This window comes from Fusobacterium sp. JB019 (assembly GCA_030673965.1).
Taxonomy (GTDB): Bacteria; Fusobacteriota; Fusobacteriia; order Fusobacteriales; family Fusobacteriaceae; genus Fusobacterium_B.
In genome coordinates this window covers 1-115,343 of sequence record JAUTCN010000003.1, presented here as the reverse complement: position 1 = coordinate 115,343, position 115,343 = coordinate 1, and the positions used below count along the sequence as shown (strand labels likewise).

Below are 115,343 nucleotides of genomic sequence, written 5' to 3'. Positions count from 1 at the left end.
AACTAAAAAACCTATTGTTGCAATTAGAGGGAAAGCTTCAGGTGGGAAACCAAATAAACTAACTATAAGCATTTCTCCTACTAATCCTCCTCCAGGAGCTCCGGATAAAACAAAAGCACTAAGTATAGAAACAAGCATAGCCATCATATATGTTCCTATTCCTGTAAAAGGTTGATTGAATATTCCAAATAAGAAACTTATCTTTATTATAGAAGAAAGAACAGATCCATCCATATGCATAGTTGCTCCCATAGGTAAAACTATTTCTCTAATATCTTTAGGAACACCCATTTTATCACAAGCTTCTAAATTGATGGGTAGAGTTGCCACAGAACTTTGTGTAGCGAAAGCTGTAACAGCAGGATTTAATATATTGTTAAACATTCTTCTAACTCCTTCTTTCCCGCCTGCAAAGAAAGCATAAAGAGGAAAAGCAGTGAAGAAATAAAATAAACACATAGGATAGTAAACAAGCATAGTATGTCCATAATCCCCTAATAATTTAGGACCAAATTTCCCAACTAAAGCTGCAAAATAAGCTCCAAGTCCAATAGGTGCATAAAGCATAATAATTCCAACGATTTTCATTATAACATCGTTAAGATTATTTAAAAGCTTTCCAACTGGACTTTCTTGGCCACCACAAGCACTAACACAGAAACCAGTTAAAATAGAAAAAACAATTATAGGTAACATATTATTTCGACTCATAAGTCCAGAAAAATCATTAACAGTTAAAGCTCCTACAATCATATCTCCAACACTTGCAGTTTCTTTTAAAGTTGTTTGCGCAAAAGAGATACTAGTTCCAACAGCAGGAGGGAAAATATTAACGACAGCTAAAACTAAAATTCCTGCAATAGCTCCTGTGCCAACAAAAACTAAAATTAGACTACTTAAAATTTTACCAAGTCTTTTCATATTTAACATATTTCCTACAGAACTTGAAATAGAAACAAAAACCATAGGTACAACAATTGTAAACATAAGATTTAGAAATATATCCCCTAATGGAGACAAGATTGTAGCCTTTTCTCCTAATATGACTCCAAGTAGAGCTCCAGAAAATATACCAGCTAATAAAATTATAGGAAATTTATAATTTTCCCAACGTGATTTTTTACTCATAATAATCCTCCCTTTATTATTTATTTAAATTATCAACAGCTGCTTTTAATTGAGAAAGAGCTTTCTCTAATGTTTTTCTAGGACAGGCAGCGTTTAAACGCATATATCCTGAAAGACTTCTGCTGAAAGTGTATCCATCATTTAAACCAAGTTTAGCTTCTTTAATCATAAAGTTATGTAGTTTTTCATTTGATAAATTTAAATCACGACAATCTAACCATACCAAATAAGTAGCATCAGGTATATTTGGTTTTATTTTAGGAATATATTTGTTGCAGTATTCTTTTATAAAATCAAAATTATCAGAGATATAATGAAGTAATTCTTCTAACCATTCTTCTCCTTCATTAAAAGCAACTTCCATAGCATTTGAGCTAAATGAATTGTTTCTATGAATTTCTAATTTTAACCAAAACTTATCAAATTGATTTTTCATTTCTAAATTAGGAAATACAGTTGTAGAAGCTTGAAGTCCAGCTAAATTAAAAGTTTTAGTAGCTGAAATACAAGTTATAGTATTTTGATTAACTTCCTCTGATAGAGATGCAGTAGGTATAAATTTTTTATTGTGAAAAATCAAATCAGAATGAATTTCATCTGATACAATTAAAACAGAATGTTTAATACAAATGTCAGTAAGCTTAGTTAATTCTTCTTTTGTCCAAACAATACCTAAAGGATTGTGAGGGTTGCATAAAATAAAAATTTTAGAAATTTTAGCTTTTTTTTCAAAGTCTTCAAAATCTATTGACCAATTGCCATTTTTTTCAATTAATTTATTTTCAAGAACCTTTCTATTCCAAGATTCTCCTACATCATAAAATTCAGAATAAACAGGAGTTTGAATTAGTATATTGTCCTCTTTACAAGAAAAGAGATTAACTATTGAAGAGAGAGCAGGAACAACTCCTAAACTCCAACTCAGTAAATTTTTATCTAATTTACGGTTATTTCTTCTTAATTGCCAGTCACAAATAGATTGAAAATAAGAATCAGGTCTAGAAGTATAACCCCAAATTCCTTCCTCAGCTTTAGAAATCATAGCATTTATAATAGGCGGAGCAGTTTTAAAATCCATATCAGCTATCCATAAAGGAATAACATCATTAGTCCCAAATTTTTTAATTCTTTCATCATATTTAGCAGATCTATTTTGATTACGATCAACTATTTCATCAAAATTATATTTCATAAATTCCCCCTTAAAATATTTATATCTTTATAGTAAGCAATTTCAGTGCCAAAAACAAAAAAAGTCCATAACTATACTAGAAATGAACTTTTAATATGTAAATTAAACTTTTTAATCTGAAGATAAATATGCATTAATTGGTTAAAGATACTATTGAATGTAGCTTAATTGGTTAAAGGATGATTATAAATTTTCAAGATAGTTTATTCCATTTTTAGTTATTTTACTTCCACCTCTTCCTTTACTAATTTTAATTAATTGAAAATCAGATAGAATAGACAATATTGTTCTTAGTTCTTTTTGAGATAAATTAATATTATTTGTTTTTAAATTATGTAAAATAGTTTCTCTCCCATAATTTTCATTGTTTTTAAAGGCTACATGTAGCAGAGTAAGAACAGCCATATATTCTTCTTTAATAATATTTTTGTTTTTAAAAATCTCATAAATATTTTTAAAATTTTCATTAGTAGATATAAATTTTTTTGATTTTTTATTTAAAGTTTGGTTAAAATTATATGTTGGTGGTAAATCTTCTTGTTTTATTAAAGAATTTTCTGTGAAATTAAAATATTCAATCCAATTATATAATTCTCGGATATTTCCTTCCCAAGAATAATTTTTTAAAATAAATTTAACTTCTTCAGAAAAAATAAAACGGGCATTTATTTTTTTCTTGAAATTTTCAATTAATAAAAATATATCATTATCCCTATCTCTAAGAGGAGGTATAAGAACAGGAAGAGTATTAAGTCTATAATATAAATCTTTTCTGAAAGTCCCTGATTTAATTTTATTTTCAAGAGGTTCATTTGTGGCAGCAATAATTCTAACATTTATATTTATAATCTTATTTCCACCAATTTTCATAATTTCATGTTCTTGTAAGACTCTTAATAGCTTTACTTGAAGAGAAGTGCTCATACATTCCACTTCATCTAAAAATAAGGTTCCATTATGTGCAAATTCAAATAATCCAATCTTTCCACCTTTTTTTGCTCCAGTAAAGGCTCCTTCTTCATATCCAAAAAGTTCACTTTCTAGTAAATTGTCAGGCATGGCAGCACAATTAATAGCTAAGAAAGGTCCATCTTTTCTATTTGAAGCATTATGAATGGCATGTGCAAATAATTCTTTTCCAGTTCCGGTTTCTCCTATTAAAAGAATAGGAAGTTCTTTTTTAGACATTTTCATTAACATTTTTTTTATTTTTGTTATGCTTTCAGATTCTCCAATAATATCTTGGAATGTATATTTAGCTTGATATCCAGTTTTTATTAATTGAGTTCTTAATTTATTTTGACGATTTTCAGCATCATTAAATTTTTGTAATATTGCAAAAGCTCCAATACATTCTTCTTCTCTTATTACAGGAATAATATCTATGTTTATATTTTCTTTGTTTATTTTAATGACTTTAGCTTCTAACTTTTTTTTAGTTTTAATACATTCTGAAAATGGGATATTTGGTAAAAGTTCACTACATCTTTTTCCTAGAAGAAATTTTTTTGGTAGACCTGTAATAATTTCAGAATTTTTATTTGCAGAAAAAATTTCCAATTTTTCGTTTATTCCAATGATACCTACATCTAATATTTCTGTAAGTATATTAAAACGACTTTCAAGTTTTCTAGTTTTTGTAATCATTAAATCAAAATTAAAAGTACTTGCAGCAATTTTTGAAAAATAACTTTTAAAATTATCATGTTCAAGTAAGTGTTCAAGTCCAAGCTTTAAAGCAATTTCAATCATAGTATTAGAAGTACAAGAACGTTGCCCTAGGTTAATTATATTTTTTATGTGTTTTGGAACATATCTTTCTTCATCAGGTGTAATGGCTATAGTTATTTCTTTATTGGGAATGGATCCAGGATAAAATGGAATAAAGTTAATGTGATTTATTCCCAGTTGATTTAAAGTTGTTGTAGCTTCTCTGACCATTTTTTCAGTTAAATTTACAAAATAGGCAGTTGTTCCAGAAGGAATTTGTTGAAGAGTTCTAATTGATTCCCAAGTGAAAGTAACATAAAGCTGGCTAATTTCAGCTTCTAAAGGAATATAGTTAGGGATTTCATTTCTATTATTAAAAGCATCAGGTGTAATAACATATAAATCTGAGCGAATCATATTAACTACAGTCATTTCAAGAACGTTATAGTTATAAACGTTAACATAGTCTCCAAATAATTTTTTAATTTGTTTAGCATAAAATTTACTAGCTCTAGAATCTAAAGCGATAACAGATATAGTTTTCATTGTTGTCTCCTTTGAAATTTTATATTTAATTAATTATACATTATTTTTAATATTAGTATATAATTAATTAAATATAGTCGATAATTAAAGGATGGGATATATTGGAAAAAATAAATATAGTTTTTGGAGATTCAGCTTATGGGATATTAAAGTATGTTTTACAAAGTAATAAAGTTATAGAAGAGATTATAAATTTTAATGATGAGTTATCTCTTGGGAAAATAAATACATATTTTTCAAAGGAGAGGAGAGAATATTTAAAAAAATTATATAAAGAATTTTTTAAAGAAGAAGAAGTTGAAAAAAGAATAAAGTTGTATGAATTATTGAAAAAAATAAATAAAGAAAAAAAAGTCATTGTTTGGTATTCTAATAATATAAATGAAAAGTTGATGCTAGAATTAGTTTGTACAATTTTTAAAGGAAAAATCTATACAATTGATTTTAGTAAGGATAAATCAATAAAATCAGTTGCTCAATTATCTCCTGAATATGTGGCAAAATGTATTGGAAAAGAAAAATTATTAAGTGAAACGGAAAAAGAAAATTATAATAAAAAGTATAAAGAACATTTAAATAATGATAAATTATTGAGGATAAATGATAGAAATTTAATTTTAGATATAGATGAGAATTATTTTGATAATTTTTTTAGAGAAAAATTAGAGGGAAAAGAAAATATTAGCATGAAATTAATTGGAGAAATTATGGGGGAGATGAGTTTAGTTAATCAACAATTATCAGAAAATTTTATAATTTATAGATTAAAAACAATATTAGAAAATAATTCTAATTAATACAAAAAGATGATAAAGTAAACAAAAATAAAGTTATTTTAAAATAAAAGAAATATCTGTTGACTTCTTTAATTAAAAGGAGTAGTATACGTGCTGTCCTGAATAATATAGTTGTTTAATGATGGCTTTTGATATTAAATTTAAAGCCATTTAATTATAAATATTAAAAAAATTAAAGGAGATGCATTGTGAAAAAGTTAGTTGTAAGTTTGGCTTGTTTATGTTTATTTTTTATTGCTTGTGGACAAACAGAAAGTGAAAAAGGAAAGATAAAAGAAAATGTAGAAAAAGTTTATTCTAAAATTAATTCAACAGAAAATAATTTAGAAAAACAAGAAATCTATAATAATAATGGACAAGTTATTTCTGAAAAAAATGAAAAAACAGGTAAAGTTTTAAAGTATTATTTTGATGGGAAAAAATATAAAGAAGTAAATTATAAAGATGGAATAATTCAAGGAGAATTTAAAGTTTTCTATGTTAATGGGGCACCATTTATAAAATCAATTATTGGAAAAGAATTTATAGTTTATAATGAAGAGGGAAAAGAAAAAATAAATGGAATATTAACAAATGTAGATAATAGATTTGTTTTAAAATATAAAAAAGATGATGCAGTTATAGAAAAAAAATTTGATAAATTAGAAGATGTTGTTGAATATAGTTATTCAAATTAAAAATTTAAAAGCTCCTTAGGGAGCTTTTTTTTATTTGATGTAGTATAATCAATATTATATTAATTTTTAGGAGGGGTTTATGAGAGAGGAAGAAAGAATTTTTAATGGAAAATTATTCGATGCAAGGAAAAAAGAATTGAAAAATATAAAACATAAAGCTCATAAACTTTGTCAAAAATTTAATTCTATGGATGAATATGATGAAAATAGATTAAAAATCATAAAAGAATTTATAGGTGGGATAGGTCAAAAATATTATTTTCAAGGACCTATTCAATTTAATTATGGAACACATACTTATATTGGAGAGAATTTTTTTGCTAATTTTAATACAGTGATAATGGATGATGGAAAAATTAATATAGGGGATAATGTTATGTTTGGTCCCAATGTTTCTTTGATGTCTACAAATCACCCATTAATAGCAGAAGAAAGAATTTTTATGAAATATAAAGATGGTCATATTTCTATGAGCGAATATGCTAAAGGAATTACAATAGGAAATAATGTGTGGCTTGCTAGTAATGTAGTTGTAATAGATGGAGTTAATATAGGAGATAATGTGGTAATTGGAGCGGGAAGTATTGTAACTAAAGATATTCCTTCTAATTATTTAGCTTATGGAAATCCTTGTAAAGCAATTAGAAAAATAACAAAAAAAGATTCTAAAATGGATTTATTATAAAAAAGGAGATTTATGGAGAAAATATTATATGAAATAGGAAAAACTGAAGAAGGAATATTTATAGACAGACCAAATAGGTTTATATGTAAAGTTAAATTAGATAATGAAGAAGTTTTAGTTCATGTTCATGATAGTGGTAGAATTAAAGAATTACTATATAAAGGTAATAAAGTGAAAATAAGAAGAGCTAAAAATATAGAAAAAAGAAAAACAAAATGGGACTTAATTTCTGCTAGAGCTGATGACGGCGAAGATATATTATTAAACTCAGCTTTTCATAGATATATTTCAGAAAATATATTAAATGATGAAGAAATTTCTCCCTTTGGAAAAATAGATTTTTTAAAAGCGGAGGTAAAAAAAGGTCATAGCAGATTAGATTATTTGCTTGAAAAAAATAATGAAAAAATATGGCTAGAAATTAAAGGAGCATCTTTGGTTGAAAATAAAGAAGCGATATTTCCAGATGCACCTTCTTTGAGAGCATCTAAACATTTAGATACCTTAATTGATATAACTAAAGAAGAGGGAAAAGCTTCTATTATGTTTTTAGTGTTTAGAGATTGTAATTCATTTAGTCCTAATTGGCAAACAGATAGAGTATTTTCTGAAAAATTTTATCAAGCTATAAACAAGGGAGTAAAAATATTTTTTGTACAATTAAAATTGAAAAATGGTAATATATACTATGTTGATAAAAAAATTAATATAATAGAATCGGGGAAAGGAAAAGAAAAGTATGAAAGAAAATAAAATTAAAGCAATATTATTTGATATGGATGGGACATTAATGAATACATTGGATGACTTAACAGATAGTACTAATTATATCTTAGAAAAGAATAATCTTCCTAAAAGAACCAAGGAAGAAGTTAGAAATTTTGTAGGTCATGGAATAAAATGGACTATTATAAGAGCTGTTCCTAAAGGAACTAGTGAAGAAGTTATAGAAAAATGCTATAGAGAAATGTTAGTTTATTATAAGAAGCATTCTATGATAAAAACAGCTCCTTACAAAGGAGTTAAGAAATTAATGGAAAGACTTCATAAAGAAGGATATAGAATTGCTATTATAACTAATAAAGCAGAGGCTTCAGCTAAAATAATAACAGAAAAGTTTTTTGGAGATATAGTCGATTTTACAATAGGAGATAATGAAAAAACACCTTTAAAACCATCTCCAGATAATGTTTATAGAGCTTTAGAAAATTTAGGAATAAATAAAGAAGAAGCTGTTTATATAGGTGATTCTGAAGTGGATGTATTAACAGGTAAAAATTCATCTATGGAAATGATAGCAGTTTTATGGGGATTTAGAGATAAAGATATTTTACTAGAGAATGGAGCAAAAATCTTTGCAGAGGATGTTTTGGCTTTAGAAAAAGAAATAAAAAAATTAGGGTAATAAAAAATGGGAGATATCTCCCATTTTTTATTTATCTTGCTTTTTCAATATATTTTTTCATTGTTTTTTTTGAAGCTTCCCCAATTATAAAATCAACTATTTTTCCATCTTTTCCTATAATAAAGGTAGTAGGAAAAGCATTTATTTTATAATTTTTCATGACTTCTTCTTCAACATCTGTTACAACAGGAAAAGAATAATTATTTTTATTTAAAAAATTAATCATAGATTCTTGATTTTCGTTATTAACTCCTATAAAAATAACATCATTTTTATTTTCTCCGTATTCTTCATATAATTCTTGTATATGAGGCATTTCATTTCTACAAGGAGGGCACCAAGTTGCCCAAAAATTAAGAAAAATAACTTTATTTTTGTAAAGGGATAATGATTCAATATTTCCATATTGATTTTTTAAATTAAAATCAGGAGCGATACTATTTTTTAAATTGAAATTTTGCTTTTCAGTAGTTTCAATTTTAGTATTTTCTGAATAGTTTTTAACTTCAAAATCATTAGAATTAAATAGAGAAAATAATCCAATTAAAATTATAATTATCCCCATAATTTTATTAGTGTATTTAATTAAGTTTTGATTTTTCTTTATTAATTTTAGAATATAAGAAGAAAATAACCCTGTAATTAAGAAAGGTATAATAAATCCTAATGTATAAAAAGTTATAAGAAGAATTCCTTTGTCAAAACTTTCTAAAGTTGAAATTGTTATCAAAATTGAAGATAAGGCTGGTCCAATACAAGGAGTCCAAGAAAAACTAAATGTAAATCCAAAAATAAAAGCAATTAATGGATTCATCTTATTTAATTTAATTGGAAATTTATATTCCTTTTTTAAAAAATCAAACTTAAGAATATCCAACTGAAATAGTCCTAATAAAATAATAAAAATACTACCTAATTTAATAATTATATTTTTATAATTATTAAATAAATTTCCAAAACTAGAAAAAGCAAGAGCTAATAAGAAAAAAGCAAATGAAATTCCTATAGCAAACGAAATAGTGTTTATAATTATAGATTTTTTATTTTTAAAATCGTTAATTCCTAAATAACCAAGATAAAGTGGTAATACAGGAAGAATACATGGAGAAAAAAAAGAAAATATTCCAGCTAAAAAAGCAATAACAAAAATCATAGTCCCTCCTTATATTTTATTAAAAAGAGTATCTAAAGTTTACAAGAGGTAAAACAGGAACAAGTCCATCAGCAGCATAATTGATTAATCCTATTTGAACTCCGTTGATATTTTTAGTTCCATTGACTAAACCTAATTGGAAAAATTTAACACTTTCAGAATAATTAAAAAGACCAATTTGAGCTCCTGATTGTCCTTGAACATAATTTACAAGTCCAAGGTTAAATCCAGAATCTTGTCCAATTGTATTAACTCCTCCTAGAGTGACCCCATATAAATTTCCTTTTACATTATTCCAAGTAGACCACGTAAATCCATGAACGTCACCATCAACCATAAAGATATCAGGGAAAATATTTAAATGACAACCGCTAAAATCTCCATTAACCTTTCTATACCCAATTAAAGATAAATCAAATCCAGAAACATTTTTATTTTCAGCTCCAAGAATGTTAAAACTGAAAGAAGATATAGAATCTTCTTTGGTAGCTCCAAATTGAACACCAGGTAAAACTGAGAATTGAGATGTTTTAGTAGCTCCAAATGCGGTAGAACAAATAAATAGTCCTCCTAATAATAATTTGTTTATTTTCATATATAATTCCTCCTTAAATATTTTATAAATTAACAATAGGAAATTCTAAAATTAATTTAAATAATTTGTTTTCATATTCTGCGTAAACATTTCCTTTTAAACTTTTTACAATTTCTTTAACAATTGCAAGTCCAAGCCCAGAGGAATCATTTCTTTCCTCTTTAGAAACATAAAGTCTTTCAAAAAGAAGGTGAACTTTGTTTTTTAAGTTCTCTTCAGTATAATTTTCAAAAATAATTTGGGCCATGTTATTTTTCTTTATTATTTTTATAGTTATTTCACTGTCTTTATCTTTATATTTTCGGATATTACTAAATATATTATCGAGTATTCTTTGAGTTTGTGGAATATCAAGATTTAAAAATATTTTTTTAGAATTAAAATTTATTTTTAAGTCATAGGCTTCTTCAGTAATGTATTGGTTTAAAAATAACCCAATATTAATAATATTAAAATTTAATTTAAGATCGTTGTTGATAAGTTTAGAATAATAAAATAATTCATCGATTAAACTTTTTAATCTATAGCTATTATTTAAAGCTACACTTATATATTTTGCTTTTTCTTCATTGGTAAATTTATTTTCTAATGAAATTAAATTTAAATATCCTATAATAGAAGTTAAAGGAGTTCTTAAATCATGAGACATATTTGTAATTAATTTTCTTTGTTTTATTTCATTTTCTTTTTCATTTTCTAAAGTTTTTAAAATAAGTTCAGCAGCCTTATTTACTGTTTGACAAAGTTTTGTAAGTTCATTTGAATATCTTAAAGGAATTCGATGTTCAAAATTTCCATTTGAAATTTTATTTATATCCTGTTCAATTTCTTTTATATAATTAAGAGGTTTTTTTAAAACAAGAATCATCTCAACGATTAAAATTAAAAATAAAGTTGTTAAAAGAATAATGTCATAATATCCAAAAATATCTTGAATATTAGAAGGAAGAATATAAAAAGTTCCTTTTTCATTTTTAAACTGGATATTGTATTTTTTAGTAAATAAATTAGCATATTCTAAATCTACTCCAGTAAAAAGTTCAAAACTGTTTAAATCAAAATTTTTAGAATTTAAGAATAATATTTTATAATTTCTAAGAGAGTTTAGTTCTTTTATATGTAAAGATTCGCTGATGGTTAAATTATTTTTTTTGATTTCATTTTGTATAGAATTTATAATTTTATCAATTTCTTTTATATCCTTTTTAAATTGAATTTTTACGTGGTGACTTACAATTATATTTTCTAGAGGTTCTGAAGCTATAAAAATTGAAAAATTTAGGATAAGAAAAAATAAAAAGCGTGAAATTAAATATCCTTTTAAAGAATTATTTATAGAATAAGAAATTTTTTTAATCCACACGATAGCCAACTCCCCAAACAGTTTTAATATATTTTGGATTTTTTCCATCATCTTCTATTTTATCTCTTAGTTTTTTTATATGAACAGAAACAGTGTTATCTACATTAATAATACAATTTTCATTCCAAACATATTCATAAATTTGTTCAATACTATAAATCCTTCCTCTATTAGATACAAGTAATTGAAGAATTCCAAATTCAGTTTTAGTTAATTTTAAAAGTCGCTTATTTTTTGTGATAATATGAGCATTAGTATTTATACATAAATCACCAATTTCAATTATAGAATCATCCATATTTGATTTGGAATAATTAAAATATCTTCTAATATTAGCTTTAACTCTAAGAGAAAGATCTATTGGAGTAAAAGGTTTTATAATATAATCATCTCCACCAGATGAAAATCCTAAAATTTGATCAATTTCAGCCATTTTTGCAGTTAAAAAAATTATTGGCATGGTATATTTTTTTCTTATTTTTTCACAAGTGTCAAAACCATTTAATTTAGGCATCATGATATCTAAAATAATAAGAGCTATATCAGGATTTTTATCTAATATTTCTAAAGCTTTTAAACCATTATTTGCTTCTAATATTTCATATCCTTCAGAACTTAAATATATTTTAATCATATTTAAGATATCTTTGTCATCATCAACGATTAATAATTTCACAAAATAACACCTCCCTATTTATTAATTTAATTTTACAATGAAAGTATATATAAAGCAAAAAATTAATAGAAAATTAAGAAATTAAAAAAATCTTTACAAGAAAGAAAAAAAGGTGTATTCTTTCATTTGGAAATAAGAAAAAAATAAAAATGGGGGAATGATGAAAAAAATATTTTTTAGTGTTGTAGCTTTTTTTATGTTTAGTGTAATTACTTTTTCTAAGATAGCTGTAATGGGAGCTATGGATGAAGAGATTGATTTGTTAAAAAAAGGAATGAAGGATGTAAAGGAAACTAAGATAGGAAGAATAGTTTATTATGAAGGAAATTTAGATGGAAAAGAAATAGTTTTATTTAAATCGGGTGTTGGAAAAGTTAATGCTACCATAGGAGCAGATGTTGCAATAAGAGAATTTAAGGTAGATAAAATTATATTTACAGGGATAGCAGGTGCTATTGATAAAAATTTAAATATAGCAGATATAGTTATAGCTAAAGGGTTAGTTCAACATGATTTTGATTGTACTGCTTTTGGAAGTCCTCTTGGATTAGTAGAAGGAGAGAAAGAAGTTATTTTTAAAAGTAGCAAAGAATTAATAGAAATAGCAAGAAAGGCAGCAATAAATGTAGTTGGAGAAGATAGAGTTAAATTAGGAATTATAGCTACAGGAGATCAGTTTATAACAAATAGAAAAAAAGTACAAAAAATAGGTGCTATTTTTAATGCAAAAGCAGTGGAGATGGAAGGAGCAGCAGTAGCTCAGGTTTCCCAAATATACGGCATTCCATTTGTTGTTTTAAGATCAATATCTGATAAAGCAGATGATTCTTCTCATATGGATTATCCTAAATTTAAAATAATAGCAGCTAATAATTCAGCTAGAATAGTTAAGTTAATGTTAAAAAATATATAATTCAAGATTAAATTAATAAATAGGAGTATTGTCTTAAAACAATACTCCTATTTATTTAAATATATTTATATTTTTAAATAAATTAGTGTATAATATAGATTGAAAAATAAAGGGGGAGAATATTATGAGGGATACTAGATGGATATATAAAGAAAAAGGAAATCATTATAAAAATAGTAAATATAGTAAAGATATTCTTTCTATTTTAGAAGAAAGAGGAGTTTTTGAAGAAGATGTTGAAAAATTTATAAATGCAGATTTAAAAGATTTGAGAAATCCTTTTGATTTAAAAGATATGGATAGAACTATTGATTTAATATTAAAATTAAGAGAAGAAAATAAAAAAATATGTATTTATGGAGATTATGATGTTGATGGAGTAACTTCAACTACAGTTTTATATTTAGCTTTTCAAGAACTTGGAATAAATGTGGATTATTATATTCCCCTTAGAGATGAGGGTTATGGATTAAATAAAGATGCCATAAAAGAAATAAAAAGTAGAGGATTAGATTTAATTATAACAGTTGATTGCGGTATATCTTCTGTTGAAGAAATTGAATATGCAAATGAAATAGGTATGGATATTATTATTACAGATCATCATGATATTAATAATGAATTGCCAAAAGCATTGGCCATTATTAATTGTAAAAGAAAAGAAAATAATTTTTCTTTTGACAAGTTGGCAGGAGTAGGAACAGCTTTTATGTTGATACTTGGTCTATATAGAAAATTAGATATAGAAGAGAAAGTTTATAAATATATTGATTTAGTTGCAATAGGTACAGTTGCAGATATAGTACCTTTAGTTGAAGATAATCGGATTATAGTAAAGAATGGACTTAAATGTTTAGAAAAAACTAAATGGAGAGGATTAAAATTTTTATTGAGAAAACTTTATGAAAATAGTGGAACGAGAGAATATAATACTTATGATATAGGATTTAGAATAGCTCCAATATTTAATGCAGCTGGAAGATTAGAAGATGCAAAGAAAAGCGTAAAATTATTGATTAGTGAAGATAATAAAGAATGTGATGTTATTTCTTATGAATTGTTAAATAATAATAAAGAGAGAAAAGAAATACAAGAAAATATATTATCTAAGGTAGAATATGAAGTTGAAAATAAAAAAATATTTAAAAAAAGGGCTATAATAGTTGCGGGGGAGGGCTTTCATAGTGGTGTAATAGGAATAGTTGCTTCTAAAATAGTGGATAGATATTATAGGCCTACAGTAATATTAGACATAAAAAAAGAAGAGGGAATAGCAGTAGGATCATGTAGAAGTATAGAGGGATTTAATATTATTCAAGCTTTAAATTCTATGAGAGAGTTATTTTTAAAATATGGTGGTCATGCTGGTGCAGCAGGTCTTTCGATAGATGTTGCTAATATAGAAGAATTTAAAGTTAGATTAGATAAATATGTTAAAGAACATTTAGGGGATAAATTTTTATTGAAGCCGATAAAAATAGATAAAAAAATAGGAATGCATAAAATATCATATGATTTTTTAGATGAGTTATCTTTGTTAGAGCCTTTTGGATTTGGAAATTCTATGCCAATTTTTTCTCTTGAAAATTGTACTTATTCTAATTTAAGAAAAATAGGTAAAGAAAAAAATCATTTAATGTTTAATTTACTAAAAAATAATATAGAAATAAAAAATTGTGTTTGGTTTAATGCTGAAGATATGTATAATTTTATAGGAGAAAGTTATACATTGAATATAGCTTTTAAATTAAAAATGGAAAGGTATAGAAGTAGATATCAATATAAAATATTTGTAGAAGATATAAAGAAATCTGTTGAAAAATCAGAATATGAAAATACAGAAGTAATTAAAAATATTGAAGTATATGATGTTAAATATCCTATAAAAACAGTTTTTTATACAAGAAAAGAAATAAGCGATAACTTAAATTTAGTTTATAATGAAGATAAAATTTATGTTACAGATAGAAAAATTACAGTTGGAGAATTAGATGAAGTAGTTTCTTATATTTTAACAAAAGCTAGAGAATATTTTGGTTATAATTTTAAAATTTCTTTAGAAAAAATTATAAGTACAGATGAAAATTTTAATGTTTATATAAAAATAGAAAGAGATTATAATTTTGAAACTTATAAATTAAAAGATGGAGAAATTTTTAGAGAAATAAAAAATTATTTGTTAGGAGACTTAAATTATAATTTATTTCAAAAGAAAATATTAAGAGGGATTTTTAAGGATAAGCAAAAAATATTGGGCGTTTATAAGCATAATAGAGGAATAGGGATATTAATAAAAACAATTTCGTTGTATTATAGAAGTATAGGCAAAAAATGTCTTTTAGTTACTAAGATTAATTCTTATAAAAGAAAAGAGTTAGCGAACTACATAGATATTTCAAATGAAATAAAAGAAGGTTATAGTTTTTATATATATTTAGATGCTAAGGCAGAAAAATATTCTATGAATAGTTTGATATTAAGTAAAAAAGATATTAAAGTTTCAGGATTTAAAAATATATTTGATGAATATAAAGTTTTAGATAATGTTGAAATAATAGATGAAGAAGATTTAAAAACAAAGCAAGATATATGGTCAAAAAAATTATCAAGAAGAGAAAAAATTAACAGTTTAAATAAATTAAAAAATGGCAAAAAAATATATGCTACTGAAAATATAAAAGTATTATTTTAATAAAAAAACATAAATTTATGAGAAAACGACAAAAAAATGTTGATTTTATTCGTAAAAAGTGGTATTTTAAGAACATATGTTTTAAAAATAAAGCATAAGAAAGTAAAAAAAGGTTAAGGAGAGATTTTTATGAAAAGGGACACGGCGAGAAGAGCGGTAGGAAGCTATTTGAGATCCCATATGGATCTTTATTTATTAGCAGCTATTGTGGGGCTTTTATCAGGAATAGTAGCAGTGGCATATAGAATATGCCTAGATTTTACAAATAAGTATAGAAATTTTTATTATACTTATGCAAGGAATAATTTAAACTTTGAAACTATTGGAATATTGATTTTATTTGCTATAGTAACTTCTTTGATTTTGGGATTCATAATAGTTAAGTATCCCATGGTAAAAGGGAGTGGAATTCCTCAAGTAAAGGGAATAATAGCAAGACAAATGGATTTTAATTGGGCAAGAGAATTGGGAACTAAATTTTTTGGTGGAGTTGTTGCAATAGGAACAGGAATGTCAATGGGTAGAGAAGGTCCTTCTGTTCAACTTGGAGCTGAATTAGGAAGAGGAATCTTTGATATTTTTAAAAGAAAAGATTATGATAAAAAATATTTAGTGACTTGCGGGGCCAGTGCAGGATTAACTGCAGCTTTTGGAGCTCCATTTGCAGGGGTTGTTTTCGCCATAGAAGAAATTCATAAATTTATGTCACCACTTTTAATTACTTGTATTTTAATAGCTTCTGTATGTGCTGAATTTGTTACTAAATTCTTTTTTGGATTTGGGACAAGTTTTGATTTGAAGGATGTTACTACAATATATCAATTAAAATATTATTTTTTATTGTTGATTTTTGCAGTTATTGTAACTATTTTAGGTAAATTATTTTCTGATGGAATTGTTTATTTTCAAAAATTATATTCAAAAATAAAAATCCCTCCAATGATTAGACCAATAGTTGTAGTAATTACAAGTATTGCGTTAGGCTTGTTTTGTATGGATGTTACTTCAGGAGGGCATGGATTAGCAGAAAAAATAATTCACGAGCCTTTTGCATATAAAACATTGATTATATTATTTATTTTAAAATTTGTATTTACATTAATGTGTTATGGTTCTGGTGCTCCAGGTGGAATATTTTTACCAATATTAGTTTTAGGGGCTTTAGTTGGAAAGTTTTTTGGAATGTTTGTAATAAATCATTTTCATGGTCTAACTTCAGGTTATGAAGTTTATTTTGTTATTTTAGGAATGGCAGCTTTTTTAACAGCTGTTGTTAAATCACCTCTAACAGGAACTATATTGATTCTAGAAATGACTGGTTCTTTTGCTCATTTCTTTCCTTTAGTAGTAACTTGTATGGCTACTTTCTTAATTTCAGAATTATTAGAAATGAAACCAATATATGATATTTTGCTTCTAAATATGTTACCAAAAACAAAATTCCAAGAAAGACGTTGTAAGAAAAAGGTGATCACAAGAATTGCTGTTGGACCAGATACAAGATTTGATAATAGATGTATCAAAGATATAGAATGGCCAGAAGGATGTTTGGTGGTTGCTTTAGAAAGAGGAGAAGAAGAAATTATTCCTAATGGAAATGATAAGGTTCAAAGTGGAGATATAGTTGTTATTTTAACAGATGAAGGAACAGCTAATAATATGACTTTGAAGTTAATGGAAATGGGAGAAAAAATAATTATAGATAGACAAAATTAAGTATAAAACAAAAAAATAAATTTGACAAAATAATAAAATTCCAGTATAACTATCCTAAATAATTATACTGGAATTTTTTATTAGGAGGATTTATATGAGTAAAGAAAGATTAGTTGAAACGTTTTTTAAATATGTAGCAATTGATAGTGAAAGTTATTTAGAAAAAGATTTTGCCATGAAATTAGCCAAAGACTTTAAAGAACTAGGATGTAGTGTTTATTTTGATGAGGCGGGGAAGAGTATTGGTGGAAATAGTGGAAATCTCTATTGTACTTTTGAAGGGAATAATAAAAAAGAACCAATAATGTTTTCAGCTCATATGGATACAGTAAAGCCAGGAATTGGAATAAAACCTATAATAAAAAATGGTAAAATTTTATCTTCTGGAGATACAATATTAGGGGCGGACGATAAGGCAGGAATAACTGTAATAATAGAACTTTTAAGAAGGATTAAAGAAGAGAAAATTGATTCTCCTACAATAGAATTTATTTTTACTGTTGCTGAAGAAATGGGATTGAAAGGAGCTTTAAGTTTAGATTATTCTCGGATAAATTCTAAGAGTGGAATAATTTTAGATGTTGGAGGGAAAGCAGGAAAAATAATAAATTCAGCTCCAGGGCATGTAGTTTTAGATGGAACTTTTATAGGGACAAGTTCTCATGCTGGTTCAAATCCAGAAGCAGGTAAAAGTTCTGTTAGAATGGCTTGTGAGGCTATTTCTAATATGAAACTTCAAAGAATAGATAAAGAAACAACAGCAAATATTTCGGGTATGTTTTCTGATTATGCAACTAATATAATTTCTGGAAAAACTAGAATATTAGGGGAAGTAAGGAGTTTAAATCCTGAAAAATTAAAAAAACAAATGGATCATATGTTGGAAAAAATAGAAAAAGCTTGTGAAAAATATAATGGAGAATTTAAAGGTGGTTTTAGTGAAACATATAAAAGCTATAAATATTCAGAAAAAGATGAATTTATAGAAAAATTAAAAATAGCTTGTGAAAATAAAGGGGTGTATCCAAAAATATGTGCTTCTGGTGGAGGAAGCGATGCAAATATTATGATAGAAAATGGAATTAAGGCAATTAATTTTTCTTGTGGTATGGAAAAAGCTCATAGTTTGGAAGAAGAAGTTTCTATTGAAGAGTTGGTAAAAGTTGTAAATATTTTAGTTGAATTTGTGAAAATAGCTTAAAGTATAATTTATATAAATTTAGAAAAAAACAGGATTAAAAGGTAGAATGCAAAAAAAAACAAAAAAAATTGTTGACAAAAAAGACGATAGGATGTATTCTATATCCAACAATTAATAAAAAAGGAGAAAATTATGTTAGTAAAAGGATTTAGTTTAATAAACATTATACATCATCACCATAGGTAGAGAGTTTGTAAATGACATTGTCATAGATACAGACTCATATTGAAATACAAATTTTGAGTCTGTATCTATGGTGGAATTAAATCTTAACATTTTTTCTTTAGGAAGAAAGCCACTTAGATATATTCTAAGTGGCTTTTTGTTTTATAAAAATTAATTAAAAATTTAAAGGGGGAAAATTATGAAGAAATTATTAGCAATTATTATTATGGTTTTAGGGATAGGAACAATGAGTTTTGGAGCAGATAAATCTTTAGCTAAAATTAAAAAAGCAGGAAAGATGGTAGTTGGTTTAGATGCTACTTTTGCACCAATGGGATTTAGAGATGAAAATGGTGAAATAGTAGGATTTGATATTGATTTAGCAAAAGAGGTTGCAGGAAGATTAGGGATAAAAGCTGAATTTAAACCTTGTGAGTGGGATGGAATAATTTTTGATTTAAAAAGTAGAAAAATAGATATGGTTTGGAATGGGATGACAATAACACCTGAAAGAGAAAAACAAATTACTTTTTCTAAAGCGTACTTTGAAGATGGACAAATAATATTTTCAAAACGTGAAAATAAAGTAGATAAAGTAAATGAACTTGAAGGAAAAAAGGTAGGAGTACAACTTGGAGGATCTGCAGATTTTGCAGTTCAAAAAAGTGAAGTTTTTGGAAGAATTCAAGAAGTTAAAAAGTATGCAACAAATGTAGAAGCTTTAATGGATTTAGAAGCTGGAAGATTAGATGCAGTTGTAGTTGATGCAGTTGCTGGGAAATATTACAATTCTAAAAAGAATAATTTAACTTATTCTTCAGAGTCTTTAACTAAAGAATATTATGGTGTGGGAATGAGAAACAAAGATAAAACATTTAGAGAAGCAATTAACAATACTTTAGATGAGATGAAAGCTGATGGAACTTTTAAAGTAATTTATGAAAAATGGTTTGGAAAAGAGGAGAATTAATTATGCAAAATGATATTTTATTTATACTAAAAGGTATGGGATTAACTGTTAATCTATACATTATGACTATGATTTTTTCTCTTCCTTTAGGAATTCTATTTTCTTTAGGGAGATTAAAAAATAAAGGAATAATTAATAATATAATTGTGGCTTACACATCTATTTTTAGGGGTACACCACTATTATTACAATTATTCTTTGTTTATTATGGTCTTCCTATAGTTGGAATTACTTTGTCAGCTTTTTCAGCAGCTACTCTTACATTTGTAGTAAATTATGCTGCTTATTATTGTGAAATTTTTAGAGGAAGTATATTAGGTATAGATAAGGGACAATATGAAGCAGCTCAAGTTTTAGGACTTAGTTACTGGCAAACAATGATTAGAATAATTATTCCTCAATCTTTAATTACAGCTCTTCCACCATTATCAAATGAAGCAATAGCGTTAGTTAAAGATACTTCTTTAGTTTCAGCTATAGGAATGGCTGAAATTCTTAGAAATTCTAGAGAACTTGTAACAAGAGATTTTTCAATAATTCCATTTGCAATTTGTGGAGCTTTATATTTTTTAATGTCAGTTGTTATAATTTGGTTATTTAAAAAACTAGAAGAAAAGGTGATGATATAATGAGTTTTATTCAGGTGAAAAATTTACAGAAAAAATATAATGAAGACCAAGTTTTAAAAGGAATAGATTTAGAAATTCAGAAAGGAGAGGCTATTTCTATAATAGGTTCTTCCGGTGGTGGAAAGTCAACTTTTCTAAGATGTCTTATAGGGCTTGAAGATATAAATTATGGAGAAATAAAAATACCAGATAGAAAAAAAATGGGAATGGTTTTTCAGTCGTTTAATTTATTTCCTCACAAAACAGTGGCACATAATATAATGGAATCATTAATTGTTGTTGATAAAATGGAAAAAAAAGAAGCTAAAAAAATAGCACTTGAGTTATTAGATAGAGTAGGTTTAAAAGATAAAGCTAATGTTTATCCTAAAACTTTGTCAGGCGGTCAAAAACAAAGAGTTGCAATAGCTAGAGCTCTTGCAAGAAATCCAGAAGTGTTATTGTTTGACGAACCAACTTCAGCGTTAGATCCTGAAATGGTAAAGGAAGTTTTAAATGTTATAGAGAAACTAAGAGAAGAAAGTAATATTACAATGATTATAGTTAGTCATGAAATGAATTTTGTAAATAAAGTATCAGATAGGATAGTTGTTTTTGATGGAGGCTATATTAAAGAGATAAAAGAAAATAGGAGGTAGAAATGAAAAAAATAATAGCATTAATTATATTAGTTTTAGGATTATACACGGTAAGTTTTTCTAAAGAAAATTCATTAGCTAGAGTAAAAAAAGAAGGAAAGTTTATAATTGGTTTAGATGATACTTTTGCACCAATGGGATTTAGAGATGAAAATGGTGAAATAGTAGGATTTGATATTGATTTAGCAAAAGAAACAGCTAAAAGGATGGGAGTTAAAGTTGAATTTAAACCTTGTGAGTGGGATGGTATTTTATTTGAGCTTAATGGCGGGAAAATAGATATGGTTTGGAATGGAATGTCTATAACCCCAGCAAGAGAAAAACAAGCTTCCTTTTCAAAACCTTATTATCAAGGTGGGCAGGTTATTTTTACTAAAAAAGATAATAAAATATCAAAAGTTGATCAGTTAGCTGGGAAAGTTGTAGGATTGCAGCTTGGAAGTACAGGAGATTATGCTCTTCAAAATTCTTCAGTGTTTACGAAGGTGAAAAAAGTTAAGAAGTATGGAACTTTAGTAGAATCTTTAATGGATTTAGAGGCAGGAAGATTAGATGCAGTTATAGCAGCATCATCAGCAGGGGGATATTATAATTCTAAAAATAAAACATTAGCTATGTCTAGTGAAAGCTTATTAGAGGGAGATGGTTCTGGGGTTGCTTTTAGAAAAAAAGATGTATCTTTAAGAGAAGAGATAGATAGAATAATTGATGAAATGAAGAGGGATGGAACGTATAAAAAAATATCTGTTAAATGGTTTGGAGAATAATAACTTAATTAAAAATAAAAACATTGTGATATAATTAAATATATTACAATGTTTTTATTTTTATTAAAGGGAGGTTTTTATGAATGAAAAGAATAATCTATGGGCGTTAATACTAGGAGTATGTATTGTTATTGGTTTTTCATCTCTTGGCTATTTAGCAGGAAAATCAGCAGTAAAAATAAAGGAATATGAAAGAGTGGTCACAGTGAAAGGTTTATCACAAAAAGATTTTATGGCAGATACTGTATTGATGCCAGTAGAATATATTGTTAATTCCAATGATTTGAAAGATCTATATAACTCTCTTAAATATTCAGAGAATAAAGTTAAAGATTTTTTATTGAAAAATGGGATAGATGAGAAAGAAATTACAATTTCTAATATTGAAATAGAAGATAGAAGAAGATATTCTGATAGAGAAAAATTAGAATATAGATATCTAGGAACTCAAAAAATAACAGTATATACAAAAAAAGTAAATGAAGTAAATACTATAAAGAAAGAGTTACAAGAATTGTTGAAAGAAGGAGTTTATTTGAGTGGAAATCAATATACAACTCCAATAGAATATATATTTACAGGTTTAAATCAAGTGAAGCCTAAAATGATAGAAGAGGCAACTAAAAATGCTAGATTAGTAGCAGAAAAATTTGCTAAAGATTCCAATAGTTCTGTTGGAAAAATTAAATCTGCAACTCAAGGACAATTTTCTATATATAGCAGGGATGCTGGAAACCCTCAAATAAAAAGAGTAAGGGTGGTAAGTACAGTGAAATATTATTTAGTAGATTAAAATAAAAGGGGAGAAATTTAAGAGAAATATGAAAATAAAAAAAATAAATAGATTAATAATTATGCTTATGTTTTTGTTTGTGTTTAATGGGTGCACTTCTCTTATGACTTATGTTGGAGAAAAAAGAATAGAGAACGGATTGCAGATATATAATTCAAAAGGTGTGACTTCTTATGGGGTTAAAAAATTAGCTAGTGGTCTTAAATATATACCTGATTCAGTAGCTGGAATAGAATGTTTTAATAAGCAATCGATTGAAATAGCTAAAGAAAAAGATAATATTTTAAAAAAGAAATATCCTTCCATTAACGATATAGAAAGATTAAAGGTATATATTGTTTTAAATGAAGAAGCTTCAAAAATAAACTATAAAGTTAAAAATTTAAAATTTGATTATAATGTTTATAGAAACTCTAGAAAAAAAATAAATAAAATATTTGAAAATTATGTAATTAGAGATAATAGAAATTCAATAAACTTACCAAGAAATAGAAAAATAGAAAAGATAAATTATTATAGAAATTTAAACTATTATATGAATAGTAATAAAGTTTACAATATTATATCATCTTTAGAAACTCAAGTAACTAAAAAAGTTTATTTAACAAGTTCTTTTATGAGATACAATTACATAAATTCAATAGTTAGTGAAGCACTATACGATTTTTCATCTAAAAATAAAGGAAGAGAAATAGAAAAATATGTTTATTTTGATAGTTATTCAAAATTAATTCCTAGGAATAATAATCAATATTTAGTAGCTATGGATTTCTCAGAATGTAGAGCTTATTCAAAAGGACTTGAAACAGAAAAAAAAGTTGATAAAGAGGTGATAACAGAACATAAAGAATTGATAATTAGAGGAAGCTATAGATTGTTAACTAATAATGGTGGGAACTTTTCAAGATCAAAATATTTTGAAATTAGAAAAAATTATAATGTGGTTACAGAAAAATATGAAAATAGAATGACTTATGGAAATGAAAGAGAAGAAATAATAAAAATTCTAAATAATAAGTTTAATGAAATTATTATTAAAGATTTAAAGAATTTTATATAAAAAGAAAAGCCTTAGTAAATATTGTATTTACTAAGGCTTTATTTTATTTATTAAAAACAGGTTTGAACTTATCGAATATTTCTTTAACTGAAAGGATGTCATTAATTTTCCAAGCATCTCTTCCTGCGAAGAATAGTCCAGTTTCATAATTTCCTTCGTGTGCATCAACTAATCTATGATTTACACAAAATTTTCTATTACAATGTTTTAAACAATTAGTACAAGATTTTGGAGCAGGAGTATTATCATCTAAAACTTTTTTAGCAAAAGGACTGACAATAGCATTTGCAGGAAGACCTACAGAACTCATTACTTCAACAACATCTCCTTCTTTACAATCAATATACATTTTTTTAAATTCATCACTAACATCGCATTCGTGAGAAGCAACAAAACGACTTCCCATTTGTACTCCCACAGTCCCAAGAGCAAGCATTCTTTCTGCATCTTCTGGAGTGATGACTCCACCAGCACCAAATACAGGAATATCAATATTTTTAGTTATTTCTTCCATAATATCCCAAGAATCTTTATCTGTTCCTAAATGTCCACCAGCATTTCCACCTTCTACTACAATAGCGTCAGCTCCCAATCTTTGAGAAATCTTAGCAAGTTTTAAAGAAGAAACAATAGGGAATAATTTAGTATCAGTTCCCTTAACCATAGAGAAAATATCTCTTGAAAAACCAGCACCACAAATAATAACATCTATTTTTTCATCAATACAAGCTTGAGCAAGTTCTGCAAAGTTTGTAGCTGCAAACATAATATTAACTCCTAAAGCTCCAGTTTTGTTAGTGATTAATCTTCTAGCTTCTCTTATTTCATCAGTTAATTCTTTTATTGTAAGAGCGGTACCTGCGATAACACCAATTCCTCCTTCATTTGCTACAGCAGCAGCAAGTTTAGCCATAGAACATTTAATTGCCATTCCCCCTTGAATAATAGGGACATTTATTTTTAAACCGTTTATATTTATCAAATCATAACCTCCATATAATAAAATTACACCTGTATTATAACATTGTTAGGATCTTTTTTGAAGAAATAACGTAAATTTAAATCAAAAAACACATTGATAACAAAAAAAGTATTCTTAAAACTTATAAAATAAAGCATATAAAAATAATAAAATTACACTTATTTTTTCATTAAAAAACATCAAAATAAAAAAGTGAGACAAGTATCTCACTTTTAAAATAATGATTTTTTATTTTTTGAAATCTTCAAGTCTTTTATAAAGCATAGTAGCTGCTCCCTTTAAAAGTCTTTCTTTTATTTCTTTATCAGTTGGTTCAAAAAACCCAGTAGCAATTAAAGTAGCAAGACCGTGAGCATAAGTCCAACAATCTAAAAGTAGATCATCTTTAAAATCAGATGGTAATTCATCAAATCTATGATCTTTGTTTATTTCTTCTTTAGTTGCATCTCTAAATTTTCTGATTAAATCATCAAATGATTGTTCTCTTAAAAAAATAGAGGAAAATAAAGATTTGTTTTCTCTAGCGAACACACAAATTCCCATTCCAATATTCAAAAATATTAAACTTGAAAAAGGTCTGTTTAAATATTCTAAGAATCTGTCTTTAGCGTGCTCGATAAGCTCATTTTTTAAATCTGTAATAGAAGCATAATGAGCATAGATAGGTGCAGGTGATGCTTTTAGAGCTTTTCCTAAATTTCTGGCTGTAATAACATCTAGACCTTCCTTTTCAAAAATCTCAAATGCTTTATTAAAAATTTGGTCCTTTTGAAAGACTGCTTTTTTAGGCATAGTTTTCCTCCTTTATATAATAAATTGTTTAGCTTGTAATATTTTACAATTAAAATCAATAAAATTCAATATTTACATTATAATTTTTTAGTGAAAGATATTCCTACAGAAGAAATATTTTTATCGTAAACTAATGGATTAGCACCCAGTTTTCCATATTTATCATATGAATCTTCTTCATAGAAATAGTGGCTAACCGAGAATACTATTTCAGTATCTTCATTAGGAAGATATTTTATACCTCCACCAACTAAGAAAGAATCTAGAGCAAATTCAATATCAGAATAACTTTCTGACTTAGCACCAGTTTTAGCATAGTTAATTCCTGAAAGAATAGCAACTTTTTCATTAATCCAGTACTCAGTTCCTAAAGAAAGTTCCCATCCATTTTTATATTCAAAAGAATGTTCTGGAACATCTCTATCAATATTAGCAGATTCATTAAAATAATAATTCCCACCATAGAACATTGTCCATTTATCAGTTATTTTTTGAGAAGCACCAACAGCTAAGATTCCAGGTAAGTCTCTTCTATAACTAGCCCCATCAGCATATTGAGGAAAAAACATTTCAAATCCAAAACCAGGAAGAGTAGTGTTAGAAGTAGATTTTGTTTTAAATTTCATTTTTATAGGAGTATCATATCTTATTCCTATATTCCAAGTTTCATTAGGAGCGTAGTTAAGACCGAATTGACCTCCAAATCCCCAAGCAGTTCTTTCAGAATCTATGGATGCATTTAAAGGGATTTTGGCAACTATTGTATCATCTTGTTTTTTTGTTAATGTAGCATTTAAATTACCGCTTAATTTTCTATATCCATATACAACCTTACCTGCAGTAGATAAAGATAATTTGCTATTAACATTCCAAGCAGTTCCCAAAGTAGCTTGAGCATACATATTTTCTCCAGTTGCTGAATGAGAGTTAGCTATAGCAGTAAAATCATTAAGTTTTGGATCAAGTATTCCTAAATTAGAAAAATCTTCTAAAACTTTGATTCCAGATACTCCATCCTTATATTCTAGTTTTCCTCCACCAGCTTGTGGACCAAAGGTAAAGAAGTATCCCTTATCTTCCTGTACTTTGTATATTGCAAAGTTAGGTATTGGAGCTAGTAAGTCTGCATCATAAGTATTACTTTCTCCACTTTTGCTATCATATTTCATAGTTTCTTGACCGATAGCAACTTGAAGACCTCCAGTGAAATATGTTCCTTCTTCTAATCTCATAATACCTGCAGGGTTAAAATAAACTGTAGCTGATTTGTTGATAGCCCCTTGTTGAGCTGGGTTTGCATTATATTCGGGTGTATAATTTTGTACATGATCAATTGAAGCACCAAAAATAGTTGTAGATAATAATGTACTAATAATCCCTAATTTTTTTAAATTCAAATTTTAAACCTCCTAAAATAAAAATAACACATGTAATAATAACACACGTTATAATAACATATGTTATTTTAAATTACAAGTGTTTTTTTAGTTAGAAATTTAGAGCAAATACTCTCTATATGTGAATTCACAAAAGTTAGTTTCTTGTATTTGTTTTAATTTGTTTAAGTTAATTATTGGGAAAAATGTATCTCCATAATAATTCTTTTTTATATGGGAAATGCAGATTTTTTCTGCAAATTTTTTATCTAGAGTTTCTTTGTAAATATTAGCTCCTCCCATAATAAAAATTTCTTTATTAAATTTTTTTGCAAAGATTATTGCTTTTTCTAAAGAAGTGAATATAATTACATGAGATTTTTTTTTAAGTGTATTACTAATTACAATATTAATTCTGTTAGGAAGAGGTTTTCCTATACTTTCAAAAGTTTTTCTTCCCATTATAACAATATTGTTTTCTGTTAATTTTTTAAATAGTTTTAAATCTTCAGGAATATTCCAAGGAAGTCTTCCTTTAGATCCAATAAGAAAATTGTTATCCATAGCAACAATTATATTTATCATATTTTTATTCTCCGAAGTTAAAACCAGTTTGTCTCAAAGATTCATACAAAATAATAGCTGCAGAATTTGAAAGATTTAAAGAACGTCCCATAGGAATCATAGGAATAGTTATACATCTTTCAGGATTCTTTTTTAAAATTTCTTCTGGAATTCCTCTAGACTCAGGTCCAAAAACTATAAAGTCATTTTCATGATAAGTTACATCACTATAAGTTTGATGTGATTTGGTTGTGGCATAGAAGAAATTTCCATCGGGATTAGCTGCTAAAAATTCTTCCCAATTATTCCATTCAACTATTTTAACTAAATGCCAATAATCAAGTCCTGCTCTTTTTACTTGCTTTTCATCTAGAGAAAACCCAAGTGGTTTTATAAGATGTAAAGTTGAATTTGTTAAGACACAAGAACGCCCAATATTACCTGTATTATAAGGGATTTCTGGTTCGTATAAAACTATGTTCATTTTTTCCTCCTAAATTGTATAAAATAATAATTATTTTAATTTTTAATATAATAATAATTCTATCATATTATTTATATAAATTCTAATAATAATCCTTTATTTTTTTCTAGAAAAATGATAGTTTATAAGTATGTAATTATAAAAATATTTTAGGAGGAGAATTAATTATGATGAATATAAAGACATTTCTAACTGGTGGTTTTCAAACTAATAGCTATTTAGTTTGGGATGACAATAAAATTGCTTACATATTTGATTGTGAAGGAGAAGGATTGGGTCAGCTAGCAGAATTTGTGAAAGCTAATGAGTTAGATGTTAAATATATTGTCTTAACTCATGGACATTCTGATCATATTTGTGGATTAAATTTATTAAAGCAACTTTATCCTCAGGCTACAGTATTTATAGGAAAAGAAGATAGTGAGTGTTTAGGAGATGCAAAGTTAAATCACTCTAATTATATATTTGGTATAAATTTTGAATATAAACAAGAGTTTATTGAAGTTAAAGAAGGGGATATGATAGGGGAATTTAAAGTTATAGACACTCCAGGGCATACAATGGGTTCTAAAAGTTTTTTCTGTGAAAAATCAAAATTATTAATATCAGGGGATACAATGTTTAGAAGAAGTTTTGGAAGATATGATTTTCCAGGAAGTAGTGGTGAGATGTTGTTTGAAAGTTTAGGAAAACTTTGTCAGTTACCGGAAGATACAGTAGTTTATAGTGGACATACAGAGCCAACAACAATAGGAGAAGAAAGAGTATTTTTAAGAAGAATGGGGATAATAAAATAAACTATAAATAGGGGGAGAATTAATGGAAAAAATTTATGATTTAGTAGTAGTAGGGGGAGGACCTGCAGGATTAACTTCAGCTATTTATGCAAGTAGATCTAATTTATCTGTGCTAGTTATAGAAAGAAAAAATATAGGAAGTATTCAAATGGCCCATCAAATTGATAATTATCCTGGATTTCCAGAAGGTATTACAGGAACAAAATTACAAAATCAAATGAAAGATCAAGCTAAAAGATTTGGATCAGAGTTTTTAGATGCTACTTTTTTAGGAATAGATATATATGATAATCCTAAAATAGTAAAGACAGATAAAGTTAATATTAAAGCTAAATCTATAGTCATTGCTACAGGCTGGGCTAAAAATACAGGAAAAAAATTAAAAGGAGAGGCTGAATTTTTAGGAAAGGGAGTTTCTTACTGTGCAACTTGCGATGGAGCTTTTACAAGAAATAAAACAGTTTCTTTATTTGGCCAAGGTGAAGAAATAGCAGAAGAAGCATTATTCCTAACTAAATATTCACAAAAAATATATATATTTGTTACAGGAGAAGAATTAAAATGTAATGAAAACATATTAAAAACTTTAAAAGAGAATGAAAAAGTTGAAATAATTTTAAATTCTAAAGTAACTGAACTAAAAGGGGATAGTATTTTAGAGAAAGCAGAAGTTGAGATTAATGGGGAGAAAAAAGAATTTCCAATTCAATATGCTTTTTTATATTTAGGAACTAAAAATTCAACAGAACTTTTAGGAGAATTTGCTAATTTAGATGAAGATGGATTGATAGTTACAGATGAAACTATGAAAACAAATTTTGAAGGTATTTATGCAGCTGGAGATGTAGTAAGTAAGAAAGCTAGACAAGTTACAACAGCTGTAAGTGATGGAACAGTAGCAGGAATGGAAGTTATAAAATATTTATTGACTCAAAATAATTAAAAGTATTATTGAAAGGGAGGATGTAATGAAGAAAATTGTAAAGATAGTCTTTTTTTTCATAACTTATTCTTTAAGTATACTAGCTAATAATATAGGGAAAGAATATAAAGTTGCAATAGATCCTAAAATGCCTCCTTTTCAATTTATTGAAAATGGAGAATATAAAGGGTTGAATATAGATTTGTTAAATATTATAGGAAAAAGAAATAATGTAAGTTTTAAATATATTCCTATGGGAAAAGAACGTTCTATAAATGAATTGGATAAAGGGAATGTGGATTTAATACTAGGTATTAGATTTAAAGATGATTTAGTAAATAAAGTTAAGTTTTCAGATAATATTCTTCAATCTAGTACTTGTATAGTAACTTCTAAAAAGAATAGTTCTAAAGTGAAAAATAATTTTGGGGAAGAAGCTTTTGTAGTTGCTGTGGAAAAAGATTCGTCAGAATATGAATATTTAAAAAATTTAAAGAAAGTTCATTTTAATGTGACTTTAGATCAGGAATCTTTATTTGAATTATTAAAAATGGATAGAGCAGATTTTAGTATTGGGGTAAAAGAAGTTGCAGAATATTTGCTAGTTTCAGATGATGTGGAAGAAAAATATGAACTTATAAATAGCTATACAGCTCCTATAAGTTATTATATAGGAGTTTCTTTATTAGATGAAGATTTACTTGATTCTATAAATACGGAATTAAAGAATATAAAAATAAATGGAGAATATGAAAAGCTTTATAATAAATGGACTAAAAATTTTGAAAAAGAAAAATTAAAAAAGATTACGAATATGATGACTAGAATTTCATTGTTAGCTGGTTTTTTAATTATAATATTTTTAATTTCTTTCTTTTGGAATTTTCAGTTAAAAAAGAAAGTTAAAGGGAAAACATCAGAATTATTAGAATCTAATAAACAGTTAGAAGATAAAATTATCGAAATTAGAAATACTACAGAGTTAAATAGTATTATTTGTGAAAGTAGTCCAAGAGGTATAGTTATATTGAATAGAAACGGTGAAGTTAATTTTTTAAATAATAATACTTTGGAAATGTTTAATTTATCTTCTAAATATATAGGTGAAAATATAAAGAATATACCTATTATAAATGAAATGCTTACTCAAGAAAAATTAAAAGCTATTATAAATAATGAAAAAATTAGTTTTACCAATGATTTATTAAAAATAGTAAATGAGGAAGAACATTATTTCAGATATATGATTTATCAGTTGCTAGATTATAAAAAAAATGTTATTGGGGTATTTTTAACTATTGAAGATGCTACTAGAGAAAAATTACTGAAAGAAAGAGCGGCTGAAAAAGAGAAAGAAGCAGCAATTTCAAGTATGATATCAGGAATTGCTCATGAAATAAGAAATCCTTTAACCTCTATAAGGACTTATGTGGAGATATTGCCTTATAAGCAAGATAATGAAACTTTTAAAAAAGAACTTGTAGAAATAGTGCCTAAGGAAGTTGATAGGGTGAGCAAACTAATTGAAAATTTAATTGATTATTCTAAACCAAGATCAGTGAACATAGAAAAAATAAATATTTTTAATTTAGTAGAGTCTTGTGTTCTTTTGGTAAAACCAACAGTTTCAAAATCTAAAATTAAATTAAAAACTACTATAAATGATAATTTAATTATAAAAGCTGATAAAAATCAATTAAAGCAAGTTATTATAAATATACTTTTAAATTCAATAGATGCTATAAATGATAAAAAGGAAAAGTTTGATGTTAAAGAAAAATATAATATAACAATAGATGGATATAGAGAAAAGAATAAAGTATGCATGAGTTTTTTTGATAATGGAATAGGTTTGAAAAAGAAAGAATTGGAAAATATTTTTAAAATATTTTATACAACAAAAGCTAATGGAACAGGTATAGGGTTAGCAGTATCAAAACAATTGATAGAAAAAAATAATGGAGAAATATTTGTAGAAAGTAAAGAAAATGAATATACAAAATTTATAATAAAATTTGAGGAGGCTTAAAATGAAAAGAATACTTATTATTGATGATGAAAAATATATTTGCTCCTCTTTAACATATGCATTAGAAGATAAATATAAAATTAAAGCCACAACAAATCCTGAAGAAGGAATAAAGTTAATCAAAAATACACAAATAGATTTAATTTTATTAGATCTTAAGATAGGAGAAGTAGACGGTTTAGAATTGTTAGAGAAAATAAAAGAAATTAATGAGAAAATAATAGTTATAATTATGACTGCTTATGGATCAATAATGTCTTCAGTTGATGCTATGAAAAAAGGAGCATACACTTATTTAACTAAACCTTTAAATATAGAGGAGTTATACTTGACAATAGAACAAGCTTTAAATTTTAAAGAATTAAATGAAAAGGTTGAATATTTAAGTGAAGAATTGCAAAATAAATATGAGTATAAGGGGATTATAGGGAAAAGTAAATCGATGAAAGAAATATTTTCTCTTGTAGAGAGGTTGAAAGATGTAGATACAGGAGTATTGATTTCTGGAGAAAGTGGAACTGGAAAAGAATTAGTTGCTAGAGCTATTCATTTTTCAGGGAAAAGAAAGGATAAGAATTTTGTAGAAGTTAATTGTGCGGCTATTCCTGAAGGACTTTTAGAAGAGGAATTTTTTGGACATAAGAAAGGAACTTTTACAAATGCTATTGCAGACAAAGTTGGAAAATTTCAATATGCAGATGGAGGAACTATTTTTTTAGATGAAATAGGAGATATGAGTTTAAGTTTACAGTCTAAATTGTTAAGAGTTCTTCAAGATAAAAAATTTATTCCTCTTGGGTCAAATGAGATTATAACAACGGATGTAAGAATAATATCAGCGACAAATAAAAATTTAAAAAAGATGGTAGAAGATGGAATGTTTAGAAGAGATCTTTATTTTAGATTAAATGTTGTTGAGATTAAACTGAGTCCTTTGAGGGAAAGAAAAGATGATTTGCCATTTTTATTTGAGCATTTTATAAAAATATATAACAAGGAAATGGATAAAAATATTAGAGGATTGACAACGGAAGCTAAAAGATTTTTATTAGATTATGATTATCCTGGAAACGTAAGAGAGTTATCTAATATAATTGAAAGAGGAGTTATACTGGCGGTTGATGAAAAAATAGATGTTAAATCATTGCCTTATAATATATTAGAAAATTTTAAAGGGAAAGAAAAATATGGCAATAATTTTTCAGATGAAGATATAGATGAATTAGAGAATTTATTAGGTTTAACATTAAAAGATGCAGAGAGGATACTAATAAAAAAATGTTTGGATAAAAATAAGGGTCATAGAAAAAATACAGCAGAAATGTTAGGTATTAGCGAACGAGGTTTACGTAATAAAATAAAAGAATATGAGTTATAGAGGAAAAAAGTTCTCTTTAGTATTAATGCGGCAATTATTTCCGGTGTTTTAGGAAAAAGTTGCCGCATTAAATTATTATAGGGGGAATAGTTTTGAAATGGAGAAAATTATTCTAGAAAAAAACATAAGTTAGAAAAAAATAAAATTTGGCATAAAAATTGCTATATAAAAGGGTGGTGGAAATATGAAACTAAAAAAAAGTAATTTGTTATTAATTCTGTTGTTAATAATTTTTAATTTAAGAATTTTAGGGATGGAAACTAGGGAGAGTGATAGGAGTAATAAGGAATTTATAACTATAGGGACAGCTCCCATTAGTGGACTTTTTTATCCAATAGGTCTTAGTTTTTCAAGATTTATAAAGGAAGCTGGGTATAATTGTTCAGTTAGATCAACAGGAGGATCTGGGGATAATATTGACTTAATTTTAAGTGATAAAGTTGAAATTGCAATAGCAATGTCAGATTCTGTTGTTCAAGCGTATAATGGAGTTGGAGCATATGAAAATAAAGGACCGGCTAAGAATTTAAGATGCATCATGGGACTTCATTATAATTATGTTCAAATAATAACTAGAGGGAATTCAAATATTAATAAATTTGAAGATTTAAAAGGAAAAAAAGTAGGATTAGGTGTTTATAATTCAGGGGTAGAATTAAATGCGAGGTTAATTTATGGGGTTCACAAAATGGAGTATTCTGATACGAAAGTGGTTTATGCTTCTCCAGGAGAGTTAGTGGAACAACTTAAAAAGGGAGTTTTAGATGCGATATTTTTAACAAATGGTGTTCCTAATCCAGTGATAACTAATTTACAGAAAAATATAAATATTTCTTTTGTTTCTATAGAAGAGAGTAAGATAAAAAAATTAGTTGCTAAATATCCATTTTTTCATAAGGAAATTATAGATAAAGATATTTATAATTTACACAAAGATGTATATACAGTTGGGGTTAAGGATATAGTTATATGTGATGAGAAATTATCAGATAAAGTAGTATATGATATAACTAAAAGTATTTTGGAGAATTTAGAAGATTTAAAAGCAGAAAATGAAGTTATCAGAAGAAATGTATTTTTAGAAAGTTCTTTAGAAAATATTAAAATTCCATTTCATAATGGGGCGATTAAATATTATAAAGAAAAAGGTATTTTAAAAAGAAAAATAGAGTAGGAGAGTGATTTTATGTTGAATGTTAAAATTGATATGTTTCAAACGTTAGGGGTTACAGTATTATTAATATGGATAGGAAATTATTTGAGAAGTAAATTTGGAGTTTTAAAGAAATATTGTATTCCTGCTTCAGTTGTAGGTGGACTATTATTTGCGTTAGTTGCTTTAGGGTTACATAATTTTGAAATAGTTCAATTTACATTTGATAAAGGTGTTATTAATAAGTTTTTCTATTGTGTTTTCTTTGCAGCAGCAGGAGCAGCAGTAGGATTAAAATTATTAAAAAAAGGTGGAAAATTAATAATAATTTTTACAATATTAGTAGCAATATTAGAAACATTACAAAATTTCTTGGCTATAGGAGTTGGGAAAATATTTAATATTAATCCATTAATAGCTTTAATGACAGGATCTACACCAATGACAGGTGGGCATGGAAATGCAGCAGCTTTTGCACCAGTTGCAGAAGCGATGGGAGCTACAGGAGCTATGGAGGTTGCTTTAGCAGCAGCAACATTTGGACTTGTTGCAGGATGTATAGTAGGAGGACCATTAGGAAAAAGATTAGTAGAAAAACATAATCTTAAAGGGAAATTTTCTTCTGAAGAAATTGAAGAAATGGAAAAAGAGAGTCAACTTAAAAACTTTGTGGATCCTAAAAAATCAATGCTTGCAGTATGCTTAATGTTTATAGCAATAGGAATTGGATCAGTTTTCTTTAACTTATTTAAAACACTTGTTCCAGGAGTTAAATTACCAATTCATGTAATGTGTATGGTTGGTGGTTTATTAGTAAGAAACTTCTATGAAAAAATACATGGAGAAAGCCCAGATATATTTCAATCTGTTGATATAATTGGAGAAATATCTTTAGCAATGTTTATCACAATGTCAATTATGACAATGAAATTATGGCAATTAGCAGGATTAGCTATTCCTATGGTTGTTATGTTAGCTTGTCAAGTGTTGCTTGCTTACTTATTTGTAACACAATTAACATTCAGATTCTTAGGTAAAAATTACGATGCAGCAATAATGGCTGTTGGTCATAATGGATTTGGACTTGGAGCAACACCAGTTGCAATGGCTACAATGAAAACAGTTTGTGATGAGTTTGGTTATTCTAAACTAGCATTCTTTGTTGTTCCTTTACTAGGAGGATTAATATGTAACTTAACAAATGCGGTTATAATAACATCTTTCCTAAATTTCTTTAAGTAAACCCGTTTATTTATTATATATATATGAAAAACCGCCGATGCAAGTTGGCGGTTTTTTAATATTTATAATTATGTTATACTTATAATGGAAGTAAGAAATTTTTTGGGAGGCATTAATGAAAAATATAGGATTTTGCAAAACGGATATATTATTACCTAAAAAAGATTTAGAAAAATGGAGTACAATTGCTTGTGATCAATTTACATCTAATATTAATTATTGGAAGGATGTTGAAAAAATAACAAAAGGTTATCCTTCAGCGTATAATATTGTATTTCCAGAAGTTTATTTAGGAAGTATAGATTTTGCTAATAAAATAAACGATATTAATTTGAAGATGGAAGAATATTTAAAAAATGACATATTTAAAGAATATAAAAATTCAATGATATATGTAGAAAGAAAATTATTAGATGGAAGTATAAGGAAGGGAATAGTAGGAGCTTTAGATTTAGAGGAATATGATTTTAATATAGGATCTAATTCTTTGATTAGAGCTACAGAAGGAACTGTTATGGATAGATTACCTCCAAGAGTAAAGGTTAGAAAAAAAGCTTCTTTAGAGGTGCCGCATATATTAGTTTTAATAGATGATGAAAAAAAAGAAATAATAGAACAATTTTCAAAAAAGAAGCGAGAATTAGAAAAGGTATATTCCTTTGATTTGATGAAAAGTGGAGGACATATAGAAGGATTCTTATTAAAAGAAAAAGATATTGGAATAGTAGAAAATAAATTATCAAAATTAATAGGAAAAGAATATTTTGAAAAAAAATATAATTTACAAGGAGAGAAGCCATTTTTATTTGCCATGGGGGATGGAAATCATTCTCTAGCAACAGCTAAAAAATGTTACGAAGATTTAAAAAAAGAAATAGGAGATGAGAAAGCTAAGAAAAGTTTATCAAGGTTTGCTTTGGTTGAAATTAATAATTTACACGATAATTCTTTAAAGTTTCAAGGAATACATAGACTTATTTTTGATGTTGATCAAGATCATTTTCTAAAGAAATTAGAAGAATATTCTTTAGAAAATAGAAAAACAAATTATGAAACTCAAAATATAATATTGGTAAAAGAAAAGAAAAAAATTAAACTAAAGATAAAAAGTCCAAGACATAATTTAGCAGTTGGAAGTATTCAAATATTTTTAGATGAATATTTAAAAGAGTTTGGAGGAAAAATAGATTATATTCATGGAGAGAAAGAAATTTTGGAATTTTCAACAGATGGTAAGGTGGGGATAATTTTAGAGAGTATAAAAAAATCACAATTATTTAAGACTATTTTATTAAATGGTGTTCTGCCTAGAAAAACATTTTCTATGGGGGAAGCTGAGGAAAAACGTTATTATTTAGAATCTAGAAAAATTAGATAAACAGAAAAAGCCTATCTGGGCTTTTTCTGTTTTTTTGTAACCATAATAGTACAGAATATATTTTTTTTTCAATAAAGAAATTATAATAATACATTTCAATTGACAGTTTATAGAAAATATATTATAATTCAAATGTTAAATATGTTAAATATGTTAAAAATATTAAATTGTTAAAAAAGGAGAAAAAATTGGAATCAAGCTTTAATAAAGTGGACATTATATTTAGAATTTTTATTTCAATAATTATAGGAGGTTCAATTGGTTATGAAAGAGAAATAAAAAATAGGTCTGCGGGACTTAGAACACATGTGTTAGTGTGTATAGGAGCTTGTGTTGTTTCTTTAATTCAAGAAGAATTAAGAAGAAAGTCTTTGGAATTATCTCTTCTTCACCCGGACTTAGGAGGATTATTTAGTAGTGATCTAGGAAGGTATGGAGCTCAAGTTATTAGTGGAGTTGGATTTTTAGGAGCAGGAGCAATAATGAAGGAAAAAAAGAAAATCATAGGCTTGACAACTGCAGCAACATTGTGGGTTACAGCATGCATAGGAATTTCTATTGGTTGGGGAATGTATTTTATTTCAATTGTTTCAACATTTTTAGTAATTATTATTCTAGCAACATTTAAAAAATTAAAAAATAAAATTTAGGAGGAAGTATGAAGAAGTTTTTAAAAGTTTTAGGGGTTTCATGTGTCTTAGCTTTACTAGGAGCATGTGGAAAAGAAAAAGTTGAGAAAAAGTATCCATCTAAACCAGTTGAAGTTATTGTGGCTTATAAAGCTGGTGGAGGAACTGATGTAGGGGCTCGTATTTTAATGTCTGAGGCACAAAAAGATTTTCCACAACCATTTGTAATCGTTAATAAACCAGGAGCTGATGGGGAAGTTGGATATACAGAACTTTTAACAGCAAAACCAGATGGATATACAATAGGATTTATAAATTTACCAACATTTGTGAGTCTTCCATTACAAAGACATACTAAATTTAGTAAAGAAGATGCAGCACCAATTATGAACCATGTTTATGATCCTGGAGTTTTAGTTGTTAGAGCAGATAGCCCTTGGAAAACATTAGAAGAGTTTGTAAAAGCTGCAAAAGAAAGACCAGAAGAATTAACAATATCAAATAATGGAACAGGAGCATCTAATCATATAGGAGCAGCCCATTTTGCATATGAATCAGGAATAAAAGTAACTCATGTTCCTTTTGGAGGAAGTACAGATATGATTGCAGCTCTTCGTGGTGGACATGTGGATGCTACAGTTGCTAAAGCTAGTGAAATAACTAATTTAGTTAAAGGTGGAGAATTACGTTTGTTAGCTTCATTTACTGATAAAAGATTAGAAAAATTTAAAGATATTCCAACTTTAAAAGAAAAAGGGTATAATGTAATATTTGGATCAGCTCGTGCAATAGTAGCTCCAAAAGGAACACCTCAAGATAGATTAGATTATTTAAATTCAGTTTTAAAAACAGCTTTAGAATCTGAATCAAATATTGAAAAGTCTAATAATTCAAATCTTCCATTAATGTATATGTCACCAGAAGAATTAGGGCAATATATTAATAATCAAGAAAAATATATAAAAGAGATAGTTCCTAAATTAGGATTATAAAAGGAGAGAAAATGGTTAAATATGATAGATTCTTAACAATAGCTCTACTTATTTTAGAAAGTTTTTATTTTGTTTTAATAAAGGGACTTCCAGAAAAAGCAGCAAAGTATCCTTTATTTGTTCTTAGTTTAATGTTTGTTTTAACTTTAATTTTAGGAATAAAGTCATTTGCTAGTAAAATAAAAGAAAATGATAAAAAAGAGATGTTCAAAAGTGTAGAATGGAAACAATTTTCATTAGTTTTAGTAGTTTCACTAATATATATATTTGTAATAGATGTATTTGGATTCTTTATTTCAACATTTATTTATTTAAATATGATTATGATTGGATTAAAAGCTAATAAAAAAATAAGTATAGCAACAAGTGCCGTGTTTTGTGTTTTAATATATGTTATATTTGTTATTTTTTTAAGAGTGCCAGTTCCAAGTGGAATGTTAATATAAAAAAGGGGAATAGATTATGTCAGATATAATTTTTGGATTTTTAACAGCAATTAGTCCAATAAATTTAATAGCCGCTTGTTTAAGTGTGGGAGTGGGTATTACAATAGGAGCTTTACCAGGCTTATCAGCAGCTATGGGAGTAGCCTTATTAATTCCAATAACTTTTGGTATGAATCCATCAACAGGATTGATAGTTCTTGCGGGGGTATATTGTGGAGCTATTTTTGGGGGATCAATATCAGCAATATTAATTCGTACTCCAGGAACTCCAGCAGCAGCAGCAACAGCAATAGATGGTTATGAATTAACTTTAAAAGGGAAAGCAGGAAAAGCTTTAGGAACAGCAGTAACAGCTTCTTTTATTGGTGGAATATTAAGTAGTATTTCTTTATATTTATTTGCTCCAACTTTAGCTAAATTAGCATTAAAATTTGGACCAGCAGAATATTTTTGGTTATCAATATTTGGATTGACTATTATAGCAGGAGCAAGTACTAAATCTATATTAAAAGGTCTTATTTCAGGAATGCTAGGATTAATGATTTCTACTATAGGAATGGATCCTATGTTTGGAAATCCTAGATTTTATTTTGGTCTTCCAGTTTTATTATCAGGAGTTCCATTTACAGCTTCTTTAATAGGGTTATTTTCAATGTCACAAGTTTTATTATTAGCTGAAAAGAAGATAAAAAAATCAGGAAAAATGATAGAATTTGATGATAGAGTTTTATTAACTAAAAAAGAATTTAAGCAAATTTTGCCAACAACAATAAGATCAACAATAATAGGGAATTTAGTAGGGATACTTCCTGGAGCAGGAGCAAGTATAGCATCTTTTCTAGGGTACAATGAAGCTAAAAGATTTTCTAAAGAAAAAGAAAAATTTGGACATGGTAGTATAGAAGGAATAGCAGGTTCAGAGGCAGCTAATAATGCAGTTACAGGAGGATCGTTAATTCCAACATTTACATTAGGAATTCCAGGAGAAAGTGTAACCGCGGTTTTATTAGGAGGGTTATTAATTCAAGGATTACAACCAGGACCTGATTTATTTACAATTCATGGAAAGATAACATATACTTTCTTTGCAGGTTTTATAGTTGTAAATGTATTTATGTTAATATTAGGATTAACAGGAGCAAGATGGTTTGCTAAAATTTCTAGAGTCCCAGATAATTACTTAATACCTTTAATTTTTTCGTTGAGTGTAATAGGTTCTTATGCAATTCATAATCAAATAGCAGATGTTGTGATAATGTTTATATTTGGAATTATAGGATATTTTGTTAATAAATTTGAATTAAATTCAGCTTCCATCGTTTTAGCCCTTATATTAGGGCCTATAGGAGAAGCGGGACTTAGAAGAAGTATAATAATGAACCATGGGGATATTTCAATTTTATTCTCAAGTTTAGTTTGTAAGTTCTTAATTACAATAACTGTACTTTCGTTATTTTCACCTGTAATTATGAAAAAATTACAAAGAAGATCTGTTGAAATAAACGATAAACAATAAATTATAATTAAAAAGACTACTTAATGTTAAAGTAGTCAGGGACCACAGATAATTAATTTTATCTGTGGTTTTTTATTTTAATTGTTTTTTGAAATAAAAGGAATAGTTAATTTAAAGGTAGAACCTTGTCCAAGATTGCTAGAAACATAAATCTTTCCGTTAATATTATCTAGCATAGTTTTAACTATGGATAATCCTAAACCTGTTCCTGATATTTTACTATTTCTAGAAGAATCTCCTCTATAAAATTTAATAAAAATATTTTCTAAAATTTGATTATCCATTCCAATTCCAGTATCCTTTATTTTTAAAATTAGATTATTTTCTGAAATATAAGAAGATAAAGTTATTTCTCCATTATTTTTATTGAATTTAATAGCATTGTCAATTAAATTTCCAATAATTATACGAAACCATTCATGAGAAAAATAACCTAAAATAATATCTGAGTTAAAATTACTTTTAATTACTATATTTTTTTTAGCAGCAGATATTTTAAAACTTTCAACAATTTCATTGAAAACTAAATTAGTATTAATTCTGTTGATTGATGCTTTTTCTTCTAAAGAATTTTCTAATCTTGAAAGAGAAAGAATTTTTTCAACAAGAGCTTTAAAACGGACAACTTCTTTATCTATGATGTCAATAAAGTATAATATTTGAGAAGTATCTTTAAAATGTCCTAATTTAATAGTTTCTATAAATCCACTTATAATAGTAAGAGGTGTTTTTAATTCATGAGATGCATTTGAAATGAAATTTTTTCTAAGCTCTTCAACTTTCTTTATTTTAGATATATCTTCTATAATGATTATAATTTGGTCTATTTTATTTTCTATGAAGTTTGTAGATAGAAGATAAATTTTAGAGTTATCTTCTATCTCCATTTTTATATTCTTATTTTCATTTAAAGAAATAGATATATATTTAATAAAGTTTTTTAATTTTTTAGATTTATATATATTATCAATATTATTTTCTATGTAGAATTCATTTTTAGCAAATTTATTTATTAAAATAATATCTCCGTTTTTATTAATAACAAATATTTCTTGCATGATATTATCAATGATGCTTTGTAAATCATTGGCTTTGTTGTTTATTTCAGTTAATAACTCATTTATTTTAAAGTTCATTTTATTAAAACTCTTAGCTAATTTTTCTACTTCATCATGGGATTGAATAATTAGATTAGAGCTGAAATTTCCATTGGACATTTCTTCGCTCGCTTTAGTTAATTTATTGATAGGATTAATAAATCTTCTTAAAAATAAAAAAGATAAAATAAATGAAAGAAATCCTGAAATTAAAATACTTAAAGAAATAGCAATGAAAATATTTTTCTTATATTCTTTAAACATAGACATTTCGCTAGATATCATTATAATAATATTTTTTGAATTTATTTCAATAGGACTAAGAAAAATCTCCATTGTTTCATATCTTTTTTCAGAAGATTTAGTTATTTGATAATTATTTTTTCCATTTTTTGCAATATTAAAATGGATATTATCGTTAAAGTTTTTAAAAATAATACTATTATCAAAAGAATCTGCAAGAGGTTTTCCGTTTATATCTATGAAAGTTATTCTAGAGTCAATTAAATTTGAAAGTTGTTGAGAAATTTTAAAAAAATACTTATTTATTCCAGGGTTATTTTTTAAAAATTTTTTAATTAAGTTTCCATTTGAAACTCCTGTTGTGAAGAGATTTTCTTTGTAATTGTTTTGAATTATATTTGTAGAGAGAGTCCCCGTTATAAGAGAACTTGTTATTATTAATGTAAAACAAATTAATAATAATTTTTTTTTCATAAATTAATCTCCTTATTAAGAATCAGAGTCTAAGAATTTATAACCCTGTCCTCTTATTGTAGTGATGATATTTTCGTTTTCATCTTGAAGTTTGATTCTTAATTTTCTAATATAAACATCTAAAGATCTTGTGTTGGCATTTCCATCGTAATTCCAAACATTTTCTAAAATTTCTTTTCTAGAGATAATTCGGCCTTTATTTTTAATTAGATACTTTAATAAATTAAATTCTTTAGTCTGTAAGTCTAGAATTTTTCCATTTTTTAAAATTATGTTGTTTTCAGAATCTAATAAAATTTGATTTTTATTTTCAGTGTTATTATTATTTCTAGTTATTCTTCTAATAACTGCATTAATACGTGCAATCATTTCCTTAATGCTAAATGGTTTAGTTATATAATCGTCAGCACCTATTTCTAGTCCAAGAATTTTGTCAGTTTCTTCTGACTTAGCACTAATAATAATAATCCCTATATTTTTATATTTTTTATAAGATTTAATCTCTTTGCATATATCAAGACCATTTATTCTGGGTAACATTAAATCTAAAAGAATTAAATCTGGTTTTTCATAGTCTAAAGTGGGAACAATATCTTTTCCAGTATTTGATGTAACGACTTGAAATCCTTCCATTTCTAAATTTATTTTAAGTAGTTCTAAAATATAATTTTCATCATCGATTATAAATATTTTTTTCATAAAATTCTCCTAAATAAAAAGCATAAATTTTTTCAAAGCTTTATTTTTAATATAGTTTATTATATAATCATTTTATAAGAAAGGCAATTAAAATTAAGGTATTTATAAGGAGATGAGTATGGAAGAAATTTTTGTAAGAAGGAGTATAAGGGAATTTTCCAATAAAAAAGTAGAAAGTAATAAAGTGGAAGAAATATTAAGAGCTGGGATGCAAGCTCCTACTGCTGGAAATCAAAGGGCATATAAATTTGTAGTAATTGAAAATAAAGAAGTTTTGAAAAAATTATCAAACTTAAGCTTGTATGCAGCTCCTATTGAGAAATGTTCAGTTGCTATAGTTGTTTTAAAAGATGAAAACGTAGCAAGATTTCCTGAAAATTTAGAGCAAGATTTAGGAGCGGTAGTTGAAAATATGCTTTTGGAAGCTGTATATTTAGAATTAGGAGCAGTATGGTTGGGGGTATCGCCTTTATCAGAAAGAATGGACTTTGTAGTAGATGTTTTAAAATTACAAAAAGGTGAGGTGCCTTATTGTGTTATTCCAATTGGATATCCTGGTGAAAATCAATCAAATAGATTTATAGATAGATATGATGAAAAAAAAATAAGGTATATAAAATAATAAAAAGCTCTATTCTAATTTTTTAAGAATAGAGCTTTTTTTAAGATAAATTAAAAAATGTAACACAGGCAGTTACTAGGAAAGGAACAGCTGTAGACAAAGTGATTCCAGTAAAAAAAGCAATAATAGATATATCAGGAGAAGTACTTTTATTTATTATTGGTAAAAGAGTATCCATAGAAGTTGCTCCAGCGACAGAAACAGATTCTAAATGGCCAACATATTTTGCAACAAAAGGAATGGTTAAGATAGCTAAGATTTCTCTAATGACATTAGTTAAAAAAGCAAGGCTTCCAAGTTCTGCACTGATTTTAGAAAGTTCAATAGCGGATAAAGAGTACCATCCAAGACCCATACTAATAGCAATTCCTTCTCCAACATACATATGAGTTATAAATGATGCGATATATCCTCCTATAAAAGAACCTATTATAGTTCCAATAGGTAATAACCAAATTTTTTTTCCAAATTTAGAAAGTTTAGAAAAGACAGTTTGATTTTTTCCAATATCCATTCCAACAAAAAGAAGTAATAAACAAAGGCCTATATTAACTAAAGAATCACTATTTTTAGTTAAAAAATCATTCTGAAAAAAATAGCCAAAAAAACCACCTATTATAATTGAAAGTAATATTCCTAACATTTATCCTCCTTTTTTTTAGCTGGTAGTTTAAAGAGTTTAAATAATAAAAAAGTAATAATTACACTAAATATGCAAGTTAGAATAGCAAAAATACTAGCTTGAAAACCAATATTCCCAAAATTTCTAATGATAGTTTCATTAATACCTATTTTATATCCCATAGTTCCTAAAAGAATAAAAAGAGAAATTGTTTGTAAAGTGCCTAATTTTTTTTCTATAAAGGAAGGAATTAATTTTTTTCTAACTAGAGCAGCTCCTAAAATGAGAATAAAAACATAAAGAATAATTTGATTCATATAAAACCTCCTTAAATTAATGTTATTTAATAGATTATATTATTTTAAAAAGAAAGTCAATTAAAATTTTTAAATAAATATCTATATTATAATATCGTTATGATATAATGTAATGGGAGTTTAAAGGCATAAAATAACACTTGAAATTTATTTATACTCAAAATATATGAAATATGATATACTTTTTAAGTATATAAAAAAACAAATTTTCTTAAAGGAGATAATTGATGATATTTTTAAAGGACCATGATAAAATTGGTATCATTTATAACGAATGCAAAATTTCGTATGAAAAGATTGTTAAATATTCAAAGTCATTCGGACAGAGATTGAATATAAAAAGAGAAGACAAAGTTATGATTTTTATGGAAAATAGGCCAGAATTAGTATATAGTTTTTTTGGGATATGGGATAAAAAAGGAACATGTGTAACTATAGATTCTAGTTTTACAAGTGAAGAGTTAGAATATTATATTTCTGATTGTAGTCCTAAATATATATTTACTTCTAAGGAAAAATTAGAAGTAGTAAAAAAAGGAATTGAATTATCTAAAAAAGATATTCAAATATTAATGGTGGAAGATATCCCGATGGATTATAAGGGAAATGATTTAACTATAGCCCTAGACGATGTAGATATGGTAGCTATTATGCTGTACACTTCAGGAACAACAGGTAAACCTAAAGGAGTTATGCTTACTTTAGATAACTTATTAGTTAATATGGAAGGATTAAGAGAATATAAAATGTATAGATCAGAGGATAGGATATTAGGTTTGCTTCCTATGCATCATATTCTACCTTTGTTAGGTTCAGGAATATTACCCCTAGTTGAAGGTTCAACATTGGTATTTTTAAAAGAAGTTTCATCTCAAGCCATGTTAGAAGCTTTAAAGAAATATAAAATAACTTTTATTGTGGGAGTTCCAAAACTTTGGGAAGTTTTACATAAAAAAATTATGGGGAAAATTAATTCTAAAAAGATTACAAAATTGGTTTTTAAAATAGCTACTAAAATAAAAAATAAAAATATAAGAAAAAAGATATTTAAAAAAGTCCATGAAGAATTAGGTGGAGGAATTAGATTTTTGGTTTCTGGTGGCTCAAAATTAGATTCTAAAATAGCTTCTGATTTCTTAACTTTAGGGATAGATATTTGTGAAGGTTATGGGTTAACAGAGACAGCCCCGATGATAAGTTTTACACCAGTTGGACAAATAGTTCCTGGATCAGCAGGGAGATTATTGTCAGGAATTGAAGTAAAGATAATGGGAGATGGAGAAATAGTTGTTAGAGGTAGAAATGTTATGAAAGGTTATTATAATAAACCTGAATCAACAGCAGCTGTTATAGATGAAGATGGTTGGTTTCATACAGGAGATTTAGGAGAAATTAAAGGAAATCAATTATATGTAACTGGAAGAAAGAAAGAAATGATAGTACTTTCTAATGGTAAAAATATTAATCCAATAGAAATAGAACAATATTTAATAAAAGAAACTAATTTAATAAAAGAAGTTGCAATTATAGACTATGAAGGAAAATTAACAGCTTTAATTCATCCTGATTTTTATAAATTACATGAAAATGAAATTACAAATATAATAGAAACATTTAAATTAGGGGTTATAGAGAAATATAATAAAAAAGCACCTAAATATCGTAAAATATTAGATGTTAAAATTAGTAAGCAGGAATTTCCTAAAACTAAAATAGGAAAAGTTAGAAGATTTATGTTAAAGGATTTGATAAATAAAAAGGATGAAGAAATAGAAGATTATGAAGAGCCTACTTTTGAAGAATATATAAATATATCTAATTATATAAAAGAATTGAAAAATAAAAAAGTAACACCTAAAGCACATTTTGAATTAGATTTAGGGATGGATTCCTTAGATATAGTTGAATTTGTCTCATATATAGAAGCTACTTTTGGGGTGAATATAAATGAAAAAATTTTTATAGAGCATTGTACAGTTGAAAAGTTAGCTAAGTATGTAGCGAAGCACTCTAATGAAATATTAGATGTTCAAGTTAACTGGCATGATAGATTGATGAAGTTACCTGAAGAAAGGTTACCTAAGTCTAATATTATGGGTAAAATATTTAAGGGAATATTAAAAATTCCATTTACATTTTATATAAAAATAAATAAAGATGAGGTTGAAAACTTAAAAAATAATGAACCAGTTATCTTTGTGGGGAATCATCAGAGCTTTTTAGATGCTTTTTTATTAAATCAAGTTTTGCCAAATAAAATATTAGATAAAACATATTATTTTGCTAAATTAAAACATTTTGAAAAAAGTTATATGAAGTTTATGGGGGAAAATTCTAATGTAATTTTAGTGGATATTAATAAAAATCTAATAGGATCTATGCAAATGTTAGCAAAAGCTTTAAAAGAAAATAAAAATATAGTTATATTTCCTGAAGGGACAAGAACACGAGATGGAAAATTAAGTAAATTTAAGAAATTCTTTGCAATATTATCAAAAGAATTGAATGTTCCTGTTCAACCTTTTGTAATAAAAGGAGCCTATGAATTATATCCTAGAAATTCTAAATATCCTAGATCAGGAGAAGTGAATATAAAGTTTTTGGATAAAGTTTATCCGGATCAAGATATAACTTATGAAGAGTTTAGCATAAAATTAGAAAATATTATAAAAGAAGAGTTGGAAAAATAAAAGGAAAGAAGTCTACAAAAAAGTAGGCTTCTTTTTTATATTATAGATAGAAATTATGTAATTAAGATGGTATTATATAACTATATACTTATATGATATAAGGAAGTGATGCCTAATGTTAAAAGAATGTATAATAGAAAAATTTTTAGATAATGAGGAAAGAGAAAATATAATAATAGGAAGCGAAAGAAATATTAATTCTTCAGTATTAGTTTTATTTTGTGAATTTGAGGGGAAAGTTAATATTTTGTTTGAGAAACGTGCAGAGTCAATAAGTCAAGGTGGAGAAGTTTCTTTTCCAGGAGGAGTTAAGGAAAAAAGAGATAAAGTCTCTATGGAAACAGCCTTAAGAGAAACATTTGAAGAAATAGGAATAAAACCAGAAAGAATAAAAAGAAAAAGAAAATATGGGACATTAGTGATACCTACAGGAGTAATAATTCAAGTTAATATAGGTTATATAGATAATTTTTCTTTTGATGAACTAGATATAAATAAAGATGAAGTAGATAAAGTTTTTTTAGTTCCTTTAGAATACTTTATGAAGAATAAACCTATAGTAGAAAAAGTTATGGTTGAAAACATTCCATCTTTTAATAAAAATGGGAAAAACATAAATTTTCCAGCAAAGGAATTAGGATTACCAAGTATATATTGTGAACCTTGGGGAAAGGAAAGAAGAGTGTTTTTATATCCTTATGAAGGCGAAATGATATGGGGGATTACAGGAGAAATAGTTGATAGTATCTGTAAAAATATACAAAAAATAATAGAGATGTAAACATAAAACACTTGACAAAAAGATGAAAAATGAATATAATATCTTGGTGATAACATGGAATTAAATGAAATTATTGAGATAGGAATACTTTTAGAGTATTATAAACCTCTATTGAGCGAAAAACAAAAAAAATATCTAATAGGGTATTTTGATAAAGATTTATCATTTACAGAGATAGCAGAAGAAAATGGAATAACTAGGCAGGCTGTTCATGATAATATAAAAAGAGGGGTTAAAATTTTAAAGACATATGAACAAAAATTAGGTTTTTATAAAAAAGATAGAAGAATTTATAAGAAGCTTTTAAATTTGAGAGAAGATTTTAAAAAAGAAAATTTAGAAGATATTATTGAAGAATTAAGTTAAATTAGGAGAAAATATGTTAGAGAACTTAGGGAATAGATTTCAAGATATTTTTAAAAAAGTAAGAGGTCATGGAAAGCTAAGCGAAGAAAATATAAAAGAAGCTTTAAAAGAAGTTAAAATGTCGTTACTTGAAGCTGATGTAAATTATAAAGTGGTTAAAGATTTTATAAAAAAAATTCAAGAAAAAGCCATAGGAACAGAAGTTTTAAGAGGGATAAATCCTGGACAGCAATTTATAAAGATTGTTAATGATGAATTAGTTGAGTTGCTAGGAGGAACAAATTCTAGATTAACTAAGGGAGTTAAAAATCCTACAGTAATAATGCTTGCAGGACTTCAAGGGGCAGGTAAAACAACTTTTGCTGCAAAATTAGCAAATAAACTGAGAAAAGATGGAGAAACTCCTTATCTAGTAGCTGCTGACGTATATAGACCTGCAGCAATGAAACAGTTAGAAGTGTTAGCTAAGCAAATAAATATACCTGCTTATATAGATGAGGGAAATAAAGATCCAATTGATATATCTAAAAAAGCTTTTGGACAAGCAAGAGCTAATAATTATTCATATATGATAATAGATACTGCTGGAAGACTTCACATAGATGAAAATCTTATGGATGAATTGGGAGATATAAAAAAAGCAGTAAGACCTCAAGAAATATTATTAGTAGTAGATGCTATGATAGGTCAAGATGCGGTAAATTTAGCTAAAAATTTTAATGATAAATTAAATATAGATGGAATAGTACTTACTAAATTTGATGGAGATACAAGAGGAGGAGCTGCTCTTTCCATTAAGTCTGTTGTAGGAAAACCTATTAAATTTGTAGGGGTTGGAGAAAAAATAGCAGATTTAGAATTATTTCATCCTGAAAGATTAGCTTCAAGGATTTTAGGGATGGGAGACGTTGTTTCTTTAGTTGAAAAAGCTCAAGAGGTTGTTGATGAAAAAGATGTTAAATCTCTTGAAGAAAAAATAAAGACACAACAATTTGATTTGAATGATTTCTTAAAACAGCTACAAACAATAAAGAAGATGGGACCACTTGGAAGTATTTTAAAAATGATTCCAGGAATGAATTCGGATTTAGGAGATTTAGCTCCAGCTGAAAAAGAAATGAAAAAGACAGAAGCGATTATTCAATCAATGACATTGCAAGAAAGAAAAAAACCAGAGATATTAAAGGCTAGTAGAAAATTAAGAATAGCTAAAGGTAGTGGAACAGATGTTTCCGATATTAATAAGTTATTAAAGCAATTTTCACAAATGAAAAATATGATGAAAATGTTAAGTTCTGGAAAAATGCCAAACTTAGGCGCAGGAATGCCTAAAATGCCTATGGGAATGGGAAGAGGAAGAAAGAAGTTTTTTTAAAGAATAAATAAAAATATAATAAATTAAAAAATAAGGAGTGAGAAAATGTTAAAAATAAGATTAACAAGATTAGGAAGCAGAAAAAATCCAATATACAGAGTAGTAGCTATGGAGAATTTATCAAAAAGAGATGGTAAAGCAGTAGCATATTTAGGAAACTATTTTCCTTTAGAAGACTCTAGAGTTGAATTAAAAGAAGAAGAAATTTTAAAACACTTACAAAATGGAGCTCAACCAACAAGAACAGTAAAATCTTTATTAACTAAAGCTGGAGTATGGGCTAAATTTGAAGAATTAAAAAAATAGTAAGAATTATACTAGAAATAAGAATAAGACAGCCTTTATAGGTTGTCTTTTTTAATAAATGTTATAAATAGAAATCGAAATCAAAATATGATATAATAGTATAGTTTTATTAAATATTAGTTATAGCTTGGTAAAGGAGAAAGTATGGATAATCTTTTTAAAATTATTAGCAAAGAATTAGGAATAAAAATCTCTCAAATAGAAAGTACTGTAAAGCTTTTAGATGAGGGGGCAACAGTTCCATTTATATCTAGATATAGAAAAGAAGTTACTGGGAATCTTGATGAAAATCAAATAGGGGATATTTTAAAGTCAGTAACTTATTTAAGAAATTTAGAAAAAAGAAAGCAAGAAGTTTTATCTTCAATTGAAGAACAAGGAAAACTATCAGATGATTTAAAAAATAAAATTTTAACAGCTGAAAAGTTACAAGAGGTAGAAGATTTATACTTACCTTATAAAAAAAGAAGAAAAACTAAAGCAGATAAAGCTATAGAAAAAGGATTAGAACCATTATCTCAATATGTATACTTAGCAAAAAATTTAGAAGATTTTTTAAATAATGCTAAAAAATATATAAATGATGAAGTAAATACAGTTGAAGAAGCTGTAGAAGGTGCAAAACTTATAGTTGCTCAAGGAATATCTGAGCAAGCAGAATATAGAGAAAGAATAAGAAGTATTTTATTGAAAGAAGGGTTAGTATATTCTAAAAAAACTAAAAAAGCAGAAGAATTGGATGAAAAGAAGGTTTATGCAGATTATTATGAATATTCAGAATCAATAAAAACTATATTATCTCATAGAGTATTAGCCCTTAATAGAGGTGAAAAAGAAGATATATTAAAAGTTAATATAAAAACAGAGGATAATATAAGGACTAAAATAGAAAATATAATTTTAGGAGGATTTTCTAATAATGGACTTAGAGAAATTCATGAGTCTATAGTTAAAGATTCTTTAGATAGACTAATTCTTCCTTCAATAGAAAGAGAAGTAAGAAATATTTTAACTGATAAAAGTGAGATAGAAGCAATAGATATCTTTAAAGAAAATTTGAAAAATCTACTTCTTCAACCACCATTAAAAGAAAAAAATATTTTAGGTTTAGATCCAGGATATAGAACTGGATGTAAGGTAGCGATAGTTGATAAAAATGGATTTTATGTAGATAATGATGTTTTCCGTTTAGTAGAAGCAATGGATTCTCCTAAAAATTTAGAAATATCAAAAAATAAGATTTTAAAATATATAGATAAATATGATATAGATATTATTTCAATAGGGAATGGAACAGCTTCTAGAGAAACAGAAGGTTTTGTAGCTAAAGTTATAGGTGAAGCAAAAAAAGATACTAGGTATATAATTACGAATGAAGCAGGTGCTTCAGTTTATTCCGCATCTAAACTTGCTAATGAAGAATTTCCTGATTTGGATGTAACGGTAAGAGGAGCAATTTCAATAGCTAGAAGAATACAAGATCCTTTAGGAGAGCTAGTTAAAATAGACCCTAAATCTATAGGTGTTGGAATGTATCAACATGATGTTGATCAAAAACGTTTAACTGAATCTTTAAATGAAGTTATAGAGTCAGTGGTAAATAATATTGGAATAAATGTAAATACAGCTTCTTGGGCATTACTAGAACATGTATCAGGAATTAAAAAAAATATAGCTAAGAATATTGTTGATTATAGAAAAGAAAATGGAAATTTTGAAAATAGAAAACAATTATTAAAAGTAAAGGGTGTTGGGAAAAAAGCTTATGAACAAATGGCAGGTTTCTTAATAATCGAAGATGGAAAAAATATTTTAGATAGTACTATAATACATCCAGAATCTTACAAAATAGCAGAAGAAATTTTAGAAAAAAATGATATTTCTTTAAAAGAATATAGAGAGACTTTAGATATTAGTAGAGAAAAATTAAAAGTATTTAAAATTGATAATTTTGCAAAAGAAAAAGATTATGGGAATGAAACTGTAAAAGATATTTATGATGCATTAATAAAAGATAGACGTGATCCTAGAGATGAATTAGCAAAACCACTTTTAAAATCAGATATATTAAAGATAGATAATTTAAAACCAGGAATGGAATTAGAAGGTACAGTAAGAAATGTAGTTAAATTTGGAGCTTTTGTAGATATTGGGTTAAAAAATGATGCATTACTTCACATTTCAGAAATATCAGATAAGTTTGTAAGTGATCCTAGTAAAGAGCTTTCAGTAGGTGAAATAATAAAAGTAAAAGTAAAAGATATTGATATGGCAAGACAAAGAGTTGGGTTAACAAGAAAGACAAAATAATTATATTTAAGAGGAATTATTATGAAAATAAATAGAGATTCTCTTCTTGTAAAAATAATATTTTACAATAATATAGCAATAATAATAACATCTTTAGCAGTAGCTTTGATAACAACCTTTATAACTTATGAAGACATGGAGTCAAGGCTAGTGGATATGTCTCGAGAGAAAATATATATAGTTGAAAAAGCTTATAATAACTATTTAACTAGTGTAAGAGAAGACATTAATAAAATTTCAAGAGAAGATGATTTTATTCGCTTAAGACAAAATAATAGTAGTTATAAAATACTTTCTTATATTTTGAAAAATGAACTTGTTAAAGGAAATTTTCAAAAATACTACAAAATAGAAATAGCTATGCTCAATGACCAAGGAAAAATATTAGGATTTACTGGAGATAAAGAAGTATTTAATACAGGAATAAATATTACTAGTAAAAGTTTAGAAGGATTAGGGGCAAAAGAAAGTTATATTATAAAAAAAGGCGAGAAAGCTTATTCAAGAATAATATATAGTTATAAAAATAATATGACTAAGAGAAAAGAATATATAGTAGCTTCGATTCCTTTTGAGTTAAATGTTTTGCAATATATAAAACAGTATATAGAATTGGGGTCATCAGATAAAATATTTGCATTTATAGGGGACTCTTATGTAACAGGAGATTTTAAGGATAGTCTAGACAAAGAAATAATTAGTAAACAAAATCTAGAAACTTTAAAAGCAAATAGATATAAATACTATTATAGTAAAAAGAAAATAGGAAAGATACCATATTATTTAGGTGTTTTATCTTTAAAAGATTATCATGATAATAATGTTGGATGTTTTGGAGTAGCTATTTCAAGGGAAAAATTATTTACTACAAAGTTTATTATAGGATTATTTATAACTATAATTGTAATTACTTTGATAATGTTAAGTACAACAATTTTTGCTAAAATGTTACAAAAATTATTATGGCCATTAAAGGGAATTACAGAATCAGCAGAAAAAATTAGTGAAGGAAATTACTCAACTAGGATAAGATTAGATAATACTAATGGAGAGATTAAAACATTAGCAGTAGCAATAAAGCGTATGCTTAGAAAATTAGAAGATAATCAAAGAACATTAAAACAAAGAAATAAAAAATTAAAAGAGAATTTAAGAAAAATGAATACAATAGAGCAGTTAATTTTAGAGGTTCAAACTGAGGAAGATGTAACTAAGATTGTTCAAAAAGTAATGACAGCCTTTATATCAGAATTAGGTTTAGGTTTTAGTAGAGGAATGTTCTTTAGATATAGTAGAGAAAGAGATGCTCTTATTGGAGAACAAGCAAAAATAAATTCTCATATTTTAGAAATAAATAATGATATTCTTAAAGAAAAAAAGGGTGGATTTAAATTTCAAATTAAAGAATTAGACGAAATAGTTCAACTTATAAAAATACCTTTCTCGAGTGAGAATATAATATCAAGTGCTCTAAAAAATAGAGAAATAAAATATTATAATAGCAAGGGTTATAAATATAATTTAGGAAATGATTTGTTTAATAGTTTAGGATTAAATAATTTTTTAATATTTCCTGTTTATAATATAGACTATTACACCGGAGTTATGGTTTTTGATTATTATATAAAAGAAAAAGAAATATCTGAAGAAGATATTGAATTATTAAAATTACTTTTAATGAATATTTCTATAAAATTTAGAAGTAAAGTAGAAGAAGAAGAAAAAATAGAGCTAGAAAGAAATATAACAATAAGTAAAGTAGCTGAAAGATTTTTGAATAATAGAGAAGAAGCTCTTAATAAATTGTTAAGAATTTTAGAAAATACGAAAAATAGAGACTATAATAATATAGCAGAAAACATTAAAGAAATTGAAGGTAGAGTAGAACAAATGAAACAAATAAATAAAATTTTAATGGAATACTCTAACCCATCAGATAGAGAAAAAATAGAAGAAGTTAACATAGAGCATTTGATACCAGAAGTAATATCAGAGTTTAAAGCATCATTATCTGAAGATAATAAAGTATTGATATCATCATTTATAAGTTACACAGGTGATATTTTAGGAAATGATAAAAGACTTAGAAGAGTATTTATGGAATTATTAAAAAATGCTTATGACGCAGTTTTAGAAAATAATAAAGTGATAAAAAAAATTGATATTGTAGTGATTAGAGATAAACATTCAAATAAACTTAAAATAGACATAAAAGATAATGGAATAGGAATGTCTGAGGAAAAACTAGATTTAGTTTTTCAACCGTTTATTACTTATAAAGAGGATGCTCCAGGTTTGGGTCTTCCCCTTGTAAAAAGAGTAATAAAAGATTGTAAAGGAGTAGTTAAAATTTACTCCAAACCACAAATTGGAACAACCGTTAAAATAACTTTAAATATACTCAAGGAGGAGAATTAAATGGAAAAAAAGGATTATGGTAAAACATTAAACCTGCCAAAAACAAACTTTCAGATGAAAGCAAATTTACCAAATAAAGAACCATTAATGGTTAGAGATTGGTCTAAAAAAAATATATATGAGAAGGGATTAGATTTTAATAAACCATCTTTTATATTACACGATGGACCACCATATGCAAATGGAAATATCCATATTGGGCATGCTTTAAATAAGGTTCTAAAAGATATAATATTAAAATATAAAAGACTTACAGGATATAATGCACCATATATACCAGGATGGGATACACATGGTCTTCCAATAGAATTAAAAGTAAGTGAAGAACTTGGAGAAAAAATGAAAACTATGTCTCCATTAAAAATTAGAGAAAAATGTACTAAATATGCTAAAAAATGGGTAAATATTCAAAAAGAAGGATTTATAAGACTTGGAGTTTTAGGAGAATGGGATAATCCGTATTTAACATTAGCTCCAGAATATGAAGCAAAACAATTAGAAGTATTTGGAGAATTATATAAAAATGGATATATATTCAAAGGATCTAAACCAATTTATTGGTCTCCTGTTACAGAAACAGCACTTGCTGAAGCTGAAATTGAATATAAAGATATTAAATCTCCATCAGTTTATGTGAAAATGAAAGCATGTCAAGATGTTTTAGATAAATTAGGATTAACTGAAGAAACACATTTAGTTATCTGGACTACTACCCCTTGGACTTTACCTGCAAATGTAGGAATTTGTTTAAATCCTGAATTTGATTATGGAGTTTACAAAACAGAAAAAGGAAATTTTGTGTTTGCTAAAGAATTGGCAGAAACAGCAATGAAAGAAATTGGAATTGAAAATTGTGAATTAATAAAAGAGTTTAAAGGTGCCGATTTAGAAAAATTAACTTATGAGCATCCATTTATAGATAGAATAGGAACAATAATTACAGGAGATCATGTAACTGCAGATGCGGGTACTGGTTGTGTACATACAGCTCCAGGTCATGGACAAGATGACTATGTTGTAGGAGTTAGATTTGGTCTTCCAATTCTTTCACCAATTAACTATAAAGGAATCTTAACAGAAGAAGCAGGACCTTACGCAGGTTTATTTTATGAAGAAGCAAATAAAGTAATTTCAAAAGACTTGTTAGAAAAAGGAATTATGTTATCTTATAATGAATTTGTCCATTCATATCCACATGATTGGAGATCAAAAACTCCAATAATAGTTAGAGCAACAGCTCAATGGTTTGTAAAAACAGAAGGAGATTCTGACTTAAGACAAAGAGCTTTAGATTTATTAGATAAAGTTGATTTCGTACCAGCTTGGGGAAGAAACAGAATTGGATCAATGCTAGAAACAAGACCTGACTGGTGTATTTCTAGACAAAGAACATGGGGAGTTCACATTCCTGTATTCTACGTTGATGAAGAAGTAGTATTCAATCAAGAAATATTAGCTAGAGTAGTTGAAATAGTTAAAAAAGAAGGATCAGCAGCTTGGGTTAAATATTCAGCTGAAGAATTAATAGGTGAAGAATTACTAGCTAAATATGATTTAACAGGAAAAGAAATAGTTAAAGAAACAAATATTATGGATGTTTGGTTTGATTCAGGTGTTTCTCATAGATCAGTTCTTGAAACAAGAGGAGAAACATTACATAGACCAGCTGACTTATATTTAGAAGGTTCTGACCAACATAGAGGATGGTTCCAAACATCATTATTAACATCAGCAGGATCAACTTTTGATGCTCCATTTAAGAAAATATTGACTCATGGATTTGTTAATGATGGAGATGGAAGAAAAATGTCTAAATCAGTAGGAAACACAGTAGCACCAGAAGATGTAATAAAAATATATGGAGCAGATATTTTAAGACTTTGGTGTGCATCAGTAGACTATAGAGATGATGTTAAAATTTCAGATAATATCTTAAAACAAATGGCTGAAGCTTATAGAAGAGTAAGAAATACAGCTAGATATATTTTAGGAAATACAGCTGATTTTGATCCAAAAGTTGATGCAGTATCTTATGATGATTTACATGAAATAGATAAATGGGCATTACATAAATTAGAAGAATTAAAAAGACAAGTTACAGAAAATTATGAAAAATATGAATTCTATAATTTATTCCAAGCAGTTCATTATTTTGCAGGAATAGATATGTCAGCATTCTATTTAGATATAATTAAAGATAGATTATATACAGAAAATGCAAATTCTGTTGGTAGAAGAGCAGCTCAAACAGTAATGAATGAAATTTTAGTTTGTTTAGTTAAAATGGTTTCTCCAATTCTTTCATTTACAGCAGAAGAAATTTGGACTAAATTACCTGAGCATGATAAGGATTCAGAATCAGTTCATTTAACTAAATGGTTTGAAAATAAAGATGAATATTTAAATGAAGAATTAGCAAGTAAATGGGAAAATGTAATAAAATTAAGAAAAGCAGTAAATAAATATCTTGAAAAAGCAAGACAAGGGAAAGATAGAATAATTGGAAATGCTTTAGATGCAAAAGTATTAATTTCAACTCAAGACGAGAATTTAAAAACATTTATAAAAGAAAATCAAGAATTATTAGAAATGGCATTTATTGTTTCTGAATTAAATTATGTGGATGAAACAGATGAAACATTTGCTAAAGATGATGAAATTGAATTATTTGTAAAAGTTCTTCATGCTGAGGGAGAAAAATGTGAAAGATGTTGGAAGTATTCAAAAGAAATAGGTAAAAATCCTGAACATCCAACTCTTTGTCCTAGATGTGCATCAGTTTTAGGAGAATAAAGTATGTTTATATATATGATTGGAATAGTTATGTTGGTCTTAATAGACCAACTAACTAAATTCCTAGTTGATAATAGTATGTTCCTAGGTGACACAATAGAAGTAATATCGAATTTTTTCCATATAACATATGTCCAAAATAGAGGGATAGCTTTTGGTGTGTTTCAAGGGAAGATAGATATAATCAGTATAGCTACTGTTGTAGCGATCATATTACTTTTGTGGTACTTTTTTAGGAATTTTAAAACAAATAAAACAATTGAGAATATATCTTATTTATTAATTATTAGTGGGGCTATTGGAAATATGATAGATCGAATTTTCAGAGGATATGTAGTTGATATGATTGATTTTCGTGGGATTTGGAGCTTTGTTTTTAATATGGCAGATGTTTATATTAATTTAGGAGTCGCTTTAATAATTTTAGATATGTTTTTAAAAAAAGAACACAAATCAAGTAAATAGATATATTTTTAAAAAATTAAGATAATTAAAATATAAAAATATAAAATGGAGGCAAGAAAATGACATTTCAAGAGATAATAAGAACTCTTCAAGATTATTGGGGATCTAAGGGTTGTGTTTTAGGAAATCCTTATGATATAGAAACAGGAGCTGGAACATTTAATCCAAATACATTCTTAATGTCTTTAGGACCAGAACCTTGGAAGACTGCTTATGTAGAACCATCAAGAAGACCTAAAGATGGAAGATATGGAGAAAATCCAAATAGAGTTTATCAACATCATCAGTTTCAAGTTATAATGAAACCATCTCCAGAAAATATTCAAGAGCTTTATTTAGAAAGTTTAAGACTTTTAGGAATAATTCCTGAAGAACATGATATAAGATTTGTAGAAGATGACTGGGAATCACCAACTTTAGGAGCTTGGGGACTTGGTTGGGAAGTATGGCTAGATGGAATGGAAATTACTCAATTTACTTATTTCCAACAAGTTGGAGGATTAGAACTTGATATAGTTCCTGTAGAAATTACTTATGGACTAGAAAGAATAGCTTTATATATTCAAGATAAATCAAATGTTTATGATTTAGATTGGACAGAAGATGTAAAATATGGGGATATGAGATATCAGTATGAATTTGAAAATTCAAAATATTCTTTTGAATTAGCAAATTTAGATTCTTACTTTAAATGGTTCGATGATTATGAAGCTGAAGCAAAGAAAATATTAGAAGAAGGGCTAGTTTTACCAGCGTATGATTTTGTATTAAAATGTTCTCATACATTTAATGTTTTAGATTCAAGAGGGGCTATTTCAACAACAGAAAGAATGGCGTATATTTTAAGAGTTAGAGATTTAGCTAAAAAATGTGCAGAAATTTATGTGGAAAACAGAAAAAAATTAGGTTACCCTTTGTTGAAGAAAAATAAATAAATTAATTGTATTGGAGGAATTAAAATGAGACTACTTTTTGAAATAGGAATGGAAGAAAATCCAGCAAGATTTCTAATAAATGCATTAAATAGTTTAAAATCAAATTTAGAAAAAAAATTAAAAGCGGAAAGAATAGAATATAAGAAAATAAATACTTATGGAACACCTAGAAGATTGGTTGTGGAAGTTGAAGAATTGGCAGAAAAGCAAGAAGACTTAGATGTTCTAAATATGGGACCAGCTAAAAGAGTTGCTTATGATGAAGCTGGAGAAATTTCAAGAGCAGGAATGGGATTTGCAAAATCTCAAGGGATAGATCCAAAAGATTTAGAAATAGTAGAAACTAAAAAAGGAGAATATATTGCAGTAAGAAAATTCTCTAAAGGTATTGAAACAAAAAAAATATTACCAAATTTATTAAAAGATTTAATATGTGAATTAGAATTTCCAAAATCAATGAAATGGTCAGATAAGAGTTTCAGATTTGCAAGACCAATCCAATGGTTTTTAGCTATTTGTGATGAGGAATTAGTTGAATTTGAAATAGAAGGAATAAAAAGTTCTTTAGAATCAAGAGGTCACAGATTTTTTGGAGATAGATTTACAGTTTCAAGTGTTGAAGAATATTTCACTAAAATTAGAGAAAATAATGTAATTATTGATATTGATGAAAGAAAATCAATGATTAAAGATATGATAGAAGAAAATTGTACAGGTGAGGATGAACAAGTTTTAATTCATCAAAATTTATTAAATGAAGTAGCTAATTTAGTAGAATATCCTTATCCTATAATTGGAACATTTAATAAGGAATTTTTAGAAGTTCCTCAAGAAGTTTTAATTATTTCAATGGAAGTTCATCAAAGATATTTCCCGATTTTAGATAAAAATGGAAAATTATTACCTAAATTTGTAGTAGTAAGAAATGGTATTGAAAATTCAGAAAAAGTAAAACTAGGAAATGAAAAAGTTTTATCAGCAAGACTTGCTGATGCAAGATTTTTCTATCAAGAAGATTTAAAAAAACCATTTGAAAACAATATTGAAAAACTAAAAACAGTTGTTTATCAAAAAGATTTAGGAACTATTTATTCTAAAATGGAAAGAGTTTCTAAAATAGCTGATTTATTAATTGAAAAATTAGGATATGAAGCAGATAAAGAAAATATAAAAAGAACAATTGCTTTATGCAAAGCAGATCTTGTTTCTAATATGATAAATGAAAAAGAATTTACAGAACTTCAAGGATTTATGGGAGCTGATTATGCTCTTAAAAATGGAGAAAAAGAAACAGTTGCAAAGGGTATTGAAGAGCATTATTTCCCTAGATTTAAAGGAGATAATCTTCCTACAACCAAAGAAGGAATTATTGCAGGAATGTGTGATAGATTAGATACTTTAGTAGGATGCTTAGGGGTAGGAGTTGCAGTAACAGGTTCGAAAGATCCATTTGCTTTAAGAAGAGCAGCTTTAGCAATAGTTAATGTTATTTTAAACTCTAAATTAGATATATCTTTAAAAGAATTAGTAGAAAAATCTATTGAAGTTTTAGATGAAGCTGGAGTTTTAAAGAAAGATCAAAAAGAATTGGAAAAAGAAGTTTTAGATTTCTTAAAACAAAGAGTTATAAATGTTTTCACTGACTTAGGCTATAGAAGAGATGTTATATTAGCAGTTGTTAAAAACTCTTGGAATAATGTAGTTGATACAGAAGAAAGAATCAAAGTTATAACTGAAGAAATGAAAGATTCTAAATTTAAAAATATAATTTCTATAATAAAAAGAGTAGGAAATATTGTTAAATCTCATAAAGATAAAGAAGTTAAAGAAGAATTATTCAAAGAAAAAGTTGAAAATGAATTATATAACTTTGTAAATGGGTTGGCAATTTCTTTAGAAACTAAATTAGCGAATAAAGATTACAGAGGATATTTAGAAGTAGTTTTAAGTGGAGAAGAAATTATCAATGAATATTTTGATAGTGTAATGGTTAATGATAAAAATGAAGAAATAAAAATGAATAGATTGTCTCAACTAAAAAAAATAGACGTGATTTTTAAAGAAATGGCTGAACTTAATTTAATCGAAGCTTAGAATTTAAAAGGAGTGTAGTAGAATGGGAAGATTAGTAGGAACTATTTCAAGAGGGTTGAGAGCCCCTATTATTCACCAAGGGGATGATATTTCAAAATTTGTAGTAAATTCTGTAATGAAAGCTGTAAAAAATGATAATATTCAATTAAAAGATAGGGATATAGTTGCTATAACTGAATCTATTGTTGCAAGAGCTCAAGGAAATTATGCATCTATAGATAATATAGCCCAAGATGTTGAAGCAAAATATGGAGATAAAACTATTGGTGTTATATTTCCAATCCTTAGTAGAAATAGATTTTCTGTTTGCTTAAAAGGAATAGCGAGAAAAGCTAAAAAAATCGTATTAATGTTTAGTTATCCTTCAGATGAAGTAGGGAATCATTTTGTTGATTATGACCTATTAGATGAGAAGGGAGTTAATCCTTGGAGTGATGTCCTTACAGAAAAAGAATTTACCAATAAATTTGGGAAACCTTTTCATATATTTACAGGAGTAAATTATATTGATTACTATTCTTCAATTATTAAAGAAGAAGGGACAGAAGTTGAAGTAATATTTGCTAACAATCCCATTTCTATTTTAAAATACACTGATTATGTTTTAAATTGTGATATACATACTAGGTTAAGGACTAAAAAATTATTAAGAAAAGCAGGAGCTAAGATAGTTTATGGATTAGATGATATTCTTAAAAAATCTATAAATGGTTCTGGATATAATGAAAATTATGGTTTGTTAGGAACAAACAAGGCTACTGATTACACTGTTAAATTATTTCCTCGTGATTGCAGAACAATAGTAAATAAAATTCAAAAAGATTTATTAGAAAAAACAGGAAAGCATATAGAGGTTATGATATTTGGAGATGGAGCTTTTAAAGATCCTATAGGTAAAATATGGGAACTTGCTGATCCAGTAGTATCTCCAGGTTATACAGATGGATTAGAAGGAAAACCTAATGAAATAAAATTAAAATATTTAGCAGATAATGATTTATCTAATTTAAAAGGTGAAGATTTGCAAAAGGCAATCAAGGAAGCCATAAAGTCTAAAGAAAAAGATTTAAAAGGTAAGATGATAACTCAAGGAACAACACCTAGAAGATTAACTGATTTAATTGGATCTTTATGTGATTTAACCACAGGAAGTGGAGATAAAGGAACTCCTATTGTTTTAATTCAAGGATACTTTGATAATTATATTGATGATTAATGATAAATTTTCAAGAGGAAAAATTAATAATAATTTTTCCTCTTTTTTATATTTAAGTAAAAAAAAACCACTAATTCTAGTGGTTTTAAATTTCTATAAATGGCTGGGATGGCTGGATTCGAACCAACGCATAACGGAGTCAAAGTCCGTTGCCTTACCGCTTGGCGACATCCCAACATTAATTTGTTACCCATAAAGTATAACAAAAATAAAAAAATATGTCAATATAAAATTTTCAGATTTTATATTTTTGTAAATGTATGATATACTTAAGAGGGAGTAAAAAATTATAAAGGGGTGGTTATTAATGATAAAGTATGCAATAATTGCTAATTTGGTTATGGCGCCAATAAGTATAGGGATAATAATTTGGTTTATTTATAAAATAAGAAAGAATAAAAAGAACAGAAAATAGTGAGGGGATAGTTATGTATAAGGCAGTAATTTCTGATTTAGATGGAACTTTACTAAATTCAAAGCATGAGATTTCAGATTATAGTAAAGAAATAATTGGTAGAATTATAAAAAAAGGAATTAAATTTATAATTGCTACAGGTAGACATCATAAAGATGCAATGTGTTTTAAAAAACAATTAGGAGCAGATTCTTTTTTAGTATCAGCTAATGGATCAGTTGTTCATGATTATAAGAATAAGCCCATCATAAATGATACAATACCTAAAGATTATGCAGAGTATTTTTTAAATTTAGATTTAGAAGATGAGATAATGCAAAATGTATATACTTTTGATAAATGGTATGTAAATATGGATGTTCCAGAAGTAAATAAGTATCATAAAGAATCAGGATTTACTCCAAATATAGTAGAATTAAAAAAAATAAGCACAGATAATATATCAAAGTTTGCATATATATGTAGGGATAGTAGAGTTTTAGATAAGTTGGAAGAAAAATTAAAAAAAGATAAGAATATATCTAAAAACATTAATATTACAGCTTCTTTAGATATTTGCCTTGAAATTATGGGAAAAGGAGTATCAAAAGGAAAAGCTATTTCTGAAATTTTGAGAAGAGAAGGAATTTCTTTAGAAGAGACGATTGCTTTTGGGGATGGGCTTAATGATAAAGAGATGTTAGAACTTGTTGGAAAAGGTTTAATTATGGGTAATGCTAGCAAAAAACTTAAAGAAGCTTTGCCGAATAATGAAGTAATTGGAACTTCTGATGAGGATAGTGAAGCTAGATATTTGAAAAAAATATTTTTATAAAATTATTGACAAGGATAAGAAATTATAGTAGTATCTATGCAAGGGTAGAAAGAAATAAACAGCTATATAACTGACGGATAAGTGGAAATGACCACAAGGAATATAGTTTGAGATTAGTCGACCGTCTGGGCAAAATATAAGAGTCCAGGGGATCGATTTTTTATTATAAAAAATTCATAATATTTTAAGGAGGCGTTAATGACAAACAAAGCATGGGAAGGTTTTAAAAAAGCACGTTGGCAAGGAGAAATAGATGTAAGAAGCTTTATTCAAAGCAATTATAATCCTTATGAAGGAGATTCAGCTTTTTTAAAAGATAGTTCAGATAAAACTAAAAAAGTTTGGGATAAGTTATCAGAATTATTGAAAGAAGAAAGTAAAACTGGAGTATATGACGCAGAAACTAAAAAACCTCAATCAATAACAGCCTATGAACCAGGATACATAGAAAAAGATTCTGAAGTTATAGTAGGAATTCAAACAGATGAACCTTTAAAAAGAGGAATATATCCTAAAGGTGGACTTAGAGTTGTTGAGAAATCTTTAAAAGCTTATGGATATGAAATGGATCCTTTTGTAGAAGAAGTTTTCACAAAATATAGAAAATCTCATAATGAAGGAGTTTTCTCAGTTTATACAGATGAAATGAAAGCTTGTAGAAGCGTGGGGATAATAACAGGTTTACCTGATGCTTATGGAAGAGGAAGAATAATAGGAGATTATAGAAGAGTAGCTCTTTATGGAATGGATAGATTAATCGAAGATAAGAAATCTCAGATGAAAGTTTTAGAAATAGCAGAATTAGATGATGAAACTATAAGAAGAAGAGAGGAAATTTCAGATCAAATTACAGCCATGAAAGATTTTGTGAAAATGTGTGCATCTTATGGTTATGATGTAACTAAACCAGCTAAAAATGCAAAAGAAGCAGTTCAATTTGTATATTTTGGATATCTAGCAGTTACAAAAGATCAAGATGGGGCAGCTACATCTCTTGGTAGAACATCAACTTTCTTAGATATTTATATAGAAAGAGATTTAAAAAATGGAATTATAACAGAAGAAGAAGCTCAAGAATTGATAGATCAATTTATAATTAAATTAAGAATTATTAGATTTTTAAGAGCTCCTGAATATAATGAATTATTCTCTGGAGATCCAACTTGGGTAACAGAATCTATTGGTGGAATGGGATCAGATGGAAGAACTCTAGTAACAAAAAATTCATTTAGATATTTAAATACATTATATAATTTAGGACCAGCTCCAGAACCTAATTTAACAGTTTTATGGGCAGAAAAATTACCTGAAAATTGGAAGAAATTTTGTGCAGAGGTTTCTATAAAAACTTCAGCAATTCAATATGAAAATGATGATTTGATGAGGCCTGAATTTGGTGATGATTATGGAATAGCTTGTTGCGTTTCTCCTATGAAAATAGGTAAGGGAATGGAATTCTTTGGAGCTAGAGCAAATCTTGCTAAAGCATTACTTTACGCATTAAATGGTGGAAGGGATGAAAAGAATGGGAAACAAGTGTCTCCTAGATTTGAAGCAGTTAAAGGAGATTATTTAGACTTTGATGATGTTATGATGAGATTCGATAGAGTTATGGAATGGTTATCAGGAGTGTATGTTAATGCTTTAAAAATAATTCATTATATGCATGATAAATATGCTTATGAAGCTTTTGCAATGGGTCTTCATGATTTAAACATTGAAAGAACTCAAGCAACAGGAATAGCAGGATTATCTATTGTTGCAGATTCACTAGCAGCTATCAGAGATTGTAAAGTAAAAGTAATAAGAGATGAGACAGGATTAATTATTGGATTTGAAAGAGAAGGAGACTATATTCCTTATGGAAATAATAATGATGAAAGTGACCAATTGGCAATAATGGTTATGGAGAAATTTATGAATCATTTAAGAAGTCATGAAACTTACAGAAACTCAAAACCAACTCAATCAATGTTAACAATAACATCTAATGTAGTTTATGGAAAGAAGACAGGTAATACACCGGATGGTAGAAAAGCAGGAACACCATTTGCACCAGGAGCAAATCCAATGAATGGGAGAGATACTAATGGAGCCTTAGCCTCATTATTATCAGTAGCTAAATTACCTTTCCATAATTCAGAAGATGGTATTTCATATACATTTGCAGTAGCACCAGGAGCTTTAGGAAAAGAAGAAGAAGGAAGAATTAATAATTTAGTAGGATTGTTAGATGGATATTTCACTCCAGAAGGGGGACATCATTTAAATGTGAATGTATTTAATAGAGAATTATTAGAAGATGCTATGGAGCATCCGGAAAAATATCCTCAACTTACAATAAGAGTTTCAGGATACGCAGTTAATTTTAATAAATTAACAAGAGAACAACAACTTGATGTTTTATCAAGAACAATAAACACTAGAATATAAAAGTAGGAGATAAATTATGGCTATATTAGGAAATGTTCATTCCTATGAAAGTTTTGGAACTGTAGATGGCCCAGGAATAAGGTATGTTGTTTTTTTACAAGGTTGTCCTTTGAGATGCAAGTTTTGTCATAATCCAGATACTTGGGATATTAAAGGAAAAAATAAATTAGTTAGCCCTAGAGAAGTATTTAAAGAGTTAGTTAAGTATAAAAGTTTTTTTGGAAAAGAAGGGGGATTAACCGTAAGTGGAGGTGAACCTTTATTACAAAGTGATTTTGTTTTGGAACTTTTTAAAATTTGTAAGGAAAATAATATTCATACAACTTTAGATACATCAGGATATATTTTTAATGATAAAATAAAGGAGATTTTAAAGTATACAGATTTAATTCTTTTAGATATAAAATCTATTGATGAAAAAATTTACAAAGAATTAACAGGAGTAGAATTAAAAAAGACTTTAGACTTTTTAAATTATTTAAAAGAAATAAAAAAAGATGTATGGATAAGACATGTAATTGTTCCAGGGATAACAGATGATGATGAATTACTTAGAAGGCTTGCTAAATATTTAGAAAATTTTGAGAATATAAAAAAAATAGAGTTATTGCCATATCATACTTTAGGAGTTTTTAAATATGAAGAACTAAAAATGAGTTATCCTTTACTAGGAACAAAGCCATTATCAGAAGAGAGATTATTAGCTGCAAAAAAAATATTTAATCAGGTGAAATAAAACTAGCAGAACCAAAGAGTTATAATGTTTGGTTCTGTTTTTTTATTTATAAATATAGTTTCATTTTTATAATATAAAATGTTATAATTCCAGTAAAGAAAATTATAATGGAGGAGTAAATGAAACCAGGTTTTAGAGGAGTTATTATTACAATAATAGGTGCTTGTGGATGGGGATTTTCAGGTGCTTGTGGTCAATATTTATTTGAAAACTATAATATGGATGCTTATTGGCTTACAACAATTAGGATGATGTCAGCAGGAATAATTTTAATGATGTTTAATTTTTTTTATGAAAAAGAAAAAAGTATGAATATTTTAAAGAATAGAAAAGATTTGTTTAGGTTGATTTTATTTGCAATATTAGGACTTTTACCTGCACAACTATTTTATTTGTTAACCATATCTTATTCAAATGCAGGGACAGCTACAGTACTTCAATATATAGGGCCAGTTATGATTATGATTTATGTATGTTTTAATGATAGAAGAAGTCCAACTAAGTGTGAATTTATGGCTCTTTTATTTGTAGTTTTAGGAACATTAATGCTTGCCACAAGAGGAGATTTTGGTAGCTTGGCTCTTTCTCCAAGAGCTTTATTTTATGGGATTTTATCAGCAATAGGATTATTTTTATATTCAGTATTACCTGGAGATTTAATGAAAAAATATGGAGCTAAGGTAGTAGCTGGGTATGGAATGGTATTTGATGGGGTTATTTTAAAAGGATTTATGCCAGAAAATATAAATATAACATTAGATATTAATGCTTATTTAGCTATTATTGGGATTGTTTTAGTAGGTACCATAGGAGCTTTTGTATTATATTTGCAAGGAGTTTTAGAAATTGGAGCTTCAAAAGCAAGTATGATTGCAAGTGTTGAACCAGTATCAGCTTCATTGTTTGCATTTTTATGGTTGGGAACTATATTTGTGAAAGCAGATATTATAGGAATAATGTTTATTATATCTGCAGTATTATTAGTTTCATCTTTTAATAAAAATAAAGGCAGTTAATATCTGCCTTTATTAATTATTCTAATATAAATTCATGAATTATTCTAGAAGAAACATTTGAGGCCTCTTCACAACCAGTTAAAATCATATTTTTAAAAAGCTCATTTTTGAAATTTTCTAAAATAATTTTAACTCCTTCTTCTCCATCCCCAACAGCTCCCCAAATAATAGGTCTACCTATTAAAACTCCTTTTGCTCCAAGAGCAAGATATTTTAAAATATCTCCTCCATTTCTTGCAGCTCCGTCAACTAGGACATTTATTTTATATCCTACTTCCTTTACAATTTCATTTAAAACTTCACAAGGAGCGAGGGTGTCATCTAATATTCTTCCCCCGTGATTAGATACTACAATGGTATCAACTCCAGCTTTTTGACAAAATTTAGCCTCTTCAACACTTAAGATACCTTTAACTATGAAAGGAAGTTTAGTTGAATTTACTAAAGTATTTAAATCTTTGAAAGATTTTGGGCCAACTGGTTGATTATATAAAGCCATGGTTAAAAGTCCAGCACCATCTATATCGATTCCAACAGCAATAGCTCCAGCTTCTTCAGCTAATTTAATTCTTTTTATTATTTCTTCGTTACTTCTTGGTTTAATAATTGCAATTCCTTTTCCGCCAACTTTTTGGATAGCATTTAACCCTAATTCAAGATAGGAAGGATCTCCCCCATCTCCAATCATTGCAATAGTTCCAGCTTTGATAGCTCCACCAACTACAGAGTTTGCATATTCTTCTTCCGTTGTAGCATTTCCAAAATTATAGCTAGCTCCTGTGATAGGTGCTACAATTCCAGGAAAGGATAATTTTTCTCCCCAAAGATATGTTTCTAAATTAGGATTTTTTGCTGAATGTATAGTTTTTAAAATTAATCTAATTCTTTTTAATTTGTTGTAATTTCTTTTGAAAGAATCTCCAGTTCCACAACCACCCATACCAGGAACTTTTCCAGCGCACCAAACACCGTTACATTCCTTACATACATTGCAAAAACCTTTCATTTTTTCTCGAGCATTTTTTTTTACTTCATTGATGTTCATAATATTTTTCCCTCCCTTGTTATCAATTAATAAAATTATACCTTATTTTTTTAAATTTTTTAAAATATTATTTACTATTTTTTTTAATGATTCAGAAACTATTAAGCCACTAGAAATAGAGAATGCAATAAATAAAGTTTCGATTCCTTTATGTAAGGCAAGAGGATAATTTTCAGTAACAATATAAAACATAGTGTAATATAAAGAATATCCAGGAACTAAAGGAATAATACCAGGTAGCATATATAAAAAGGTAGGTCTTTTAGTTGTTTTAGAACTTATATTTCCTAAAATTCCTATACTTAGGGTACTTATAAAATAAGGTAATATAACTTCACCGCTTATTCTCATTAAAAAAATGTATAAAGCCCAACTAAATCCTCCGATAATACCACCTATAATTAAGTCTATTTTTGGAATAGAAAGAAAAATTCCAAAGCATAAAGAAGTAATGCCAAGGATAACAAAATGTTGAAAGATAGTTATATTTTCCATTATAGATAACCTCCCAATTTAATCCAAATTTTCATAGCTCCTCCTATACCAATTCCAATTGAGAGAGCAGTTAAGAAAGCTTCAGTAGCTCGAGCATTACCAGATAATAAATCTCCAGAAACTAAATCAGAAACACTTTTTGTAATTGCTATACCAGGTAAAAAAGGAATGATTCCACCAACGATTATAAAGTTGCTGTTCGGTGCTAATCTTAAAAAATTTAAAAATTGAGCTGAAATACCAATGAAAAAAGTAGAAATAATAATTCCAAGCATAGAGGTCATAGAAAATTCAACTATTTTTTTAAAAATATAAAGAGAAATAAGGACAATTATAAAAGTAAATAAAAATTCTAAATAGGTTGTTTTGAATAAAAAAGTAAAAGTAGCAGAACCTAGACCAGCTGCAATTGACTTAGTAAAAAAAGAATAAGTTTCTTTTTTTTCTATTTTTTTTAATAAATTAATAGTTTTATTGATATCTATTTTTTCTTGAGTTATTAGTTTTAGGGTTAAATTATTTAAAAGTGAGCATTTATGAAGATTAATAGTTCTATCTTTGATAGTTTTCATAAATGTTATTCCATCATCTCTATCATCTCCGATTATGATAACAGTAGGAGTTACAAATAAACTAATGTATTTAAAACCTTTAGATTTACATAAATCTCGGCATAAAGTTTCAACTAGATAAGTTTCTGCTCCATTTTTTAAAAATAATTCTCCTATAAATAAAGCTAATCTGTAAATATGTTCTTTTCTTTTTCTAAACTCTAAGTTATAATTTGAATTCAATTTCATAGTAACTCCTTTTATTTAAATAAAAAATTAAATAAACATCTACTCTAAGAATACCATTTTTTAATATAAAAAAAAAGAGACTATTTAAATAATCTCTTTTTAGTAAATTAATTTTTTAATATTATTTAAGCTGAAACTAAATTTTCTTTTCCTGCTTTAGGATCATTTAAAATTTCTCTATTTAAATCTCCTTCTAAAGCAGATATACATACTGTAGTTACTAAATCTCCAGAAGAATTTGTAGCAGTATGAGCTTGATCGATAATTCTATAAATACCTGCAACTAAAGCGGTAGCTTCTAGAGGTAATCCCATTTGTGTTAATAGAGTAATGGAAATAACAAGTCCAATTTGAGGAGTTGCAGCACATCCAACACTTAGGAAGGTAGCTTGAATAACTAGCATAATTTGTTGTTGAATAGATAAATCAATTCCATATAATTGACTTGCAAAAATAACAATTACACCAAAGTAATAACAAGTTCCATTCATATTTGCAGTAGCTCCAAGGGGTAATACAAAATTTGAAATTTCTTTAGAAACTCCAAGTTTAGGAGCAGTATCCATTGAAACTGGAAGAGCAGCAGAAGAGGCACAAGTACTAAAAGCTACAATGAAAGGTTCTATAGCTTTTTTCCAAAATTTTAAAGGATTAACTTTAGCAATGAAAATCAACATTAATGTATATACTACAGTAATCATAACGATTGCAGATATATAATCAGTTACAATAAATTTTAAAACAGGTCCAAATATAGCAGTTCCATATTTTGCCATAGCAACAGACATTAAACCAAAAACTCCATAAGGGGTAAGTTTAACAATCATATTAATTATATTAAACATAGCCTCAGATAAATTACTAATTATTTTAGCTAGAGGTTCTCCTTTTTCTCCCATTAAAATAATCGAAAAACCTAAAAGAAGAGAGAAAACAATAACAGGCATCATATCTCCATTTGTTAAAGATGCAAATGGATTATTAGGTAATAAATCTAGAATAGTTTGGTAGATGCCAGGAAGTTTTTTAGCAGCAACTTCTTTAGAGACATGTCCTAAAATAATTCCTTTTCCAGGTTTTATAATATTAGCAACGATTAGTCCTATTGAAGCAGATAAAGCAGAACCTCCTAGAAAGAATAAAACAGTTTTTATTCCAATACTTCTAAGTTTTTTTATATCTCCTAAAGAAAGAGCAGCATCTGTTACAGAAAAGAAAACCAAAGGAACTATAACCATTTTAATTGATTTTAAGAAAAAGCTTCCTAAAAAAGATAAAAATGGAATTATATAATTTTTTATCATAGGGTTGTTTAATCCACCCATAAAATTTAAAATATAGCCTATAATAATTCCAGCAAATAATCCGATAAAGATTTTAATGTGTAGCGGCATTTTTTGATTTTTGTTACTTAATGGTGACATTTTCCTACCTCCTTGAATTTCTTGCGAGTGTTTCGTTTGAAATCATAACGATTGCATCGATAACAAAATATTACTATATCGAAAGATAAATGGCAAAAGTTATATCAAAAAAAATATAAGATATAATTATTTTTTATATCTTATATTTTTATTAAAAACTTTTATTATAAAAAATTAGGTTTAAGATTTGCGTGCTAAATATTTATATTAGCTATTTTCAAAAATTCTTTCATAGCTTTAGAAATATATCTATTTTTTTTGTTAGCTATATAAATTGATCTTTTAGCTAAATCTCCTCCTACTTTATAATAAATTAAAGAGTCATTATTTTTATAAGCAGATTTTATTAAAGTATCTCTAATGAAAAGAGCTACATTTTTATTAGAAATAGCAATATGATATCCAGTAAGAATCTGATCTATTTGGAATATTGATTTAGGAATAAATCCTTCTTTTCGGCACATTTTTAGGCCTCTGCTATATTGGTCATTTCCTTTTTTCATAGTAATAAATGGAAATTTTTTAAAATGTTTTAAAGAGACTTCAGGAAAATTTTCTTGTAGATGCTTATTATTTTTTATATCTTCAAAAGTTAATTGGTAATTTTTTAATTTTTCATTTATTTTCCATTGTAAAGGGATTCCGAGTAAAATTTCTTCAGTTGAATATTTATAAACATTAAGATTTTTATCTTTTTCTGAAATAGCAGTTTCGATAATTAAATCAATAGAACCATTATCGATTCCTGCAGTTAGTTCCTTGATATTTCCTTCAATAGTTTCAATGTGAACATTAGGATATTTTTGGGAAAACTTTTCAATTAATTTAGGAAGTGTGAAGGCACAAAAAAAAGAAGAGCCTCCAATAACTAAATTTCCAGATTTTAAATCTCCAATATCTTTAAAGTGTCGAATTAAATCATTTTCCATATTTAATATTTTTTCAATATATTCAACGTAATATTTTCCTTCTTCTGTTATAGTTAAAGGAATAGTATTTCTATCAAATATTTGAACGCCTATTTTTTTTTCAGTTTTTTTAACAAGTGAACTTAAAGCAGGCTGAGATATATATAATTTTTTAGCTGCTTTTGAAAAGCTTTTTTCTTTATAAATAGTATAAATATATTTCATGTCGTTAAGCATATTGCTACCTACCTTCTAATTAGGATGTTTTAGTTATTATATATTAATCATAGCATATTTTAACAAACATATAAAAAAAAATTATATGTTATACGGATTTTAGTATAACAATTGAAAGAAATTTTTCTTTAGAGTATTATTACGTTATAGAAAAAAGATATTAATAAATAAAAGTTAAAAGGAGAGTAGGAGAATGGAAGATAATAGAATAATAGAATGTATTGAGAGAGCAGATTACTTATTAGGAAACTTAATGGCTGTAAAACCAGGAGAAGAAGTATTGATAGTTATCGATCCAGAAACAGATATGAGAATGGCAAATGCACTTGCAGGGGCAGCTTTAAAATGTGGAGCAGAATACAATATAACTATGATGCCAATAAGAGGAAAAGATAAGGCGACTATATTTCCTAAAACTTTAGAATTAGGTATGGAAGCTTGTGATGTATTTATAGGAATGACAACAGCTTCAGGAGCAGCTATTTATAATAACAAATTAAAGGAACTTGTAAATAAAAAGACATTAAGAGAATGTTCAATTTGTTTACGTCATATAGATAACTTCACACGTGGAGGAGCATTAGCAGATTATGAAGAAGTATATAAAGATGGAGAAACTTTACAAGCAGTATGGAGAGGAAAGAAAAAAGCTCATATAACAACTCCAGCAGGAACAGATTTATATATGGAAATGAATGATATGGAGCCAATTATAGAGTGTGGTATAGCTAGAAATCCAGGAGATGCAATGGCTTGGTCAGATGGAGAAGTTTCTTTAGGTCCGGTAATAGGAAGCACTCATGGAACTTTAGTTATAGATGGTCCAATTTGCTATTATGGATGTCCAACTATTCCAGTTGAATTGAAAATAGAAGGAGGTCGTATTGTTGAAGTAGTAGGAGGAGATCCTAAAATATGTAAAGAAATACGTAGACAAATAGCGGAAGTTAAAGACAGTGATAATATAGCTGAGATAGGTATAGGGTTAAATAGAGCTTGTTTATTTAACGGAGATTTTGAAGAAGAAAAGAAAGCTTATGGTACTTGTCATATAGCTATGGGAAATGGATTTTATTATGGACAACCTGCAAGATCAACAGTTCATATAGATATGGTTCAATATAATCCTACAATAACTTTTGATGATGAGGTTATTGTTAAAGATGGAAAAGTTCTTTGTGTTGAAAAATAATGAAAAACATATTGCTCTATAAATTTTATAAAGAAAGAAAGAAAGTCTAAAAAAGGACTTTCTTTTTTTATAATTATGATATAATTTAGTAAAATATAAAAAAAGGAGATTGAAATGAGAGCTGTTGTTCAAAGAGTAAGTGAAGCAGAAGTTAAAATAGAAGGAAAGTCAGTTGGAAAAATAGGTAAAGGATTTTTAATTCTTTTAGGAGTAACTCATGAAGATACTTCCAAAGAAGTAGAATGGTTATCTAATAAAATAAAAGGTTTAAGAGTTTTTGAAGATGAAGAAGGAAAAATGAATTTAGGTTTAGATAATATAAAGGGAGAAGTTTTAATTGTTTCTCAGTTTACTTTATATGGAAATTGCTTAAAAGGTAAGAGACCTAGTTTTATAAATGCAGCTAGACCAGATATAGCGGTACCATTATATGAAGAATTTATAGAAAAATTCAAATCATTCCAATTAAATAAAGTTGCCACAGGAGAATTTGGAGCAGATATGAAAGTTTCTTTAATAAATGATGGGCCTGTTACTTTGGTTATAGATACTCCAGAAAAATAGGAGAAGTGATTATGAAAAAAATAAAATTAGCTATGGCACAAGTAGAATCTTTTCATGGTGACAAGGAAAAAAATTTAGAAAAAGCTTTAGAAATTATAAAAAAAGCTAGCAAAGAAAAAGCTGATATAGTAATATTTCCAGAACTTTATTATTCAGGATACTTTAACAAAAGAAAAATATTTCATGAGTTAGCTGAATATAATGATGAAAAATTATATGTAGAATTAAAAAAAGCAGCAATAAAATATAATATTTTCATAATTATGGGTTATGTGGAAAAGAAGAAGAATATTTGTGATAAATTATTTAATTCAATGATATTTATAAATAACAAAGGGGAAAGATTAGGAAGTTATAATAAATATTATTGTTGGGACCTTGAAAAGAAAACATTTACTCAAGGGGATGAAGTTTCAGTTTATAAGACAAGTTTAGGAAATATAGGATTATTAAATTGTTATGATATTGAATTTCCTGAGTTGTTTAGGATTTTGTCTTTAAAAGGAGCGGAATTAGTTATTTGTACAGCTGTTTGGAGTAAATGGATACAACATCGTTGGCATAATAGTTTAATTTCAGGAGCAGCAACAAATTTATATTTTGTTGCAGGAATAAATACAGTTGGGAAAACTCCTAAAGGAAGTGTGATATGTGGAGATACTAAAGTAATCAATCCTTTTGGAGAGGTTGTCATTAATGCTTCTGAAGACAAAGAAGAATTGCTATATAAAACTATAGATTTAAATGAAGTAAAGAAAATGAGGGAAGAATATCCTATATGGAAAGACTTTAGAGAAGAGATGTATCAAGATAAAATATTGGATTTTTTTAAATAAAGTGTTATAATTATATGCAAATATTAAAAAAAATGAGGGGTATAGGAGTATGGAGGCGAACAGAGTATTAACAGATTTTGCAAGAGTTATTAACTCAGATAGATATCAATATACAGAAAGTGATATTTTTATAATGGAAAATAGTCAAGAAAGAGAAGCTGTATTTGATATGTTTTTTAGAAAGACTGAGGATAATGGTTTTGCAGTTGTTTCAGGGGTTAAAGAAGTTGTAGATTTAATAAAAATATTAAATGAGACAAGTGAGGATGAAAAAAGAAAATATTTTCAAGAAATAATTCATGAACCTAAATTATTAGATTATTTATCTAAATTAAAATTTACAGGAGATTTATATGCTATGAGAGAAGGGGAAATAGTTTATGCAAATGAACCAGTAATAAGTATAAAAGCTCCATTAGTTCAAGCAAAGATATTAGAAACTCCTTTATTAAATATAATGAATATGCAAATGGCGATTGCAACAAAGGCATCAAGAGTAACTAGAGCAGCTTATCCTTTAGAAGTTTCTTCTTTTGGAAGTAGAAGAGCTCATGGATTTGATAGTGCAGTATCAGGAACAAAAGCATCAATTATTGGAGGATGTACATCTCATTCAAATTTAGTAGCAGAGTATAAATATGGTGTTCCCAGTGTTGGAACTATGGCACATTCATATATTCAAACTTTTGGTGTTGGAAAAAAATCTGAAAAAGAAGCTTTTGATATGTTTATAAAATATAGAAGAGAGAGAAAAGCTAATGCATTAATTTTACTTATCGATACGTATAATACTTTAAAAATAGGTATAAAAAATGCTATTCAATCTTTTAAAGATAATGGAATAGATGATAATTATCCAGGAGTTTATGGAGTAAGAATAGATTCAGGAGATTTAGCTTATCTTTCTAAAAAATGTAGAATAGAATTAGATAAGGCAGGCTTGAAAAAAGCTAAAATATTTTTAACAAATGGACTTAATGAAGATTTAATAAAATCATTAAAAGAACAAAAAGCTTGTGGAGATATATTTGGTGTAGGGGATGCTATAGCAGTAAGTAAATCAAATCCCTGTTTTGGAGGAGTTTATAAAATAGTTGAAATAGAAAATCAACCAGTTATGAAATTATCTGAAGATACAATAAAAATATCAAATCCAGGATTTAAAGAAGTTTATAGAATTTATGATAAGAAGGGTATAGCTTACGCTGATGTTATAACTTTAGTAAACGGAGATGTTGATAAGGAAAAAATATTATCAAAGGAAGAATTCAGAACTCAGGATGAAACTAATGAATTAAAATATAGTATTCTTCATAAAGGACAATATTCTTATGAAAAATTAACAAAAGCTTATGTAATGAATGGAAAATTTACAGATGAATATAGTATTTTAGATGATGTTTTAAAATCTCAAAAATATTATTTAAATAAATTAAAAAAAATTTCTAATGAAAGAAAAAGATTAGAATTTCCACATAAATATAAGGTTAACTTATCTAAAGATTTGAGAGAATTAAAATATTCTTTAATAGAAAAAATAACAGCAGAAGTAAACGAATAATATAAATTAAGGAGACATATAATAATGAAATTACTAAAAGAAATGATAATTGAAAAAGGAAGTGTAAAAAATTCAGCTCTATTAAAGGTTGATAGCTTTTTAAATCATCAAATAGATCCTAATCTAATGTATGAAATAGGAAAAGAATTCAAAAAAGAATTTGAAGAGAAAAAAGTTAATAAAGTTTTGACTATAGAAGCTTCAGGAATAGCTATAGGAATAGCAACTGCTTACGCTTTTGAAGTTCCAATGGTGTTTGCTAAAAAAAATAAACCTTCAACAATGGAAGGAAGCTATAATACTGTTGTTCATTCTTTTACAAAAGATAAAGATTATAATATTACAGTTTCTAAAGAGTTTATAAATAAAGGAGACAGAATATTAATTGTAGATGACTTTTTAGCTATGGGAAATGCAGTTATAGGCTTGAAAAAAATAGTTGAAGAAGCAGGAGCAGAAGTTGTAGGAGTTGGAATAGTTGTAGAAAAAGGATTCCAAGCTGGAGGGAAGCTATTAAAAGAAGCTGGTTTAAATTTAAAATCTTTAGCAATTATAGATAGTTTAGAAGATAATAAAATTCATTTAAGATAAAATAAAAAAAGAGGGAAAACCTCTTTTTTTTTATGCTATAATAAAAAGTGATTGATTATAAGAAAACTTAAAATGTTATGGAGGCTAGATATGAAAAAAGTTTTAACAATTGCAGGGTCAGATAGTTGTGGAGGAGCTGGGATTCAGGCAGATTTAAAAGCTATGAGTGCTATGGGTGTTTATGGAATGAGTATAATCACTGCAGTGACAGCTCAAAATACAATGGGAGTTTTTGGAGTGCAAGAGATTTCAAAAGAGATAATAGAAAAGCAGATAGAAGTTATATTTGAAGATATAGATGTAGATTCTGTTAAAATAGGAATGTTATCTAGTAGTGAAATAATAGAAACTATTGGAAAAGCTTTAAAAAAATATAAAGCTAAAAACATAGTTATTGATCCAGTTATGGTTTCTAAAAGTGAATATAAATTATTAAAAGATGAAGCAATAGAAGCTTTAAAGAAATTTATTTCTTTAGGAGAATTAGTAACTCCTAATATTCCAGAAGGAGAAATTTTAGCTGGAATGAAAATAGAAAATGAAGAGGATATGATAGAAGCATCTAGAAAAATTCAAAAATTAGGGGCTAAAAATGTTTTAATGAAGGGTGGACATAGACTTGACAATTGTACAGATGTTCTTGTTTTAAAAGATGGAAAAGTAGTAAAGTTTGAAGGAAGTAGAATAGACACTAAAAATACTCATGGGACAGGATGTACTTTATCTTCTACAATTGCATCTTTAATAGGAAAGGGCTTTTCTATAGAAGAAAGTGTTAGACTAGGCAAAGAATATATAACAGAAGCTATTAGAAATTCATTTCCAATAGGTCATGGAGTTGGACCAGTTGGACATTTTGTAGATTTATATAAAAAAGCAGGAGTAAGATATGAATAAGAAAGATATAGATTATTCTATGTATTTAGTTACTGATAGAGATATTTTAAGTGGAAGAGATTTAAATAAAGCAGTTGAAGAGAGTATTTTAGGTGGAACAACTATAGTACAATTAAGAGAAAAACATATCAGTGATGAAGAATTTTTAAAAATAGCAAGAGAATTAAAAAAAATAACAGACAAGTACAATATTCCTTTTATTATAAATGATAATATTGAGATTGCTAAATTAGTTGATGCAACAGGGGTTCATATAGGACAAAGTGATAATGATTTAAAATATGCAAGAAAAATACTAGGACAAGATAAAATAATAGGTGTCTCAGTTGGGAATATTGAAGAAGCTAGATTAGCTGAAGAAGGTGGAGCTGATTATGTGGGGATAGGAACAATATTCTTTACAACAACAAAAGATGATATAAATAAACCTCTTGAAATAATAGGACTTAAAAAGATTGTAGATTATATAAATATTCCAAATGTTGCAATTGGAGGTATACATTTAAATAATATAAAAGAAGTAATGAAGACTGGGACAGATGGAGTAGCTATAATATCTGAAATATTAGGGAAAAAAGATATAAAAAAAGCCAGTGAAGTTTTATTATCTTATATAAAAGGAGAGTAAATATGGAAGAAAAAATATTAGGAAATATAATTACAAAGATAAGAGAAAAACAGCCAATTGTTTTTCATATAACAAATATGGTAACAATAAATGATTGTGCTAATATAACTTTAGCTTTAGGAGCTTCTCCTTTAATGTCATTTTGCGAAGAAGAATTAGAGGATATACTTTCTTTTTCATCAGCATTAGTCTTAAATATAGGAACAATGGATAAATCTATGAAGACAATGGTAGTTAAAGCTGGTAAAATAGCAAATAAATTAGGGAAACCAGTTATTTTAGATCCAGTAGGAGCAGGGGCATCAAAAGCTAGGATGGAACTAGTTGGAAAATTAATAGAAAATGTTGATTTTGCAGTTATAAAAGGAAATATGGCTGAAATAAAATCTATTGCAGGAATAAAAAATAAAAATAATAGAGGAGTGGACTCTGTTGAAGCATTAGAAAATGCAGATGAAATAGCTTTAGATTTAGCAAAAAAATTAAATACTGTAATTGCTTTAACAGGAAAGCAAGATATTGTAACAGATGGTAAAAGAATTTCTAAAATAAATAATGGGACAGCTATTCTTGGAAAGGTTACTGGAACAGGATGTATGACGGCTTCGCTTATAGGAAGTGCTTGTGCTGCACAACAAGATAATTTTTTAGCAGCTACAGTAGGAGTTTCTATCATGGGAATTTCAGGAGAAATAGCTGAGTCTAGATTAAGTGAGGGACAAGGTAATGCTAGTTTAAGAGTTGGAATAATCGATAGTGTTTATAATATGACATCAGAAAATTTCAACAGTAACATTAAAGTAGAACTAAACTAAATAAATTAAAATAATTAAAAGTGAATTGAAATTTTGATGTTTAATTCACTTTTTATAATTATTAAATTTTTTAAAAATCATCTTTATATTTATATGGAATATATGATATAATATCTAGTAATTAAAAAAAAGAATATTTAAGTAAATTAAAAAATTAAGGAGGAGAAATATGCATATATCACAAAGAGCATCAACAATGAACTATTCACCAATAAGAAAGTTGATACCACTAGCCGACGCTGCTAAAGCAGAAGGTGTAACAGTTTACGCTCTAAATATAGGACAACCTAATATTGTAACTCCCGATACATTTTTTACAGCACTACACAGTTTTAGTGACAAAATTGTAAAATATTCAGACTCAAGAGGATTAGAAAAATTGAGAGAAAGTTTTAAAGCTACCTATGAAAAAATGGGAACATTTTTTGGTATTGATGAAATTTTAATAACTCAAGGGGGAAGTGAAGCAATCTTTTTTACAATGATGGCTATTTGTAATGAAGGAGATAATGTTTTAATTCCAGAACCTTTCTATTCTAATTATTCGAGTTTTTGCAAATTTGCAGGAGCTGTAGTAAAACCAATAGAAACAACTATTGAAACAAAGTTTCATTTACCAAGTAGAGAGGTTATTGAAAGTTTGATAGATGAAAAAACAAGAGCAATTATGATTTCTAATCCAGTTAATCCAACAGGAACTGTTTACACAAAAGAAGAAATTTATATGTTAGGTGAAATTGCTAAAAAATATGATATATATATAATTGCAGATGAAGTTTATAAACAATTTATATATGATGATGTTGAATATTTTTCATTTACTCACATTCCAGAATTAGAGGATAGAGTGGTTTTAGTAGATAGTATTTCTAAGCATTATAGTGCTTGCGGAGCTAGGATAGGTCTTATAGCTACTAAAAATGAAGAGTTATTAAAAGAAATTTTAAAGTTTTGTCAAGCAAGACTTTGTGTATCAACAATAGAGCAACATGCAGCTTCTAATTTAATTAACACAATGGATAGTTATGTAGAAGATGTAAGAGAAAAATATAAAAATAGAAGAGATCTTTTATTTAATTATTTGAATAAAATGCCAGGAGTTGTTTGTTCAAAACCTTGCGGGGCATTTTATGCCTTTGCAAAATTACCTGTTGATAGTGCAGAAAAATTTGCAAAATGGTTACTTAATGAATATAGATATGATAATCAAACTATATTACTTGCTCCAGGACCAGGGTTCTATCAAACTGAGGGCAAAGGAGAACAAGAGGTTAGATTTTCATTTTGTACAAATGTAGATGACATTGAAAATGCAATGATAATATTAAGAAGGGCATTAAAAGTTTATAGAAAAGATGTAATGGGAATAATAGAGGAATAACTAATAAGGAGAAGAGAATGAAAATAGGATTTGATCACAATAAATATCTTGAGGAGCAATCAAAATTTATATTAGAAAGAGTTAACAACTATGATAAACTTTATTTAGAGTTTGGAGGAAAATTATTTTATGATTTACATGCAAAAAGAGTTCTTCCAGGTTTTGATGAAAATGCAAAAATAAAATTATTACATAAACTAAAAGAAAAAGTAGAAGTAATAATTTGTGTATATGCAGGAGATATTGAAAGAAATAAAATAAGAGGAGATTTTGGAATTACATATGACATGGATGTATTAAGACTTATTGATGATTTAAGAAATTATGATTTACAAGTTAACAGTGTTGTAATTACAAGATTTGATGATCAACCAGCGACAAAAGTATTTATAAATAAATTAGAACATAGAGGAATTAAAGTTTATAAACATAGAGCTACAAAGGGTTATCCAACAGAAGTTGATACAATTGTTAGTGAAGAAGGATATGGAAAAAATCCTTATATAGAAACAACAAAACCAATTGTAGTAGTTACAGCTCCAGGACCAGGTTCTGGAAAACTAGCAACTTGTTTAAGTCAATTATATCATGAGGATAGAAGAGGGAAAAAAGCAGGATATTCAAAATTTGAAACATTTCCTGTTTGGAACGTACCTTTAAAGCATCCATTAAATATAGCTTATGAATCAGCAACTGTTGATTTACAAGATGTTAATTTAATAGATTCTTTCCATTTAGAAGCATATGGTGAAACATCAGTAAACTATAATAGAGATATTGAAGCTTTCCCTGTTTTAAAAAGAATAATTGAAAAAATTACAGGAAAAGAGTCTGAATATAAATCTCCAACTGATATGGGTGTAAATAGAGTAGGATTTGGAATTGTAGACGATGCTGTAGTAAGAGAAGCTTCTAATCAAGAAATAATAAGAAGATATTTAAAAACAGGTTGTGATTATAAAAAAGGACATGCTGATCAAAAATCTTTAGAAAGAGCTAAACTTATTATGGAAGAAGTTGGATTAAAAGAAGAAGATAGAAAAGTTTTAGTAGCTGCTAGAGAGAGACTTTCAAAATTAAATGATAGTTTTGAAGAAAAATCAGCAGTGGCGATAGAGTTAGAAGATGGAAAAATTATTACAGGAAAAGCATCTGAAACAATGTGCGCTCCAGCATCAGCAATATTAAATGCTATAAAATATTGTGCAGGAATAGATGATGCTATTCATTTAATATCTGAAGAAATAACAAAACCAATTATTGAATTAAAAATGAATAATTTCAGAAATAAAAATACTCAGCTTAATTGTGAAGAAGTTTTAATAGCATTAAAAATATGTGCAGTTACAGATGAAAGAGCTGCAAAAGCTATTAATGAATTAAATAAATTAAGAGGATGTCAAGCTCATTCTACAACAATTTTAGGAAAAACTGATGATCAGTTAATGGGTAAAATTGGAATCGAAATAACTTGTGATCCAGTTTTCTCAAGTGAAAATTTATATTATAATGGTTTATAAAAAAAATTAATAAATATTAGTGTCAGCGCCTAGGTTCTAGGTGCTGATATTTTTTTATTATAGAAAAATAATATATATAGTGTATATTTAGCATAGAAATATTATATACAAAAACCATTGAAAATTCTTGACAAAAATAAAAACATAGGGTATAAATGTATTACAAGAAGGAGGATAAAGATTAAAAAATAAAGATTATTTTGGAGGTGAGTCCGATGAAATAATAAATATTATATTTATTCCATTAAAGATCACAAGTAACAAGGAAGTGACAATAGAATAAAGTAACAAAGAGGTAAAGTAACAAAGAGGTAAAGTAACAAAGAGGTAAAGTAACAAAGAGGTAAAGTAACAAAGAGGTAAAGTAACAAAGAGGTAAAGTAACAAAGAGGTAAAGTAACAAAGAAGTAAAGTAACAAAGAAGTAAAGTAACAAAGAAGTAAAGTAACAAAGAAGTAAAGTAACAAAGAAGAAGAGAGGTACAGAAATAGAAATTGAGAATTCTTATTTTAGGAAATGGTTAGTTTTATTAGTAGTTATTTGTAAAATTAGTTTTTCTTTTGAAAGAGGACTAGAATTCTATATAATGAATCAGTCATGAAATAATAGATGAGAATTACCAAAGAAAGAGAAATTATGACAGAAGATGGGATAAATATATAGCGGCGAAGTTAACGTATAGATGTGTTTTGTTAGTAGATATGTCTTAGGAAAGGTAGGTGAGTTGTACGATCGGAATATTGTAAAGGGCTGTTTAGGTGATGACGACTTAGACGGCCCTTTTTTTATGCAAAAAAATAAAATTAAAAGAATTAAAAGTATTGAAAAAATTGAAATTTAAAAACATAAATGATAAAATAAGGATATTATTAGTAATAAGGAAAATAAATTTTATAGAGGTGGTTTATGAAACAAGTGATAGAAGGTAGACAATACGAAACAACGAAATTAGTTTTTTTAAAAGCCGTAAAAGATTTATATCCAGAATATGAGGTAGAATTACAAAACTCCTTAAATAATGGTTCTTATGGAGAAGTTTATGATAAAGAAGAAATAGTTGTTTTGCAGGAAGAAGACTACGAAAAAATTCATAACAGAATGGATGAAATAGTAGAAAAGGATATACCAATAAATTTAATAACAGAGGATAGTGATGATTTAAAATTAAAGGCAAAAGCTATTGAAAGAAGAGATATAAAATTGTTGCTTGAAAACTGTGGATGGTCTAAAATAAAAGAGGTTGAGATAGGAGATTATAGGGATTATTTTTATATATGCCCTGGGAAATCAACAGGAATAGTTAGAGATTTCCAAATATATAAATATCATAATGGATTTATATTAAAGACTCCAATGGAAGTATTTGATTGGAAAGTTGCTCCAATAAATGACACTCCTAAAATATCAAAGGCTTTTAAAGAAGGTAATTTATGGGCCAAAATAATGGGGATTAGTTATGCAGGAAGTATTAATAAAAAAATATTTGATAATGAAATATTAGAATTAATCTTATTAAATGAGACTTTACATAATAAAAAAATAGCTTCAATAGCTGATCAAATAATTGAAAAAAAAGATGTAAAGTTAATAACAATAGCAGGTCCTTCTTCATCAGGAAAAACAACTTTTTCTAAAAAATTATTACTTAACTTAAAAACTTGTGGGGTAGATACATTAGCTATTTCATTAGATGATTACTATATAGGAAGAGCTAATGTTCCTCTTGATGAAAATGGAGAAAAAGATTTTGAAACAATAGAAGCTTTAGATATAAAATTATTAAATGAAAATTTAAAAGATTTAATTGATGGGAAAGAAACTAAGTTACCCCTTTATAATTTCAATACAGGAGAAAGAAAAGAAAAAACAAGAACAGTAAAACTTCCCGAGGGTGGTATAATAATAATAGAGGGAATACATGGGCTAAATGATGAGTTAACAAAATATATTCCAAGAGAGAATAAATTTAAAATATATATAAGTTGTTTAACTCAAATTAATATGGATATGCATAATAGAGTTCATACTACCGATGTAAGAAAAATTAGAAGAATAGTAAGGGATAGCATTTCGAGAAAAACTCAAGGAGAGGATACCTTAGCAATGTGGCATTCCATAAGAAAAGGTGAAGAAAAATGGATATTTCCTTTTCAAGAAGATGCAGATGAAATTTTTAATTCAAGCTTAAGCTATGAATTGTGTGTTCTAAAACCTTTTGCTTTAAAAGAATTAATAAAAATAGGAGTAGATTCACCAGAGTATGACGAGGCTAAAAAACTAGCTGATTTGTTAAGTTGTTTTGTAACAGTTGATCAATCATTAATTCCTACAAATTCTATATTAAAAGAATTTATAGGAGGAAGTATATTCTATAAATATTAGAGAGAGTGGGGATGTAGTGGAAATTATAAAGAAAACATTAAAAGGATTTAAGAATTTTTTTAAACATGTTTTTATTGAAATGGGAAAAGCTTTTTTTAAGTTAGTTATATTAGGGTTAGTTATATTAGGAGTAACTAAATATATAAAAAATCAACAAAAATTGCCTCCAATAGAAAATAAAACATATGTAGTTATAGAAATGCCTAAAACATTAGGAGAAAGTAAAATAAAAACTTTGCTTGATTTAAATAAAGAAGAAAATTTTTATGAGTTTTTAAAAGAATTAAATATAATAAAAACTGATAAAAGAGTAAAGGGTTTGATATTAAAATTAAATAATTACGGATTAAATAGAGCTCAAACAGAGGAATTAAAGGTAAAATTAAGAGAATTAAAAAAAGAAGGAAAAAGAATATATGCTTATTTAGATACTATAAATAATAGAAATTATTCTTTAGCTTTAGAGGCAAGAAATATAATAGTTCCAGATACTAATTTTTTAATATCTGAAATATCAGGATATAATGGAAATTTTCCATATTATAAAGAGCTAGGAGATAATTTAGGGTTACAAGCAGAGATAATTCATATTGGAGATTTTAAGAGTTATGGAGAAAATTATAGAAATTCTCATATGAGTAAGGAATTTAAGGAAAATACAAAGAGAATATATGATAAACTTTATGAAAATTATGTTGGAGATATTTCAAGAAAAAGACATTTAGAAAAAGAAAAAATAAGTAAAGAAATTTTATCTGGAGATTTTGTGATGACCTCCGCAACTAATTTAAAAAGTAATAAATTAGTTGATCAAGTTATTTATTATGAAGACTTTTTGAAAAAAAATGAAATAACTAATTGTCTTTCTAAATCAGAATACTTAGCAAGATATTCTCAAGAAAAAAAATTACCAGAAATTGCGAAGAAAGATAAATTAGCAATACTTTATCTTGAAGGAAATATAGTTTTAAATGAAAATCCTAAAAATGTAGAAAAAATAATAACTCCAGCGATTGTAAAAGAAAAGTTGAAAATAATAGAAAAAGACAAAGAAATAAAAGGTGTAATTTTAAGAATAAATTCCCCAGGTGGATCAGCTTTAGCTTCTGATTTGATATATAAATCATTAAAGGAATTTCAAAAACCAGTATATGTATCTATGGCTGGAGTGGCAGCTTCAGGAGGATATTTTATTTCGGCTGCAGGGGATAAAATTTATGCAGATAAAGAAACTTTAACAGGATCTATAGGGGTTGTAACAATAATTCCAAATGCATCGAAATTATTTGATAAAGTAGGAATTAATTTTGAAACATTAACAAACAATAAATATGATATGAATATGGGAATATATAAAAAATTATCTCCTAAAATGAGAAATAAGATTTATAATTCTAGTATGAGTTCTTATAATGAATTTTTAACAAAAATGTCAACTAGTAGAAAAATGAAAATTTCTGATGTGGAAAAAATAGCAAGTGGAAGAGTTTGGCTAGGAAGTGAAGCTCAGGAAATAGGACTTGTTGATGAAATTGGTGGTTTAGAAAAAGTGATAAATGATTTGGCTAAAGATTTAAAACTAAAAGATTATAAAGTTGTAGAAGCAGTAAAGGATGAAAAATTTGAATCTTTATTAAAAACAATACTTCCAAAGTATATATTTAAAGATCTTATAGGAAATAATGTAATAGTTAAAGAGCTAAAAAATAGAGAAGAATTTAAATTACAAGAAGAACTTTTAAGAAGACCTATACTTTATGCTCCAAATATAAAATTTTAAATTTTTATTTCAATAGTTTAAAAAATTATGATATAATCAAAAAGTAGTTTAAGAATACAAAATTAGGAGGGAATGTCGTGGTAAGAAAAATAAAATCTGCTAAAACTGGTGGAAATCAAATGGATATAGTAAAAAAAGCTCAAGCTATGCAACAAGAAATGTTAAAGATTCAAGAGGGTTTAAAAGGAAAAGAAGTTGAGTCTTCAGTTGGTGGAGGAGCAGTAGTTATTAAAGCTAATGGTCAAAAAGAAGTTTTAAGTGTTTCTCTTTCTGATGAAATTGTAAAAGAAGCTGTGGAAGATAAAGAAATGTTAGAAGATTTAATTCTTTCAGCTGTTAGTGAAGTTATGAGACAAGCAGAAGAATTATCTGAAAAAGAAATGTCTTCAGTAACTGGTGGAATGAATATACCAGGATTATTTTAGTAAAAAATAAATTAAAATAAAAAACATTAAAGTGTTAATACATATATGTATTGACACTTTTTTTAATACTAAAATTATGATATAATATTTAGTATATGAAAAAAGGATAAATAATGTTTTAAATAAAGAATTTAGGAGATTATAGAATGTATAAAATTTATGGAATGCTTTTATATTTTATTTTAAGAATAATAGGTATGACTCTAAAAATAAAAGTAATAGAAGAAGAAAAAATAGATGGAAAAGAGACTTATGTTTGTGGATTTTGGCATAATAAATTAGTTACGGCTCTTTTTTGTTTAGATGAATTAGGAAAGAAAGCAGGACTTGCAAGTCCTTCCAAAGATGGAGAATTAATAGCTGTTCCATTGGAAATGATGGGATATAAAATGGTAAGAGGTTCTTCAGGAAGAGATTCTATAAAAAGTGTTGTTAAAATGATTAAATTAGTAAAAGAAGGATATTCTTTGGGAACTCCTCTAGACGGACCTAAAGGACCAGCTTTTAAAGCTAAAAAAGGGATGATATATATTGCCCAAAAAACAGGAAAGCCTTTTGTATGTTTAGGAGGGGCCTATAGTAAAAAATGGGTTTTTTCAAAAACTTGGGATAAATTTCAATTACCAAAACCTTTTTCAAAGGTGGTTTGTGTTATTGGAAAACGGATGTATATTCCCCAGGGGGTAGATACAAAAGAGTATCAAAAGTTAGCGGAAGAAGAGTTAATAAGACTTAATTTAAAAGCTGAGAAAGAACTTGAAAAATAAGAAAGATAATAAGAGAAAAATTAGGAGGAAATAATGAATAACAAATTTTATATAACAACACCGATATATTATGTAAATGGAGATCCACATGTGGGAAGTGCTTATACAACAATAGCTGCAGATGTAATGGCTAGATATAAAAAAACAACAGGACATGATGTTTTTTTCTTAACAGGTACAGATGAACATGGTCAAAAAGTTGAAGAAACAGCTAAGGCAAAAGGGCTTACACCTCAAGCTTGGACAGATAAGATGGCTCCTAGATTTAAAGAAATGTGGTCAGCTTTGAATATAAATAATGATGATTTTATAAGAACAACAGAGGAAAGACATAAAAAAGCAGTTGCTAAAATATTGAAAACCGTTTATGAAAAAGGAGATATTTATAAGGGAGATTATGAAGGAAAATATTGTGTTTCTTGTGAAACTTTTGTTCCTGAAAATCAAGTTGCAGAAGGGGATACTTGTCCAGATTGTGGAAAACCTTTAAGAGTAGTTAAGGAAGAATCATATTTCTTTAAAATGTCTAAATATCAGGATGCTCTTTTAAAACATATAGATGAAAATCCTGACTTTATATTACCTCATTCAAGAAGAAATGAAGTTACTTCATTTATAAAACAAGGATTACAAGATTTATCGATATCTAGAAATACTTTTGAGTGGGGAATTCCTATAGAATTTGCACCAGGTCATATTACTTATGTTTGGTTTGATGCATTAACAAATTATTTAACAGCAGCTGGTTACGAAAGTGATGTTGAAAATTTTGAAGAAAGATGGACAAATGGAGAGGTAGTACATCTTTTAGGAAAAGATATAGTTAGATTTCATGCTATTATTTGGCCTTGTATGTTACTTTCAGCTGGAATTAAATTACCAGATAAGGTAGTAGCTCATGGTTGGTGGACATCTGAAGGAGAAAAAATGTCAAAATCTAAGGGAAATGTTGTATCTCCTTTAGATGAAATAAAAAAATATGGAGTAGATGCTTTTAGATATTACTTATTAAAAGAAGTTTCTTTTGGAAATGATGGAGATTATTCTGAAAAAGCAATGATGACAAAAATAAATGCAGACTTAGCTAATGATTTAGGAAATTTATTAAATAGAACATTAGGAATGTACAAAAAATATTTTGGAGAAAATATAGTAGGAAATGGAGAATTAGAAGAAATAGATAATGGTGTAAAAGAGATGTTTGCTGATATTTTAGTAAAAATAGATGATCATATGTCTAGATTAGAATTCTCAAGAGCATTAGAATTAATTTGGAAATTTATCTCTAGAATGAATAAATATATTGATGAAACTTCTCCTTGGTTACTTGTAAAAGATGAAACAAAAAAAGATAGATTAGCAGGAGTAATGAATATGTTAGTTGAATCTTTATATAAAATAGCAGTTTTAATTTCTCCATATATGCCAGAAGCAGCTCAAAAGATGTGGAATCAATTAGGATTTGAAGATAATATTGAAGAAGCTCTTTTAGAAAATGTTAAAGAATGGGGATTATTAAAAGAAGGACACAAATTAGGAGAAGCGACACCTATTTTCCCAAGATTAGAGATAAAAAAAGAACCAAAAGAACAAAATCCTATAAATAAAAATTTAAAAATAGCTAATCCAATTAATATTGATGAATTTTCAAAAGTTGAATTAAAAGTTGTTGAAATATTAGAAGTGGATAAAGTTAAAGATTCAGATAGATTATTAAAATTTAAAGTTAAGAATAAAAAAGAAATAAGACAAATAGTATCTGGAGTTGCAAAATATTATCCTAATTATGAAGAATTAGTAGGAAAAAAAGTAATGGCAGTATTAAATTTAGAGCCAGTTGAATTAAAAGGAGAAATATCTCAAGGGATGCTTCTTAGTACAGAAGAAAAGAAAAGAATTAAATTAGTTGAAATAGATTCTTCAGTAAAAGTTGGTTCTAAAATAAAATAAAAAAAGGATATGATTTAGGAGGGGAAAATGAGAAAGGTAACTAAGGCAGTAATACCTGCAGCAGGTTTAGGAACAAGGGTACTTCCCGCAACAAAAGCTCAACCTAAAGAAATGTTGGTTATAGTTGATAAACCATCACTTCAATATATAGTTGAAGAGTTAGTAAAATCAGGAATAACAGATATAGTAATAATAACAGGAAGAAATAAGAATTCAATAGAAGATCATTTTGATTATTCCTTTGAACTAGAGGAAACTCTAAAGGAACAAGGAAAAGAAAAATTATTAGAAAAAGTACAGTATTTATCAAATCTAGCAAATATATTTTATGTAAGACAAACTCATCCTCTTGGTTTAGGGCATGCTATATTAAAAGCAAAACCATTTATAGGTAATGAGCCATTTGTAATAGCTTTAGGTGATGATATAGTACATACACAAGGTAAAACAGCAACATCTCAATTAATAGAAACATACGAAAAATACGGGGCAAGCGTACTTGGAGTACAAAATGTTGATAAAAAAGATGTTTGCAAATATGGAATAGTAAAACCAAATAAACAGTTAGATGAAAAAACAGTTGGTGTAGAAGATTTTATAGAAAAGCCAAGTGTAGAAGAAGCACCCTCAACTTTAGCTTGTCTTGGAAGATACCTTCTAAGTTCAGAAATATTTAAATCATTAGAAGAAACTAAGGCAGGAAAAGGTGGAGAGATACAACTAACAGATGCAATACTTAAAATGCTAAAAAATGGTAAAAAAGTTGTAGCTCATAATTTTGATGGGCAGAGGTATGACATTGGAAATAAAATAGGATTACTAAAAGCAAATATAGAATTCGGTCTAAGAAATAAAGAAACAAGTGAAGAATTAAAAAAATATTTAAAAGATATAAAATTATAAGAACTATAGGTTTTGGAAATGGACAGAAAGGAGATGCTATATGAAAAAAAAGGTAATGGAAACATATAAATTATGGATGGAGTCAGACTATATTGATTCTCAGGATAAAGAAGAGTTAAAAAATTTAAGTGAGAAAGAAATAGAGGAGAGATTTTATACGAATTTAAGTTTTGGAACTGCTGGAATGAGAGGAATTAGAGGGGTAGGAACCAATCGTATAAATAAATATATGGTAAGAAAAGCTACTCAAGGTCTAGCTAATTATATAATAAAGAAAAAAGGTGAAGAAGGAAAGAAAAAAGGAGTGGCCATTGCCTATGATTGTAGAATAGGATCTTCTGAATATGCAATGAATACTGCTTTAGTTTTAGCAGGAAATGGGATTAAAGCATATTTATATGAATCTTTAAGAACAACTCCAGAGTTATCATTTACTGTTAGAGAATTAGGAACTCAATCAGGGGTAATGGTAACAGCTTCACATAATCCTCAAGAATATAATGGTTATAAAGTTTATTGGGATATTGGAGGACAAATAGTAGAACCTCAAGCTAAAGGAATAATTTCAGCAGTAAATCATGTAGAAGATTTTAATAGTATAAAAATGATAACTGAAAAAGAAGCAAAAGAAAAAGGCCTTTTAGAAATTATAGGAGATAAAATAGATAATAGATTTATAGAAGAAGTTAAAAAAGAAGCTATAAATGTTGATATTCCAGGAAAAAAAGATTTTAAAATTGTTTATTCGCCTCTTCATGGGACAGCAGGAAGACCAGTTAAAAGAATCCTTTCTGAAATGGGATTTGAAAGTGTTAATGTTGTGAAAGAACAAGAAGCTCCTGATGGTATGTTTCCTACTTGTTCATATGCAAATCCAGAAGATAAAACAGTATTTAAATTGTCCACAGAACTTGCAGATAAAGTTGGGGCAAATCTTTGTATAGCTAATGACCCTGATGGAGATAGAACTGGAATAGCAGTTAAAACTAAATCTGGAGAATGGATATATCCAAACGGAAATCAATTAGGAATGATTTTAATGGATTATATATTGAAAAATACAAAAAATATTCCTAAAAATGGTGCTGTTGTTTCTACAATAGTTTCAACACCTATGTTAGATGAAATTGCTAAAGAATATAAAATAAAAATTTATAGAACCTTAACTGGATTTAAATATATTGGAGAAAAAATAGAAGAATTTAAAACTGGTAAAATAGATGGAACTTATTTATTTGGATTTGAAGAATCTATAGGATATTTAAAAGGGACTCATGTTAGAGATAAAGATGCAGTTGTAGCATCATTATTAATTGCAGAAGTTGGAGCTTACTATGAAAGTATAGGAAGTTCTATAGCTGAAGAATTAGATAAGATTTATAAAAAATATGGATGGTTTGGTGAAGATGTAGTAGCTGTTGTAAAAGAAGGAATGGATGGAGCAAAAGAAATTTCTAAGATTATGACTGTTCTAAGAGAAAAAGAAATAAAAAACATAATCGGTAAAAAAGTAATTACATTAAGAGATTTCAAAAAAGGAATCGAAATAGATTTAGAAAATTGTCATAGAAAAACAATACAACTTCCTAAATCAAATGTTTTACAGTTTGTATTAGAGGATGATGTTTTAATAACAGTAAGACCTTCAGGAACAGAACCAAAAATAAAATACTATATTTATGTAAAAGGAAGATCTAAAAAAGAAGCGGAATATCTAATAAAACAAATAAGTGAACAATTTGTTGAATTTGTAGATTCATTATAATTAATATCTAGAGGGGATAATATCCCCTCTTTTTTAAAATATTGGAGGAAATATGGTAGATGCAATATATATTCACATTCCTTTTTGTGTAAAAAAATGTAATTATTGCGATTTTTTATCATTTAAAAGTGACGAAGAAACGATTGAAAAATATGTTGAAAATTTAATTGAAGAAATACGTCTTTATCCAAAATATGATTATGACACAGTTTATTTTGGAGGTGGAACTCCATCTCTTTTAAAGGGTGAACAAGTAGAAAGAATATTAAAGGAACTAAACATAAAAAAAGATGCAGAAGTAACTTTAGAATTAAATCCAAAAACAGCAAATGAAGAAAAAATAAAGAATTTTAAAAAAGCTGGAATAAATAGACTTAGTATTGGAATTCAGAGTTTTAATAATAAATTTTTAAAAAAATTGGGAAGAATTCATAATATAGAAGAAGGGATAAAAATTTATAAAGAGGCTAGAAAAATAGGCTTTCAAAGTATCAGTTTAGATTTGATGTTTTCCTTACCAGAAGAGACTATTGAAGATGTAAAAGAAGACATGAAAAAATTGATTCAATTAAATCCAGAACATTTTTCAATATATTCTTTGATTTGGGAACCAGGAACTAAATTTTATGAAAAATTAGAAAAAGGTGAATATAGAGAGACAGACAATGATTTAGAGGCAGACATGTATGAATATATAATTAAATATGCTAAAGAAAATTCTTATCATCATTATGAAATTTCAAATTTTTGCAAAACTGGTTATGAAGCAAGGCATAATACTAAATATTGGAGAAATGAAGAATATATAGGTGTCGGTTTAGGAGCTTCAGGATATTTAAATGGTGTTAGGTATAAAAATCAGATGAAATTTAATTCTTATTGTGATAGTATATTAATAGGTGAAAAACCAATATTAGAAAAAGAAGTAGTTGATAATGTTTCTTTGGAAGAATATAGACATATATTAGGTTTAAGACTTTTAGAAGAAGGTATAATTCCAAGTATGGAAGAAAAATATATAAAAATATATAAAGAACTAAAAAAGGACAATTTTTTAGAAAAAGTAAATGGTAGATATGTATTAACTAAAAAAGGAGTACTTTTAGCTAATAATGTATTTGAAAAATTTATATGAGAGAGGGTGATTTTTTGGCAACAATAACTAAAAGAGTTGAGGAAATACAAGAAGATATAAAGAAACATTCTATATATCCAGAAAAAGTTAAATTGGTTGCAGTTACTAAATATCCAATAGTGGATAAACCTAAGTTAGAAGAACTAATGGCTAATGAAATATTTGATTTTGGAGAAAATAGAGTTCAGGTATTAGAAGCCAAAAGAGAATTATTAGAAGAAGATAAAGATAAAATAAATTGGAATTTTATAGGAAATTTACAAAAAAATAAAGTAAAATATATTATAGACTATGTTTATATGATTCATTCAATAAATAGAATGTCTCTTGCTCAGGAAGTAGATAAGAGAGCTAAAGGAATTGGAAGAATAATAGATGTTTTAATTGAAATAAATTTAAGTGGAGAAGAATCTAAAGAGGGATATACAAAAGAAGATTTTTATAAAGAACTGCCTGAATTAATGAAATTAAAAAATATAAATATTAAAGGTCTTATGACTATGGCTCCAAATGTAGATGATGAGGAAGAAATTAGAGCTAGTTTTAGAAAATTAAGAGAAATAAAAGATGAGTTAAATGAAAAATATTTCAAAGGAACTCTTAGTGAACTTTCCATGGGTATGAGCCATGATTATAAGATTGCTTTAGAGGAAGGTGCAACAATTATAAGAGTGGGTAGTAAACTTTATAGCTAATAACGGAGGTGTGCATAATGAGTAAAAAGAGAAATAAATTAGAAAGTTTTAAAGAAATATTTGGTATGGGTGGCTCTGATGTTGATAATGAAGAAAGTGGAATAGTAGATTTCCAAAGTGAAAAAATTCAAACAGAAGAGATAAAAAATAATAAAACAAAAATGTTTAGAAAAAAAGAAGTAGAGAAAAAAGAAACTGTAGTAAGAGATGAAGATATATCAGCTTATCAAAGTGTTATAGTAGATTTAAAAAAATATGAAGATTGTAAAAAAATAGCAAAGTATATAAAAAATGATAAGGTTGTAACTTTAAACTTAGAATATTTAGATAAAGAAACAGCTCAAAGAATAATTGATTTTTTAAGTGGAGCTATGTGTATTAAAGGAGCTAGATTAATAGATATCAGTGCCAATGTTTACGTATCTGTACCAAAGGATATGAATGTATATTTTGATAGAGGAAAAAAACAAAACAAAAATAATTTGTTTAATTTAAAATAAAAGGAGTTTTAGAAAGTGGAAAAAAGAAAAGTAAGAGCTTTAGCGTTATTTTCAGGAGGACTAGATAGTGCTTTAGCAATAAAACTAATTAAAGACCAAGGAATTGAAGTAATAGCTTTAAATTTTGTATCTCATTTTTTTGGAGGTAAAAATGAAAAAGCTGAAAAAATGGCCGAGCAATTAGGAGTAAAATTAGAATATGTTGATTTTAGTAAACATCATATGGATATATTAAAAAATCCTGTATATGGAAGAGGGAAAAATATGAATCCATGTATTGATTGCCACGCTCTTATGTTTAAATTTGCAGGGGAATTATTAGAAAAGTATGATGCTGACTTCTTAATATCAGGAGAAGTTTTAGGACAAAGACCAATGTCTCAAAATTCACAATCTTTAGAAAAAGTAAAAAAATTATCAGAAAAAGGTGACATCATTATAAGACCTTTATCTGCTAAAAAATTACCTTTAAGCAAGCCAGAGATAGATGGACTTGTAGATAGAGAAAAACTTATGGATATTAGTGGTAGATCAAGAGTAAGACAAATAGCTTTAGCAAAAGAAATGGGTTTAGTTGATTATCCAACTCCAGCAGGAGGATGTTTGTTAACAGATCCAGCTTATTCTAAAAGATTAAAAATAATAGAAAAAGATGGATTGTTAGAAGACGGAAATGCAGTAATTTTTGATTTATTAAAGAAAGTTAGATTCTATAGATTTGGGGAAGGAAAATACCTTTTTGTTGGAAGAACAAAAGCAGATAATGAAGAAATTTTAAAACATAAAACACTTGGCAAATTCTTTATAAGAGGAAAAGGTGTAGGTGGACCATATATAATAGGATATGGAGACTTATCAGAAGAGCAGACAGAATTTGCTAAGAATTTATTTTCAAAATATTGTAAATTTAAAGGAAAACAAGAAATAGAAATATTCTTTAACGAAGAAGTAATGAAAGTTGCTGAAATAGATCAAGCAAAAATGGATGAGCAAATAAAGAAGTATCAGGTTGTCATGAATTAAATGACTATTTTGGAGGATGTTATGGAAGAAAATAAATTGAAATTTTTGAGATTGCTATCTAATTCTTTCCCTACAATAGCAAGCACAACAAGTGAGATAATAAACTTAAAAGCAATAATGAATTTACCAAAGGGGACTGAACATTTTTTGACAGATATTCATGGGGAATACAAAGCTTTTAATCATGTTTTAAGAAATGGTTCAGGAGTTATAAAGGATAAAATTCAAGATATTTATGGTGATACATTAGAAGAGGCATTTAAAAGACAACTTGCTACAGTAATATATTATCCAGAAGAAAAAATAACTTTTGTTCAAGAACAAGGAACAGATATGCCAAGCTGGTATAAGGTTACTATTATAAGACTTATAGAAGTTTGTAGAGTAGTAAGTTCTAAATATACTGATTCTAAAGTAAGAAAAGCTTTACCTTCAGAATTTGCTTATATTATTCAAGAACTTTTACATGAAAAATATTATTCAGCTGATAAAAAAGATTATGTTAGAAAGATTATAGATACAATTATAGAGTTAGATAGAGCTAAAGAATTTATAATAGCAATATCAGAACTTATTCAAAGACTAACAATAGATGTATTACATATTGTTGGAGATATTTATGACAGAGGTCCTCATCCTCATTTAATTATGGATAAATTAATGCATCATCATAATGTTGATATTCAGTGGGGTAATCATGACATGCTTTGGATGACTGCAGCTGCAGGTCAAGAATGTGCAATAGCAAATGTTATTAGAATTTGTAGTAGATATTCTAATACAGATATATTAGAAGATATCTACGGAATAAATTTATTACCTTTGGCTAAGTTTGCAATGAATAAATATTATAATGATGAATGTTTACAATTTATTCCAAAAGAAACCAATGATGAAGATATAGTTATGATGGCAAGAATGCATAAGGCTATATCAGTAATTCAGTTTAAACTAGAATATAATTTAATAAAAAGAAATCCACAGTTTGAAATGGAAGATAGATTATTATTAGATAAAGTAAATTATAATGAAGGAACTATAAAAATTGATGGGGAAGAATATAAGATGTTAGATAATAATTTCCCAACTATAGATCCAAAAGATCCTTATAAACTAACAGATGAAGAAAAAGAGATAGTAAAAAAATTAAAGCATACATTTATTCATAGTGAAAAGCTTCAAAAACATGTTAAGTTTTTATTTGCTAAGGGAAGTATGTTTTTAAAATATAATTCTAATCTTCTATATCACGGATGTATTCCAGTTGATGAAAAGGGAGAATTTATAAAAGTTAATTTATTTGGAGAAGAACTTTCTGGAAAAGCATATTTAGAAGAACTTGATAGAATTTGTAGAGAAGGATATTTTAATAAAACAGATAAGGATATGAAGCAACAATGTACTGATATCATGCTTTATTTATGGCTTGGAAAAGATTCACCTTTATTTGGAAAATCAGCTATGAAAACATTTGAAAGATACTTTATCGCTGAGGAAGAAACACATAAAGAAGTTAAAAACCCTTATTATTCATTATATGAAAATAGAAGTTTTATTGAAAAAATATTTGCAGAATTTGATTTGGATATTAATATTTCTCATATAATAAATGGGCATGTACCTGTTAAAGAAAAAAGAGGAGAAAGTCCAATGAAGGCAGAGGGAAGATTAATAGTTATAGATGGTGGATTCTCAAAACCTTATCAAAGGGAAACAGGGCTTGCTGGATATACTTTAATTTATAATTCTTATGGATTAAAATTAGTTTCTCATCAACCTTTTAAAGATGTATCAAAAGCAATAGCAGAATGTTTAGATATCCACTCTTCAACAAGAATAGTAAAAAGAGTTTTAGAAAGAAAAAAAGTAAAAGATACGGATATAGGTAAAAAATTACAAGTTCAAATTAATGATTTATATGAATTATTAAGAGCTTATAGAAAAGGTATAATAAAAGAAAAACATTCTTAAAATTGACACAAAGGTGACACATAAATAGGATATAATAAAAAACATATTAATTAAAGGAGGAAAATAGATGTATGAATGTGGAATTTTTAATATAATTGGAGGACATTGGTTTTCTATGCCTGTTTTAGTATTTGTTTTATTATTTTTATGGATTGTTTTCAATTTTAAGGATAAAAGAAATATGAAATATGATGTTATGGATAAATTAAATAATTTATATGCTACTGGAGAAATAACAGAAGAAGAATATTTACAAAGAAAAAGAATTCTTAAAAGAAGATAAAAAGAATAAAAAAGATTGATTACTATATTATATAGGAATCAATCTTTTTAAATTTAAGGATGATTAGAGAATTTATTAGTAATCTCCTTGAACTAGCATGGCATTAGCAACTTTTAAGAAACCAGCAATATTAGCTCCTTGTGACAAGGTAACATTATATTTTAAACTCATTTCCTTTGAAGATGAATAAATATGTTTCATAATATCTATAAGTTTATTATCTACAGTTTCAGCAGTCCAAGAATATCTAATACTATTTTGTGACATTTCTAGTGCAGATATAGCAACTCCACCAGCATTGGCAGCTTTACCACATCCGTATTTAACATTATTTTTTTCAAAATGGTGAATTGCATCAGGTGTGCAAGGCATGTTAGCTCCTTCGCATACAGCAATAACTCCGTTATTAACTAATTTTTTAGCATCTTCAAAATCTAATTCATTTTGAGTAGCACATGGAAGAGCAAAATCAACAGGAATTTCCCAAGGCTTTCCAGCTATTCTAAATTTTAAATTAAATTTATCAGCCAAATCCTTAAGATTTTGATTTGAATCAGCTCTAACAACTAACATATAGTCAATCATTTCTTTAGTTAAACCTTCTTCAACATAAATATATCCTTTTGAACTAGATAAAGTAACTACTTTTGCTCCTAATTCTTTCATTTTTAAAGCAGCTCCCCAAGCAACATTTCCATAACCAGATATAGCAACTTTTTTTCCAATAATATCTATATTATTATCATCAAGAATTTCTTTTAAAAAATAACTTAATCCATATCCTGTAGCTTCAGGTCTAATTAAACTTCCGCCAATAGATATTGGTTTTCCAGTTATAACTCCACTTTCAGACATTCCTTTAATTCTTCTATATTGTCCATATAAAAATCCAATTTCTTTTCCAGTAACTCCTAAATCCCCAGCAGGGACATCAATATAAGGCCCAATATGACGGTATAATTCAGTCATGAAACTTTTACAAAATCTTTTAATTTCAGAGTCAGATTTATAAGAAGGATCAAAATCACTTCCACCCTTTGCTCCACCAATTGGTAAACCTGTTAAAGAATTTTTAAAAATTTGTTCAAAGCCTAAGAATTTTAATAATCCAAGTCTAACAGTTGGATTAAATCTTAATCCTCCTTTATAAGGACCTATGGAACCGTTAAATTGAATTCTATAGCCTTTATTCACATGCATTTGTCCATTATCATCTTCCCAAGGGACTTTAAATATAATTGTTCTTTCAGGTTCTACTAATCTTTCAAGAAGGGCGACTCTTCTATATTCTGTTTCATTTTCAGAAACTACTTTTTCTAAAGAATCCAATACTTCTTTGGCAGCTTGGTGAAATTCTCTTTCTTCTGGTGCTCTTTCAACTAAATGATCGTAAACTTCTTTGATGTAACTGTTCATAACTAAAAAACCTCCTAGTAAAAAATGTAATATATATAATTAAAATTATATTTTTAGTATGTTCTGCAAATTCTAAATCCAATACTTGAATCTTTATTATTAGTTCCAAAATGATATTTATGAATTAAATTCATAAATTCTCCTCTATTAAACCAAGAGCCTCCTCTTATAACTCGGTCAGCTTCACTATCAGTATAAATAAAAGAATTTTTTTCTATAGAAGAAATATCATGAGAGCTTCTATCATGTTTGTAGTTAGAATCAAAACACCATTCCCAAACATTTCCAGAAACATCATATAATCCTAATTCGTTAGGAGCTTTTAATCCTACATTATGAGTTTTTAAATTAGAATTAGAAGATGACCAAGCAATATCTTCAATATTATCAGATCCAGCAAATTTACTATCAAAACTTCCTTTTTCCATTCCTTTGTTTCCACCTCTAGCAAACCATTCCCATTCAAATTCTGTAGGTAGTCTGTAACCTTTAGTTTTTGAAAAATCTGCTATACAAGGATCAATTTCTTTACCATCATCTAATATGATTTTTGAAAGTTTGTTATCTATTATTTTATAAACAGGCTTTAAGCCTTTTTTTATACTTAGCTTGTTACAGAATTTTAAAGCTTCTATCCAAGAAATATTTTCTACAGGAAGATCTTCTCCTATAAAATGACTGGGTGTTGTTTCCATTATAGAAAACCATAGTTTTTGTGTAACTAAATATTTGCTTACATGTAAAGGGGAAACTTTTTTATCAACCTTCAAATAATAAGGTCTATAAGATCCACCTTGAGCTACAACAGTGTTTACATCAATATTTTTTATGTTACTTAATTTTAACGCTATTTCTTTTTTTTGTTGAAGTTCTTTATACTGTTCTTTTAATTCAACCATTTTCTCAGTTAAACCGTTAACTAACATATCAATATTTCTGATTGATTCTACAAAATTTAATTTTACTGTATCCATATCTCTACCTCCAACTATATAATGATGTATATATAAAATATATTCTAAATTAGAATATTATAAAAAAGATAAATGTATTATAGCACTGAATTTTCAAATGTCAACAAAAAAAATAAATAAAATAAATAAAAAGTTTAATATTTTTTAAGTTTAACCTATAAATTAAAAGACTTATGTAATAAAAATATATGAAATTATTTTTTTATATGTTATTATATAAAATAAATATTTTTAAAAGGGGAGAAATATGAAAGGTTTAAAAAGATTAGTATTTTTTTGCTTAGTTATGCTTTTATCAGTTCAGTTATATTCACAAGAAATTAAAGATTATTATGAAAGTGGAAATATAAAAGGAAGAGCACAAGTTTTAAATGGGAAGCCACAAGGTAAAATGATAACTTATTATGAAAATGGTAATATTCAAACACTTGGAAACTATGATAATGGAAAATTAAATGGAGTTTCTTTAATGAATTACTCAGATGGAGGTCTTAAATGGAAAACTTATTTTAAGAATGGAGAAGCTAACGGGGATACAAAACTTTATTATCAAGATGGGAAGATAAAAGCAGAGTCTTATTATGTTAATGGGAAAAGAGAAGGTAAATATACAGAATATTATTATAACGGTCAAATAAAAGCTGTATATAATTATAAGGATGACAAGAGAGACGGAGAAGGGAAAAGATTTTATTCAAATGGGCAATTGAGAATGAAAACTATATTTAAAAATGATAAGGCAAATTCCTATGTAAGAATTTATTCTAAAGAAGGAAAATTAGTAGCTAAGCAAAAATATAGAAATGGTGAGCCTGTAAAGAGTTTAAGTATAGGAAAAGGAATAAAAAAATCTTTATTAAGATTTGGAATATTTATGTTATTTTTTGCACCATATACTTTTATAAGAGACAGATATAGAAAAAAAAGAAAAGAGAAGAAAGAAAAAGAAGAAAATAAAATTAAAGCAGATTAATTTCTGCTTTTTTTAATAAAAAAACATAAAAATTAGATAAAATATAATATAATTAAAGTGATTGCAAAAAATAGTATAAGTACATTTTAAATATTTAATAATAATAGTATAAAATTTGCACGGGGGTAGTATACTTTTTGCATTAACCCTAGTATAAAATCTGCACCCATAATAATATAATTACTTAAAATAATAATTAACCCCTTATTACACTAGTATATTATTCTTTTGAAAAAGCAAAGGTATGTTTAAAGCAAAGGGTGACTTTTTAAAAAAAGTATTATAATATAACTATAAAAATTCATAATCAAATTAAGAGGAGATGTATATGAGTGGAATATAGTTATAAGTTTTTACCTTTTTTAAAAGTATTTAAAGAAACTAAATTAAAAATGAGTGAGAAAATTATATATTTTATAATTGAGTCTTTGGATAATGATAATGGTTGTTTTGCATCTAATGCTTATTTTACAGATTTAACAGGTTATTCAAGAAGAACATGTATAAATTCTATAACTGAATTAAGAAAATTAGGATATATAACAGTTAAACTTGTTAGAGATCCTAAAGATTATAAAAATACAATTAAAAGAATTATTCATGTAAAAAAAAGATATATTTTTATAAAAAGACCTAAAAAAGCTAAACATTTAATTGGATATGAAGAAATATTTGTAAATAAAATTTTAGATTGTTATAAAAGATTAAAGCTACCAAAATATGATGAAGCTACTGATAATTTTGATCTTATAATGAAAGCTTGTGATAAATTAGGAGAAGGAAAAGTAGAAGAGGCTTTAAATAAAATGAGTGAAAGTACATTTGTTAAAAAAAATCTTTCTATAAATTCTATATTTAAAATTGAAAATTTAGAGAAAGGATTAAATGGATATTTTAAAGATTTTAATAAAAAGGAGAATGAAGATGAAGATGAAGATTATGGATCTGACCCATGTGATATCTGGTAATATATCAGTTTTTCCAGGATCAATGTTACCTAAAATAGAAAATGTAAGTACTGTACAAAGGGATGGATTTAATGAAAGCTTATTAACTATATTATCCCATATAGGAACTCACGCAGATGCTCCAAAACATATATATTCTCAAGGTAAATCTTTAGATGAATTTTCTATAGATTCCTTTGTAGGAAAAGCTTTTGTTGTGGATACTAGAAGTATGGATCCTAAGGAAGATATCAAGATAGAAGATATAAATATGGAAAGGTTTAAGCAAGCAGATTTTATATTGTTTTATAATGGCCTTGATAAAAAATTTGGGAAAAAAGAATTTTTAACAGATTATCCTGTTCCTAGTAAAGAATTAATTGATCTTATAAATTCTCATAATAAAAAAGGAATTGGTTTTGATGCTATTGGTTTAGATAGGTTAGAAAATGAAAATTTAGATTTGCATAAAAGATTATTTAAAAATAATAATATAATTAATATAGAAAATTTAAAAAATCTAGATAAGATTATTCATGAGATAAAGGACGGATTATTTACTTTCATAGTTTTACCATTAAAATTTAAAAATAGTGATGGTGCTCCTGTGAGAGCTATTGGAATAATTGAGGAGGATTAATGTTATACAATGGAAATTATAATGAGTTTTATGAAAAACTTTTTAAATTAATAGATGAAAAATTTAAAAATGAAACTTATTTTGAAAGACACAGAAAAATTATAAATGTTCCAAGAGAAGAAATCATAGGTTTAAAAGTTCCTGTTATGAGAGAAGTTGCAAAGGAAATATCTAAAAATAATTGGAAAAGTTTTTTAAAAGAAAGCACAAATAATACATATGAAGAAAAATTAATAAGAGGTTTTGTAATTGGATATGTAAAAGAAGAGTATAAAGATATAGAAATTTATATTAAAGATTTTTTTAAAAATGATGTTGATAATTGGGCAATATGTGATAGTGCTATTTCTAATTTGAAAATTATCAAAAAAAATAGAGAGGAATATTTTAAATTAATTACTAGTTATACAAATTCTAATAATCCTTGGGAAATTAGAGTGATGTTAGTTTCACTTTTAGATTATTATATTGATGATGAATATATTTATAAATTGATAGAAATTTGTAAAAAAGTTAAAAATGATCATTATTATGTTAAAATGGCTCTTGCTTGGTTAATATCAATTATGTTTGTTAAAAAAAGAGAGGAAACTTTAAAATTTCTTCAAGATGAAAAATATAATTTAGATAATTGGACTTATAACAAAGCTCTACAAAAAATAACAGAATCCTTTAGAGTTTCAAAGGAAGACAAAATATTAATAAAAAGTATGAAAATAAAATAAGGGGAATATTCCCCTTATTTTTCTAGTGCTAATTCTATTCTAATTAAAGCTTCTTTTAGAATTTCTCTAGAACAAGCAACATTTATTCTTTGATATTTTTTTCCATCTCTTCCAAATAAAGTGCCCTTATTAAAGGCAACCTTTCCTTTATTTATCATTCTATCATTTATTTCTTCATCAGATAAATCATATTCACTAAAATTAAGCCAAGCAAGATAAGTACCTTCAGGAATAATATATTTTACTTTAGGTAAATGTTCATTTAAGTAATCTTCTAAGAATTTGAAATTATCATCGATATATTTATTAACTTTTATAAGCCAAGGTTTACTTTTAGAATAAGCAGCCTTTGTAGCTGTAATGGCAAAAGGTGAAGGTAATCCTAAATGCATTTTTTTAACAATTTCATCAGTCCATTTTTTCTTTATTTTATTTGAAAATATAATTATATTAGATAATTGAAGACCAGCTAAATTAAAAGATTTACTAGGTGAAGTACAAATTATCAATTTATTTTGAATCCTTTTTTTCAAAGTTCCCATAGAAGTAAACTTAACATTGCTTCTAATTAAATCACAATGGATTTCATCAGCTATAATATAGATATTATTTTCATCACATATTTCAACAATCTTTTCAAGCTCTTCCTTTGTCCAAACTCTTCCTACAGGGTTATGTGGACTACAAAGAATTAATAATTTATTATTTGGATTTTTAACTTTTCTTTCTAAATCTTTAAAGTTTATATAATAAGAATCATCATCATTTATTAAATGATTTTTAATAACTTTTCTATCATGACTTAAAATTGCACCTTTAAAAGGTCCATAAACAGGAGGTTGTATTATTACTCCATCTCCTTTTTCAGTTAAAATATCAATTAATATTCCTATTGCTGGAACAACTCCAGGACTATAATTTATTTCTTTTTCTTTAATTTCATAAGAATAATTTTCCTTAAACCATTCTTTAACAATGTTATAATATTCTTGATCAAAGTAACTATAACCAAATATTTTATGATTAACTCTTTTGTTTAAAGCTTTTGTTATTTCACTAGAACATTGAAAATCCATATCTGCAACCCATAATGGTAAAACATCATGATCTAATTTAGGGTACATAAAGTTAACGAAATCCCATTTAACTGAATTAGTTTCTTTTCTATCTACAATCTTATTAAAGTTATTCATTAGTATCTCCTTTTGTTAAGTATTCATCACGTATTCTTAAAGCTAAATCAGGGTAATTTCCAATAATAATATCTATTTTTTTATTAAGCATATCTCGGATACTAGTCTCATCATTAACAGTATATACATTAATTTCAATACCTTCATTCTTAATTTCTTTAACAATATTTTCAGTCATATTTTGATAACAAGGATGGCAACATTGTATTCCTAAATCTTTGGTGTATTTTCCAGCATTAACAATCCAAGTTTCAGATAATAAACCATACTTTAGATTAGGAGCTATTTTTTTCATTCTTAATATAGAATAATGATTAAAGCTAGAAATAATAACTTTCTTTTCTAAATGATATTTACAGATAAGATGAAAAACTTTTGCTTCAATACCTAGATATTCATTTTTTCCTGTTTTTAATTCAATATTTGTGATTATATTTGTATCTTTTACTAGATTGAAATATTCTTCTAAGGTTGGAATTTTATTAAAACCATATTCAGGGAAGTTAGAAGAAGCGTTAAAGCTGCATAAATCTTTATAATTGAAATTATCAACAAATCCATTCCCATCAGTAGTTCTATCTATTGTTTCATCATGAATAATAACAACTTCTTTATCCTTTGTTAACTGGACATCTAGTTCTATTCCATCAGCTCCAATATCAATAGCTTTTTTAAAAGCTAAAAGAGTATTTTCAGGATAATATCCTTTAAATCCCCTATGTGCAAAAATCTTTGTCATAATCCCATCTCCAATTTAAATTTTAATAGTTTACTTAATCATACTATATTTTAAAATTTTTTTGAAGGAAAAGGATATTAAAATGTAATTTTATTTTTCTATTTCTTCTAATATCTTAAGATATTTCTTTTGAAATTTATTTTTACTAGCTTCATTTTCTAAAATTTCAGTTTCTTTATTTATGAAAATTTTATCTTCTTTACAAAGAACTCTATCAGCGTAATTATAAGCGGCTATATTTTCCTTATCAATATGTCTTTGTAATAAATCTCCATATGCAAGAGCATTAAAGATAATATCCATTTTATATTCAGTTTTAGGATTTTTTTTATATTTATTAGTAGCATCTACTAATTGCATCATATGTAAACGACCTAAATCATGTTCTACAAGCATTCCATTTTTTATTAAAGTATTTGCAACAGGTCCTAATTTTTCAATCATTACTTTAAAGAGAATTTTTTCTTCTTTTTGATGATGATGTTTATCAGCATAATTTTTTCCAAAATCAATAATTTTTTCAAATTTATCTATATTTAGGTTATCACCTTCTAAAATTTTAATACATATTTTTCTAATGGCATTTTTCATTCTAAGAATATTATTATGTTCTTCTACTAATAAATCTATTCCATACATAATTATTTCCTCCTGATTATATTTTTTTCTTGTATAACTTCATATTTAAAATTTGTATTATTTAATAAATTTTCAATTATTTTATTTTTTATTAAATAATAATTTTTAGAATTTCCTAAAAAGAGATCCCAATATTTTTTATGAATATTGACTTTTTCTGAGAAAGTAATAGTATCTTCCTCTTCTTCATTAATAATTAAAATTCTGTCACAAGGCATACCATTTAAAAATATTTTCTCAAGTTCATTGTATATATCTTTAGGTGTATTTATATTTTCAAAATTATAATTGAAGCTTAAATTATTAATAATATCATCTATATTGATATTTTCATTTTCTAATAACTTTGTAACAACAAAAGCTAATCTTTTTTCAACAATACTTATTTTTTCTTGAAGAAATCCATGAATATTAGAAATATCAATTATATTTTCTAGTGGGATATCTTTAATTTCACCGCATTTTGATATTAATTCATTATTTAAATTATTATTCCAATGATTTTTAGAGTTTTGTATTATAAGTTGTATAATTTTTTCTTGAAATAAAATTTTGTTATATAGCCAGTAATGTATTGGGCCTAACATTTTACTCATAAATTATTCTCCTTTATTTTCTTTATTAAGAGCTTTAATTAAAATATTTACATCTAATCCATGGACAGTACAAGCATCTTCGATTGATTCCATTTGAGCTGAAGGACATCCAACACAATGCATTCCATTATCAGAAAAAGTATCCATTAAATTAATGTTTTCTCTTATAACATCACCAATTATCATATCTTTATTAATTTTTATCATTTAAATTACCTCCTAAAGTTTTATATTTATGAAATCATTTTAGCATTAAAAATAAAAGAAAGATGTTGCCTAGACAACGAAAAAGATATTTACAAAATAAATTAATAGGGCTATAATGAAAATAAATAAAATAAAGGAATTAAAGGAGGAGAAATGAGTTTTTTATTAGATAAATTTTTAGAATATGTTAAAATTGATACAACATCAAAAGAAGAAAATATAAATTGTCCAAGTACAGATGGTCAATTTATTTTGGCTACAGTTATAAAGCGAGATTTAAAAGAATTAGGTTTTGAAGATATAAAGTTAGATTCTCATTCTTATTTAACGGCTACTTTGAAAAAAAATACACAGAAAGATATTCCAACAATAGGATTTATAGCACATTTAGATACTGCTCCTTCATTTAATGGAAAAGGAGTTAATCCTAGAATAATTGGAGATTATAATGGGGAAGACATAATTTTAAATAGTGAAAAAGATATAATAATGTCTCCTAAAGATTTTCCAGAATTAAAAAAATATATAGGTCAAGATTTAATAGTTACAGATGGGACTACTCTTTTAGGAGCAGATGATAAAGCAGGAGTAGTGGAGATAATTACAGCTTTAAAATATTTAAAGTCTCATCCTGAAATAGAGCATGGAGATATAAGAATTTGTTTTACACCTGATGAAGAGATTGGAAGAGGAGCAGACAAATTTAATGTTGAAGAATTTAATGCAGATTTTGCTTATACAGTGGACGGGGGAGAATTAGGAGAATTAGAATATGAAAACTTCAATGCAGCTTCTGTTGAAATAAAAATAACTGGAAAAAATATTCATCCAGGAACAGCAAAAAATAAGATGTTAAATTCTTTATTAATTGCTATGGAAATTAATAATATGCTTCCTGTTAGACAAAGACCAGAAAACACTGAAAAATATGAAGGATTTTTTCTTTTAAATAAATTAAAAGGATCAGTTGAAGAAACAAATATGCATTATATAATTAGAGATCATTCTATGGAAAAATTTAATAATAAAAAAGTTCTTATGAAAGAGATCATTAATTTTATAGAAAACAAATATGAAGGGGTTAGAATAGACCTTGATATTAAAGATAGTTACTATAATATGAGAGAAAAAATAGAGCCAGAATATCATATAATTCAATTAGCAAAAAAAGCAATGGAAGATGTTGGAGTAGTTCCTAACACAAAACCAATAAGAGGTGGAACAGATGGAGCTAGATTATCTTATATGGGATTACCATGTCCTAATATATTTACAGGGGGACATAATTTTCATGGAAAATATGAGTATATTCCAATACAATCAATGGAGAAAGCGGTAGAAGTTATAATTAGTATTATAAAAAATAGTGGAGGAATAAAAAAATAATGAATATAAGAATTAGACAAGTTAAACCTAATGATTTAGATGAAATTACTAGAATAGAGAGCATTTGTTTTCCAGAGGCTGAAGCAGCAACAAAAGAATCCTTTAAATATAGAATAGCAGCTTTTCCAAAAAGTTTTTATGTTGCATTAGATAAAGAAAAAATAATAGGATTTATAAATGGAGCAGTAACAAATTACAATACAATAGTTGATGAATTATATGAGCCAGAAGGAGGGCATAATCCTGAAGGAAAAAATCAGTCTATTTTTGGATTAGATGTTTTACCTGAATATCAAAGACAAGGTATTGCTGAAAAATTAATGAGACATATGATGGAAAAATCAAAGGAATCTAGAAGAGAGAAGATGATATTAACTTGTAAAGAAAGATTGATACATTATTATGAAAAATTTGGTTATGAAAATAAAGGAATATCTCAGTCGGTTCATGGAGGAGTGACTTGGTATGATATGGAGGCAAAGTTATAAATAAAGAAAAAGGATAACTTAATGTTATCCTTTTTTATTTAATTTATTTCCCAAGTAATTGTAACTGTATCTTGAAATTTTAAATCTTCAGGAGTGATATTCATTATAGAATCAGAACTTATATTTGATCCTAGCATTTTCATTTCTCCCCTAAAAGGAGAGATGAAATTATTTTTATGATTAAAAGAATAATCAATATTTATGATATTTTTCAAATTAACATTACTTGCAGAGGCTAATATATTAGCTTTAGTTTTTGTGTTTTCTACAGCCTTAGAAAGTAATTTGTTTTTAATTTTTTCAGTATCTTTAATTGTATAGTTTAGATAAAATTCTGATTTTCCTTTAATTGTTTTTAATGAATTTAAAACTTCTGACAATTTAGAATTATCTAATTTAAAACTAATTTTCATATTATGAGAATATTGATATCCTAAAAATCTTTTTTTATAGTTTCCTTTTTCATCTTTATAATTTTCATAATTAGTAGTGATATTAAAGTTGATTGTTTTTAAATCCTTTTCTTGAAAACCTTTTAAAAGTAGTTCTTGTTTGAATTGAACTAGGGCATATTTAGAAGCTTCTAAAGATTTAGCATATGTTGGTTTAGTATCTTTGTTAAAAATATTTAAAATTATTGTATCAACTGGAGTTGATATATTAGCAGTTCCTGTAACTTTTAGAGTTTTTAACGAAGAAGTAGAACTAGAGTTACTATTTGCAAAAATAAAACTTGAAAAGACTAACATAAGAATAGAAATTAATTTTTTCATTTAAAAACCTCCTATTTATTTTTTCTTTTTTTAGTAACTTGTTTATAAAGTTTCCATCTATCATGAAGCCACATCCATTGTTCAGGATAGTTAGTTATAATTTCTTCCATTTTAAATATAATTTTTTGAGTAGTTTCATGAACATTTTCTTTAAAAGTTAAATTAGGATCATTAACTTTTTCTACTTTGCTAACAAAAACATCAGTTTTATTATTTTTATCAAAAACGCAATAAACTAATATTAAAGGTCTATTATATTTTAAAGCAATTGTTGCAACTCCAGTTGGAGAAATAGTGTCTGCCCCAAAGAATTCTACATTAGTTCCTTTGTCTCTATGATCAGTAAAAAGAGCAATATTTTTTCCATGATCAGCATATTCAAATAATTCTCTACCTGTTTTTTTACTTTTTTCAAGTAAGGTAATATTTAAATGTTTTCTTTGATTTGTTATATATTTATTTAAATAAGGGTTTCTTTGTTTTTTTGCTACTGTTACAAAAGGATATTTTTCAGAAAATTTTAATAAAGATTCCATATTTCCAATATGCATAGTTGCAAAAACTACAGGTCCTTTTTTTAATTCGTCATCTAGAATTTCAAGATTGTGAATTTTAAAGTTATTATCGTCTTTCATATATTTATCTAGCCATAAAGTTCCAAGAAAAGCTTTTGCCATAGTTTTATAAGAATTAATAGCAATTTTTTCTCTAGTTTTAATAGTTTTTTCTGGGAAGGCTAGTTTTAAATTAGCTAAAGTTGTTATACGTCTAGCTTTAATTAGTTTATATCCAAGTACTCCTACACTTTCGCCTATTTTAAAACGAGTTTTTTCTGGAAATAGCATTATAAATCCTTTAAAAGCTCTAAAAACAAAGTATTGGGATAAGTAAATAAGTGATTTCATTTTATCCTCCAAATATTAATTATAAATTATCTTACCTGAAAGATATTATATCATAAAATCATATTAAAATAAAAAGTTTATCGTTATAAATCTTAGAAAATATGGTATACTTTGTTTGTAAAGTTAAGAAGAAAAGAGGAGAAATAAATGGAAATTAAAGAACTTTTAGAAGAATTATATTCTTATTCTTTTTTTGGTATAAAGTTAGGATTAGAGAATATAAAAAAAATATGTGACATATTAGGGAACCCTCAAGATAAATATAAAATTATACATGTTAGTGGTACTAATGGGAAGGGTTCAACCTCAACTATGATAGAGCATGCTCTTTTGCATTCAGGAAAAAAAATAGGAAAATATACTTCTCCTCATATTATAAAATTTAATGAAAGAATTAGAGTTAACGGAAAAGATATCAGTGATGAAAAAATAGCTGAAATATATTCAAAAGTAAAGAATGCTCTTAAAGACTCAGATATAAAACCAACTTTTTTTGAAATGACTACAGCAATGATGTTTTTATATTTTGCAGAAGAAAAAGTGGAATATGCAGTGCTAGAAGTTGGTATGGGAGGACGTTTTGATGCTACTAATATTGCAGATGGTGATATTTCAATTGTAACTAACGTATCAGTTGAACATACTGAATATTTAGGAGATAATGTATATGATATAGCTAAAGAGAAAGCAGGAATTATAAAAGAAAAAAGTAAAGTTATTGTGGGAGATAATGATTGTGACTTTTTAAAAGCTATATATGAAAAGAAACCTAAGAGTGAAGTTATAAATGTAGTTGAAAAATATAAGGATGTTGTTTATAAGTTAGATTTCAAAAATTTTAGAACGAATATTTTATTAGAGTCTGAAAACTACTCATTATCTCTTTTTGGAGATTATCAAGTTAAGAATTTTTTATGTGCTTATGAAGCTTTGAAAATTTTAAATATTGAGAGAAAAATAATTAAAGAAGCTATGGAAAATGTTCTTTGGCAGTGTAGATTTGAAATATATTCAAAGGATCCGTTGACTGTTTTAGAGGGCGCTCATAATATTGATGGAATGAAAAATTTAAAGAAAATAGTTTCTCAAGGATATGATAAAAATCAAGTTATAATGGTAGTTTCTATTTTAAAAGATAAAAAAATTAATGAAATGATTGAAATATGTCAAGAAATGAGTGATACAATAGTATTGACATCTTTAAAGGAAAATAAAAGAGGACTTTTAGGTGAGGAGTTGTTAGAACATACCAATAGAAAAAACCTAATAGTAAAAGAAGAAATGACAGAAGCTTATGAATATAGTAAAAAAGTATTAGAGGAAGATGATAATAAAAAAATTATAATAGTATGTGGTTCATTTTATACTTGTGAAAAATTTAAAAATAGCTTTAAATTTTAGGGGGGTAATGTGAATATAAAAAATAAAAGCATTTCAATAAGAGAAATAATAGAATATTTTAATTTAGAAATACTTGTAGATGGAAATTTGGATAGGCGAATAAGTGAAAATGAAATATATAGAATAGGATACGAGTTGACAGGTTTTTTTTCTGATGAGATAGAAGAATTAAAAAATGCTATTCATATAATGGGTTTAAAAGAAAATAATTATTTGTTTCGAATGAAGGAAGAACAAAAAACTGAAATTTTAGATAGGTACTTATCCTTTCCTTTTCCAGTGTTAATATTAAGTTCTAGAGCAAAACATATTGAAATACTTATAGAAAGAGCTAAAAAAAAGAATAAAGTTGTACTAAGATGTTCAAAAAGAGCCACAGAATTCATTAGAGAACTAAATATTTATTTGAAAAATGTTTTGGGGGAAGAAATAATCCTAGAAGATCACATATTGTTAGATGTATACGGGATAGGGATTTTATTAAGCGGAGAACAAGATTTAAAATTAGGTGCAGCTATTGAAATGTTAGAAAGAGGTCATAAATTCATAACTGATGCAAGGATGCTTTTGAAAAACACAGCAAATGGTATAGTAGGTTATAATAGTGCAGCTAAAATTTCTCCTGACAGAGATTTTATGTTAGAAATGACAGATAAAGAGGAAAATATTAATGTAACTAATAATTTTGGGATAAAATCTACAAGACCAGCTAAAAAGATTAACCTAATTGTTGAATTAGAAACATGGAAAACAAAAAAGTTTTATGATAGGTTAGGTGCAGACGAAGTTTATGAAGATGTTGGGATAGGAAAGTTGAAAAAAATAACTCTTCCTGCTAGAAAAGGAAGAAATTTAGCAGTGATAATAGAGACAGCAGCAATAGATTATAGATTGAAAGAATTAGGGAAAAATTCAGCTTTGTATTTTTTAAATGAATCTAAAAAGTTAATTCAAGAAAATAAAAGAAAAAGAGAGAGTGATGAAATGGAAGATGAGACTAGATTATCAATTGCCACGTTTATAAAAGACAATAATATTGAAGTTTTAATTGGAGAAGAGTATGCTCATAAGAGTTTTATTACTACAACCAGTATCCATAAACCAGCAATGGCTCTTTCTGGAATCTTTGATTTAGATGAGAGTATCTATGAAAATAAAGGTTTACAACTGTTTACTGATGTAGAGTTAAAATATTTAAAAACTCTTTGTCCAAAAAAAAGAAAGAAAAATTTAGAAAAATATTTCACATATGATTTTCCTGCAATAGTAATTTGTGGAGATGTAAATGTAAGTGATGAAATAAAAGAAGAAGTAATTTCTTTGATTAAAAAGCATAAAAAAGTTTTGTTGAAAGTAAAAGAAACAAATCCTTCATATGTAGTTGCTAATCTTAATAGTTATTTGGAAAAATATTTTTCTCCTTCTATGACTGTACATGGAGTTTTCTTAGAGATGAATGGTTTTGGAGTGCTACTTAAAGGGAAAAGTGGAATAGGGAAAAGTGAAACAGCTTTAGAACTAATTCATAGAGGGCATAGACTTATTGCAGATGATATGGTTAAATTCCAAAAAGTTCCAAGTGGAGAAATTATAGGATGTGCGGCTAAATTACCTTATTTTATGGAAATTAGAGGGTTAGGAATTATTGATATAAAAACTTTATACGGAATGAGTTCTGTAAGAATCAGAAAGAATATAGATGTTATAATAGAATTGAAAGAACAAGAAAATGATAATTATTTAACGGCAGTTGATGATTCAAGTTCAACTGAAAAAATATTGGGAGAAGATATTTATAAAGTAGAGATGTATTTATCTTCTGGAAGAAATGCAGCAGCGATGGTTGAAATAGTTATTATGAATTTAATGGCCAAGAAAACAGGACATAATCCAGAAGAATCATATAAAAAACTAAAAAAAGAACTTGGGATATAGCTAATAAAGAAAGGGGAAGAAATGTTGTTAGAAAAATTAAAAGAGAGTGAAAATATTTTAATTTCATCTCATGTTAATCCAGATGGAGATTCTATAGGAAGTGGGTTAGCAATTTACAATGCTATAGTTAAAAATTTTCCAGAAAAGAAAGTTAGATTTATAATAGAGGATGATATTCCTTATGATTTGAAATTTTTAGCAGGTAGTGACGAAGTTGAAAAATATATAGAAATTGAAAATGCTCCTGAAGTTGATTTGATGATAGCTTGTGATTCAGCTACTTTTAAAAGAGTTGGTAGGGTTGTTAATTTTAAAAAAGATGCATTTTTAGTGAATATAGATCATCATATAAGCAATGAACTTTATGGAGATTTAAATATTGTTGAAGATAAATCTTCTACTTGTGAAATTATGTATGATGTTATAAAAAATAGATTAAAATTAAATATTGATAAAGAAATAGGGGAAGCTCTATATACTGGAATAGTTACTGATACAGGGAGCTTTAAATATGAAAGCACAACAAAAAGTACCTTTGAAATAGCTGGTAAATTGATAGATATAGGAATAGACAGAAATAAAATTATAAATTCTGTTTATAAAAGTAAAAGTATAGGAAGAATGAAAGTTTTGGGGATAGCCATATCTAAAATGAATATTATTGAGGATAGAAGGTTTGTTTATTTTACTTTAAGTGATTATTTTGTTCAAACAGAAGGAATCAAAAAAGATGATACAGAAGGAATCGTAGAACAATTATTAGAATATGAAGGGTGTGAAGTTGCTCTATTTTTGAAAGAAGAGCCTAACGGGAAAATGAAGGGAAGCTTAAGAAGTAAAAAAGAAATAGATGTAAATGAAATAGCTAGTCTATTTGATGGTGGAGGACATAAAAGAGCAGCAGGTTTTACAACTAACATGGAAGAAAGAGATATAATATTTCAAGTGTTAGAAAATATATAAAAAAGAAAAGGAGGAAAAATTATGGAATATGATATAGTTTTTTTAAATCCTACAAGATTTGAGGATTGTATGAAGTATGTAGAATATATAAAAAATGATAAAATTGTACATATTAATCTTTCTGAAGTGGAAGAAGGTTTAAAGCAAAGGATATTAGACTTTATAAGTGGAGCAGTTTTTATTCAAGAAGGAAAAATAATAAATCCAGGAAAAGATATGTATTGTTCTCTTCCTAAAAATTGTAATTATTATTTAGAAAAAGATGAGAAGATGAAACGTGGGAAAAGTGATATTTATGATGAGGAACCAGAGATAATTCCTAAATATTATCAAGGAGATTAAAAAATCAAAAGTTATTATTAATTTTTTTTAATAATAACTTTTTTTATTTAATGATTTCAACGGTTGGATGAGTTTTGATGAAGAAACTAAAAATAAAATTAAAAAAAATGTTGACATAAGTTGTGGAAAGTGGTATTATACTTCTTGTCCGCAAGAGAAGCGAACGAAGGACATTAACAACAGAATAGAGAAGTTTAACAAGATAAGCAAGCAAACCTTAAATGGTGTTTAAAGAAACAA

Annotated in this window: 106 protein-coding genes, 1 tRNA gene and 1 riboswitch (1 of these 108 running past the window's edge); of the genes, 76 read left to right on the top strand and 31 right to left on the bottom strand. The window is 26.8% G+C overall.

The window, feature by feature from the left end; genetic code table 11:
- The 3 genes from Q7K47_03365 to Q7K47_03355 form a co-directional block, all read right to left on the bottom strand.
- Positions 1-1,128, bottom strand: partial view of a dicarboxylate/amino acid:cation symporter gene (locus Q7K47_03365; GenBank protein ID MDP0506247.1) — the 5' portion only. 102 nt of this gene lie to the left of the window's left edge; 1,128 of the gene's 1,230 nt are visible here — the first part of the coding sequence; its start codon is at positions 1,126-1,128; its stop codon lies beyond the left edge, outside the window.
- Between the two features lie 16 nt (positions 1,129-1,144).
- Positions 1,145-2,320, bottom strand: a complete 1,176-nt coding sequence (locus tag Q7K47_03360; GenBank protein ID MDP0506246.1) for a MalY/PatB family protein — start codon at positions 2,318-2,320, stop codon at positions 1,145-1,147.
- A gap of 183 nt (positions 2,321-2,503) precedes the next feature.
- Complete coding sequence (locus Q7K47_03355; GenBank protein ID MDP0506245.1) at positions 2,504-4,576, bottom strand: sigma 54-interacting transcriptional regulator; 2,073 nt, start codon at positions 4,574-4,576, stop codon at positions 2,504-2,506.
- A gap of 101 nt (positions 4,577-4,677) precedes the next feature.
- Here Q7K47_03355 and Q7K47_03350 point away from each other — a divergent pair, with 101 nt between their 5' ends.
- The 5 genes from Q7K47_03350 (at position 4,678) to Q7K47_03330 (ending at position 8,140) form a co-directional block, all read left to right on the top strand.
- Positions 4,678-5,373 carry a DUF1835 domain-containing protein gene (locus Q7K47_03350; GenBank protein MDP0506244.1) on the top strand — a complete coding sequence of 232 codons (696 nt, stop codon included), beginning with the start codon at positions 4,678-4,680 and terminating at the stop codon, positions 5,371-5,373.
- Positions 5,374-5,561: 188 nt separating this feature from the next.
- The gene (locus tag Q7K47_03345; GenBank protein ID MDP0506243.1) at positions 5,562-6,050 is read left to right on the top strand and encodes a hypothetical protein; all 489 of its coding nucleotides are present in this window, start codon (positions 5,562-5,564) and stop codon (positions 6,048-6,050) included.
- Between the two features lie 79 nt (positions 6,051-6,129).
- Positions 6,130-6,735 (top strand): sugar O-acetyltransferase, encoded by a 606-nt coding sequence (locus Q7K47_03340; GenBank protein MDP0506242.1) that lies wholly within the window; start codon positions 6,130-6,132, stop codon positions 6,733-6,735.
- A gap of 12 nt (positions 6,736-6,747) precedes the next feature.
- Positions 6,748-7,488, top strand: coding sequence for a DNA/RNA nuclease SfsA (gene sfsA / locus Q7K47_03335; GenBank protein ID MDP0506241.1), 741 nt, complete (start codon positions 6,748-6,750; stop codon positions 7,486-7,488).
- Positions 7,475-8,140, top strand: a complete 666-nt coding sequence (locus Q7K47_03330) for an HAD family hydrolase (protein MDP0506240.1) — start codon at positions 7,475-7,477, stop codon at positions 8,138-8,140. The genes sfsA and Q7K47_03330 overlap by 14 nt, the downstream gene beginning before the upstream one ends.
- A 31-nt stretch (positions 8,141-8,171) precedes the next feature.
- Here Q7K47_03330 and Q7K47_03325 read toward each other — a convergent pair whose 3' ends face one another.
- Genes Q7K47_03325 through Q7K47_03310 form a run of 4 tightly spaced genes read right to left on the bottom strand, consistent with a single transcriptional unit; the run spans position 8,172 to position 11,927 of the window.
- A complete protein-coding gene (locus Q7K47_03325) occupies positions 8,172-9,293 on the bottom strand; it encodes a cytochrome c biogenesis protein/redoxin (protein ID MDP0506239.1) in 1,122 nt (373 codons plus the stop codon).
- 19 nt (positions 9,294-9,312) lie between these two features.
- On the bottom strand, positions 9,313-9,888 hold the full coding sequence (locus tag Q7K47_03320) for a hypothetical protein (GenBank protein ID MDP0506238.1): 576 nt from the start codon (positions 9,886-9,888) through the stop codon (positions 9,313-9,315).
- A 22-nt stretch (positions 9,889-9,910) separates the two neighbouring features.
- Positions 9,911-11,251: a HAMP domain-containing sensor histidine kinase gene (locus Q7K47_03315; GenBank protein ID MDP0506237.1), complete on the bottom strand. Its 1,341-nt coding sequence runs from the start codon at positions 11,249-11,251 to the stop codon at positions 9,911-9,913.
- Entirely contained in the window at positions 11,241-11,927 is a 687-nt protein-coding gene (locus Q7K47_03310) for a response regulator transcription factor (protein MDP0506236.1), read from the bottom strand. The genes Q7K47_03315 and Q7K47_03310 overlap by 11 nt, the downstream gene beginning before the upstream one ends.
- Positions 11,928-12,087: 160 nt before the next feature.
- Between Q7K47_03310 and Q7K47_03305 the strand changes: the two genes are divergently transcribed.
- The 10 genes from Q7K47_03305 (at position 12,088) to Q7K47_03260 (ending at position 23,471) form a co-directional block, all read left to right on the top strand.
- The gene (locus Q7K47_03305; GenBank protein ID MDP0506235.1) at positions 12,088-12,840 is read left to right on the top strand and encodes a 5'-methylthioadenosine/adenosylhomocysteine nucleosidase; all 753 of its coding nucleotides are present in this window, start codon (positions 12,088-12,090) and stop codon (positions 12,838-12,840) included.
- A gap of 124 nt (positions 12,841-12,964) precedes the next feature.
- On the top strand, positions 12,965-15,532 hold the full coding sequence (gene recJ / locus Q7K47_03300; protein MDP0506234.1) for a single-stranded-DNA-specific exonuclease RecJ: 2,568 nt from the start codon (positions 12,965-12,967) through the stop codon (positions 15,530-15,532).
- A 129-nt stretch (positions 15,533-15,661) separates the two neighbouring features.
- Positions 15,662-17,248 carry a ClC family H(+)/Cl(-) exchange transporter gene (locus tag Q7K47_03295; protein ID MDP0506233.1) on the top strand — a complete coding sequence of 529 codons (1,587 nt, stop codon included), beginning with the start codon at positions 15,662-15,664 and terminating at the stop codon, positions 17,246-17,248.
- A gap of 94 nt (positions 17,249-17,342) precedes the next feature.
- Positions 17,343-18,449, top strand: coding sequence for a M20/M25/M40 family metallo-hydrolase (locus tag Q7K47_03290; protein ID MDP0506232.1), 1,107 nt, complete (start codon positions 17,343-17,345; stop codon positions 18,447-18,449).
- A 364-nt stretch (positions 18,450-18,813) separates the two neighbouring features.
- Positions 18,814-19,584, top strand: a complete 771-nt coding sequence (locus tag Q7K47_03285) for an amino acid ABC transporter substrate-binding protein (GenBank protein MDP0506231.1) — start codon at positions 18,814-18,816, stop codon at positions 19,582-19,584.
- Positions 19,585-19,586: 2 nt separating this feature from the next.
- On the top strand, positions 19,587-20,213 hold the full coding sequence (locus Q7K47_03280) for an amino acid ABC transporter permease (protein MDP0506230.1): 627 nt from the start codon (positions 19,587-19,589) through the stop codon (positions 20,211-20,213).
- The gene (locus Q7K47_03275) at positions 20,213-20,851 is read left to right on the top strand and encodes an amino acid ABC transporter ATP-binding protein (protein MDP0506229.1); all 639 of its coding nucleotides are present in this window, start codon (positions 20,213-20,215) and stop codon (positions 20,849-20,851) included. Before Q7K47_03280 ends, Q7K47_03275 begins: the two co-directional genes overlap by 1 nt.
- A gap of 2 nt (positions 20,852-20,853) precedes the next feature.
- Entirely contained in the window at positions 20,854-21,618 is a 765-nt protein-coding gene (locus Q7K47_03270) for an amino acid ABC transporter substrate-binding protein (protein MDP0506228.1), read from the top strand.
- Between the two features lie 79 nt (positions 21,619-21,697).
- Positions 21,698-22,411, top strand: coding sequence for an SIMPL domain-containing protein (locus tag Q7K47_03265; protein ID MDP0506227.1), 714 nt, complete (start codon positions 21,698-21,700; stop codon positions 22,409-22,411).
- 28 nt (positions 22,412-22,439) lie between these two features.
- A complete protein-coding gene (locus Q7K47_03260) occupies positions 22,440-23,471 on the top strand; it encodes a hypothetical protein (protein ID MDP0506226.1) in 1,032 nt (343 codons plus the stop codon).
- A gap of 43 nt (positions 23,472-23,514) precedes the next feature.
- Here the strand turns inward: Q7K47_03260 and Q7K47_03255 are convergent, their stop codons facing one another.
- From Q7K47_03255 to Q7K47_03235, 5 genes are all read right to left on the bottom strand, one after another.
- Entirely contained in the window at positions 23,515-24,453 is a 939-nt protein-coding gene (locus tag Q7K47_03255) for a nitronate monooxygenase (GenBank protein ID MDP0506225.1), read from the bottom strand.
- Positions 24,454-24,681: 228 nt separating this feature from the next.
- On the bottom strand, positions 24,682-25,245 hold the full coding sequence (locus Q7K47_03250; GenBank protein MDP0506224.1) for a TetR/AcrR family transcriptional regulator: 564 nt from the start codon (positions 25,243-25,245) through the stop codon (positions 24,682-24,684).
- A 77-nt stretch (positions 25,246-25,322) separates the two neighbouring features.
- Complete coding sequence (locus Q7K47_03245; GenBank protein ID MDP0506223.1) at positions 25,323-26,642, bottom strand: outer membrane protein transport protein; 1,320 nt, start codon at positions 26,640-26,642, stop codon at positions 25,323-25,325.
- Between the two features lie 99 nt (positions 26,643-26,741).
- Positions 26,742-27,206 (bottom strand): dihydrofolate reductase, encoded by a 465-nt coding sequence (locus Q7K47_03240; protein MDP0506222.1) that lies wholly within the window; start codon positions 27,204-27,206, stop codon positions 26,742-26,744.
- Positions 27,207-27,210: 4 nt separating this feature from the next.
- Positions 27,211-27,669 (bottom strand): tRNA (cytidine(34)-2'-O)-methyltransferase, encoded by a 459-nt coding sequence (locus Q7K47_03235; protein MDP0506221.1) that lies wholly within the window; start codon positions 27,667-27,669, stop codon positions 27,211-27,213.
- 170 nt (positions 27,670-27,839) lie between these two features.
- Here Q7K47_03235 and Q7K47_03230 point away from each other — a divergent pair, with 170 nt between their 5' ends.
- The 11 genes from Q7K47_03230 to Q7K47_03180 all read left to right on the top strand — a co-directional run bounded on the left by Q7K47_03230 (position 27,840) and on the right by Q7K47_03180 (position 40,151).
- Positions 27,840-28,466 (top strand): MBL fold metallo-hydrolase, encoded by a 627-nt coding sequence (locus Q7K47_03230; protein ID MDP0506220.1) that lies wholly within the window; start codon positions 27,840-27,842, stop codon positions 28,464-28,466.
- Positions 28,467-28,488: 22 nt separating this feature from the next.
- Positions 28,489-29,409 carry an FAD-dependent oxidoreductase gene (locus Q7K47_03225; GenBank protein ID MDP0506219.1) on the top strand — a complete coding sequence of 307 codons (921 nt, stop codon included), beginning with the start codon at positions 28,489-28,491 and terminating at the stop codon, positions 29,407-29,409.
- A gap of 25 nt (positions 29,410-29,434) precedes the next feature.
- Complete coding sequence (locus Q7K47_03220) at positions 29,435-31,417, top strand: transporter substrate-binding domain-containing protein (GenBank protein MDP0506218.1); 1,983 nt, start codon at positions 29,435-29,437, stop codon at positions 31,415-31,417.
- A 1-nt stretch (position 31,418) separates the two neighbouring features.
- The gene (locus tag Q7K47_03215) at positions 31,419-32,795 is read left to right on the top strand and encodes a sigma-54 dependent transcriptional regulator (GenBank protein MDP0506217.1); all 1,377 of its coding nucleotides are present in this window, start codon (positions 31,419-31,421) and stop codon (positions 32,793-32,795) included.
- A gap of 184 nt (positions 32,796-32,979) precedes the next feature.
- Positions 32,980-33,969: a TAXI family TRAP transporter solute-binding subunit gene (locus tag Q7K47_03210; protein ID MDP0506216.1), complete on the top strand. Its 990-nt coding sequence runs from the start codon at positions 32,980-32,982 to the stop codon at positions 33,967-33,969.
- Between the two features lie 12 nt (positions 33,970-33,981).
- Positions 33,982-35,190 (top strand): sodium/glutamate symporter, encoded by a 1,209-nt coding sequence (locus tag Q7K47_03205; GenBank protein MDP0506215.1) that lies wholly within the window; start codon positions 33,982-33,984, stop codon positions 35,188-35,190.
- 115 nt (positions 35,191-35,305) lie between these two features.
- A complete protein-coding gene (locus Q7K47_03200; protein MDP0506214.1) occupies positions 35,306-36,568 on the top strand; it encodes a DUF1015 domain-containing protein in 1,263 nt (420 codons plus the stop codon).
- A 188-nt stretch (positions 36,569-36,756) separates the two neighbouring features.
- A complete protein-coding gene (locus Q7K47_03195) occupies positions 36,757-37,218 on the top strand; it encodes an MgtC/SapB family protein (GenBank protein ID MDP0506213.1) in 462 nt (153 codons plus the stop codon).
- Positions 37,219-37,226: 8 nt separating this feature from the next.
- Complete coding sequence (locus Q7K47_03190) at positions 37,227-38,189, top strand: tripartite tricarboxylate transporter substrate binding protein (GenBank protein MDP0506212.1); 963 nt, start codon at positions 37,227-37,229, stop codon at positions 38,187-38,189.
- A gap of 11 nt (positions 38,190-38,200) precedes the next feature.
- Positions 38,201-38,635, top strand: a complete 435-nt coding sequence (locus Q7K47_03185; protein ID MDP0506211.1) for a tripartite tricarboxylate transporter TctB family protein — start codon at positions 38,201-38,203, stop codon at positions 38,633-38,635.
- A gap of 16 nt (positions 38,636-38,651) precedes the next feature.
- Entirely contained in the window at positions 38,652-40,151 is a 1,500-nt protein-coding gene (locus Q7K47_03180; protein MDP0506210.1) for a tripartite tricarboxylate transporter permease, read from the top strand.
- A gap of 77 nt (positions 40,152-40,228) precedes the next feature.
- Here the strand turns inward: Q7K47_03180 and Q7K47_03175 are convergent, their stop codons facing one another.
- Positions 40,229-41,965 (bottom strand): ATP-binding protein, encoded by a 1,737-nt coding sequence (locus Q7K47_03175; GenBank protein MDP0506209.1) that lies wholly within the window; start codon positions 41,963-41,965, stop codon positions 40,229-40,231.
- Between the two features lie 15 nt (positions 41,966-41,980).
- Entirely contained in the window at positions 41,981-42,664 is a 684-nt protein-coding gene (locus Q7K47_03170; GenBank protein MDP0506208.1) for a response regulator transcription factor, read from the bottom strand.
- A 118-nt stretch (positions 42,665-42,782) separates the two neighbouring features.
- Here Q7K47_03170 and Q7K47_03165 point away from each other — a divergent pair, with 118 nt between their 5' ends.
- Complete coding sequence (locus Q7K47_03165) at positions 42,783-43,286, top strand: nitroreductase family protein (GenBank protein MDP0506207.1); 504 nt, start codon at positions 42,783-42,785, stop codon at positions 43,284-43,286.
- A 40-nt stretch (positions 43,287-43,326) separates the two neighbouring features.
- Here the strand turns inward: Q7K47_03165 and Q7K47_03160 are convergent, their stop codons facing one another.
- Together Q7K47_03160 and Q7K47_03155 are read right to left on the bottom strand one after the other, a co-directional pair.
- Entirely contained in the window at positions 43,327-43,929 is a 603-nt protein-coding gene (locus tag Q7K47_03160) for a lysine exporter LysO family protein (protein MDP0506206.1), read from the bottom strand.
- Positions 43,923-44,225 (bottom strand): hypothetical protein, encoded by a 303-nt coding sequence (locus Q7K47_03155; protein ID MDP0506205.1) that lies wholly within the window; start codon positions 44,223-44,225, stop codon positions 43,923-43,925. The genes Q7K47_03160 and Q7K47_03155 overlap by 7 nt, the downstream gene beginning before the upstream one ends.
- A gap of 227 nt (positions 44,226-44,452) precedes the next feature.
- Here Q7K47_03155 and Q7K47_03150 point away from each other — a divergent pair, with 227 nt between their 5' ends.
- From Q7K47_03150 to Q7K47_03095, 12 genes are all read left to right on the top strand, one after another.
- Positions 44,453-46,915 carry an AMP-binding protein gene (locus Q7K47_03150; GenBank protein MDP0506204.1) on the top strand — a complete coding sequence of 821 codons (2,463 nt, stop codon included), beginning with the start codon at positions 44,453-44,455 and terminating at the stop codon, positions 46,913-46,915.
- A gap of 115 nt (positions 46,916-47,030) precedes the next feature.
- Positions 47,031-47,696 carry a CoA pyrophosphatase gene (locus tag Q7K47_03145; protein MDP0506203.1) on the top strand — a complete coding sequence of 222 codons (666 nt, stop codon included), beginning with the start codon at positions 47,031-47,033 and terminating at the stop codon, positions 47,694-47,696.
- A gap of 54 nt (positions 47,697-47,750) precedes the next feature.
- Entirely contained in the window at positions 47,751-48,062 is a 312-nt protein-coding gene (locus Q7K47_03140; protein ID MDP0506202.1) for a sigma factor-like helix-turn-helix DNA-binding protein, read from the top strand.
- Between the two features lie 13 nt (positions 48,063-48,075).
- The gene (gene ffh / locus Q7K47_03135) at positions 48,076-49,437 is read left to right on the top strand and encodes a signal recognition particle protein (GenBank protein ID MDP0506201.1); all 1,362 of its coding nucleotides are present in this window, start codon (positions 48,076-48,078) and stop codon (positions 49,435-49,437) included.
- A gap of 45 nt (positions 49,438-49,482) precedes the next feature.
- The gene (rpsP, locus tag Q7K47_03130; protein MDP0506200.1) at positions 49,483-49,743 is read left to right on the top strand and encodes a 30S ribosomal protein S16; all 261 of its coding nucleotides are present in this window, start codon (positions 49,483-49,485) and stop codon (positions 49,741-49,743) included.
- 144 nt (positions 49,744-49,887) lie between these two features.
- On the top strand, positions 49,888-52,053 hold the full coding sequence (locus tag Q7K47_03125; protein MDP0506199.1) for a Tex family protein: 2,166 nt from the start codon (positions 49,888-49,890) through the stop codon (positions 52,051-52,053).
- A gap of 21 nt (positions 52,054-52,074) precedes the next feature.
- Positions 52,075-54,471, top strand: coding sequence for an ATP-binding protein (locus tag Q7K47_03120; protein ID MDP0506198.1), 2,397 nt, complete (start codon positions 52,075-52,077; stop codon positions 54,469-54,471).
- A complete protein-coding gene (gene ileS, locus Q7K47_03115) occupies positions 54,472-57,264 on the top strand; it encodes an isoleucine--tRNA ligase (GenBank protein ID MDP0506197.1) in 2,793 nt (930 codons plus the stop codon).
- A 3-nt stretch (positions 57,265-57,267) separates the two neighbouring features.
- The gene (lspA, locus tag Q7K47_03110) at positions 57,268-57,729 is read left to right on the top strand and encodes a signal peptidase II (GenBank protein MDP0506196.1); all 462 of its coding nucleotides are present in this window, start codon (positions 57,268-57,270) and stop codon (positions 57,727-57,729) included.
- Positions 57,730-57,788: 59 nt separating this feature from the next.
- On the top strand, positions 57,789-58,664 hold the full coding sequence (gene glyQ, locus Q7K47_03105; protein ID MDP0506195.1) for a glycine--tRNA ligase subunit alpha: 876 nt from the start codon (positions 57,789-57,791) through the stop codon (positions 58,662-58,664).
- Between the two features lie 24 nt (positions 58,665-58,688).
- The gene (gene glyS / locus Q7K47_03100; GenBank protein MDP0506194.1) at positions 58,689-60,758 is read left to right on the top strand and encodes a glycine--tRNA ligase subunit beta; all 2,070 of its coding nucleotides are present in this window, start codon (positions 58,689-58,691) and stop codon (positions 60,756-60,758) included.
- Between the two features lie 22 nt (positions 60,759-60,780).
- Complete coding sequence (locus Q7K47_03095) at positions 60,781-61,974, top strand: coenzyme F420-0:L-glutamate ligase (protein MDP0506193.1); 1,194 nt, start codon at positions 60,781-60,783, stop codon at positions 61,972-61,974.
- A gap of 100 nt (positions 61,975-62,074) precedes the next feature.
- On the opposite strand, the gene Q7K47_03090 is transcribed toward Q7K47_03095, so the two are convergent.
- Positions 62,075-62,149, bottom strand: a tRNA-Gln gene (locus Q7K47_03090).
- Between the two features lie 253 nt (positions 62,150-62,402).
- On the opposite strand from Q7K47_03090, the gene Q7K47_03085 reads away from it, so the two are divergent.
- From Q7K47_03085 to Q7K47_03070, 4 genes are all read left to right on the top strand, one after another.
- Complete coding sequence (locus tag Q7K47_03085) at positions 62,403-63,203, top strand: Cof-type HAD-IIB family hydrolase (protein MDP0506192.1); 801 nt, start codon at positions 62,403-62,405, stop codon at positions 63,201-63,203.
- A 56-nt stretch (positions 63,204-63,259) separates the two neighbouring features.
- Positions 63,260-63,341, top strand: a riboswitch (ZMP/ZTP riboswitch).
- A 60-nt stretch (positions 63,342-63,401) separates the two neighbouring features.
- Positions 63,402-65,636 (top strand): formate C-acetyltransferase, encoded by a 2,235-nt coding sequence (pflB, locus tag Q7K47_03080; protein ID MDP0506191.1) that lies wholly within the window; start codon positions 63,402-63,404, stop codon positions 65,634-65,636.
- Positions 65,637-65,658: 22 nt separating this feature from the next.
- Positions 65,659-66,372, top strand: coding sequence for a pyruvate formate-lyase-activating protein (gene pflA, locus Q7K47_03075; protein MDP0506190.1), 714 nt, complete (start codon positions 65,659-65,661; stop codon positions 66,370-66,372).
- 119 nt (positions 66,373-66,491) lie between these two features.
- Complete coding sequence (locus tag Q7K47_03070) at positions 66,492-67,388, top strand: DMT family transporter (protein MDP0506189.1); 897 nt, start codon at positions 66,492-66,494, stop codon at positions 67,386-67,388.
- A 16-nt stretch (positions 67,389-67,404) separates the two neighbouring features.
- Here the strand turns inward: Q7K47_03070 and Q7K47_03065 are convergent, their stop codons facing one another.
- From Q7K47_03065 to Q7K47_03045, 5 genes are all read right to left on the bottom strand, one after another.
- Positions 67,405-68,433 (bottom strand): alpha-hydroxy-acid oxidizing protein, encoded by a 1,029-nt coding sequence (locus Q7K47_03065; GenBank protein ID MDP0506188.1) that lies wholly within the window; start codon positions 68,431-68,433, stop codon positions 67,405-67,407.
- 42 nt (positions 68,434-68,475) lie between these two features.
- On the bottom strand, positions 68,476-68,928 hold the full coding sequence (locus tag Q7K47_03060) for a threonine/serine exporter family protein (protein ID MDP0506187.1): 453 nt from the start codon (positions 68,926-68,928) through the stop codon (positions 68,476-68,478).
- Positions 68,928-69,728 carry a threonine/serine exporter family protein gene (locus Q7K47_03055; protein MDP0506186.1) on the bottom strand — a complete coding sequence of 267 codons (801 nt, stop codon included), beginning with the start codon at positions 69,726-69,728 and terminating at the stop codon, positions 68,928-68,930. Before Q7K47_03055 ends, Q7K47_03060 begins: the two co-directional genes overlap by 1 nt.
- A 125-nt stretch (positions 69,729-69,853) precedes the next feature.
- Entirely contained in the window at positions 69,854-71,152 is a 1,299-nt protein-coding gene (locus Q7K47_03050) for a dicarboxylate/amino acid:cation symporter (protein MDP0506185.1), read from the bottom strand.
- A 194-nt stretch (positions 71,153-71,346) separates the two neighbouring features.
- A complete protein-coding gene (locus Q7K47_03045; protein MDP0506184.1) occupies positions 71,347-72,297 on the bottom strand; it encodes a LysR family transcriptional regulator in 951 nt (316 codons plus the stop codon).
- Between the two features lie 193 nt (positions 72,298-72,490).
- Between Q7K47_03045 and Q7K47_03040 the strand changes: the two genes are divergently transcribed.
- The 23 genes from Q7K47_03040 (at position 72,491) to Q7K47_02930 (ending at position 97,861) form a co-directional block, all read left to right on the top strand.
- Positions 72,491-73,489, top strand: a complete 999-nt coding sequence (locus Q7K47_03040; GenBank protein ID MDP0506183.1) for an aminopeptidase — start codon at positions 72,491-72,493, stop codon at positions 73,487-73,489.
- Between the two features lie 114 nt (positions 73,490-73,603).
- Positions 73,604-74,053 carry a D-aminoacyl-tRNA deacylase gene (gene dtd / locus Q7K47_03035; GenBank protein ID MDP0506182.1) on the top strand — a complete coding sequence of 150 codons (450 nt, stop codon included), beginning with the start codon at positions 73,604-73,606 and terminating at the stop codon, positions 74,051-74,053.
- An 11-nt stretch (positions 74,054-74,064) separates the two neighbouring features.
- The gene (locus Q7K47_03030; GenBank protein ID MDP0506181.1) at positions 74,065-74,889 is read left to right on the top strand and encodes a carbon-nitrogen hydrolase family protein; all 825 of its coding nucleotides are present in this window, start codon (positions 74,065-74,067) and stop codon (positions 74,887-74,889) included.
- A gap of 49 nt (positions 74,890-74,938) precedes the next feature.
- The gene (locus tag Q7K47_03025; GenBank protein MDP0506180.1) at positions 74,939-76,450 is read left to right on the top strand and encodes a nicotinate phosphoribosyltransferase; all 1,512 of its coding nucleotides are present in this window, start codon (positions 74,939-74,941) and stop codon (positions 76,448-76,450) included.
- Positions 76,451-76,474: 24 nt separating this feature from the next.
- Positions 76,475-77,041, top strand: coding sequence for a xanthine phosphoribosyltransferase (locus Q7K47_03020; protein ID MDP0506179.1), 567 nt, complete (start codon positions 76,475-76,477; stop codon positions 77,039-77,041).
- Between the two features lie 90 nt (positions 77,042-77,131).
- Entirely contained in the window at positions 77,132-77,938 is an 807-nt protein-coding gene (gene thiD / locus Q7K47_03015; GenBank protein MDP0506178.1) for a bifunctional hydroxymethylpyrimidine kinase/phosphomethylpyrimidine kinase, read from the top strand.
- Positions 77,931-78,566, top strand: a complete 636-nt coding sequence (thiE, locus tag Q7K47_03010; protein MDP0506177.1) for a thiamine phosphate synthase — start codon at positions 77,931-77,933, stop codon at positions 78,564-78,566. Before thiD ends, thiE begins: the two co-directional genes overlap by 8 nt.
- A 2-nt stretch (positions 78,567-78,568) precedes the next feature.
- Entirely contained in the window at positions 78,569-79,381 is an 813-nt protein-coding gene (gene thiM, locus Q7K47_03005) for a hydroxyethylthiazole kinase (protein MDP0506176.1), read from the top strand.
- A gap of 169 nt (positions 79,382-79,550) precedes the next feature.
- Positions 79,551-80,762 (top strand): pyridoxal phosphate-dependent aminotransferase, encoded by a 1,212-nt coding sequence (locus tag Q7K47_03000; protein ID MDP0506175.1) that lies wholly within the window; start codon positions 79,551-79,553, stop codon positions 80,760-80,762.
- A gap of 17 nt (positions 80,763-80,779) precedes the next feature.
- Positions 80,780-82,282, top strand: coding sequence for a DUF1846 domain-containing protein (locus Q7K47_02995; GenBank protein ID MDP0506174.1), 1,503 nt, complete (start codon positions 80,780-80,782; stop codon positions 82,280-82,282).
- Between the two features lie 906 nt (positions 82,283-83,188).
- Positions 83,189-84,664, top strand: coding sequence for a nucleoside kinase (locus tag Q7K47_02990; GenBank protein MDP0506173.1), 1,476 nt, complete (start codon positions 83,189-83,191; stop codon positions 84,662-84,664).
- A 16-nt stretch (positions 84,665-84,680) separates the two neighbouring features.
- Positions 84,681-86,444, top strand: coding sequence for a signal peptide peptidase SppA (sppA, locus tag Q7K47_02985; protein ID MDP0506172.1), 1,764 nt, complete (start codon positions 84,681-84,683; stop codon positions 86,442-86,444).
- A gap of 77 nt (positions 86,445-86,521) precedes the next feature.
- Positions 86,522-86,869: a YbaB/EbfC family nucleoid-associated protein gene (locus tag Q7K47_02980; GenBank protein ID MDP0506171.1), complete on the top strand. Its 348-nt coding sequence runs from the start codon at positions 86,522-86,524 to the stop codon at positions 86,867-86,869.
- Between the two features lie 146 nt (positions 86,870-87,015).
- A complete protein-coding gene (locus Q7K47_02975; protein ID MDP0506170.1) occupies positions 87,016-87,636 on the top strand; it encodes a lysophospholipid acyltransferase family protein in 621 nt (206 codons plus the stop codon).
- A gap of 33 nt (positions 87,637-87,669) precedes the next feature.
- A complete protein-coding gene (metG, locus tag Q7K47_02970; GenBank protein MDP0506169.1) occupies positions 87,670-89,586 on the top strand; it encodes a methionine--tRNA ligase in 1,917 nt (638 codons plus the stop codon).
- A 27-nt stretch (positions 89,587-89,613) separates the two neighbouring features.
- Positions 89,614-90,489: a UTP--glucose-1-phosphate uridylyltransferase GalU gene (galU, locus tag Q7K47_02965; GenBank protein MDP0506168.1), complete on the top strand. Its 876-nt coding sequence runs from the start codon at positions 89,614-89,616 to the stop codon at positions 90,487-90,489.
- Between the two features lie 40 nt (positions 90,490-90,529).
- On the top strand, positions 90,530-92,254 hold the full coding sequence (locus Q7K47_02960) for a phospho-sugar mutase (protein MDP0506167.1): 1,725 nt from the start codon (positions 90,530-90,532) through the stop codon (positions 92,252-92,254).
- A 52-nt stretch (positions 92,255-92,306) separates the two neighbouring features.
- Positions 92,307-93,389: a radical SAM family heme chaperone HemW gene (gene hemW / locus Q7K47_02955; protein MDP0506166.1), complete on the top strand. Its 1,083-nt coding sequence runs from the start codon at positions 92,307-92,309 to the stop codon at positions 93,387-93,389.
- Positions 93,390-93,403: 14 nt separating this feature from the next.
- On the top strand, positions 93,404-94,084 hold the full coding sequence (locus Q7K47_02950; GenBank protein ID MDP0506165.1) for a YggS family pyridoxal phosphate-dependent enzyme: 681 nt from the start codon (positions 93,404-93,406) through the stop codon (positions 94,082-94,084).
- A 17-nt stretch (positions 94,085-94,101) separates the two neighbouring features.
- On the top strand, positions 94,102-94,584 hold the full coding sequence (gene sepF, locus Q7K47_02945) for a cell division protein SepF (GenBank protein ID MDP0506164.1): 483 nt from the start codon (positions 94,102-94,104) through the stop codon (positions 94,582-94,584).
- 15 nt (positions 94,585-94,599) lie between these two features.
- A complete protein-coding gene (locus Q7K47_02940) occupies positions 94,600-95,607 on the top strand; it encodes a 7-cyano-7-deazaguanine synthase (GenBank protein ID MDP0506163.1) in 1,008 nt (335 codons plus the stop codon).
- 21 nt (positions 95,608-95,628) lie between these two features.
- Positions 95,629-97,578: a fructose-1,6-bisphosphatase gene (locus Q7K47_02935; GenBank protein ID MDP0506162.1), complete on the top strand. Its 1,950-nt coding sequence runs from the start codon at positions 95,629-95,631 to the stop codon at positions 97,576-97,578.
- A 67-nt stretch (positions 97,579-97,645) separates the two neighbouring features.
- Entirely contained in the window at positions 97,646-97,861 is a 216-nt protein-coding gene (locus Q7K47_02930; GenBank protein MDP0506161.1) for an SHOCT domain-containing protein, read from the top strand.
- A 75-nt stretch (positions 97,862-97,936) separates the two neighbouring features.
- On the opposite strand, the gene gdhA is transcribed toward Q7K47_02930, so the two are convergent.
- Positions 97,937-99,277: an NADP-specific glutamate dehydrogenase gene (gdhA, locus tag Q7K47_02925; GenBank protein ID MDP0506160.1), complete on the bottom strand. Its 1,341-nt coding sequence runs from the start codon at positions 99,275-99,277 to the stop codon at positions 97,937-97,939.
- A gap of 53 nt (positions 99,278-99,330) precedes the next feature.
- Positions 99,331-100,251 (bottom strand): SUMF1/EgtB/PvdO family nonheme iron enzyme, encoded by a 921-nt coding sequence (locus tag Q7K47_02920; GenBank protein ID MDP0506159.1) that lies wholly within the window; start codon positions 100,249-100,251, stop codon positions 99,331-99,333.
- 247 nt (positions 100,252-100,498) lie between these two features.
- Between Q7K47_02920 and Q7K47_02915 the strand changes: the two genes are divergently transcribed.
- The 4 genes from Q7K47_02915 to Q7K47_02900 all read left to right on the top strand — a co-directional run bounded on the left by Q7K47_02915 (position 100,499) and on the right by Q7K47_02900 (position 103,536).
- Entirely contained in the window at positions 100,499-101,224 is a 726-nt protein-coding gene (locus tag Q7K47_02915; protein ID MDP0506158.1) for a toxin-antitoxin system YwqK family antitoxin, read from the top strand.
- 332 nt (positions 101,225-101,556) lie between these two features.
- Positions 101,557-102,192, top strand: coding sequence for a helix-turn-helix domain-containing protein (locus Q7K47_02910; GenBank protein MDP0506157.1), 636 nt, complete (start codon positions 101,557-101,559; stop codon positions 102,190-102,192).
- Positions 102,149-102,811 carry a cyclase family protein gene (locus Q7K47_02905; GenBank protein MDP0506156.1) on the top strand — a complete coding sequence of 221 codons (663 nt, stop codon included), beginning with the start codon at positions 102,149-102,151 and terminating at the stop codon, positions 102,809-102,811. The genes Q7K47_02910 and Q7K47_02905 overlap by 44 nt, the downstream gene beginning before the upstream one ends.
- Positions 102,811-103,536, top strand: a complete 726-nt coding sequence (locus Q7K47_02900; protein ID MDP0506155.1) for a DNA alkylation repair protein — start codon at positions 102,811-102,813, stop codon at positions 103,534-103,536. The genes Q7K47_02905 and Q7K47_02900 overlap by 1 nt, the downstream gene beginning before the upstream one ends.
- A 14-nt stretch (positions 103,537-103,550) precedes the next feature.
- On the opposite strand, the gene Q7K47_02895 is transcribed toward Q7K47_02900, so the two are convergent.
- From Q7K47_02895 to Q7K47_02875, 5 genes are all read right to left on the bottom strand, one after another.
- A complete protein-coding gene (locus tag Q7K47_02895; protein ID MDP0506154.1) occupies positions 103,551-104,729 on the bottom strand; it encodes a MalY/PatB family protein in 1,179 nt (392 codons plus the stop codon).
- On the bottom strand, positions 104,722-105,468 hold the full coding sequence (locus Q7K47_02890; GenBank protein MDP0506153.1) for a glycerophosphodiester phosphodiesterase: 747 nt from the start codon (positions 105,466-105,468) through the stop codon (positions 104,722-104,724). The genes Q7K47_02895 and Q7K47_02890 overlap by 8 nt, the downstream gene beginning before the upstream one ends.
- 90 nt (positions 105,469-105,558) lie before the next feature.
- Positions 105,559-106,107 (bottom strand): hemerythrin domain-containing protein, encoded by a 549-nt coding sequence (locus Q7K47_02885; protein MDP0506152.1) that lies wholly within the window; start codon positions 106,105-106,107, stop codon positions 105,559-105,561.
- A gap of 2 nt (positions 106,108-106,109) precedes the next feature.
- The gene (locus Q7K47_02880; GenBank protein ID MDP0506151.1) at positions 106,110-106,703 is read right to left on the bottom strand and encodes a hypothetical protein; all 594 of its coding nucleotides are present in this window, start codon (positions 106,701-106,703) and stop codon (positions 106,110-106,112) included.
- 3 nt (positions 106,704-106,706) lie between these two features.
- Entirely contained in the window at positions 106,707-106,910 is a 204-nt protein-coding gene (locus Q7K47_02875) for a DUF1858 domain-containing protein (GenBank protein MDP0506150.1), read from the bottom strand.
- A 153-nt stretch (positions 106,911-107,063) separates the two neighbouring features.
- On the opposite strand from Q7K47_02875, the gene pepT reads away from it, so the two are divergent.
- Both pepT and Q7K47_02865 read left to right on the top strand, forming a co-directional pair.
- Positions 107,064-108,296, top strand: coding sequence for a peptidase T (pepT, locus tag Q7K47_02870; GenBank protein ID MDP0506149.1), 1,233 nt, complete (start codon positions 107,064-107,066; stop codon positions 108,294-108,296).
- Positions 108,296-108,784 carry a GNAT family N-acetyltransferase gene (locus tag Q7K47_02865; GenBank protein ID MDP0506148.1) on the top strand — a complete coding sequence of 163 codons (489 nt, stop codon included), beginning with the start codon at positions 108,296-108,298 and terminating at the stop codon, positions 108,782-108,784. The genes pepT and Q7K47_02865 overlap by 1 nt, the downstream gene beginning before the upstream one ends.
- Before the next feature lie 38 nt (positions 108,785-108,822).
- Here the strand turns inward: Q7K47_02865 and Q7K47_02860 are convergent, their stop codons facing one another.
- Positions 108,823-109,557, bottom strand: a complete 735-nt coding sequence (locus Q7K47_02860) for an SIMPL domain-containing protein (protein ID MDP0506147.1) — start codon at positions 109,555-109,557, stop codon at positions 108,823-108,825.
- An 11-nt stretch (positions 109,558-109,568) separates the two neighbouring features.
- Positions 109,569-110,462 carry a lysophospholipid acyltransferase family protein gene (locus tag Q7K47_02855; protein MDP0506146.1) on the bottom strand — a complete coding sequence of 298 codons (894 nt, stop codon included), beginning with the start codon at positions 110,460-110,462 and terminating at the stop codon, positions 109,569-109,571.
- 147 nt (positions 110,463-110,609) lie between these two features.
- Between Q7K47_02855 and Q7K47_02850 the strand changes: the two genes are divergently transcribed.
- The 4 genes from Q7K47_02850 to sepF (Q7K47_02835) are packed head-to-tail and all read left to right on the top strand — an operon-like array spanning position 110,610 to position 115,103.
- A complete protein-coding gene (locus tag Q7K47_02850; protein ID MDP0506145.1) occupies positions 110,610-111,863 on the top strand; it encodes a folylpolyglutamate synthase/dihydrofolate synthase family protein in 1,254 nt (417 codons plus the stop codon).
- A gap of 9 nt (positions 111,864-111,872) precedes the next feature.
- Positions 111,873-113,798 carry an HPr(Ser) kinase/phosphatase gene (gene hprK, locus Q7K47_02845; protein ID MDP0506144.1) on the top strand — a complete coding sequence of 642 codons (1,926 nt, stop codon included), beginning with the start codon at positions 111,873-111,875 and terminating at the stop codon, positions 113,796-113,798.
- Positions 113,799-113,819: 21 nt separating this feature from the next.
- Positions 113,820-114,761 carry a bifunctional oligoribonuclease/PAP phosphatase NrnA gene (locus tag Q7K47_02840; GenBank protein ID MDP0506143.1) on the top strand — a complete coding sequence of 314 codons (942 nt, stop codon included), beginning with the start codon at positions 113,820-113,822 and terminating at the stop codon, positions 114,759-114,761.
- A gap of 21 nt (positions 114,762-114,782) precedes the next feature.
- The gene (gene sepF, locus Q7K47_02835; protein MDP0506142.1) at positions 114,783-115,103 is read left to right on the top strand and encodes a cell division protein SepF; all 321 of its coding nucleotides are present in this window, start codon (positions 114,783-114,785) and stop codon (positions 115,101-115,103) included.
- The last annotated feature ends 240 nt before the right edge of the window (positions 115,104-115,343 follow it).

Bases quoted from the DNA above. Each gene is read 5' to 3' on its own strand.
- Q7K47_03360 (MDP0506246.1), bottom strand. From the start codon at position 2,320: ATGAAATATAATTTTGATGAAATAGTTGATCGTAATCAAAATAGATCT.
- Q7K47_03355 (MDP0506245.1), bottom strand. From the start codon at position 4,576: ATGAAAACTATATCTGTTATCGCTTTAGATTCTAGAGCTAGTAAATTT.
- Q7K47_03340 (MDP0506242.1), top strand. From the start codon at position 6,130: ATGAGAGAGGAAGAAAGAATTTTTAATGGAAAATTATTCGATGCAAGG.
- sfsA (MDP0506241.1), top strand. From the start codon at position 6,748: ATGGAGAAAATATTATATGAAATAGGAAAAACTGAAGAAGGAATATTT.
- Q7K47_03330 (MDP0506240.1), top strand. From the start codon at position 7,475: ATGAAAGAAAATAAAATTAAAGCAATATTATTTGATATGGATGGGACA.
- Q7K47_03325 (MDP0506239.1), bottom strand. From the start codon at position 9,293: ATGATTTTTGTTATTGCTTTTTTAGCTGGAATATTTTCTTTTTTTTCT.
- Q7K47_03320 (MDP0506238.1), bottom strand. From the start codon at position 9,888: ATGAAAATAAACAAATTATTATTAGGAGGACTATTTATTTGTTCTACC.
- Q7K47_03305 (MDP0506235.1), top strand. From the start codon at position 12,088: ATGAAAAAAATATTTTTTAGTGTTGTAGCTTTTTTTATGTTTAGTGTA.
- recJ (MDP0506234.1), top strand. From the start codon at position 12,965: ATGAGGGATACTAGATGGATATATAAAGAAAAAGGAAATCATTATAAA.
- Q7K47_03295 (MDP0506233.1), top strand. From the start codon at position 15,662: ATGAAAAGGGACACGGCGAGAAGAGCGGTAGGAAGCTATTTGAGATCC.
- Q7K47_03290 (MDP0506232.1), top strand. From the start codon at position 17,343: ATGAGTAAAGAAAGATTAGTTGAAACGTTTTTTAAATATGTAGCAATT.
- Q7K47_03285 (MDP0506231.1), top strand. From the start codon at position 18,814: ATGAAGAAATTATTAGCAATTATTATTATGGTTTTAGGGATAGGAACA.
- Q7K47_03280 (MDP0506230.1), top strand. From the start codon at position 19,587: ATGCAAAATGATATTTTATTTATACTAAAAGGTATGGGATTAACTGTT.
- Q7K47_03275 (MDP0506229.1), top strand. From the start codon at position 20,213: ATGAGTTTTATTCAGGTGAAAAATTTACAGAAAAAATATAATGAAGAC.
- Q7K47_03270 (MDP0506228.1), top strand. From the start codon at position 20,854: ATGAAAAAAATAATAGCATTAATTATATTAGTTTTAGGATTATACACG.
- Q7K47_03265 (MDP0506227.1), top strand. From the start codon at position 21,698: ATGAATGAAAAGAATAATCTATGGGCGTTAATACTAGGAGTATGTATT.
- Q7K47_03260 (MDP0506226.1), top strand. From the start codon at position 22,440: ATGAAAATAAAAAAAATAAATAGATTAATAATTATGCTTATGTTTTTG.
- Q7K47_03250 (MDP0506224.1), bottom strand. From the start codon at position 25,245: ATGCCTAAAAAAGCAGTCTTTCAAAAGGACCAAATTTTTAATAAAGCA.
- Q7K47_03240 (MDP0506222.1), bottom strand. From the start codon at position 27,206: ATGATAAATATAATTGTTGCTATGGATAACAATTTTCTTATTGGATCT.
- Q7K47_03235 (MDP0506221.1), bottom strand. From the start codon at position 27,669: ATGAACATAGTTTTATACGAACCAGAAATCCCTTATAATACAGGTAAT.
- Q7K47_03230 (MDP0506220.1), top strand. From the start codon at position 27,840: ATGAATATAAAGACATTTCTAACTGGTGGTTTTCAAACTAATAGCTAT.
- Q7K47_03225 (MDP0506219.1), top strand. From the start codon at position 28,489: ATGGAAAAAATTTATGATTTAGTAGTAGTAGGGGGAGGACCTGCAGGA.
- Q7K47_03220 (MDP0506218.1), top strand. From the start codon at position 29,435: ATGAAGAAAATTGTAAAGATAGTCTTTTTTTTCATAACTTATTCTTTA.
- Q7K47_03215 (MDP0506217.1), top strand. From the start codon at position 31,419: ATGAAAAGAATACTTATTATTGATGATGAAAAATATATTTGCTCCTCT.
- Q7K47_03210 (MDP0506216.1), top strand. From the start codon at position 32,980: ATGAAACTAAAAAAAAGTAATTTGTTATTAATTCTGTTGTTAATAATT.
- Q7K47_03205 (MDP0506215.1), top strand. From the start codon at position 33,982: ATGTTGAATGTTAAAATTGATATGTTTCAAACGTTAGGGGTTACAGTA.
- Q7K47_03200 (MDP0506214.1), top strand. From the start codon at position 35,306: ATGAAAAATATAGGATTTTGCAAAACGGATATATTATTACCTAAAAAA.
- Q7K47_03190 (MDP0506212.1), top strand. From the start codon at position 37,227: ATGAAGAAGTTTTTAAAAGTTTTAGGGGTTTCATGTGTCTTAGCTTTA.
- Q7K47_03185 (MDP0506211.1), top strand. From the start codon at position 38,201: ATGGTTAAATATGATAGATTCTTAACAATAGCTCTACTTATTTTAGAA.
- Q7K47_03180 (MDP0506210.1), top strand. From the start codon at position 38,652: ATGTCAGATATAATTTTTGGATTTTTAACAGCAATTAGTCCAATAAAT.
- Q7K47_03175 (MDP0506209.1), bottom strand. From the start codon at position 41,965: ATGAAAAAAAAATTATTATTAATTTGTTTTACATTAATAATAACAAGT.
- Q7K47_03170 (MDP0506208.1), bottom strand. From the start codon at position 42,664: ATGAAAAAAATATTTATAATCGATGATGAAAATTATATTTTAGAACTA.
- Q7K47_03165 (MDP0506207.1), top strand. From the start codon at position 42,783: ATGGAAGAAATTTTTGTAAGAAGGAGTATAAGGGAATTTTCCAATAAA.
- Q7K47_03160 (MDP0506206.1), bottom strand. From the start codon at position 43,929: ATGTTAGGAATATTACTTTCAATTATAATAGGTGGTTTTTTTGGCTAT.
- Q7K47_03155 (MDP0506205.1), bottom strand. From the start codon at position 44,225: ATGAATCAAATTATTCTTTATGTTTTTATTCTCATTTTAGGAGCTGCT.
- Q7K47_03150 (MDP0506204.1), top strand. From the start codon at position 44,453: ATGATATTTTTAAAGGACCATGATAAAATTGGTATCATTTATAACGAA.
- Q7K47_03145 (MDP0506203.1), top strand. From the start codon at position 47,031: ATGTTAAAAGAATGTATAATAGAAAAATTTTTAGATAATGAGGAAAGA.
- Q7K47_03140 (MDP0506202.1), top strand. From the start codon at position 47,751: ATGGAATTAAATGAAATTATTGAGATAGGAATACTTTTAGAGTATTAT.
- ffh (MDP0506201.1), top strand. From the start codon at position 48,076: ATGTTAGAGAACTTAGGGAATAGATTTCAAGATATTTTTAAAAAAGTA.
- rpsP (MDP0506200.1), top strand. From the start codon at position 49,483: ATGTTAAAAATAAGATTAACAAGATTAGGAAGCAGAAAAAATCCAATA.
- Q7K47_03125 (MDP0506199.1), top strand. From the start codon at position 49,888: ATGGATAATCTTTTTAAAATTATTAGCAAAGAATTAGGAATAAAAATC.
- Q7K47_03120 (MDP0506198.1), top strand. From the start codon at position 52,075: ATGAAAATAAATAGAGATTCTCTTCTTGTAAAAATAATATTTTACAAT.
- ileS (MDP0506197.1), top strand. From the start codon at position 54,472: ATGGAAAAAAAGGATTATGGTAAAACATTAAACCTGCCAAAAACAAAC.
- lspA (MDP0506196.1), top strand. From the start codon at position 57,268: ATGTTTATATATATGATTGGAATAGTTATGTTGGTCTTAATAGACCAA.
- glyQ (MDP0506195.1), top strand. From the start codon at position 57,789: ATGACATTTCAAGAGATAATAAGAACTCTTCAAGATTATTGGGGATCT.
- glyS (MDP0506194.1), top strand. From the start codon at position 58,689: ATGAGACTACTTTTTGAAATAGGAATGGAAGAAAATCCAGCAAGATTT.
- Q7K47_03095 (MDP0506193.1), top strand. From the start codon at position 60,781: ATGGGAAGATTAGTAGGAACTATTTCAAGAGGGTTGAGAGCCCCTATT.
- Q7K47_03085 (MDP0506192.1), top strand. From the start codon at position 62,403: ATGTATAAGGCAGTAATTTCTGATTTAGATGGAACTTTACTAAATTCA.
- pflB (MDP0506191.1), top strand. From the start codon at position 63,402: ATGACAAACAAAGCATGGGAAGGTTTTAAAAAAGCACGTTGGCAAGGA.
- Q7K47_03070 (MDP0506189.1), top strand. From the start codon at position 66,492: ATGAAACCAGGTTTTAGAGGAGTTATTATTACAATAATAGGTGCTTGT.
- Q7K47_03065 (MDP0506188.1), bottom strand. From the start codon at position 68,433: ATGAACATCAATGAAGTAAAAAAAAATGCTCGAGAAAAAATGAAAGGT.
- Q7K47_03060 (MDP0506187.1), bottom strand. From the start codon at position 68,928: ATGGAAAATATAACTATCTTTCAACATTTTGTTATCCTTGGCATTACT.
- Q7K47_03055 (MDP0506186.1), bottom strand. From the start codon at position 69,728: ATGAAATTGAATTCAAATTATAACTTAGAGTTTAGAAAAAGAAAAGAA.
- Q7K47_03050 (MDP0506185.1), bottom strand. From the start codon at position 71,152: ATGTCACCATTAAGTAACAAAAATCAAAAAATGCCGCTACACATTAAA.
- Q7K47_03045 (MDP0506184.1), bottom strand. From the start codon at position 72,297: ATGCTTAACGACATGAAATATATTTATACTATTTATAAAGAAAAAAGC.
- Q7K47_03040 (MDP0506183.1), top strand. From the start codon at position 72,491: ATGGAAGATAATAGAATAATAGAATGTATTGAGAGAGCAGATTACTTA.
- dtd (MDP0506182.1), top strand. From the start codon at position 73,604: ATGAGAGCTGTTGTTCAAAGAGTAAGTGAAGCAGAAGTTAAAATAGAA.
- Q7K47_03030 (MDP0506181.1), top strand. From the start codon at position 74,065: ATGAAAAAAATAAAATTAGCTATGGCACAAGTAGAATCTTTTCATGGT.
- Q7K47_03025 (MDP0506180.1), top strand. From the start codon at position 74,939: ATGGAGGCGAACAGAGTATTAACAGATTTTGCAAGAGTTATTAACTCA.
- Q7K47_03020 (MDP0506179.1), top strand. From the start codon at position 76,475: ATGAAATTACTAAAAGAAATGATAATTGAAAAAGGAAGTGTAAAAAAT.
- thiD (MDP0506178.1), top strand. From the start codon at position 77,132: ATGAAAAAAGTTTTAACAATTGCAGGGTCAGATAGTTGTGGAGGAGCT.
- thiE (MDP0506177.1), top strand. From the start codon at position 77,931: ATGAATAAGAAAGATATAGATTATTCTATGTATTTAGTTACTGATAGA.
- thiM (MDP0506176.1), top strand. From the start codon at position 78,569: ATGGAAGAAAAAATATTAGGAAATATAATTACAAAGATAAGAGAAAAA.
- Q7K47_03000 (MDP0506175.1), top strand. From the start codon at position 79,551: ATGCATATATCACAAAGAGCATCAACAATGAACTATTCACCAATAAGA.
- Q7K47_02995 (MDP0506174.1), top strand. From the start codon at position 80,780: ATGAAAATAGGATTTGATCACAATAAATATCTTGAGGAGCAATCAAAA.
- Q7K47_02990 (MDP0506173.1), top strand. From the start codon at position 83,189: ATGAAACAAGTGATAGAAGGTAGACAATACGAAACAACGAAATTAGTT.
- Q7K47_02975 (MDP0506170.1), top strand. From the start codon at position 87,016: ATGTATAAAATTTATGGAATGCTTTTATATTTTATTTTAAGAATAATA.
- metG (MDP0506169.1), top strand. From the start codon at position 87,670: ATGAATAACAAATTTTATATAACAACACCGATATATTATGTAAATGGA.
- galU (MDP0506168.1), top strand. From the start codon at position 89,614: ATGAGAAAGGTAACTAAGGCAGTAATACCTGCAGCAGGTTTAGGAACA.
- Q7K47_02960 (MDP0506167.1), top strand. From the start codon at position 90,530: ATGAAAAAAAAGGTAATGGAAACATATAAATTATGGATGGAGTCAGAC.
- hemW (MDP0506166.1), top strand. From the start codon at position 92,307: ATGGTAGATGCAATATATATTCACATTCCTTTTTGTGTAAAAAAATGT.
- sepF (MDP0506164.1), top strand. From the start codon at position 94,102: ATGAGTAAAAAGAGAAATAAATTAGAAAGTTTTAAAGAAATATTTGGT.
- Q7K47_02935 (MDP0506162.1), top strand. From the start codon at position 95,629: ATGGAAGAAAATAAATTGAAATTTTTGAGATTGCTATCTAATTCTTTC.
- Q7K47_02930 (MDP0506161.1), top strand. From the start codon at position 97,646: ATGTATGAATGTGGAATTTTTAATATAATTGGAGGACATTGGTTTTCT.
- gdhA (MDP0506160.1), bottom strand. From the start codon at position 99,277: ATGAACAGTTACATCAAAGAAGTTTACGATCATTTAGTTGAAAGAGCA.
- Q7K47_02920 (MDP0506159.1), bottom strand. From the start codon at position 100,251: ATGGATACAGTAAAATTAAATTTTGTAGAATCAATCAGAAATATTGAT.
- Q7K47_02915 (MDP0506158.1), top strand. From the start codon at position 100,499: ATGAAAGGTTTAAAAAGATTAGTATTTTTTTGCTTAGTTATGCTTTTA.
- Q7K47_02905 (MDP0506156.1), top strand. From the start codon at position 102,149: ATGAAGATGAAGATTATGGATCTGACCCATGTGATATCTGGTAATATA.
- Q7K47_02900 (MDP0506155.1), top strand. From the start codon at position 102,811: ATGTTATACAATGGAAATTATAATGAGTTTTATGAAAAACTTTTTAAA.
- Q7K47_02895 (MDP0506154.1), bottom strand. From the start codon at position 104,729: ATGAATAACTTTAATAAGATTGTAGATAGAAAAGAAACTAATTCAGTT.
- Q7K47_02890 (MDP0506153.1), bottom strand. From the start codon at position 105,468: ATGACAAAGATTTTTGCACATAGGGGATTTAAAGGATATTATCCTGAA.
- Q7K47_02885 (MDP0506152.1), bottom strand. From the start codon at position 106,107: ATGTATGGAATAGATTTATTAGTAGAAGAACATAATAATATTCTTAGA.
- Q7K47_02880 (MDP0506151.1), bottom strand. From the start codon at position 106,703: ATGAGTAAAATGTTAGGCCCAATACATTACTGGCTATATAACAAAATT.
- Q7K47_02875 (MDP0506150.1), bottom strand. From the start codon at position 106,910: ATGATAAAAATTAATAAAGATATGATAATTGGTGATGTTATAAGAGAA.
- pepT (MDP0506149.1), top strand. From the start codon at position 107,064: ATGAGTTTTTTATTAGATAAATTTTTAGAATATGTTAAAATTGATACA.
- Q7K47_02865 (MDP0506148.1), top strand. From the start codon at position 108,296: ATGAATATAAGAATTAGACAAGTTAAACCTAATGATTTAGATGAAATT.
- Q7K47_02860 (MDP0506147.1), bottom strand. From the start codon at position 109,557: ATGAAAAAATTAATTTCTATTCTTATGTTAGTCTTTTCAAGTTTTATT.
- Q7K47_02855 (MDP0506146.1), bottom strand. From the start codon at position 110,462: ATGAAATCACTTATTTACTTATCCCAATACTTTGTTTTTAGAGCTTTT.
- Q7K47_02850 (MDP0506145.1), top strand. From the start codon at position 110,610: ATGGAAATTAAAGAACTTTTAGAAGAATTATATTCTTATTCTTTTTTT.
- Q7K47_02840 (MDP0506143.1), top strand. From the start codon at position 113,820: ATGTTGTTAGAAAAATTAAAAGAGAGTGAAAATATTTTAATTTCATCT.
- sepF (MDP0506142.1), top strand. From the start codon at position 114,783: ATGGAATATGATATAGTTTTTTTAAATCCTACAAGATTTGAGGATTGT.